The sequence below is a fragment of the Kitasatospora sp. NBC_00070 genome, assembly GCF_045041205.1.
Taxonomy (GTDB): domain Bacteria; phylum Actinomycetota; class Actinomycetes; order Streptomycetales; family Streptomycetaceae; genus Kitasatospora.
The window spans coordinates 288358-403700 of record NZ_CP108248.1; the positions used below are offsets into that span (position 1 = coordinate 288358).

A 115343-nucleotide genomic window follows, 5' to 3' on the forward strand; every position below is an offset into this window, starting at 1 on the left:
TGGAACTCCAGGACGCCGTCGGGGCGCATCAGTACCCGGTCGCCGGTGCGGTAGACGCGGTCGGTGTCCTTGACGCCGTCGGGTGCGGCGACGAAGCGTTGGGCGGTGAGCTCGGGGTCGAGGTAGCCGAGTGCCAGGCAGTGGCCGCCGATGCGCAGTTCGCCGGTGGTGCCGCGGGGTACCGGGCGGCCGTACGCGTCGGTGACCAGGAGGACGGCGCCGGGCACCGGCAGGCCGATCGGCGGGGCCTCGGTGCCGTGGTCGGCGCCGGGTGCCATGGTGTGGACCGTGGTGACCACCGTCGCCTCGGCCGGGCCGTAGGCGTTGTGCACGGTGGCGGTGACGTCCGGGCCGGGGGCGCGGCGCAGCCGGTCGCCGCCGATGGTGAGGTGGCGCAGGCCCAGGCCGGCCGGCCATGGGTGGTCGAGCAGCGGTTCGGCGAGCGGGGTGGGCAGTACGGCGACGGTGATCCCGGCTGCGCGCCACCAGTCGGTGAGGGCGTTGCTGTCCCAGCGGACCATTTCGGGGGCGACGCTCAGGGCCGCGCCGGAGGTGAGGGTGGCCCACAGTTCCATGAGGTACGGGTCGAAGGCGACGCCGATCAGCAGGCTGTGGCGGTCACCGGGGCCGAGGCCGGTGAGGTCGCGGTACCAGTGCAGTAGGGCGCCGAGCGAGGGTTCGCCGACGGCGACGGCTTTGGGGGTGCCGGTGGAGCCGGAGGTGAGTACCACGTAGTGGGTGCCGTCGAGGGCGCCGGTGGCGCCGTCCGGGGCTGGTGCGAAGACGGCGACCACGGTTCCGGCGGTTCCGGCGCTCCCGTGGGGGACGGGCAGCGGCAGGTGTTCGGCGGTGCGGTGGGCGGGGGGCAGCAGCTCGGCGTCGCCGATGAGGCAGGCCAGCCGGAGGTTCTCGGTGACGGCCTGGAGGCGGCGCTCGCCGGGGCGCGGGCCGAGTGGGAGGGTTACGGCGCCGAGCCGGGCGATCGCGATGGCGGCGGCGGCGAGGGTGGCGGAGTGGCCGAGGCACAGGCCGACCATGTCGCCGGGGCCGACCTTGTCGCGCAGGGTGTCGGCGAGGGTGTCGGCGAGGTGGTTGAGGTCGGCGTAGCTGAAGGTGGTTTCGCCGTCGATGAGGGCGGGTGCGTCGGGGGTGCGCCGGGCCCAGTCGGTGAACAGGGCGAGTACGGGGGCGTCGCGGTGGGGCTCGCCGTGGCCGATGCTGGGGAGGGTGGTGCCGGGGGCCGTGGGGTGGTCGTCGAGGGTGGTCATCTCATGCTCTCCGGGTGGTTGGTGGCGGTCGGTCAGCTCAGGCCCATGGCCTGGGCGATGATCACCTTCTGGACCTCGGAGGTCCCCTCGATGATCGTCATCATCCGGACGTAGCGGTACAGGTACTCGAGTGGGTGGCCGCGCACCCAGCCGGTGGCGCCGTGTACCTGGAGGGCGCGGTCCACCGCGCGGACGGCGGTCTCTGAGGAGGTCAGCTTGGCGAGGGCGGCGTTCTCGGGCGCCTCGGTGCCTTCGTCGACCAGCCGGGCGCAGGCCAGGGTGAGCAGTTTGGCGGCCTCCACCTCGGCGCGGGTGCTGACCAGGTGTTCCTGGATGTGCTGGTAGCTGCCGATCCGGGCGCCGAATGCCTCCCGCTGGCGGGCGTACTCCAGGCCCAGGCGCAGGGCGTACTCGGCTACGCCGTCGCAGGTGGCGGCGACGACCAGGCGACCGCGGGAGAGGCTGTCGATGGCGAACGCGGTGGCGACGCCGATGCCGTCCTCGCCGCCGATGACGGCGTCGGTGCGGACGCTCACGCCGTCGAGCACGAGCTCGAACAGTGGTTCGCCGGACATCCCCTCGTAGCGCTGGCCGATCCGCAGCCCTGGTTGGTCCATGGGGACCACGAAGGCGGTCGCCCCGGCGCTCGGGCCGGCGCCGGCTCCGAGGTCGGTGGCCGCGACCACGAGGGCGATGTCGGCCCGGTCGGCGTTGCTGACGAAGGTCTTGCGGCCGTTGAGGACCCAGCCGTCGGGGGTGCGGACGGCGGTGGTGGTGAGCCGGAAGGCGTCCGAGCCTGCGTGCGGTTCGGTGAGTGCGAGGCAGCGGGCGGACTCACCCCGCACCAGCGGTATCAGGTACTGCTCGATCTGCTCCGGGGTGCCGTGGCGCAGCAGTGGGCTCGGCCCGTCGGAGCCGGCCAGGGCGTAGGGGGCGAGCGGGCAGCCGCTGCGGCCGGCCGCGTGGTGGAGCAGGACGACGGCGGTGAACGGCATCCCGGCGCCGCCGAGTTCCTCGGGGTAGTCGCCCGCGTAGAAGCCGAGGGCGGCCGAGCGCTTGCGGACGTAGGCCCGGAGATCGGCCGGCGGCTGGTCGCTGGTCTCCGGCAGTTCGGCGGCGAGCGGGACGAGTTCACGGCGGATGAAGCTCTCGAACGCGTCGACGAGTTCGCGGTGGCCGTCCTCGAGGACGGCGGAGGGTGCGGAGTTCACTGGCCGCCGCCGGTCAGTGCGCGGGCCTGGTCGGCGAGGACGGGGTGTCTGAAGAGGGTGCGCAGGGCGGGCCGGCTGCCCAGGCGCGGTTCCAGCCAGGCGGCGAGCTGGGCGGCGAGCAGCGAGTGGCCGCCGACCTCGAAGAAGTGTGAGTCGGCGGTGAAGGCGTCGTGGCCGAGGACCTCGCGCCATGCCTCCGCCACCAGGGCCTGGCCTCGGTCCTCGAAGGTGCCGGCCCCGGCGGGTGCGGTTGGCTCGCCGGGTGCGGGGAGGTCGGCGGCGGTGCGGGCGAGGGTGGCGCGGTCGGGCTTGCCGCCGGGCAGGACGGGCATTTCTTCCAGTGCCGTCCAGCGGGCGGGCACCAGTGCGAGGGGCAGCCGCTCGGCGAGCGCGGTGTGCAGGGTGGCCTGGTCGGGCTGGTCGGTGCCCTCCAGGAAGCCGAGCAGCCGGGGTGTGCCGGTCTCGTCCTGGTGAAGGATCACCGCGCAGGAGCGGCCGCCGAGCTCGGCGGAGGCCGCGGCCTCGATCTCCTCGAGTTCGATGCGGTATCCGCGCAGCTTGACCTGGTTGTCCTGGCGGCCGAGGAACCAGAGCTGGCCGGCCAGGTCGCGGTAGCCGCGATCGCCGGTGCGGTAGACCCGCTCGCCGTCGAGGGCGGGCACGCGGACGAACCGTCCTGCGGTGGCCTCGGGCAGGCCGAGGTAGCCCTCGGCGAGTGCTTCGCCGGCCAGGGTGATTTCGCCGACCGCGCCGGGCGGCAGCGGCTGGAGGCCTTCGTCCAGCACATGTGCGCGCACACCGGGCAGTTCGGTGCCGAGCGGGATCTCGGCACCGTGGAGGTCTGCCGTGGTGACCTGGTGGACGGTTGAGGTGACGGTTGCCTCGGTGACGCCGTAGGCGTTCACCACTGTCGCGGTGGTGTCCTCGGTCAGCCCGCGCAGGGCGGCTGCGGGCAGGCGTTCGCCGCCGAGTACCAGTAGCCGCGGGGTCCAGCGGCCGTCTCGCAGCGCCTCCCGGAGCTCCTCGCGGACGGCCAGGAAGTAGCTGGTGGGGAGGTTGGCGACGGTGACGCCACGTGCCGCCAGTACCGCGACCAGCTCGGCTGCGGTGGGCACCTCGCGCTGGGGTAGGACCAGGGCGGCACCGGCCGCGAGTGAGGGCAGCACTTCTTCCAGTGCCACGTCGAAGGACGGCCGGGCGAAGAGCAGCACCCGGTCGGCCGGGCCCAGCCCGTAGCGTCCGGTGATACCGGTGACGTAGCGGGCCAGGGCCCGGCGGCCGACCAGGACTGGCTTGGGTACGCCTGTGGAGCCGGAGGTGTGGATCACGTACGCGGCGCCGTCCAGCACGGCTGCGGGCGCGGCCGGCGGGAAGGCGGGGCCGTCCAGCAGGGCGGGGGTGACGCCGGTGGCGGGCAGGGAGAGGGCGCTCTCCCTGGTGGCCAGTACCAGGGCGGGGGCGAGCCGTTCGAGCAGCAGGCCGAGGCGGGTGGCCGGGTCCTCGGCGGACAGCGGCGCGTACACCGCGCCGAGGCGCAGGCAGGCCAGTAGGGCGACCACGCTGTCGGTGCCGCGCGGCAGCACGGTGGCCACCGGCTGACCGGGTGTCACCCCGGCGGCGCGGAGCTGTCTGGTCAGTTCGCCGACCCGGCGGTCGAGGTCGCCGAAGCTGAGCCGTTCGGTGCCGGAGATCACGGCGAGTGCGGTTGGGTCCTGCGTGGCGGCCGGGTCCAGGACGGTGTCGTCGGCGGGCCGGGGGGAGGCTGCTGTGCCCGGGAGCCCGGTGTCCGGTTGTTCGGCCGGTTCGACGGCCAGGTCGGCGAGCGCGGCCCCGGGGCGGTCCAGGTAGGCGCGGAGCAGGTCGAGCAGGCGGGTGGCGAGCAGTTCGGCGACCGGTTCCCCGAACAGGTCGGCGTCGTAGTCCCAGATCAGTGTCATGCCGGCGGCGCCGTGCTTCTCCCCGACCACCCGTCGGTCGTCCGGCAACAGCACCACGTCCAGGTCGAAGCGGGTGGTGCCGGTGTTGAAGCCCTCGTAGAGCGAGATCTCGAGACCGGGTGCCTGGATGTCGGGCAGTGCGGCGTCGTGTGCGCTGAACATCACGTCGAACAGCGGGTTGTCGGCGCCGGTGGTGTGCAGGCCGAGCGTCCGGGTCAGCTCCTGGACGGGGACGTCCTGGTGGGGCAGGGCGCGCAGCAGGACGTCGGTCACCTCGTCCACGGCCTCGGTGCCGGGTGCGGCGGGGTCCAGGCGTAGCCGCAGCGGCACGGTGTTGACGAACATGCCGACGGTGCTCTCGAAGCCCAGCGGCCGGTTGCCGACCGCTGTGCCGACGACCGTCTCGCGGTGGCCGCTGTGCCGGCGCAGCAGCTCGCCGAAGAGTGCGAGCAGGGTGCTGAAGGGGGTGTGCCCGTCGGCCCGGCTGCGCTCGCGGAGCCGCTCGGCCAGATCGGCTCCGACCGGCTGGCGCAGCTGGCCGCCGCGGTGGCGGCGGACTGCGCCGGGGCGGGCGAGCCCGGGAAGGGTCAAGTCCATCGGCGCGTCCTGGAGTTCCTGCTGCCAGAAGGCGAGGCTGCGCTCCCGGGCCTCGGTCCGGGAGCCGTCGGAGTCGGTCTGGACGTGCTCTTGGTAGGAGCGGGTGGTGGGCAGGTCGGCCGGCTCGCCGAGGGTGTGGGCCCGGTAGGCGGTGAACAGGTCTCGCAGCAGGATCGCGAATGAGTGGCCGTCGTGGGTCAGGTGGTGTTCGACGTGGATCAGCCGGTGGTGGGTCTCGGCGAGGCGGACGAGGTGCCAGCGGAGCAGTGGGGCCCGCTCGGTGTCGAGGGGTTCCTCGGCCTCGGCGGCCAGCAGGCAGCGGAAGGCGGCTTCGGGATCGTCCATGGCGGAGAGGTCGCTGGTGCGCAGCCGGGGCTCGGTGCGGGTGCCGACGCGCTGCCGGGGCAGGCCTTCGGGCTGGGGGACGAGTTCCAGGCGGAGGCCTGGATGGTGTGCGAGCACGGCGGTCAGGCCGGCGCGGAGTGCGTTGGTGTCGAGCTTGCCCCAGAGGTCGAGGGCCGCGGTGAAGTTGTAGGCGCGGCTGCCCGGGAGCATCTGCTCGTGCAGCCAGACGATCTCCTGGGAGGAGGAGAGATCGAACATGGAGGTTCCCTTGCTGTGGCTGGTGCTTGTGTCGGGACGCGCCGGAAGGGCGTTCCCTTGGCCGTAGGGCGGCTCTAGGTGGTCGCGGGTGCCGGACCGAGGTGGTGGCGCAGGGTGTCGAGCAGGGTCTCGAAGGCGGCCTCGGCGGCTTGGTCCTGGCAGCGGTCGCGGTCCCAGGCGAGGCGGACGAGTAGCTCGTCACCGTGCGAGGCGGCGACCGCGAACGGCGCACCGATCGGCCGGCCGGCCAGGTGGGTCTCCCGGCCGGTGTGTCCGGCCAGGATCAGCGGTGGTCGGCGCTGGAGGTCTTCGAAGGTGAGCAGGCCGTCCAGGGCGCCGGACCAGCGGGCGCCGGCGGACCGCGCTGCGTGCACGACCTCGTCGAACGGGGTGGCCGCGTGCTCCAGGTCGTCCCACCAGTGGTCGCCGAGCGAGTCGAGGTCGGCGGGCCCGGAGGGGTCGGGGCTGCCGGGGTGGACGAGCGTGTTGAGAAAGCAGCCGAGCACCGGCGGTGCCCCTGGTGGTCGGCCGCCCCACGGGTAGCCGAGGGCGAGCGTTCGGTCTGCGCCCAGCAGTCGGTGCCCGGTGGCGGTCACCGCGTCCAGTAGTGCCGGGAAGACCGTTCCTCGGGCCGTCGCGGCGACGGGCGGCAGCTGTGCGGCGATCATGCCGGTGGGCCGTGGCTCGGCGGCGGGGTGGCGGGTGCCTTCGGTACCTGCGTGGTCCGGGCCGGGGCCGGCGGTGGTTTTGCGGTCGTCCAGGCTGGCGAGGCGGGCGGCCCAGTGGGCGTGGGCGGCCGGGCCGGCGGCGGCCTCCTCTGCGGCCAGCTGGAGGTCGACTGCCTCCCGGTAGGCGGCGAGTCCGTCATCGTCCGCTGTCACGGCTGCGGTTTCCGTCCGGGCGTACGCCTCGGTCAGGCCGGCTGTGACGATGCCGAGTGACTGCTCGTCGCAGGCGGCGTGGTCCAGGGCCACTGCGAGCAGTTCTTCGCCACGGCCGGGATCGGATGCGAGTAGCAGCTTCAGCGTCGGCCCGTCGGCCGGCCAGGCGAGGAGCGCGAGCCGCAGGGCCTCCTGGGCGGAGTGGCCGGGCTCCGCGATGACTGCGGTGACCTCCGCTGAGGGCTCGCCGAGGCGGAGCACGGGAGTGCCACGCACGGTGGTGAACCTAGCGCGCAGGACCGGGTGGCGGTCGGCCAGCAGGAGGGCCGCGCGGTGCAGCCGGGCGATGTCGACGGTGCCGTGCGGGAAGGCGAAGAACAGCGGCACGGTGTCCGGGCGTCCTTGTGGGCGCATCCGGCGGGAGAGCAGGAATCGGCGCTGTGCCCCGGTGAGCGGGAGCAGCTCCGCCGGGTCGGCGGCGACGGACCGGTACCGGGTGAGGTATGCGGCGGTGATGCTGGTGTGCACGGGTTCTCCGCCTTCGGGTTCGTGGCATGCCGGTGGTCGGTCTGGCGGCTGGTGCGGTGGCGCGGGGTGTGGGGTACTCGGGCGCGGCGGGGTGGGGTGCCGCCGGATGGGCGGGGTCAGTGGGTTCCGGTCCCGGCCGGGGCGGGGTCGGGGCCCGGGGCCGGGTCGGAGGAGCTGGTCGGCAGGTCCCTCGATCGCCGGATCGGTGAGAGGAGCAGCGGGACGGGGACGGCGAGGAAGCCGAGGGCGCAGACCCACAGGGCGGCGCGGGGTCCGGCTGTTTCGGCGATGGTGCCGCCGAGCAGGGCGCCGAGGGGCAGCGTCCCCCAGACCAGGAAGCGCATCGTGGCGTTCATCCGGCCGAGCAGCTCCGGTGGGCAGAGCGCCTGCCGGAAGCTGACCTGGGCGACGTTGTAGACCACGGCGCCGAAGAGCACCACTGCGGATCCCACGGCGAACAAGACCGGGGCGGCGGGGCCCGCCGACAGTGGCCAGAGCAGGGCGAACGGTGCGCTGACCAGTGCCGACAGCCAGATCAGCCGGGCCTGGCCGAGGCGCGTGGCCAGTCGTCCGGCGCACAGTGCACCGGCGAGGCCGCCGACCGCCGACACCGACAGCAGGATGCCGATGGCTCCGGGTGAGAGCTCCAGGACCCGCACCCAGAACACGGTCTGGACGGCCATCAACACTGCGGCGAACAGGTTGGACACGGCGGTCGCAGCGGCGATCACCCGTAGGAGCGGGTGGCCGAGTACGAACCGGACCCCCTCCGCGACGTCGGCGTGCAGCGATCGCCCGGGTGACGGTGGTGGTTCGTCCTCCTGGCTGCGGATACGGCGCAACAGGACGGCCGAGGCGAGGTACCCGGCGGCGTCGGCCACGATGGCCAGTGGCGCACCCAGCAGTTGGACCAGCCCGCCGCCGGCCCCCGGCCCGACGACCTGCGCGGAGGCGCGGACGGTCTCGAGGGCACCGTTCCCGGCGACGAGGTGCTCCCGGGGCAGCAGATTCGGCAGGAACGACTGGTGGGCGACGTCGAAGAAGACCGTCGCCACGCCGGTGACCAGGGCGACCAGGTAGAGCTGCGCCATCGTCAGGACGCCCGCCAGTGCGGCCAGCGGGATCGACCCGACGGCGAGGAACCGCACCACGTCGGCCCGGATCAGGACCGGCAGTCTGCGCGTCCGGTCCAGCCAGGCCCCGGCGGGCAGGCCCACCAGGACGAACGCCGCGGTTTCGGCCGCGGTCAGCAGCCCGACTTGGAAGGCCGTGGCGTGCAGTTCGAGTACCGCGACCAGTGGCAGTGCTACCAGGGTCACCTGACTGCCGGCTTGGCTGGCTGCAGCCCCGAACAGTAGGTGCCGGAAGTCGGGGTGGCCGAGGAGGCGGTCACGGGTCGGGTGAGGCAGATCGTTCACTCGAACGACTTTCGGCCATGCATTCGAACCAGGGCAACCGGCAAGATCACATTCCGGCCTTCTCGCACGGTGGCCGAATCACGCCCCTGGCCCGCCTTCGCAGCCGAGCCCGCGCCACCCTCTGGACCTCGGCAAAACCACCGGATCAGGCTGGACCAGCAGCATTCGTACCCATGCCCCTCGCCGTCCGCTGCCCCCTTCTGTTGTCCGATATACGGACCACAGCTTCGCCTTCATCGGACGATCCGCCACAACATGGCCGGATCACGCGAACGGGCACCAACGCTTCCCCCATCGGTGGCCGCACCGTGGTACCACGGAGAGCGGGCCCATCGGACGGCCTCATCTCGAGCTCGCGACGGCTCACCGCTTGTTCGTCTTCCACAGCAAGTACTGCTGGCGTACGTAACCGCGGGGATCGGCCTCCACCCCGACCCGGTCGTGAGCCGCCAGTTTGAGAGCCGCCTGGTCGGCGCTGGAGGACACCCGGGAATCGGTGTCGCCGGTCTGGAGGGAGATCCGGTCGGCCATCGCGGCGTGCCGAAGCAGGTACTCACGCGTCTCGTCCGGCGACGCGTCGGCAAACGGATACGTGGCCATGAGGAGGTACTGGCGCTCGAGTGCGACACTCGGGGCCCGGGCGTACGCCTGCTGCGAGCTCGGGATGGAGCCGGTCGGGGCCGGCTTGGCGGACCGGGCCCCCGTACCGAGCAGCGGGTACGGGCTCAGGTACCAGCCCGTGCTCTCGCCACGATCGACAAGCTCGATCAGCTCACCGTAAGTGCTGGATTCCCACTGGAGCCTGTCGTCGCCCGGATCGAGGCCCTCCTGTTCGCCATAGCTCTTGGTGGTCAGTCGCTGGGCGGTGGGCTTGTCGGCATATATCGCATGGGGAGCTCCCGCTTCGATGTTCCAAGCGACCCAGACGATCGGTCGGGCGACGCTCATGGGGTTCCCTCCCTTCGTTCAGCTGCTCCAGTACGACCACCGCAGGAACCCTCGGGCTCCGGACACCCGGCATGCCGACACCTCACGCATCGCCGGGAGCGCCCGGCCGGAGCCGCTGAGAACGCAACCCGGGCCTTCAAGTCGTGTCGAACTCCATCAGGATCCTTCGCATCGGAGGTCGGCCGGCACCTGCCGTAGAAGACGATTCTGCCGCCTCGGCGATCCCTTCGGCGCACAGCTGGGCGCCCAAACCGCTGGTTCTGCCCGCACGGGAACGGAACGTGCCCGGAACTCCGCTCTTCTCTGCTCGCCTGCCCCCAGCCGGGGCCCGGCCGCTCTGTGCAATACACCCGAGACCGGCTGACCCTGGATCCACCGCGCGGGTTGTCAGCGGTGTGAGGGCTGGAACGAAGAGATGCCTTGTGACCTGGGATGATGGGAGTTCTCTAGGCTTCCATCGCACCGGATCAGCAAGGCATCTCGTAAGTGATAGTTTCCCATACCGCTTCGGCGGTCTTCGCATCGTTCGATGATCCGAATCTGCTCGCGCCCGCCGGTCTCGTTCCGGCGGTGCGGCTGCTGGAGCGGTGTGACCTGCCCGCTCTGGTCCGGGCGAACGTGCGGATCACCGGGTCGGCGCACGGCTCCGGCGCCCACGCGGACGCCAAAGCCGTCCAGGTCGTGGCCGGGATGCTGGCCGGCGCGGACAGCATCGACGACCTGGACGTCCTGCGACACGGCGCACTCCCGAAGCTCTTCGGCGGAGTGCGGGCGCCCTCCACGCTCGGCTCGTTCCTGCGCTCCTTCTCCTGGGGCCACGTGCGCCAACTGGAGTCCGCCGCCCGCGCGTTCACCTGCAACCTCGCCGCGCAGACCGGCCTGCTGCCCGGCGCCGACCAGGTTGTGTTCGTGGACATCGACTCCAAGGTCAAGCAGGTCTACGGCACCGCCAAACAGGGCGCCGGGCACGGATACACCAAGGTCAGAGGCCTGCACTTCCAGATCGTCACCGTCAAAACGCCGTTGTGCGCGCCGGTGATCGTGGCCACCCGACTGCGCAAGGGGGCGGCGAACTCCGGCAAGGGAGCCGCGTCCCTGATCGCCGAGGCCCTGACCACCGTGCGCCGGATGGGCGCGCGGGGTCTGATCGTCGTCCGCGCGGACTCGGCGTTCTTCTCCCACAAGGTCGTTGACGTCTGCCGCAGGGCCGGTGCCCGGTTCTCCCTGGCCACCGCCAACCGCAAGGAGATCCGGGCGGCCATCACCGCGATCGGCGAGGACGCCTGGACGGCGATCAAGTACCCGAACGCGGTCTGGGACGAGACCCAGGGGCAGTGGATCTCCGATGCCGAGGTCGCCGAGACCCAGTACACCGCGTTCACCGGCAAGGCCAAGAAGTACCACCTCACCGCGCGGCTGCTGGTCCGCCGCGTGAAACGGCTCAACCCCGCTCATGTCGCAGCCGGGCAAGGCGAGTTGTTTGCCACCCACCGCCATCACGCGATCTTCACCGACAGCACCCTCGGCCTGCTCCAGGCCGAGCAGACGCACCGCGACCACGCCGTCATCGAGCAGGTCTTCGCCGACCTGGAGGACTCCGCGCTCGGCCACCTGCCCTCGGGAAAGTTCACCGCGAACGCCGCCTGGCTCACCCTGGCCGCCATCGCCCACAACCTCACCCGCGCCGCCGGCCACCTGGCCTCGACATTCCACGCCAAAGCCCGCACCGGCACCATCCGCCGCCAACTCATCAACACCCCAGCCCGGCTGGCCACCTCAGCGCGAACTCTGACGCTTCACCTGCCGACCCGCTGGCCGTGGACCGAGGCGTTCAGCAGTCTGTGGACAGCCACCGGCCACCGCCTACGGACCTGACCGGCGACCCGCCCCAACCGCCCACGACACCGAAAGACCTCGGAGACCCCGCACCGGACGGCCACCCGGCACTCACCCCTGCCCACCAGCGGGAACCCACCTCGACACCGCCCCAAAGATCACCGCCGAGCACTCACCGAATGCCCGGCGGTGGATCCAGGCTGACCTCGGCCACCGGAGCGCAGGCCGAAGCATGTTGGCCGCCAGAAATGCCCGGCCAGCTCCACAGCCGCCATCGGTGCACTGTGGAACCTTCCCGCACGCCCTCAGGCCCGCGCCGGGCCACACATGCCCCCACTCAGCGGGGAAGCTCAGGAGACCTCAGATTCCGGAAGCCATCAAAAGCAAATCCATGACGATTTGTGCCATCTTGCTCGCTCTGCCACTCGACCCGACTGCAATAGGGCACTGTAAGTCACAGGTCAACTACTCCGCCTGGGTCGTCTCGCAGTCGCAAAGGAGCCAGCCATGCGAAAGATCGCTTCTTTTGTGACCACAGGGGGCATCTTGCTCATGGGGCTGTCCGTGGCACCGCCCGCCTCCGCCGACCAGGCCAGGGAAGCCCGCTGCCGTGGTCGCCAACCAGACGTTCACCGGAGCAGGGACGACCGCTTCCGTGGCCTATCTGACAGCCAAGGAAAAAGCGCAATTTCGGCCAGCAGAACAACGTGCAGTGCGACGAGCTCCCCTTCACTCCCAAGCCGCTCATCACCACCAGTGCGACCATTTACACCGGGGCGCTCAGGGCGGACTGCGCCTGACCGATTCCATTATCTCTTCACGAATTCCACTGGCCTCTGCGGATTACATGAACCTCCGCCAGGAATTCCCATCACGAGGCCGCTGGCGCCCCGGGCAGACCGGCGGGCAGGCAGGACCCGTCCGCCCGCCCGGAGCGTGACCAGGAAATCCGATTTCCAGCCGCACATCCACCCGCGGGTGGAATATTCTGCTACGGTAACAGCATGGATCTTGATGAAATTGCAACGGGTTTCCTGACGCGCTATTACGCAACCTTCGATACCGGCGCTTCGGGACGCCCAGCCATCCAGAATCTGTACCGGCCGGATTCCCTGCTCCTGTGGGAAGGCCGACGGTACTACGGCGACAAAGAAATCATGGAGGTCTTCAGCAGGCCTCATCTCGGCAAAACAGTACACCAGGTGGCCTGTATCGACGCGCAACCCGTCATCGGCGGCATCCTAGCCGCGGCAACGGGCAAGATATTCCTCGACGGAAACTCCGAGAATCACCTACTGGCCACCGGGACATTTATTCTCCTGAAGACCCCCGGGGCGGACGACAGTTATTACATCCACAACCAGATCTTCCGGCTCATCGGATCCTGATCGCTGCACGATCGCACCAGAGCGGCACGTCAAATCTTCCCGGCCGCGCCCTGGATACCCAGGATTTCCGCACGGCGAGCCGCCAGCGTGTCGATGTAACCCTCGTAGTCGGCGGCCTTCTGACGCAGCATGTCCATGGTCGAGGGGTGGGTAGTGATCATGAACCGCTCCTCGCCCAGTGCCTGGACGACCGTGCCGGCGAGCTCCGCCACCGTGATGGCGTTGTGCAGCAGATACGGCGCCTGATCCGTCATGGGGGTGTAAACCCCTTCGGGACAGAGAACGGAGACACGAATTCCCTGGTCACGATAGCTGTAAGCGAGCCATTCGGAGAACCCGACCGAGGCGTGCTTGGTCGTGGCATACCCGATACTCCCGGGTTCGGTTAGCAGGCCGGCGGCAGATGCCGTATTGAGGATGTACCCCTCGCCGCGCTCCAGCATGTGGGGCAGGACATGGCGGGCCGCCCACACCTGGCTACTGAGATTGACGTCGATAATCTTGTCCCAGGCGTCTTGCCCGGCCAGGGCATCCATCCGTGTACCTATACCGGCGTTGGAGCAGAAGAGGTCGATCTTACCTTCCGTGGCGAGTACGTGGCCCACCAGGGCACTTATTTCACTCTCGCGCGCGACGTCTGCCGCAAAATACCGCGCGCCGGCCTCGCGGGCACGCTGTTCCCCAACCTCACCGGGGAGATCGGAGGAAATGACGGTGGCGCCCTCCACGGCGAACTTTTTAGCGAGACCGAAGCCGATTCCACTCGCTGCCCCGGTGACGACGACGACCTTTTCCATCAGTTCCATCGCTTCTCCTGACGATTTCTCACACATCGGGCCACCAGACGGTTCCATTGGGCTGGAAGACGATATCCGGGCCGAACTTCGAGCAATAGACCACACACCGAGTTGAGTGCCGTGCCAGGGTCTCACGGCAGCGCCTGGCTGTCAGGCTCGCCAGGTGTTTCATCCCGTTATTTTGAGGTCTGGGCTGTTTCGTCGGGAAGGGCGTGCAGAGCATTACTCACTGTCTTGCTGTTTGCACTGGACAATATGTTCTGGGCTGCGGGGGCACCCGGAGTGGCAGCGGATGGCCGCGCGAGCGCGACGATGTGCCTGGGGCGGTCAACAGGGTCTGGCGGGTGCGCCGGCTGAGGATGTCGGGCGTGACGTGCCCAAGTCAGCGACGGCACGTGCCTTGGCCATATCGCAAGGGAGGCAGGACAGCCAGGAGACGGGCCGCAGGAATAGGTACGACCGCATTCCGGTACCGGCGAACGGTCATTCCGAATCCGCGGCCCGCTGCGGTATCAGCAGCTGGACGACCCCGGACAGGACTTCGGGGAGCCCGGTGTCTCGAGACCAGCACGCCGGGTTCGGTAGGCGCTTCGGAAAATCCCACGCGTAGCAGCGCCAGAACCTCTACGCGCGCCCCGCTGACCACCAGACCGGCGCCGCGATCGCAGCAGCACCGGGAAGCAGACAGGGTTCACCCGTTCGACGCCGCCGGACAGACTTCAGTGTTCCGGGTGCTCGAGCATTTCCGTCACCAGCGCCGCGATCGGCGAACGCTCCGAGCGGGTCAGCGTGATGTGGGCGAACAGCGGGTGCCCCTTCAGCTTCTCCACCACCGCGACCACACCGTCGTACCGGCCGACCCGGAGGTTGTCGCGCTGGGCGACGTCGTGGGTGAGCACCACCCGCGACCCCTGGCCGATCCGGGACAGCACGGTGAGCAGCACGTTCCGCTCCAGCGACTGCGCCTCGTCCACGATCACGAAGGCGTCGTGCAGCGACCGGCCCCGGATGTGGGTGAGCGGGAGGACCTCCAATATCCCGCGGGAGATCACCTCCTCGATCACGTCCGGGGTGGTGACGGCCGAGAGGGTGTCGAAGACCGCCTGGGCCCAGGGGCCCATCTTGTCCGACTCGGAACCGGGCAGATAGCCCAACTCCTGCCCACCGACCGCGTAGAGCGGCCGGAAGACCATCACCTTCCGGTGCTGCTGCCGCTCCAGCACCGCCTCGAGACCGGCGCACAGCGCCAGCGCGGACTTGCCGGTACCCGCCCGGCCGCCCATCGAGACGATCCCGACCTCCTGGTCGAGCAGCAGGTCGAGGGCGACCCGCTGCTCGGCGCTCCGGCCGCGCAGCCCGAACACCTCGCGGTCGCCCCGGACCAGCCGGACCCGGCCGTCCTGGGTGACCCGGCCGAGGGCCCGGCCGCGCTCCGAGGTGAGCACCAGCCCGGTGTGCACCGGGAGCTCCTCCGCGCCCAGCACGTCCACCGCGGTGTCGTGGCCGGCGCCGAACAGCGCGTCCACCTGGTCGCCGGAGACGTGCAGTTCGGACATTCCGGTCCAACCGGAGGTGATCGCCAGCTCGGCCCGGTACTCCTCGGCGAGCAGACCGACCGCGCTGGCCTTGATCCGCATCGGCAGGTCCTTGGAGACGACGGTGACGTCGTACCCCTCGGCCTGCAGATTGCGCGCGACGGCGAGGATCCTGGCGTCCGCCTCGCCACCGCTCGAGTGGAAGCCCCTGGGGAGCACCGAGGTGTCGGAGTGGTTGAGCTCCACCTTGATGGTTCCGCCGAGCTCGCCGACCGGGATCGGCTCGTCGAGCCGGCCGTGCCGGACCCGGAAGTCGTCCAGCAGCCTGAGCGCCTGGCGGGCGAAGTAGCCCAGCTCCGGATGGTGCCGCTTGGCCTCCAACTCCGTGACCACGACCACGGGGAGGACGACCTCGTGCTCCTCGAAACGGGTCGGGGCGAGTGGGTCTGCCAGGAGCACGCTGGTGTCGAGAACGTACATGCGGCGGCCGCGGTGGCCCAGGTGTTTGTGACTGTCCGGCGCCGTGAAGATCCTGCGGTGCTCGTCACTGTCAGGTATCGGATCCACAGGTGTGCCTCCCGATTCGGGGGGCCTACTTTACCTGGATCTTCGATCTGGCGACGGCTGTCCCCGTCCGCGCGGAGGGGCGACCTGGCCGGAAGTCGACGGGGTTGCCCCGGGTTCGGCCGGGGCACCGGGTCATGCAGCCAGTTCCTGCACCGGATGCCGGACGGCGTACCGCTCGGCATGGAACACCTCAGCCACGTCCTCGACCAGCGCGACCACTGCGCCGTCCGGGTCGGCGTAGACCGCAGCCATCTTCCCGCAGTCACGGAACAGGGCGGTCAGCGCGGTCCACCGGGCGCTGTCGTCTGCCATTCTCGCGATCTCTGCCGCTCGCTCGGTCACCCTCTCGGCATCCGCCGCGTACCGCTTGATCATGCTCGCGTAGGGCATGCCGATGTCCTCTCTGTTGCTGAAGTGGAATGACCGTCGCCGGAACCTCCACAAGCACTCCGCCTGACCGGCTGTCCAGTACGGGACGGCAGAGGAAGGTGGCCGACCCGGCGGTCGGAGGTCTCAGCGGACACTGGCCGCCATGCCGACGCAGCGGGCGAGGGCGCAGGAACGGTACGGCGGCTCCGGATTCCGGCGGCACCACGGGATCCGGCTGCCGCACGGAGTGGAGAACCATGACCTCAGTCTCGAATACGAGGTCATGGTACGTACCCCACGTGATATTCAGCGCCATAAGCGGAAATCGCGGCCGCGATGCGATAACGGAGGATCCGGCCGGAAATTTGCCGCCCCGGCATAAGCTCGTCCCCGGCAAAGGCATCGGCCGTGGAGTCCTGCACGTGCCGTCCATGGATTGAATGCTGGAAACGGTGCCACGAGCCCAGCGCAGTATCGGTGATGCGGTCCTGGATGTGCCGCTGAAGGCCGGCGGACGTGCGGGCGCAGAGACCGATCCGTAAGTCTCCGTGCCCGCACGTCCAGGCGCAGGGGCCGGGGAGCACTATCGCAAGAACGTATGCGTGCGTCCTCGGACTCGATTCCGCAGAGATCAGGGCATGATCCGAGGTAACCGGTCCGTGAAGCGCTCCTCCACTCCCGGACACGCGCCGGGCCCGAGGTGATGTGGACCATGGGCACGCGTCAGGGCCACCCACGCGGGACAGTCATCGAGGCGGTCGGGAGAGGTGGCTCCCAGCCGGTCCACGCGAAAGTCCGCAAGAGGTGAACTCGCCATGGATGACAGCCTCGCACTACGGTCCGGCCGCCCGCCACGTCCTGCCAGGCGTTTGTCCGATTCTGTGGTGCCGTTGCATATCCCGCCACCATCGTCGGCAGCAGCGCGATTCGCCTGCACCTCCCGAGGCTCCGCCGCCGCCTGTGGCGCGGCGGCGGAGCTAGGCGGATCAGCGGCAGTTGAAGTCCTTCGCCACCACATAGCCGGAGACCGGCTTGCCGGTGACCGCGTCGCGCGAGCTCACCTGGTAGACCACCGGACCATTGATCGGGATAACGCGAGAGATCTTCGAAACCGGGGTGCCCGGTGCGATCGACCCAACGACCTTGCTGTTGACGGACGGGGTCTTGTAGACGGACGAGGTGACCTTCGCGCTGCAGCTGCTCTCGGACCACGGAGCCGCAGTCGGGGCCGCCGAGGCCGCGCTGGCGCCGGCGAAAAGAGCAGCTGCGGCAACAGCGACCGCGACAATACCGCGCTTGGCATTCATGTGGTTCTCCCTTGTTCAATGAAAAGCCAATGGCTTTCCGCTTTCTTTGCAGGAAGATACACCGGCATTAGCTTTCCCGTCCCGGCTCGCTATTCAGGGGATCAGTTCCAGCCATCGGCCGCCGCACTGCCGCCATGGGAGAAAAGCTCGGAACTCCCAGGCAGGGCCACAGCATGCTGCGGAACTGCGTCTCCGACATGGGAGAACAAGGGGGATCGGTGGCCGTTTTCGCAACACTCTCACGGCCTCGGCCATCCGCAATCCAGCCTCTGGGGTGGCTGAAATTCGCGCCTTCCGGCGAAGGTACGCTTCCGGTCCGACGGCGAAACGTGTCGAGATCTCCCGTATAGCGAGCTCAGCTACGCTGGCGCCACTTGGCATGCAACTGTCATGCAGCCCCCATCATCACCACGCCGCCCGGGGGCCTGAGACCGAGGAGCACCAGATGCCCGCCCCTTCCCCAGCCCAGCCGGGTCAGCTACTCACCGGCCGAGAGATCCAGGTCGTCATCGGCATGGCCAACGGCCTGGGAAACCTTCAGATCGCCGCTGCGCTCGGGCTCACGATCGCCACCATCAAGACGCACTCCAGCCGGATCTACCGCAAGCTCGGTGCACGTGACCGAGCCCACGCCGTCGGGCTGGCGATAGTTACCCGCCAACTCCCGCCCCGCTACGTGCAGGTGGTCGTCACACCCGACCCCGGCCCCTGACCAACCATCGGCCCCGCCTCGCACACCGCATCAGGAGAGTTCTCCGCACATGCCCGCCCCGCTCACCCCGACTGCCGTCACCCGGCTCCGCCGCGACCTCTGTGACCTTCCCGAACTGCTGGTCTACGCCGAACTGGCCGCGCTCCCCGGCCACTCCCGCGAAGGCAGCGTGGTCGGGGAGCAGACCTGCCCAGTCGCCCCGCTGCTCGCCGCGATCGCCGACTGGGCCGAGCACGCGGGCAAGGCGTCCCCCGCTCGGCCAGGTGAGACAAGCGGCCACCAGGGCCCACCCCTCGGAACCATCGACCAGCAGATCCGGCTACTCCGAGCCACCGTCACCTGGGCTGCCCAGCAGGAGTGGGCGGTCGACTACGCCGCAGCGGTCCGTCGGACGGTCCGCCAGCTCTCCCCTCTCGCGACAAGGCACCACGGCAGTCGCCGCGCTCTCGTGGTACCGACGGAATGACCGCCCCCGAACACACCGGGCCATCACCTGGCCTCGTGGCCGACCGACTGCGGCAGCGAGCCCAGCCTGCCCTGAGCCCTGCGCGGGCCTTGAGCGCCCCTCGCCCTCAGCTCCTCTGCCGCCCCGAAAGGGCGAGGCCAGCCGGGAAGTCAGCCACGAGCGGACCGCACTGAGCACGCACGGTCCCACTCCGGTTGGATTTCGGCCTTCGTCGGGTGCCGACGCCGATCCGGGCGCAGTGCGGAGCGGCCATGAGGGGTGGTCGTACCCCGTCCAACGAACCCAGGCGTCGATCATGGTCCCCAGCGCGGCAATGCCGGCATTGCCGTTCTCGAGATGCTCGACGAAGGCCTGAAGGTCGTCCTGTGGACCGCGGGGCCAGTGGGGATCGTCCGCAGCCAGGCGGGCCAACGCAGCTACCGGCGTGTCCAGGCCCTCGAACTGCCGGAGCCAGGAGCTGAAGCCTCCCTCCGAATCGTCCGGTGCCTCAGCGCCCATGCCGGGCCCGGTCCTGACGACCGCTTTCGTCGAGGATCGTCCTGGCCCGCCGCTCCACCAGGATGGGCACATAGGCCTGGACCTTGGCTCCGTGAAACTGCCGATAGGCGCTCTGGACGACGTGCAGCAGATCGGCCCGGCCCACTGATGGGTAGTCGGTTCCAAGCCGTCCGGCTATGCCCTGGACCATCCTGCTCTGCTCTTCGTTCATGTTCTTCCCATGCTCACGTTCCTTTCGGCAGTTGTACGATTCGCGATCATCATTGTCCACAGAGGCAGCGATATCCAGCCAGCCCGGACTGCCAACCCGGTCACCACCGGTCCTCCCCCGCAGGCTCTTCTCCTTGAGACAGAGAACGGTGGCCGAATGTACGGGCTGGTAGTCCGGGCCAGGGATGAGTCCCTGTGCTTGATTTGGGAATGGAAGGGATGCTTCCCGACCTCGGGCGTCGCCTACGCACTCGGCATCGGCCCCGCCGGCTAACCCTCACACGTGCGGGAGCGTCCGTCGGCCGGTCTGCACATCGTGGACCACGAGCAAGGAGCGATGGTGGACGAAGCGAGCCTTACTCTCTTGCAGAAGGCTACCAACCCGGCTCTGGGTAGCAGCACCGCAGACGAGAACCGGCTCACCGAGATCGTCACGGCCTGGGCACAGGGATCGAGCAGCTGGGCGACGACGGACTCGGAGTTCAAATCCTTTTCCGAATTCTGGGAAGCTTCTTTCGGCCCAGATTTTTCCAACTACTGCGCCAGCCTGGGAGGAATTACCGAACGCGCCGAGGGAACCAGCGGACTGATGGCTTTTCTCGAGTTGTCGAGGCCGATCGTCTACCGCTCTCATCCTCGCGTCTGGTGCCGCTATAACGGCCGCGGTGACTACTTGTTCACGAAGAACACTCAGACCGGCGGCCCACCACCGATCACCGCTACGCAGTGGAAGCGCACGCCCCCTCAGCAAGCCGCTCCTTCCGTGCATTCGGTGAGGCCGCGCGACTGTGTCTGGACCTCGATCCGGACCGGCGTTGCCAGCATCGACCGGTCCGGCTTCGCCAGGGGATCGGGGGCCCCTCCGACGTACACACCACCCACGACCCCGAAATTCGCGAGTATGGATGGCCGCCAACTGCTCGACGCGGCCAGGATCGTAGCGGGGCAGAAACTCCCTACGGAGCCGACGGGGCCCACTGCACAACCGGACGCCCAGTGGGAAGCAATTGCCACCGAACAGAACAGGAGAATCCTGGCCTCGGCCATGGAACTCATAGGCAAGGGTACCAATTCCTGCGAGATCTACTTCTGGCAGACGCCACCGGCTGGAGATATCGCCGAGCGAGGGCTGTATTGGCTTTCCGAAATCCCCAAGGGCGAGGGCCTCGAGAAGATATTCAGACAGAATTCAACATGCACCAGAGGCGAGATCAAAATCTACCCAGGAGGCAGCTCGCGCATAGCCATTTCAATCTATACACGGGAGCATCCGACCGATTCCGATAATCTCCTTCATGGATACCCTGAAAGGATCTCCACTCGAAAGATAATCCGCCCGAGGGAAACGCAGAAAGAAAGAAAAGAATCGGAGATCAAAAAGGGTCCGCCCTCCCCCACGCGCCCACCAGTCTCTCCCGTGCTGCCAGGAAGCGAAAAAACTTTCCACAGTACGGGCCGCCGCATCTGAAGGATCCCGGAAGGCTGCACTGAAGTTCATGTTCGCTCCCGCCAGGAAATCCGACCCGCTCTGGATAGGAACGATCGACCAAGCCGGCCCGATCACCCCCAGCCCGGGAGAGCGCTTCGAAGGAATTTTGGACATAAACAAGACCCCTCTGACCGGAGCCATCGTCGTCCGCTACAGCGAGAGGGACTTCACAGAAAAGGCACGACTTTCCTTCAAGGCTCTGATAAGCGAAACCGGCCACCTCCGCGCCCGCCGCAAATAGCCGCCGCATCTGAATGCAGCGAGCGCGGCCAGAGCATAGTTCACCCGCTGGAGGAGAGATCACGACAGCGTGGCGCCGCCTGCACGACGAGGACCGAATGCCTGCGGTGTCTTCCTCGTCGGCCTGCGGTGTGCCGTGCCCGCCCCCTCTGGGAACGGAACTCCGGCGGCACGGAGCCGGCACACACAGGCCTGGTCGAGGATCATCCGGGTGGCCCTCGCGAGTGCCGGGGATTGAGGAAAATCTATGCCCGATCATGCGCTGAGGCCGGCGCCCGATAGGACCTGCACGAGTGGCGGCAAACCTGCGCAGGTACTTCAAGCCCCCGAAGCCATCGCCGCAGTCACCAGCCTGCTCGCGCCGGGAGACGCCCGGCGCTGACCGGAGAGTTTGCCATTGCTCTGAGAGCGATGGCATCGTTTCGAGCTATCGTCTATGGCGGTTCTGAAGCACAAGTCCCAGGGGGCTTCCTCTGGAGCGTGATGAGTGAGAGATTCATCGCTACGAACTGCGGGAGCCCGCTGCCGACGGAGCTGTCGGCAGCGGGCAGGAATGCAAGGCTCGGTGATCAGCCGTGGTGGTTCACTAGCAGAGGGCGGTGTCGACAGCTTTGCTGGCTGCGGCTGCCACTGCCTGGAACTTTCTGTCGCTCTCGTCCTGGTTGATGCTTCCGTCAGGGTTGTAGGCGGGATAGACACCGTTGATGGAGAGGGTGATGTTGCGTTTCCCGTCCGGTGTCTGGCCGGCCAGGGTGACGTAGCCGAGCACACGTCCGGTGTGGCCCCAGTAGCCCTTCGCATCGTCCGGCTTCCCGGCGTCGCAGCTCAGCACTGTCTTCTCCAGGCCGAGCCCGTAGCTGTAACCCGGCGATTCGCTGCCCTCGGGTACCGTCTGCTGCATTTCCCGAATCTGGTCCGCGTCGAGGAGCTTTCCGGGAGTGAAGAGGGCCCGGTAGAACGTATTGGTGTCCGCAGTGGTGCTGGCGATCTGCCCGGAAGCACCGACCCAGGTCCGACGGTCGGCTTCGGTGATGTCGAGGAGATCGGGGACACCGGGAAGGGCTTGGTATCCCTGGGTGTGCGGCACGGGCAGGGTGGTCGGCCCGTAGGGGGCGGGGATCGACGTGCCGTGGAGGCCGAGACGGTCGATGATGCGGGTGGTGACTTCGTCCTGCCAGGAGTGTCCGGTCACCGCTTCGATCACGAGGCCGGCGACGTCGTAGCCGGCGTCCGAGTACATCCAGTTCGGCCGACCTTGCGGGTTGTTACTGCCGGGAGCGAATTTCAGGTCAGCGTCGAGGGGGCTATTGATCAGCTTGTCGATGTCCGAGGGTGCGGCAAGGAACTTCTTCTGCTCGTCCGGCGTATACGTAGCCGGCGGCAGAAGCTCCTGGTAGTAGCCCTGGTTGTCATCGATTCCGCTGGTGTGCTGAAGCAGTTGGCGGACAGTGATCTGTTGCTTCTCGGTCAGCTGAGGGCTGTCCGGCGAGAAGAGGCTCGGCAGGATGCAACTGACGGGTTCATCGAGGGAGAGCAAGGGCTTCCCCGCAGCGTCATGCTCCTTGGCCAGCTGGAGGAGAACGATCGCGACGTATGTCTTGGTGAGACTTCCGACCCTGAAAGCCGATTCTGCCATCGGGGCGGTATTGTTCGCGATATCACCAAGTCCGCTGACGGCTTTTCTGACCTTAGTGGAATGATGGCCAGACTGCCGCGACTCCGCCACCACGCCAATTCCACCGGCCGCTGTTATCTGGTCGATAGATCCCTGCAGGGCACTGCCACGTCCGGGGGACGCTGCCATGGCCTGGGGTGCCACGAGTGACATGGAAATTGCAGCTACCGCCACGAGGGACGAGCAGGCGAGAATCGTCTTCTGACGCATCGAATTCCTTTTTCGCGAGAATGAACTGAACTGCAGAAGCCGAATGATCGGCCATTCCAGTTGGAGCACACCCGGGCCCCGCACTGAGGTCAGGCGGCCCCCGATTGAAGAACTGCCTCCGGGCCACCCTTGGCTACGATACTTCAAAGCCTTCAAAATACGGGAGATCCGCAAATTTTCACCCGTGTCATACCTGAGAGCCATGGCAAAAGATAGCCCTCAAGATGGATGTCGACTACAGGCAGGTCTCCTTAAATTTAATCCGAGGCAGCAATGCTCCGGCTTTCAAGCAGAGTGGTCGCTACGACACGCCGAGGCAGTCGGCCGCTCCGCGCCCGTCCGGTGTCGTCTACGGTCGGTGGCCATGGATCCTGAGCCTGGGCGTGTTGCGCTTCGAGCCGGTGCCCACACAGGCGGCCCCTGAGCCGTGTGGGAAGCCACCGCGTGCGGCACTGTGCCCCGGACGCAGGCGGCACAGGCAGACAACCGGCCGACGACAGAAAGACCGATCACGTGGCATGGACCGACCGGACGACGCCTGGCCAGGACGCGCGTCGCCAGAGTGCGGGGCCCGCTGCGGGACCGCACCATCGAGGCAGGCCCGAACTGCTGGCCCTCACCGCCCGGCCCTTGCGCTCCCTCGCCCTGCCGCACGCGTGGCGGTACCTGCCGCACGCACTCGTCATCTTGGCCGCGGCGCTCATGCTCGTGGCCGGTATCACGGAGCTGACCAGCTACTACCGCCTGAGCCAGCCGGCTGCGATGATCCTGGCAACCGCCGATTCAGCCACGCTGCTGCTTGCGCTCTATGCGCCAGTGGCGGCCTGGTGGCTCTCCCTCGGCCTGTTCGCCGCTACCGCTGCCCTCCAGGACACCCCGCAATGGCCGTGGCCCGCCCTGATCATCCAGTTGCTCCTCCTGCTCCTGCTGTCCCTGCAGGTGAGACCACGCGCCGCAGCCACCGCCCTGGCCATCACCACAGCGGCGACCCTGCTCGCCCGGAGCACCGCCGCACCCCCGGCACAGCGATACGACCCGTACAGCATCCTGACGATCGCTCTCTTCGCCTTCGCCGTGATCACCGGAAGTCTGCTGCACGTCAGCCGCCAGGCCCTGTTGCGGCTGACCGCGGTCGCCGCCGAGGAACGTGCCCACCGCGTGCTCCTGGAGGAACGCGGCCGCATCGCGCGCGAGCTGCACGACGTCATCGCCCACCACATGTCCGTCATCTCCATCCAGGCCCAGGTCGCCCCGCACCTGGTGCCACACCCCACCGACGAACTCCTGCGGAACCTGGCCGGGATCCGCGGCAACGCGCTCGAAGCATTGAACGAACTACGCCGTGTTCTCGGGCTACTGCGTTTCGACACCTCCGACCCGCAGGGGCCCGAGGCACCCCAGCCGACCCTGAAGGACCTGGGACGCCTCGTCGAGAACGTCCGCACCACCGGTACCACGATCACAGTCAAAGTCACCGGTACACCCACGCCACCGCCACCCGGAGTGGAAGTGTCCGCCTACCGGATTGTGCAGGAAGCCTTGAGCAACGCCCTGCGCCACGCTCCCGGTGCCAGCGTCCGGCTGCGTATCGAGCACCAGCCCGGCGCCTTGCTCGTCGAGGTGTCCAACGGCCTCGCACAACGGGCCACCCCGCCCTCAGCTGGTGCCGGACACGGGCTGCTCGGCATGCGCGAACGCGTGGCCATGCTCGACGGCACCCTTTCCGCCGGCCCCACGGCGGAGGGCGGCTACACCGTCACCGCCCACCTGCCCACCGGCCCCCCGACATCCACGTCACAGGAAGGCTGACCGCGTATGCCGATCCGGGCACTGATCGCCGATGACCAGACCGTGGTCCGCGAGGGCTTTACCCTCCTCCTCAACGCCCAGTCCGACATCGAGGTAGTCGGACAAGCCGCCGACGGCCTGGAAGCCGTGGCCAGAACCGCTGAACTCCAGCCCGACGTCGTGCTGATGGACATCCGCATGCCTGTCCTCAACGGCATCGAGGCCACCCGTCGCATCACCCAGAACCCCGGCGAACCGGCGAGGATCCTCGTACTGACCACTTTCGACTTCGACGACTACGTCTACGACGCCCTGCACGCCGGTGCCTCGGGCTTCCTCCTCAAAGACGCCTCCGCCGACCAACTCGCCCAGGCGGTGCGGATCATCGCGGCGGGAGACGCGCTCCTCGCTCCCGCCATCACCAGAAGGCTCATCAGCCACTTCACCCGCACCACCGCCCCCCGCATGCCGGTCACCGGCCGGACAGGCCCCCTCACCGAACGCGAGACCGAGATCCTCACCCTCATCGCCCAGGGCCTGTCCAACGCCGAAATCGCCGCCCACCTGATCATCGCCGAGCAGACCGTGAAGACCCACGTCGGCCGCATCCTGTCCAAACTGACCCTGCGCGACCGCACCCAGGCCGCCATACACGCCTTCGAGACCGGCCTCGTCCGCCCCCGCAGCTGAGACGCGGGACCATCCACCATCAACGCCGGAGCTACCCACGCGCCATGGGACTCTACTGACGCGGAGTCGGCCCGCTCAGGGTCGCGCAGGGGCCGCAGCCCGCCGGACATCTCAGGCAGCAGGAACGAGTACCGGCCGAGCATGTTGACGTGGTGCCGTACGAACTACGAACGGGGAGAGGCGGGCGATGTCCTGGTCGCGGACGTCGAAGCCCTCCGTACGGAGTCGGGTGAGGGCGGCGTCCATGTAGTGGGTGTTGAACAGGACCAGGGCGTTGAGGACCAGGCCGAGCGCGCCGATCTGGTCCTCCATCCCTTCCTGGCGGTGCTGGTAGAGCTGCCCGGCGCGGCCGTGGAAGATCTTCCGGGCGAGCGCGTGGCCGCCCTCCTGGATGTTGGCCTGGGCCGTGATCTGGCGGCGGCAGGACGGCTCGTCGGCCAGGCGCAGGATGTGCGGGGCCCTGGCGATCCGGCCGTGGTGCACGACGGCGTCGCCGAGCATGGTGGGGCAGCCGTCGCAGGAGAGCCTGCGGATCACGTCGTAGGCCCGCACCGCGAAGGTAGTCGCGGACGACGGACAGGCAGCCGTCGTCGTCGGGGAAGACATCGCCGCAAGGCCGGCGGCGGCCTCGCCGAAGCGCAGCGGAGGGCGGCTGAGGTTCGCCGCCCGACACGCCCCAGATCGGGCTAATGGGCAGATAAGCAGCCCGGGCGGTGCTCTCTTGGTAGCCCCGCGTATGTACCTGTACGCAGAACGTCACCGGAGGTCCACGTTGCAACACTCCCGTCCTTCTCGCCGTATCCTGCCGCTGGCCGTGGCGATCGCTGCGGCAGCCGGCTTGCTCGCGGCACCGGCCGCGTACTCGCGCGGCGTCGGCCCGGCCCAGATGAAGGCCGACGCCGCCGAGGTCGTCACCGAGAACCGTCTGCCGTTCACCACTCGTTTCGCCGGTGATTACCACGGCGCGATCACTCACATCAGCAATTCCCTGATGACCTGCGACGAGTCCAAAGCGCCGGTCGACCCGGCGCAGCCGCCGTGTGAGCAGGCCCGGACGGGGGCGGGCAGTCGGCCGATCAACAACAACTACGAGATGAAGTACGTCAACATCGATCCGGGCAGCATCGGGCCGGAGGGCGACGCAATCTACTCGGCCAGCTCGGCCGACCTCGCGCTTCCTGCGGGCGCCTCGGTCAAGTACGCGCGTCTGTATTGGGGCGGCACTCGCGGGATCGACGAGGTGGTGCTGCCGGAGAGTCAGATCGACGAGATCTACCTGAAGTTCCCCGGCGACGCCCAGTACACCAACATTGCCAATGACCAACCCTCCATCGGGTACATCACCACCGACGCGGAGAGCAGCTACCAGGCTTCCGCCGACGTCACCGGCCTGGTCAAGCAGCACGGTTCCGGCACCTACACCGGCGCGAACATGGACTCCGTCGTCAAGCCGCACAGCTGGGGCGGCTGGACCCTCGTCATCGCCTACGAGGACACTTGCGAGCCGCTGCGCCACCTCCACGTCTGGGATGGCTTCCAACCGGAACTCCCGAACAGCCCGGCCCTGACCGGCACGCTGTCGGGGATCAGTACGCCTGCCACCGGCCCGGTCACCGGCCACCTCGGCTGGGTCGTCTACGACGGTGACCACAAGTGGACCGGCGACACCATGTCCCTTAAGTCCACCAACGGGCCACAGACGCCGTTCTCCGACCCGAACCACCCGGCGAACGACGCCTTCAACTCCACGATCGACATCCCGGGGGCCGGCATTACCGCAGGCCGCAACCCCGCTCCCCGCAACAACTTCGGTCACGACACCAACCGCTGGAACGTTTCGTCCTATCTCCGCAACAACGACACCGACGTCACCGTCACCGTCGATACCGACGAGGACGGCTACAACCTTGGCGTCTTTTACGCCGACATCGATCTCGATCCAGCCAAGTACGCGTCTCACAGCGGCAAGCCGCCCCACTCGGCCTGGGCCGCCGGGCAGTGACCGTCTTCGCGTGGTGACCGGGGGGCGGGGTGAAGTGCCTGCCCCGATGGGCAGCCCTCTTGTCCACCGCCGGGCAGGCAGGCGGGTCGGTGGGGAAGGATCGGGCTCGGGTGCCGGATTCGGGCGGCTGGCTGCGGCATCGTGGACGGTGTCGCGTTTCGGACCGAGTTGGGCGCGGCAGAGCGCGCTCAAGGCGCGCTCCGACCCGGGCGGTGTGCGCCTTTTGCGTACCTGCCTGGCTCCGGCCGGGGCGCATTCTGTCCTGCGGATGGGCAGTGCCCCGGCCCCTGGGCCGTCCACGGCCCGATCCTGGCCCCTTTCCTCGACCCCCCTGCGTGCCATGGATACCCTCGCGTTCCCGCAAAGCCCCGTACCCACCCCTTACGAGGGGGCGCCGAACCGGCGCCCCACCACCGCCTGGTACGCCAGGCACGCCGTCGAGAGACAGTTGGGCCGTTGGGGTCTGACGGCCGCCTCGGAGCGCGCCGCGGTCCTGCTCATCGTCTCGGAGCTGGTCACCAACGCCTGCCGCCATTCCGATGGGCTGTGCGGGCTTCGGACGAGCTGGCACGATCACGTCGTGACGATCGAGGTCGACGACAGTGGCCAGCAGGACCCTGCGATCGTCCCGCCGACCCGGCGCGGTGCGGCCGGTGGCTACGGGATGGACCTGGTGGACTCGCTGTCCGAGAGTTGGGGGGTGCGCCACCGGCTCGACGGGAAGACCGTGTTCGCCAGGGTGCCGTTCCCCTGATCCTTGCTCCACGCTGTACGGCGCCGGCCCCGTACAGCGTGGAGCGAGCGTCAGTTGACGTAGATCGCGGGGCTGTCGGGCGCGCTGCTGTCCCGGACCGGCCCGTAGGTCGCCGAGAAGTAGCCCATGGGCAGGCACAGGCTGGGGCCGGAGTACTTCGCGAAGGCCTGGTCGACGAACCGCAGGGTCTGGTCGTCGTTGGATGCGTTGCCGGTGATGCCGTCGGCCCGGTAGACGCAGGTGATCGTGCCCAGCAGAGTGCGCAGGACGACGGTGGTCTGCAAGGTACCCGCCTCACCGGGGCTGAGCGCTGTCGGGTGACCGCTGTCGCTGCTGACGGCGTGGTTGTAGCTGAGGGCGTTGACGGTGACGCTCTGCACGCTGCGGACACCGAAGACGTTGCTGGTGCAGGAGCCGAAGGTGTGGCTGTCGAGGTTTTCGCCGGCGACGCTGGGGGCGTCGGGGTTGCTGGTCACGGTGGCGCTGAAGGAGGAAGCGGCGCACTTGACGCCGCTGCTGCCGTCGGCACTGGAGTAGAGGGTGGCGTACGTCCCTTCGACCAGGTCGGCGGTGAGGACGTCGCCGACGGACACGGGGGTGCCGCCGGGGGAGCCGTAGGTGAGCACGGCGGAGACCGGAGGCTGGGGGTCGTCTTCGGCGTGGGCGGAGGTGACGGTGGGGGCTGCCAGCAGAAACGCAGTGGCTGCTGCGGTGAGGCACGTGCGAGCTCGCATGGTGGTCCTCTCGTACGGAGGGTGGGGCTGCCGGTGGGGCGGCAGGAGGACGCGCTGTTCCCTGGGCGGATCGCGGGCGAATGCCCGCGGCTGGACCGGCTTGTGAAGACCCGGCGCCACGGGTGTCCGTACGGCGGGTGGAAACGGGTGTCCGAACTGCTGCCGCTGACCGGTGCACCTTCGCCATACTGAGAGCCGGATGGCTCGAAGAACTCAACGTGCTTGACCGAGAGGTCGGTTGGCCCTTCCGCCAATTGAAAACCTTTCAGTGTTTTAAGCCTGTCGACAGTCCATGTCAAGACCATGGAAGAGGTTTGAGGAGATTGAAGGTGATCCAGCACACATCGCCGACAGAAGACTCGGTGCTCCCCGGCGCCCGGGCAGGGCGAGACCCGGCCCGGGCCATCAGGCGCGGACCCAGCCGTCTGCCCCCTGAGGTGGTGGCCGCCACTCAGCGCGAACGCCTGCTCGACGGGCTGGTGCAGACAGTGGCCGAGCACGGCTTCACCAGGGCGACCATCAGTGACATCTGCCGCGCGGCGGGGGTGACCCGGCCCGCGTTCTACGAACAGTTCGAGGGCAAGGAGGACGCTTTCCTCGCCGCGCACCGTTTCGGGACGGCCGTCCTGGTCAAACGGATGACCGAGGCCTACGAGGCGGAGCCGGAGTGGCGCCGGGCGGTGTGTGCCGCACTGCGGACCATGCTCCACCTGTTGGCGGCGGTGCCGGCTTTCGCCGCGATGGTGGTGGAGATCGACGCAGTCGGAGTCGCGGGCCGCCGCCAGCGCGAGCAGTTCCTCCAGCGGCTCCGCGCGTTCTTCGCCAACTGTCCGGAGCTTCCCGGCGGCTTCGCCCGGGAAGCCGTGGTCGACGCGGTGATCGGTGGCGTCTACGCAACGGTCTACCAGTGCATCGACCGCCGGTCGGCCGCCGAACTCCCCTCCCTCGAGGGGATGCTGAGCTTCTTCTGCCTGGTGCCCTTCACCAGCCCCCACGAGGCCTCGGACTGGCTCTCCGGCACCACGGCGGCCCCGGTCGTACCCCTCGATCCGGACTGCCGCCTTCTTGACGCCCCAGCTACGCCACAGTAACTTCCTGACTACCCCCGGTCATTCCGGTGCTGCCCGCTGCCGCTGGCAACCACCTGCCGGTGGGATCGTCACCGCGCTGTCCGCGCCAGGGCAACGTGTCCGTGCCTGCATTCCCCTTTCCGTTTCCCAGGGAGCACACATGGCCACGCCCGAGAACACCGTGCCCGAGGCCGAGCAGTCCGCCCCAGCCGCACCGAGCCGTGGCCGGGTCAGACTGCGTCGGCTCGCCCTGATGGCGATCCCGACGCTCGCCGCGTCGGCGACGCTCTCGCTACTGACCGCGCAGGGCGTTCTGGCCGCGCAGTTCTCCATCTCCGGCATGCCGTTCACCGTCACCGCCTCCAATCTGCAGGGCGATGGCTTCGAACAGTTCGGTGGCATGGACACCATGATCGAGAACAGCCCGAACGGGGGCGAGACCGGCGGGCAGGTCCTGGTCGTGGTCTCTGCCATCCGGTCCGCGACCATGACCAATCTCTGCCAGAGCGTCGACCTGGGCGGGATCAACCTGAAGATCACCGCTGGTGACGCCGGGACACCCGTCACCGCCTCCCAGCTGGTCTCCGACTCCGAACAGCTCGCGGGCGACGCTTCGTTCACCGGCATCGAGATCGGCGGCGACGCGAGCACCTACACCAAGGCCGGGGTCCAAGGGCCCACCGGAGTGTTCGGCCAGCAGGCGGACACCGTGAACATCCAGAACCTGCGGCAGCGCAACTACGCCAGCACCGCCGCGGTGTTCAAGCTGCCGCACCTGCGCCTGCGGTTCACCGACGAGGCCTGCTGAGGTGACCGGGACGGCCACGAAAGCACCCGCCCGCGTCGGTCGGCTGGGACGGTGGCGCGCTTGGCGGGGACGGCGGCCCTTCCTCGGCGGCGTGCTGGTGTTCCTTGCCGGGGGAGAGATGCTGCTGACCCTGCAGGCCCCGTTCTCGGTGCTGATGCACGTCGGCCTGCAAGGGGTGGCGGGGTATCTCGTCCCGGCGGTCCTGATGCTCTGCGGTGCGCTGATCATCGCCGAGCCGCAGCAGCGGACATTCCACTCGGTGCTGAGCGTGCTGCTCTCGCTCTCCAGCTGGCTGACATCCAACCTGGGCGGGTTCGTCCTCGGCATGGCGCTCGGTCTGACCGGGGCCTGCCTGGCGTTCGGATGGCTACCGGAACAGCCACCGCGACGACGGCTGCTCCGGTTCCGCCGCCGCCCGGGCGAGGGCTCGAACCTGCCGGAATAACGCGCCGACACGGGCGCCTTCGATCGCCCGTGTCCCGGCCGGCCCGCACGGGGGGCTGGCCGGGACACGGGTCTCAGTGCCGGGCGTTGAAGTCCGGCGGGACGAGTGAGCCCGATGCGACGAGCAGGGCCGACGTCGCCACGGGCTGTGCCACCCCGGCGATGAAGACCTGGAGGGTGCGGACGCCGGAAGGGCTCTTCGGGTAGACCGAGAAGCGGACGGAGAGCGCGCCGTCGGCTCCGGTCGTCACGGTCCGGGCCTCCGGGCCCGCACTCAGCCGAACGGTCACCGCCTGGTTGGGAGGCATCGCGACGCCCTCCACCAGGAAGTCCGCTCCGGGCGCGCTGACCGTGACGCTGGTGGAGACATGCGGCTTGGCACCGTCCAGGACGGTGATGGTGAGGTTCTGGGTGGCGGACACGGCGGCGCTGTCCGTGACCTGGAACGTCAGGTCGCTCTTACCCGCCACCGTGGGGGTACCGTCCACGGTCCCGGTGCCCGGGTGCAGGATCAGTCCCGCTGGCAGGGTGCCCTTCACCACCGCCCAGGTATAGGGCGGAGTGCCGCCCAGCGCGGTGAGGAAGGCGGTGTAGGGCGTGCCGGCGACGGCATCGGGCGGCTGGGGTGAGGTGGCGGTCAGCTCACTGGGTGCCACCGTGAGGCCGAGGTCCTGGGTGGCGGTCGTGGCGGCGCCGTCGGTCACCTGGAAGGTCAGCGCGCTCACGCCCGCCACAGCAGGGGTTCCGTCGATGATCCCGGTATCGGGGTGCAGGGTCAGCCCTGGCGGCAGGACGCCCTGGAGGGCCGTCCAGGTATAGGGCTCGATGCCGCCCGTCGCGGTCAGGAAAGCGGTGTAGGGCGCCCCGACCATGGCGGTCGGCAGGGCGGTCGAGGTTGGGGTCAACGGAGGCGGAAGTGTCGTGATGCTGAGGGCCTGAGCGGCATTCTGCTGGTTCCCACCTGTGCCGTTGTCCGTCGCGGTGACGGTGAAGGCGACCGTGCCGACCGCCGTCGGGGTGCCGCCGAGCACGCCCGAGGTCGGGTTGAGTGTGAGCCCCGGCGGGAGGGAACCGGTGGTGACTGCCCAGGTGACCGGTGGGGTGCCGCCCGCGCTGGTCAGGGTGGTCGTGTAGGGGTTGCCTACCGAGCCCTGGGGCAGGGTGGTCGTGGTGACGCGCAGCTCGGCGGGAAGCACGACGATGGTGACCGTCCTGCTCGCGCTCTGGCCGTCGGTGTCGGTGACCTGGAAGGTCAGCGCGGTGCTGCCGGGCGCGCTGGGGGTGCCGGTGACATCGCCGGTCGCCGGGTCAAGGCTGAGCCCTGGCGGCAGGGCCGCCGCGGTGATGGACCAGGTGTAGGGCGGGGTGCCGCCGCCGGCCGCGACTGCGGCGCTGTATGGGACGTCGACCTGGGCGTCGGGCAGCGCGGACGTGCTGATGGCGAGCGCTCCGCTGGTGACGACGGTGAGGGTGAAAGCCTGGTCGGCCGAGCCCACGGTGTTGGTGGCGGTGAGGGTGAACGGGTAGCTGCCCTCGCTTCCGGCCGAGGGTGTGCCCGCCAGGTCGGCGGTGCCGTCGCCGTTGTCGGTGAAGGTCACGCCGGCGGGCAGGGCCCCCGCCGGCGGGGAGAACACGGGCGCGGGCAGGCCGTCTGTCGTCACTGTGAAGGAGGCCGGGACGCCGATGCCGAATGTGGTGGCCGCACCGCTGGTGAACACCGGGCTCTGGCCGACTGCCTGAACCAGCGGGACGGCCTGGCCTCCGGCGTACACGGCGCTGCCGTTGTAGGTCGCGCGGATCTCGTGGTCTCCGGGGCCCAGGGCGGAGGTGGTCAGCACGGCTTGGGAGGGTGTGCCGGTGAGTGCGACGGTGCCCAGTGGGGCGCCTCCGTCGCTGAAGGCCACGGAGCCGGTCGGTGTGCCGCCGTCGGTGCCGGTCACCGTGGCGGTGAGGGTGACGGGCTGTCCGGCGAGTGAGGGGTTGTCGGAGGACATCAGGCTGGTGGTGGACACCGTCTTGGGGACGGTCCCGGTCGCGACCCCTCCGAGGGCGCCGGTCACCGGGACGCTCCCGGTGACCGTGCCGGTGGCGGTCGAGAGCACGGTGGCGGCGCTGCTGGGCTGGGTTGCGTAGAGGGCGGCACCGTCCCTGGTGACGGCCAGGTGGGTGGGGGTCGCTCCTGCGGGCAGGGCTGCGGGCTGGAAGGTGTTGCTCGCGGTGTCGAGGACTGTGACCGTGCCCTGGGATGGATGGCTGACGTAGATCCGGGAACCGTCGGGGGTGATCGCCAGGTCTGCGGCGTCGGTGGTGGGGATGGTCGCCGAGACCGTGTTGGTGAGGGTGGAGAGGACCACCACACCGGTGCCGGTGCTGCTCAGCAGGTAGACGCGAGTGCTGTCGGGGGTGACGACGATGCTCCCCGGTGCGGCGCCGACGCTCACCGTGGCCACCACGGTGTTGCTCGCGGTGTCGATCACGGAGACGGTGTTGCCGCCCTGGTTGGTGACGTAGACGCGGGTGTTGTTGGGGGCGACGGCCACGCCGGACGGGGAGACGCCGACGGGGACGGTGGCGAGGATGCTCGGGCCCGTGGCGTCGATCACCGACACGTTCGACGAACCGCTGTTGGCGACGTAGACCCGGGTGTTGTTGGGGGTGATCGCCACACCCGACGGGGAAGCGCCCACGTTCACCGTGCCCAGCTGGGTGTTGTCGGTGGCGTCGATCACCGACACGTTCGACGAACCGCTGTTGGCGACGTAGACCCGGGTGCCGTTCGGGGCCACGGCGAGGGCTCCGGGCGAGGATGCCCCGACCGGAATGCTCCCGGCCGTGGTGTTGTCCACGGCATTGATCACCGTGAGGCTGTTCTGGTCGGTCCCGGTCACGTACACGTAGGGGCCCGGGAGGACGGCAGCGACGGCCTCTCCTCGGAGGGTCGCCGTGCCGAGGGCCACCAGCAGGAGGCACAGGAGCGTCGGCAGCCAGCTGCCTGCAGGGCGGGGCCGGGCGCGGCCGGCTGTACGGGTGTGTCCCGGTGCGCCTCTGCGGCGTGCTGCCTGGCGGATCATCCGTGTTCTCCCCACTCCGCCTCGGGGAAGGGGCAGGCCTGGTGCCAGCCCCCCGCCGGATCTCCACCCTCCCATCTGTGAAGTGCCCGATGCTGCCCGCCGGTCCCGTGTACGGGGCAGGAATCGCTGCCCCGCACGCGGGACCGGCGGGCGCCGGACGGCCGGATCACCGCTTGGCCGGTTCCTCCTCCTTCAGGGGCCAGCACACGCCGGTGAGTGTCTCCGAGATGTCCCACAGCCTGGCGGCGACCGAGTGGTCGTAGGCATGGTCGGCGGCCCGCTGCGCCACCGGGGCGCCTTTGAGCTTGCCCACTCCCCCGGGACCGTAGTACCGGCCGCCGGCTGCGAGCGGGTCGAGCGCGGCTCGGACCACCGGCCAGGCTCCGCGCTGCTTGCTCTGAGCCATCAGGGCCAGGGCCGCACCGCGCAGGCGCTGCGCCGTCGTGGGGCTCCAGACCGGGGGGCGGGCCGGATCCAGTTCGCCGACGGCCCAGCCCGGGTGGGCGGCCAGGCTCACCGCCGGGCTTCCGGCCGCACGCAGCCGCCTGTCGAGCTCGAAGGCGAAGAGCAGCGCGGCGAGCTTGGACCGTCCGTAGACCCGCATCGACCGGTAGGAGTGGAAGCTCTGCAAGTCGTCGAGGGTGAGCGCGGCACGAGTGTGGGTGAGGCTGCCCAGGGTCACGACCCGGCCGGTGGGGCGCTCGAGCAGGGCCGGCAGCAGCTGCAGGGTCAGGGCGAAGTGCCCGAGGTGGTTGGTGCCGAACATCGTCTCGAACCCGTCGGCTGTCTCGGTGCGCTCCGCGCCCGAGGTGACACCGGCGTTGTTGACCAGGATGTCCACTGGTCCGCGGCGCTGCAGGCCGGCGGCCGCCTGCTGGACGGAGACGAGGTCGGCGAGGTCGAGCGGAATGCCTTCGACCGAGGCGCCGGGGACCTGTCCGCGGATGCTCGCGACGGCGGCTTCCGTCCGCTGGGGGCTGCGCGCCGCGACGATGACGTGGGCGCCTGCGGCGGCCAGCTGTTCGGCGACGTGGTAGCCGATGCCCGCGCTGCCGCCGGTGACAACGGCCGTCCTCCCGTGCTGGTCTGGGAGGTGGGTGGGGTTCCAGCTCACGGTGTTTCCTTGCTCTCTGGTTCATTGTGTGGGAGTGATCCGGCGGGTCCGCCGGCCGGGGCGGGCACGAACAGGACCAGTGCACCGGGGTGGATGCGGACGCGGGCCGGCAGCGGCCCGGCGAAGTCACCGTCGGTGTATGCGTTGACTCCCGGCGATTCGATGAGCAGCCCCGTGGTGCGCTTGGTGGTCACCTCGGGCCTGCGGACGTGGGTGCCTTTGAAGACGGTGGGGAAGAACCGCACGAGGGTGCGTCGGGGCATCGCCTTGACCAGGGTGAGGTCGAGGAGGCCGTCGGCTGGGTCGGCGCCCGGGCAGATGGCCATGCCACCGCCGTAGGTGTCGGTGTTGCCGATGGCGGCCAGGGTGAGTTGGCCGTCGATTTCGGTGCCCTCGTCCAGGACTATCCGGAACGTCAGCGGGCGCAGGCCGAACAGCTCGACGAGCATGGCCACGTTGTAGCGGGCCCGCCCGCGCAGGCGGCGCATGCGGTTGGCGCGGTCGCTGACCAGTGAGTCGAAGCCGCAGGCCATGACGGAACCGAAGTAGCGGCTGTTGCCGTCGGCGGTCTCGATCCGGCCGAGGTCGACTGCCCTGGTGTGGCCCTTGGCGATGACGTCGGCCGCGGCTTCGGGGTCGTCGAGCGGCAGGCCGTGGGCGCGGGCGTGGTCGTTGCCGGTGCCGGCCGGTATGACGCCGAGCGGGACGGTGGTGCCGGCCAGGGCTTGGAGCGCGAGGGCGATCATGCCGTCCCCGCCGGCGACCACGACGGCGGCGCAGCCCTCGTGCACGGCGGCGCGTACGTGGCGGACGGTCTGGGTCTCGTCGGCGGCGGTGAGGACCTGCACGTCCCTGCCGTGGCTGCGTAGCCGGTGGGCGGCGAGTCGGCCGGCACGTCCGGCGTGGCCGTCGCCGGCGTGGGGGTTGACCAGGAGGAGGACTCTGCCCGGCTTGGGCTCGGTCACGGGATGAGCTTTCCGGGGTTGAGGATGCCGGCCTGGTCGAGGGTCTTCTTGACTGAGCGCAGCACCGCCACTCCCAGGTCGCCGATCTCCCGGGTCATCCACGGGCGGTGGTCGGTGCCGACGGCGTGGTGGTGGGTGATGGTGCCGTGGTTGGCCAGGATGGCATCGCCGGCGGCGGTTTTGGCCTTGCTCCACTGGGTGACGGCGTCCTCGCGCTGCGCGCCGAGGACGGTGAAGTAGAGCGAGGCGCCGGTGGGGTACACGTGCGAGATGTGGCACATCACCAGGGAGGGGCTGCCGGTGCTCTGCAGGCTCTGCTGGAGCGCGGCGGTCACCTCGGTCTTCAGTTCGGCCAGGTGGGCCCAGTCGGTGGCGGTCTCCAGGGTTTCGCAGAGGGCGCCGACGTCGAGCAGGGAGTCGCGGAGGTACGGAGCGTTGAAGCGGCCGTGTTCCCAGGCGCGCGCCGGTTCTTCGCCGAGCGAGGTGCCACCGGCGGCCAGCAGCGCGGTCCGGGTGAGTTCGTGGCGGGCGGCGGCCTGCTCGGCGGTGCCCTGGAAGAGGGTGATGGCCAGACAGCCGGTGGTGACCTGGTCGGTGCCGATCGCCTCGGTCATGGCGAGGTTGACGCCGGTCTCGGTTTCGTCGGAGAGCCGGATGACGGTGGGGCCCATGCCGTTTTGGGCGACGGCGCGCAAGGCGGCGGCGCCGGTGGTGAAGTCGGGGAAGTTCCAGGCCTCGTAGCGGGTGACCGCGGGCACGGGGTGGACCCGGACGCGGACTGCGGTGATGACGCCCAGGGTGCCTTCGGAACCGAGGAAGAGCTCGCACAGGTTGGGCCCGGCGGCCGAGGCGGGAGCCCGGCCGAGGTCGAGCGGGCCGCTGGGGGTGATGACGCGCAGGCCCTGGACCATGTCGTCGAAGCGGCCGTGACCGGCCGAGGCCTGGCCCGAGGAGCGGGTGGCGGCGAAGCCGCCGATGGTGGCGTACCGGAAGCTCTGTGGGTAGTGGCCGAGCTCGTAGCCGTGCTCGGCCAGGAGCGCCTCGGCCTCGGGGGCGGTCAGGCCGGCGCCGAGGACGGCCTGACCGGAGACCTCGTCCAGGGCGAGGAGGCCGCCGAGGCGGCGCAGGTCGAGGGTGATGACGCTGGTGAAGCGCCCTCGGATGGGGGAGACTCCGCCGACGACACTGGTTCCACCGCCGAAGGGGACGACGGCGATGCCCTGCCGTGTGCAGAGGTCGAGGACTGCCTCGACCTCTGTGTCGGTGCCGGGCATGACGACGGCGTCGGGGGCGTCCTGCGGGGCGCTCTGGCGGCGGCGCAGCAGGTCGAGGGTGGATTTGCCGCCGGCCCGGGTGAGGCGGTCGGCGTCGGCGGTGCTGATGTGGTCGGCGCCGACGATGGCGGCCAGGGCTTCGTGGGCGTCCACGGACAGGGCGCTGGGGCGCAGGGTGACCTGGTCCACGGTCGGGGCGGGGGTGCTTTGTGGGGTGAGGTCGAGTATCTGGCCGAGGAGTTTGGTGATGTCCTCGGACAGTGGTTTGGCGAGTGTGCCGTCTCCCCAGGCGTTCCATTGCATGGGGGGTATCGGCAGCAGGGTCGGCCGCCGGTCGTCGTCGCCAGTAGGCTTGAGGGTCGTCATGGGTTACAGTGTTCCACATAATGTCAACTCGTAACGATGGTGCAGACGGCACCCACGACCGCATCCTGGACGCTGCGGCGCACTTGGTGCGCTCGATCGGCCCGCAGCGCCTCACGCTCGCCGAGATCGCCCGGCGCGCGCAAGTGAGCAGGCCCACCGTCTACCGGCGCTGGCCGGATCTCCAGGCTGTGATCGGGGGGCTGCTCACCCGGGAGATCCGCGCCGCCCAGAGCGTGGTGCCGCCCGTGGGGGAGAGCCGGCAGGAGACCGTGGCGTGGATCGTCGAGGTGGCGGTGGCACTCCGGGACAACCCGACGATCGAGGCCCTGCTGCATGCGGACTCCGGGATGCTCCTGACATATGTGGTGGAGCGGCTGGGCACGAGCCAGCTCGGGCTGCTCGACGTGCTGGGCAAAGCAGTCGCCCGCGGGCAGCGCCACGGCTCTGTCCGGGCCGGGGACCCAGCCGAGTTGGCGGCGATGGTGCTGCTCATCACCCAGTCCACGGTGCAGTCGCACCGCATGATCGCCCAAGTCCTGCCCGAGGCGGCCTGGCGCCGCGAACTGGCCACCGCCCTGAACGGATACCTCGCACCATGACCGCAGCAGAATTCGCCGGCACCACCATTCTCAACGCGCGGCGGCGCGCGGCCGAACTCTCGGCCCTGGCCGACGACCCGCGCGTGGACGTGCTGGTGATCGGGGGCGGCGTGACCGGCGTCGGCGTGGCGCTGGACGCCGCTTCCCGGGGGCTGCGCACCGTCCTGGTGGAGAGCCGTGACCTGGCTTTCGGTACCAGCCGGTGGAGCTCGAAGCTGGTGCACGGGGGCCTGCGCTACCTCGCCTCCGGCCGGGTCGGAGTAGCCCGGGAAAGCGCCGTCGAGCGAGGGGTGCTGATGACCCGCACCGCTCCGCACCTGATCCGCCCGCTCCCCCAGCTGGTGCCACTGCTCCCGACCCTGGGGCGCGGCCAGGCCGCGCTGGTGCGGTCCGGTTTCCTCGCGGGGGACGCACTGCGGCTGAGTGCTGGTACGCCGTCCTCTCTGCTGCCCCCGGCCCGCCGGGTGAACGCCGCCGCGGCCCGGAACCTGACGCCCGCAGTGCGGCTGGCGGGCCTCCGGGGGGCGCTGGTGGCACACGACGGACAGCTGGTCGACGACGCCCGGCTGGTCACCGCCATCGCCCGGACAGCTGCCCAGCACGGGGCGGGCATCCTCACCCGGGTACGGGCCGATCAGGTGAGCGGCGACAGCGCGCGGCTGACCGACGCCCTCACCGGCGAGTCGTTCACCGTCACCGCCCGCTCGGTGATCAACGCTACCGGCGTATGGGCCGGTGACATCGACACGTCGATAAAGCTCCGGCCCAGCCGTGGTACGCACCTGGTCATCGACGCCGCTGTGCTGGGCGGCCCCAGGGCCGCCCTCATGGCGCCGGTGCCGGGATCGGTCAGCCGCTACGTGTTCGCGCTTCCCCAGCAGCTCGGACGGGTGGTGGTCGGCCTGACCGACGAGGACGCCCCCGGGCCGGTCCCGGACGTGCCGGTGCCAACTGACGGGGAGATCAGCTTCCTGCTGTCGACCATCAACACCGTGCTGGAGCGGAGTCTGACCCGCTCGGACGTCCTGGGTGCGTTCGCCGGCCTGCGTCCGCTGATCGACACCGGCGACGGGGCGACCGCCGATCTCTCGCGTCGGCACGCCGTGCGGGAGTCCGGTTCGGGTGTCATCACCATCGTCGGAGGCAAGTTGACCACCTACCGGGCGATGGCCGAGGACGCGGTCGACACTGCGGTCCGGGCCAGGGACCTGTCTGCGGCGCCCTGCCGCACTCGGGACATCCCCCTGGTCGGAGCACCCCGCCATCCTGAAAGCCGGGCGCTGCCAGGTGCGCTGGTGACGGTGCCTGCCGCACTGGTCGCCCGGCACGGCGGGCAGGCCGCCGAGGTGCTCGCCTCCTCGCGCTGCGGCACCCCGCTACGGCAGATCGCGGAGGGCATCGACGTGACCCGCGCGGAGGTCGAGTACACGCTCACGCACGAGGGTGCCCTGGACGCGGCGGATGTGCTCGACCGGCGCACCCGCATCGGCCTGGTACCCGCCGACGCAGAGCGCGCCCGCCCCGGTGTCGAGGAGATCGTCGCCGGTCAGCGCCGGTGAACGACGACTGCGCCCAGGGCCGCCAGCTTGGGCACCAGGTGCGGGAAGTAGCCTCTGAGAAGATGGCCGCCGTGCACGGTGGTCATGCCCTCGGCTGCCAGGGCGGCGATCACGAGCGCTGCCACTGAACACGCACTCTCGCCATGGACGGCGTTGCCCACCAGGGCGGGCCGGCCCCGGACGGTGATCTTCGTCCCGTTGACGACGATATCGGCGCCGAGGGCCCGCAACGGTTCGATGTGCGCGGCGAACCGCGGGCTCGCCAGGGCCTCCCCCTGGATCTGCGAGATCCCGTCGGCCACCGCGAGCAGTGCGGTGAGCGCGCCCCTGGCCCGGCCGGGGAACGCGGGGTACGGCCCGGCCACGGTGTGCACCGCGCGCGGCTGGCGCGAGCATTCGACCACCGTACCGCCGTTGTGCCGACTCACGTCGATCCCGGCGGCCGAGAAGAGCGTCAGCACACCGTCGGTGAAACCGTCGGGATCGAAGTTCACGAGATGGACCGTGCCGTGTGTCACGGCGACGGCGAAGGCCAGCGCGATGGCCTCGAGCTCGTCCGGCGGCAACGCGATGACGCCGCCGATCAAGTACTCGGACCCGGTCACCTCCAGGGCGGACAGTCCCCGCCAGGTGATCCCGACCCCGAGATCGGCGAGCATCCGTGTCATCGCCAGGATCTCCGGCTCGGTGCTGGGTCTGAGGATGGTGGAGGTCCCGGGGGTCCTCGCCGCCAGCAGCAGGCCCACCACCGTGGCACCGAAGGCGGACCGCGAGGTGGCCTTGTCGGATCCCATCACGAACGGCAGCCGCCGAAACGGCAGCTGCGCGCAGACCCGGTCCCCTGTCACGTCCATCTTCGCCCCGACTGCGAGCATGGCCCTCAGGTAGGGCTGGATGTTGCGCGCACCGACGCTCCCGCCCGGAATCCGGAACTGCACCTCCCCGGTCCGGGCGAGTAGGGCGCTGGCGATCACTGCGGTGGTGCGGGTGTCCCGGGCGAGCTCGTCCGGGACGATCGAGTGGGTGTACAGCGGGGGCTCGGTGACAAGGCAGCCGCCGGAGATGGAGACACGGGCGCCGATCCGCCGGAGCAAATGGGTGCACTCATCGGTGGCCAGGCTCTCCGGAACTCCGGTGAGGACCACGGACTCGTCCGCCAGGATCGCCGTGGCATAGAGGTGCCTCGCGGAGCTCTGGCACGGCTGCACGGGAGTGCTGCCGACGAGCCTGGCTCCGCCGCTGATCCAGATGCCACCCGGGACGGAGGCCGGTCTGAGCATGACAATTGCCTTTCGGATATTTCCAGTCCCGGAGCAGGGTGCCGCCCGGGAATCGGCTAGGCCCGCGCGGGCCCGGCGAGGAGGGAGCGGGCGGCTGTGACGGCCCGCAACGCCGCCGACATGTGCCAGCGCCGCACGTCGGGCAGGGCGTTGCGCAGCTCGGAGACGGCATCGAGATGAGCGGCTGCGCCGGCGAGCAGGATCGAGGCCCTGCTCATCCGCCCGCCGACCTGGCGGGCCATGAAGCGGCCCGACACGCGGGCTGTTTCGGCGAGCTCCTCGGTGCCGGGGTCGTCCAGCAGCTCGTGCCCCCAGAACTGAAGCGCCTCCCCCAGCGCGTTCCGAAACCGTTCCAGGTCGTGCTCGGTCCTGTCGTCGGCCGTCACCAGCGGGGCACTCACTTGGCGGAGGCGAACACCTGGGTCCACCACGGGCCGCGGTCGGCCAAGGTGATGCCGACGCCTATCTCCTTGAAGCCGCAGTTGAGGATGTTGCTCTTGTGCGAAGGGCTGTGCATCCAGGTGTCCATGACCTCGGCCGCGTCCGCCTGACCGTAGGCGATGTTCTCACCCCAGCTGCGCCAGTTGTATCCCGCCGCCGTGATCCGGCTGTCGGCGTGACGGTTCTCGGGGTCCTCGTGCTCGAAGTAGTGACGCGCGACCATGTCGTCCGAGTGCACCTGGGCGGCCCGGTTGAGCTTGGCGTTGACGGTCACCGGGCCACAGCCAACGAGGGCCCGCTCCTTGTTGACCAGGTCGGTGACCTGCTGGATCACCCGGTCGCCTGCGCCCGCCCCGGTCACCGGGCCGCCACCGGCACCGTGGCTCGGCTGGGTGGCGCTGGACGGCGAGCCGCCCTTGGCCGGCCGGGCGGGGCTCACCGGACCGGACGGGCTCTTGGCGGCCGCCGACAGGGAAGGATCCGACGGCGGCACCGACGACGGCGGCGGTACCGGGGCCGACGACCCGTAGGCGGTACCGGGCGTGCCCGGCTGCTGAAGGTCGGGCATCGACGAAGCTGACGGCAGGCCCCCGCCCGGCTGGCCCGAGGCACCCTGCCCGGCGGCTGCCGGGCTCTCAAGAGTGCTCTGGGCCGCGAGTCCGACGGTCGGGCCGGTCCCAGCCGCCATGATGTAGCCACCGGTCGCCACCACGAGCAGCGCGGCCGCCCCGGTGAGCGCGATGCGGAGGCCACGCGGCGAGTCACCGCGACGGTGCTTTCCGGCCGTGCCATCGTCGGCGGGGTCATCGGCCGCAGGGCGGGGAAGGTTGTCGTACATGTGCTTCACCTAAATCCTGGCTGGCTGTCCCGTGAGGGCCTACAACCAGGAGACGGGACCGGGACCGGGCGATAACCGAAACGGCCCGATGTGACCCGCCTCACGCCGAGGCCGGCGCCCCGGGTGCCGGAGGGTTACGGCCCGCACCCCCGCCCGTCCTCGCTCCTCCCCATCACCATCAGGTCGCCGTCCCACGCGGTGACGGCCCAGCCGTCAAAGACGAGGACGGACGCCAGCGCCCGGGTCACCGCCTCCCGCCGGCCGTCCTCCGCCCCCGGCGGCACCGTGGTCCTTTCTCCGGACCCGTGTGCCCGCTCCACCCGCCACCCGACCAGGACCCCTCGGGCCCGCAGCCCGACCTGGAGCCCTGTGGCCCGGGTGTGCGCCACGTCGAAGCCCGAAGCCCACAGTGCGTCGCAGACTCCTTCGAACAGCTCCAGATCACCAATCATCGACCTACCTCGAAGACGGGCAGCCGCGTGCCGCACGGCCGCTGCGGAGACGGCACGGTCCGCGCCGTCCGCTCTCATCGTCGCCTCGCCGGCAGGCCGGGAAATGCGCCAACGGGAAAACTTCAAGGCGCGCATCCTGCGTCGACGACTGCTCGTGGAGGACCGCCGGAAGGCGGGTGGTGAGCATTTCATGAGAAGGGCCACCGACGTCCAGGGTCCGGCGGCCAAAGGTTGCGAGAAGGCTGATTTTCTCCGGAAATATGCAGCGCTCCCGCAGTAGATTCGGAGAAGAAAATGACAACAGGAACAGTCAAGTGGTTCAACTCCGAAAAGGGGTACGGTTTCATTTCCCAGGATGGAACCAACGCGGACGTCTTCGTCCACTACAGCGCAATTGGCGGCTCAGGTTTCAAGGAACTGGATGAGGGCGAACCGGTGACGTTCGAGATCGAGCGCGGTCCCAAAGGGCTACAGGCCTCCCACGTCGTACGGGAGAACCCGTCACCCATCTCGCACCCCGGCCCCCGGCATCAGCACCGTCACTGAACGCGGCGGACGCCGGCCCGTGAAGTCGGCTCCAGCGACGTGGAGCTCCGCCGTTCGGCCCGCCAGGAATCCCGCGATAGCCGAACATCCACTCCACCGCCGAGATTTGACCGCTGGGCCGGGGGCACGGCCTATCCATGCCCCCGGCCCATCGAAGGAGGTACGAACACCATGACGGAAGTGGACCCCAGCTTTCCCCGCGAATGGGTTGACATTCCCGATGTGACCGACGGGAACCGGGTATACCGCTGCGACCTCACGTGGCTGACATCCCGTTGGAACTGCATCTTCGGCCGGGGCTGCCCGGGCACCCGGCACGAGAACCAGGGCTGCTGCACGGTGGGCGCCCACTGGGCCGACACCCAGGACCGTGAAAGGGTCGAGGCCTACGCGCAACTCATGGGCCCGGACATCTGGCAGTTCCAGGGCATCGGTCTCTCCGACGGCATCACGGTGGACACCGACGACGGTTACGGACGGACCCGAATCGTCGAAGGCGGCTGCATCTTCCTGAACCGGCGGGGATTCCCCACCGGTCCCGGCTGCGCCCTGCACGAACTCGCCCTTCGCGAGGGGATCTCACCGATCGACACGAAGCCGGACGTCTGCTGGCAGATCCCGATGCGGATCGGGTACGGCTGGGAGGAGGACGACCTGGTCGTCTCCATCACCGAGTACGACCGGGCCGGCTGGGGCCCGGGCGGCGCCGGGATGAACTGGTGGTGCAGCGGAAACACCTCAGCGCACACTGCCTCGGTACCGGTGTACCGGTCCTGCGAGGAAGAGCTGACCAGGATCATGGGGGCGGACAACTACGCCGCACTCGCGGACGTCTGCAAGGAGCGGGCAGAACTGCCGTACCCCCCGCATCCGCACCCTGCGGACCCGCCGCCGGCCTGGGTCCGGAGCTGACCAGGGGGTGTGGTCGGGGCCCGGCAGCCCCTATGGGCAGCCTCGACTGCGTTCTGGCCCTCCTCAGTCGCCCTTGAGGAGATCCGGCACGCCGCACAGGATCGGAGCACTGGCTCGCAGGGCCCCGGCGGGGACTGCCCGCACACCAACCGGATGAACGGAGGTGCACATGGCCGCCCCGAGACGCCGAGCCGACCAGCCCTCACTGCGGGGGCGGTTGGGTACCGCGCTGTTCGTCGCGGGGGTGGCGCTGATGGCGGGCGGGTTGGCGGTGGCGGCGCAGTCCGGCCTGCCGCCCGCGTCTCCCGACCCGCCGTCACAGTCGTACTCCCTGGTGCCGGTCGCTCCGGCGGCGGGCTCCACCCCAGTCGACGCGACGACACCATGGCCTGTCCCCGTGGTGTGGGGTGTCCCCTCCCCGGCAGCTTCCCCGGCCGGCGCTTCGGACCCCAGCATCGACCAGTCGCCAGCCCCGGACAGCCTCCTTCCGGACGGGCCGCCCGCGGACGGGGGTTCCGCACCGACCGTCGCGGCCGCTCCTACGGCCACGGTCCCGGCCACGGCCGCGGTCGCCGGCATCCCCTCGGTCGTCCTGAGCGCCTATCAGGACGCGGAGGCGGCTGCCCGGCGCGCCGACCCGTCGTGCAATCTGCGCTGGCAAATCCTCGCGGGCGTCGGCAAGATCGAGTCGGACCACGCCCGCAACGGGGCCGTCGGCCCCGACGGGACGATGCTCCGGCCCCTGTTGGGACCGGTGCTCGACGGCTCGGCGGGCAGCGCCGCGATCAACGACACCGACCAGGGGCTGCTGGACGGGGACACCAGGTGGGACCGGGCGGTCGGGCCGATGCAGTTCATCCCCTCCACCTGGGACACCTGGGCGGCAACCCAGCGTCCGACGGCAGGGCGCCCCGACCCGCAGAACGTCTTCGACGCGGCCATGACCGCCGCCCGGTACCTGTGCGCCGGTTCCCTGGACCTGTCCCGTGACTCCGACCTCGACCGGGCGATCCTCGCCTACAACCACTCGGCGGCGTACGTAGCCGATGTCCGGAGCTGGATCGGCTCCTACGACCACTCCGTCGTGCCGTTGCCGTCCCGCCAGGACTCTCCCCAGGCCCCCGCTCTCACCGCGGCCCCGGCAATGCCGTCCCCGGCCCCGAGCACCGTTGCGACCCCGGTACCGTCGCCACCCGTCGATGCGCCTACCGGCCCCGCACCCACGCCCGCCGCAGCTGCCCCGACCAGCCCCAACGCCCAGGCGCCCACCCTCACGGAGCCCCCGGCCTCCCCCGGTACTCCCGCGCCCTCCGCCGACAGCGAGCCGCCTGCGGCGACGACAGCTCCGGCCGAACCGCCTGCGACGACAGCTCCCGCCGAGTCACCCGCGGCGACGGCAGCGCCTACCGAAGTGCCCTCCGCCGGTGTCTCCCCCAGCCTGGCGAACCCCACATCCGCCGGCTCGGACCCGCCCACCGGAGCCGTCCCCGCCACCCCGGCTTCTCCGCAGGGCTGATCCCCGCGCCCCCGCGGGCTGGCCTCGCACCGCCGGAAACTGGCCGGGGATGGCAGATGCTTCCGGAACGGCCAAAAAACCTGCAGGCCGGGAGCAGATTCCGGTCCTGGCATGCAAGCTGTCCCCGCTGCGGCGAGATGCTCGCGCCATCCGGCACGTGTGCCCACACGGCCCTCACCGCATCCGCCAAAGCCGCATTCGGTCCAGGGGAGACACGGTGGGATCTGATGATGCATTCGACTACGACGTGGTCGTGGTCGGGTCGGGCTTCGGCGGTTCGGTCTCCGCACTGCGGCTGACCGAGAAGGGTTACCGGGTCGCGGTGCTGGAGGCCGGCCGGCGGTTCGGCCGGGACGAGCTGCCGAAGAACTCCTGGGACACCAGGAACTACCTCTGGGCCCCCGCCCTCGGCCTGTACGGCATCCAGCGGATCCACCTGCTGGCCAACGTGCTGGTGCTGGGCGGGGCCGGGGTCGGCGGCGGTTCGCTGAACTACGCGAACACCCTGTACGTCCCGCCGAAGCCGTTCTTCGAGGACCGGCAGTGGGCCCACATCACCGACTGGCAGCAGGAGCTCGCGCCCTTCTACGACCAGGCCCAGCGGATGCTCGGGGTTCGCTTGAACCCGACCATGACCCCCTCCGATGTCCACCTCAAGGACGCCGCCGAGCAACTGGGCGTCGGTGACACCTTCCACATGGCCCCGGTCGGGGTCTTCTTCGGCGACGGCCGGGACGCCGACGGCGAGGCCAGAGTGGCGCCGGGCGCCGAGGTCGAGGACCCGTACTTCGGCGGCGCCGGGCCGAAGCGGAAGTCCTGCATCGAGTGCGGCGAGTGCATGACCGGCTGCCGGCACGGAGCGAAGAACACCCTGACCGAGAACTACCTCTACCTGGCCGAGCGGAACGGCGCCGAGATCCACCCGCTCACCACGGTCGCCCGGCTGCGCGAGATCGAGGGCGGTTTCGCGGTCGACGTCCGGCGCACCGACTCCCGCTCCAAGGACCAGGTCAAGGCCGGGGCCCGCACCATCACCGCCGCCAAGGTGGTGGTCGCCGCCGGGACGTACGGCACCCAGACGCTGCTGCACCGGATGCGCGACACCGGCCACCTGCCCGGCATCTCGGCCAAGCTCGGCGAACTCACTCGCACCAACTCCGAAGCAGTGGTGGGAGCTTCGACGACCAACAGCCGCTACGCCAGGGGACTCGCCCTGGCCGGCGGCCGGGGGAAGGTCGATTTCACCAAGGGGGTGGCGATCACCTCCTCGATCCACCCGGACGAGAACACCCACATCGAGCCGGTCCGGTACGGCCGGGGCTCCAACGCGATGGGCGCGCTCAGCGTGCAGCAGGTCCCCGGGGTCGGGCGCGGGCCGCGCTGGCTGCGGTACGCCGTCACGGCGGCCACCCACCCGGTGATCTTCGCCCGGTCGATGAACCAGCACCGCTGGTCGGAGAAGACCATCATCGCCCTGGTGATGCAGTCGCTGGACAACTCGATCACCGTCTCACTGAAGAAGTCCGGCCTCGGCAAGGGCAAACTGACCTCCCGGCAGGGGCACGGCGCACCGAACCCGACGTACATCCCCGCCGCCGAGGCGGGTGCCCGGGCGCTGGCCGAGTCGATCAACGGCTTCGCCGGCAGCACGGTCGGCGAGATCTTCGACATCCCGATGACCGCCCACTTCCTCGGCGGCTGCCCGATCGGCGACAGCCCCGAGCACGGCGTGGTCGACCCGTACCACCGGCTCTTCGGCCACCCCGGGATCAGTGTGGTGGACGGCTCTGCCGTCTCCGCCAACCTCGGCGTCAACCCCTCGCTCACCATCACCGCGCAGGCCGAGCGGGCGATGTCGATGTGGCCCAACAAGGGCGAGGTCGACCCGCGTCCGGAGCCCGGAGAGGCCTACCGTCGGGTCGCTGCGGTGAACCCGGCCGCCCCAGCCGTGCCCAAGGGCGCCTTCGCCGAGCTGCTGCTGCCGGTGCCGACGGTACCGAAGAAGCGGACGTGACCCCGGCTACCCCCCCCTGGAATGATCGATAATGTTATCTTATCAATCCAGTTCAGGGGCCATCTCTTCGGCGACGCGCGCCCGAAATGATCAAGTATCATCGCTTATGGGCTCGTTGCCCTCTCCGTCCTCGGGATGCACCCTTCCTGGGTGCCGCAGCAACGCATCGTGACCCTCATTTACCCCAACATCCATGATCTCGGCTTCACCGGCCCACTGACGGTGTTCGAGACGGCCAACCATCTTCTGCCGGACCCGGCCTCCCACTACCAGGTAGAGATCGTGTCGATCGGGGGACCACAGATCACGACGTCCGCCGGCATGACCGTCACCGCCGCCCCTCCGGACGTCACCGACACCCCTATCGACACGCTGCTGATCCCCGGCACCTACGACAACTCCGTCCTTGCCGATCAGGAGCTGATCCAGTGGATCCGCACCACGTCCCGCCACGCGCGCCGCACCGCCTCCTCCTCCTGCGGAGCGTTCCTCCTGGCCGAGGCGGGCCTCCTCCAGGGCCGTCGCGCCACCACGCACTGGACCCTCTGCCACGACATGGCGCTGCGGTATCCCGAGATCACCGTCGAACATGAGCCGATGTTCGTCCAGGACGGGCCCTACGTCACGTCGGCCGGGGCCACCGCCAGCATCTACATGGCGCTCGCGCTGATCGAGGGCGACCATGGCCCCGGACTCGCCTTGAACATCGCCCGGAACCTGATCCTGCCGTACCGGCACCACGGCAATCAGTCTCAGTACAGCTCCATCCCGGAAGCTCGGCTCACCCGAAATCCGCACATCCGGTCGATCCAGGAGTGGATCCTCGCGCACATCGACAAGCCCATCCGGCTCCCCGACCTCGCCCGCCGCTCGCATATGAGCCTGCGGAACTTCAGCCGGGTGTTCCAGCGCGAGACGGGCCTCTCCCCCGCCAAGTACATCGAGCAGATGCGCGTCGCCCGTGCCCGCACCCTGCTGGAGACCACCGACCACCCGGTCCGGCACGTCGCCAACCAGTGCGGCTACACCCGCCCCACCACGTTCTACCGAACCTTCCAGCGGACACTCGGTCTCACACCGGCGGAGTACCGCAAGCACTTCCAGTCAACCTGATCCTGGTGTCCGCCTGGGCCGGCACCGTCGAGGGCCTCTCAGGATTCCTGCCCTTCCGGCACTTTGCGGTCGCTCAACCGAGGGTCAACGGCGGGACCCCGACTTGGTTCCGGGTGACCACCGGGGGCGGACACGAGGGTGGGCCGCGTTGTCTCCGGGAGACCCCCTTCCCTCCCAGCGATGCCATTCATGTGCCAGATCCCCCGCGCTGTGCGCGCCGTCGAGAAAGCCGCCCCTCCCGCACGCCCCCTGCATCCGCCTGGCGCACCGCGACGAGAGGTGCACCGGAGCCGTCAGGCAGGTACCTCGGGGCTTTCGCCTTGATCGAGGACACCGGTTGTCATGCGGCGGTGGTCAGCGTAGTTGATCGTTGTTCGTAGGTGATCGGGCTCTGTTGGCCGAGGGCGGAGTGCCGTCTCCTGGTGTTGTAGCGGGTGGCCCAGCGGAAGACGGACAGGCGGGCGGCGCGTGCTCCGGGCCAGCGTTTCGCGTTTCATACTGGCGTTGAAGGATTCGGCGGCGGCGCTGGTACCGACGGCTCCGCGGAGGCGGATCACGCCGAACCGGTCGCCGAGCGCCGCGAACTCTCTGGATGCGTACCGGTCTCCCTTGTCGCTGTAGAACATCGCTCCGCGCAGGTCCCGCACCGTGTGCCGACGGCTACCCGCAGGGCGTCGGCGACGCACAGCCGCTTCACGCCGTAGGCGTCGTGGTGGTCGGCAACGTACTGGAAGCGGATCACCAGTTCGTCTCGCCCGAGAAATACCTGGCCGCCCGGTGCAGGATCTCCCGCTCGAGCTCGAGTTCCCTGACCCGGGCCTTGAGCTGCTCGTTCTCCCTGGCCAGGGCGGTCCCGGGCACGACGGCCCGTTCGGTCCCACGCACCCAGACCCGCAGCGTCCCGTGGTTGATGCCCAGGTCCTTGGCCACCGAGGCATACGTACATCCCGGGCTCGCTCGGTACAGCGCGACGGCATCGGCCCGGAACTCAGGGGTGTACTTCGACACCCCCAACGGGAACTCCTGTCCTATGGATCATCACGATCCAACGATCAGGGCGTCCTCGATCAAGGAGAAACACCCCCACCGCTGGCTGACACCGCCGCCGGGAAGTGTCTGGACTTCATTGCCCCAGACGCTGCCCAGAGTGTTCTGGATGGCGCGCTCGGCACGGGTTACGTTGCCTTCCCCACCTGCCGTGACCCTCAACTGAGGAGTCGGGCGCTCAGATGTGGAGGCCGATGCCATGCCTAGTATGGAAATACATCCGGGGGAGGTCCTGGGAGCCGCGATCGCAGGTGAGTGCGCGCGGGTCGTCACGGCGTTCTCGTATCTCCGGCCTCTTCTGTACGAAGCGGCCTCGAGTGCCCATGTCGCGGCAAGAATGCCCGTCCCGTGGTACGACGGTGGACCCTCCTGGCCGTTCGAGTGCGATCTTGAAGAATTGGACTTGCTGATGTCCGAGCTCGAGGCTTCACTCGGCGGCCGGGCCACCCACTGGGGAGAGGGGCTTGAAGCGGCGATCGACACGGCTCGGGCCATCAGCAGCAGGGGGCTCGAGCAGGGATTGGAAGCCACGAAAGCCCGGCAGAGGATCCGTTCGGCGCTTGCCGAGGTGAACAGTCTGGCGGCCGCCGGTTCCCCGGTCCGTTCCCGCGAGTCCGCGATGTACGCGACATTGCAACGCGATCTCGCCAGCCGCGTCCCCGCATGGGCGCAGAGTCCTACGCAGGTCGAGCTCGCACCGCCCGTCCCCAGGCACTGCCCGGCCGTGTGCCGCGAAGCCATCAGGCTCCACATGGCGTACACCTCGCGGCTGGGAGCCGCTCTGAGAGCCGCTTTGGAGGCGCTAGGGGAATAGCCCCCGCGCATGTGATGCTCCCGCGGATTGACCCCCTGGAGGTCCGCTGGCACACCAGTGCACGGGTCGAGGAGCTCTCGGGGCGGTCACCGAGCGGGTGACGGCCACCGGCCTTGACCGTCGGTGAGCGGCAGCAGCGGCCAGCAGTGTTGCGGAGGCAGTCGCCCTGGAGCGTTACAGGGTCACTTCCGTGGCCATGTGTGCTGCCGCATGTGGTGGGGACTTACCGCGGAGTGGAACGCTGCGGCTACAGCAACTTATGCAGAGCCCCTCGCGGATGTCTCGGGACAGCTCCCACACAGGGTCACAAGCCCTGACAGCTGCGCCCGGCCTCTTGCCCGCCTGGGTGGTATCGCCGCGTGCCCGAGGAGTGACCGGTCCTCATCCGACGCACGTGTTCCGTTGCGCTGGCAGCCCGCCCGCGCTCCTTCGGATACCGGAGACCAAGTTGCGCACGACCCACCAGGCCTGTTCCCGCACTGCCCCCGACGCCGCAGCGGTGGCCTCGGCGGCCCTTCCCCTGACCGCCCTGCCGACCCCGGCAGCCCACGCCGCCGACCAGGTCACCCCTCGGAAGGCCTCCCCCGGCAGCGTCCTCCCTGACCGTCGGCTACGGCTACAACTGGGGGACCGCCACTGGCGAATCCACTGCCCAGACCATCACCCTCGCCCCGGACCGTCACCGTCCCCACCGGCTACACCGCCCGCATGGAACAGATCCTGCGCCCCGTGACCGTCTCCCCGGAAAGCAACACTCCACCGGCGTCTCTCCGGCACCTGCAAGGTCACCTGGAACCCGACCATCAAGAAGGTCCGCTTCAACACCGCCGTCTGCTACAGCGGCATCGGCGGCTACCAAGCGGACACCCTGGCATCGATGGTCCCTCCCGCGTACTGGACCAGGATCAAGGGCTACAGCAACAAGTTCCTGTGCCTGGCCCCCGCCCTGAACGCCGGCCCCCCGTCCGCCACCAGAAACAGGACATCCTCAAAGGCCAGGTGACCGGCTCCGAATTTCATGGCTTGCGGATTCTGCTTCGGACATGGGCGGGTGTCCCGACATCGGCTGTGAGAGAAGGCGCCCTGGGCCGCAGATGCGGCCGCCGACCGCGCGGTAGGTGCGCAGCACCGGGATAGCGGTGCTGCGCACCTACCCAAGAGCCCGCATCAGGGTGGTGCTGCGGAGCTTTCGCCGGCCGTCAGGTGTTCCCTGTTCGGCCCGATGCCGGGGTTGAGTGCCCGCCGCCGGTGTGATGTCCTGCCTGGCACCACACCATTTGAGCTCTCAAGCCCCACACCGCGTCCAGCGTGGACGCACGACCGGCCCACTCAAAGCGGAACAGAGACCAAGCAGCACCGAAAGCCCTGACCTTGGACCGGTACGTGCGAAGCCCCACGAGGAGTGAACCTGCCGTGAACTCCACCTTTCCATCTTGATCCACTTGTCCGCCATGCCTCTTGGGTCTTTGTCCGCTAACGCACCACCGAGATGAAAACAGCCCGTTCCTGAACTTGGCGCCCCCGCCGACAGCACCAGCCGCCGACCGTGCTTGTGTTCGGTGGCCGTCATCTCCCGAACCGGCTCCGGCTTCGCCGCCGGCGCGGCGGAGCGCTCCCGAGCTGGGATGTGGAACGGAGACCGCGGTCCCGGAAAGCCGGGGGCACTCCGTCGTAGAAAGTCACGGCCTCGAAAACCCGAACGCATTCGCCTGGGCAACAGCAATCTCAACCGTCTGACCGGGGCCGCTGCGAGGAGATCGGCGAGCGTCGGCCCCGTCGGCGACGCCCTCGACAGCACCCTGTTGGAGTCGATCATCGGTCTCCACAAGACCGGAGCCAACCACCGCCAGCCGCCGGAGCGGTTCGCCGCGACGCGGACCTCATCCCATACCGTGGCCAAGTCAGCCGTTTCTGTGGGCATCGGGCATTTTGAGACAAATGTCCGCTGCCTGCGGCAGGTGAGCCGAACAAGGTGGGACTCTGTCCTGACCCAGATCGTTACCGGGACGGCAGATCAGGGTGTGCCGCCCAGGTACCCCAGAGCCGCACACCCGCCCGTACGGGCAACCCCTGACATGCGGTCGGAGCTGCCGGCCGAATCTGACCAGGGATCCGCCGCGTCCGGTGCGAGCCGCCTGAGTAGTCGGCGGCCGTCCATCGCTCGGGCGGGTCTACCACCGACAGATGGTGACCGAGGAGCGCTGCTGTGGCTGTGGCGAGGTGATGTGAGTGAATTCCGATGACACCGCTGCGGGGTGCGACCCCGGCGCCGAGCACCAACACCGGCATTCCGGCAAGGCGCCCGTCACGCCGGACCTTGCCCCCGCCAGGACCGCCACTGCCCGAATGACGGGTGGAACCATTCCGCCCGTCCGCGAAAGCGACCCTCCCAGCCGCCTCTCGAACCGGGCCGTCGCCATCCGGACACTCCGCGCCCTGGTGCTGACCCAGCCCCCGGAGCGGATCCCCTGTCTCGCCCAGGACGGCGAACTGTGGTTCTCCGCGCTGGCCGCCGACCAGCGCACGGCGGCGGCCCGGTGCCGCCCGTGCCCCGTTGCCAGTGCCTGCCGTACTGCAGGCCGCGCCACCCGCGCCGCCTACGGCGTCTGGGGCGGCGAAAGACCGTACGAACGTCGTCGGGGCGGCTATGCCGACCTCAAAACCTGAAAGGACACGCGGGCGAGCGGCCTTCCGTCTCGCGCAACCTGTGGCGTTCGGTGGAGACCGTGCAGCAGGTAGCGTCAGGCGATCCCCGCCCGGTTCACGTACGGATCGCGTTCATGCCCTCCTGCAGGTCGGTGACTTGCCGCCGAGGACCAGCTGAAGGCTGTTCCGTAATTGGCTCCTGGCGGCTCGCGGCATACTGGCGCTGGTTGATGGCTTTGTTCGGCTGTGGGGCGTTCGTGGTTGAGTTGCGGTGTGAGGCGGTCCGCTGGGTGGACGATGAGCCGTGGCCCGGGGTGGCCGAGGTTCAGTTCACGGATACGGCGGGGCGGCGGCGGTCGCTGTTCGACAAGGCCCCGATCTTCGCCGCGATGGGCGAGTTCGTCACCGTCCCCACTTCCGTGCACGGCGCCGCGACGCTGGACGGACTTGAGGAGTTCACCATGCGGCCGGGCCAGCTCACCCGCTGAACGCGAGGTTGTGGAGCCGGGCGACGCCCATCATCGCGTGGCGCACACCGGCTCCGCGCAGTCGGCAGTCGCGCAGGACCCTCCAGTTCCTCATCCGTGAGAGACGTGCTCCACGGCAGGGCCCGGGCCCTGCCGTGGACGGCGTCGTCGGCTTCCTGCCGCGGGGTCAGGCGCTCTATTCCGCGACGGCGCCGGTGCGGCATCAGGGCGCTGGCTCCCTGGTAGCCACCATCCGCCAGGACCGGCGCGTCCCGGCAGGCGCGTGTCGGCGGCCGACTCGGTGAATGCCCGGGCAGTCGTTGCGGCTGCCCGGCAGAGGCAGCCCGACAGCGACGCCCAGCCGGCTGTTGGCGTCGATCACCACCTGCTGGTTGGTCGAGTACCGGCAGTTCTCGCTGGAGGCCGCGACCGTCCTGTCACGGATGGGCACCAGAGGGCCGTCGACAATCAGTACGGTGCCCTGCCATGGCCGCCGCGCGGGCGAGATCGCCAACAACGGCGCGAGGTGATCCAGCACCCGGCCCGCGGCCGACCTGGAAATCCCCGAACAACGGCGCGACCCGCCGCAACATCAGGTCGGTCCACCAGTACGCGGCAACCAGCAGCACCCGGACCTCCAGACAGAGCCACCGGGGCCGGCCCCACTGGACGTCACCGCCACGACACCGAACCAGCATGACAGCTTGCGGAACTACGACTCGCCCAGCTCCGAGAACGGCTAGATCCACATCAGATCGCTCGCCGAGATCACCCCACCCGTGCCGTGACCAACACGGAACCGAGGCGGCAGCTACGGCATCTTGCCGAAGCCCTGTGCGAGGTTCAAGCGCCATCCCCCTCCCTGCCGCTGGAAGCTGGAAGAGAGGGGGATCTACCAGGGCCCGGAGCGTGTGCAGCGCACCCTACCGGTCCCGTAGCCCGCCGACGCCCTGCTGCGGTTCCTGGTCAAGAGACACCCGGCCCCTGCCGAAACCCTGGCCGCCGAGCTGGGCTTTGGCCAGCGGACTATCCGGCGCCGGCTCGGTGATGTGCTCGGCCGGGCTGTCCTGCTGCATGGTGCGGAGCGGTACCTCGCGGATCAGCAGCACCACCAGGAAGGCGAGCAGGGCGAGCGGCGCGGTGACCAGGAAGACCGTGGCGACCCCACGGCCGAAGGCGTCGGTGACCATCGGGACGACCAGTGCGGGCAGGGCCTTGAGGTCCGGGATGCCACCGCCGACGGCGCCGGCTGGGAGGTGGGCGGCCGTCAGGCTCTCCGTCAGGTGGGCGGTCACCCGGTGGGAGAGCAGGGCACCGAGCGCGGAGACGCCCATCGCCCCGCCCATCGTCCGGAAGAAGGTCACCGTCGAGCTGGCGGTGCCGAGCTCGTGCCGGGGCACGGTGTTCTGCACGGCAAGCACCAGGTTCTGCGAGGTCAGGCCGAGGCCGACGCCGGTGACGGCCATGACGGCGGCCAGCGTCACGTACGGGGTGTCGTCGCGGACGGTGCCGAGCAGTGCGAATCCGATGGCGAGCAGGGCCGCCCCAGCGACCAGGTAGGCCTTCCAGCGGCCGTACTTGGTGATCAGCCGGCCTGCCACGGTGGAGGAGACCGCCAGGCCGAGGATCATCGGCAGGGTGAGCAGCCCGGCCATGGTCGGCGACTCGCGTCGGGCGAGCTGGAAGTACTGGCTGAGGAAGGTGGTCGAGCCGTACATTCCGACGCCGATCAGTACGCTGGCGATCGACGCGAGTGTCACGGTGCGGTACTTGAAGAGGTCGAGCGGCATGATCGGTTCGGCGGCCTGCCGCTCGGCCAGCACGAACAGGACGGCGAGTCCGAGCCCGCCGCCGACCATCACCAGGGTCTGCCAGGAGAGCCAGGGGTAGCTGTCGCCGGCCAGCGTGATCCAGATCATCAGCAGGCTGACCGAGGCGGTGATCAGTACCGCGCCGAGGTAGTCGATCCGGGCCTTGCGCTTCACCACCGGCAGCCGCAGAGTGCGCTGCAGCACCACGATGGCGATCAGCGAGAACGGGATGCCCAGGTAGAAGCACCACCGCCAGCCCAGCCAGTCGGTGTCCACCACCACGCCGCCGATCAGCGGGCCGCCGATGGTGGCCAGGGCGAAGACCGCCCCGAAGTAGCCGCTGTACCGGCCCCGTTCGCGCGGCGGCACCATGGCGGCCAGGCAGATCTGGGCCAGCGCGGTGACCCCGCCCGCCCCGATGCCCTGGACCACCCGGCAGGCGATCAGCTGGCTGGTGTTCTGCGAGAGCCCGGCCAGGGCCGACGAGACGATGTAGATCACCAGGGCGATCTGGACCAGCAGTTTGGGGCTGACCAGGTCGGAGAGCTTGCCCCAGATCGGGGTGGCGGCGGTGAGCGAGAGCAGCGCGGCGGTGACCACCCAGGTGTACGCGGTCTGGCCGCCGTGCAGGTCGGTCAGGATGTGCGGCAGGGCATTGGTCACCACCGTGGCGGAGAGCACTGCCACGAACAGGCCGAGGAGTAGCCCGGAGAGGGCTTTCACCACCTGGCTGTGGGGCATCGGGGCAGAGTCGGAAACTGTACTCATGGGGGTCCTTCGGCCTGGGTTTCGTTGCCATGGGCAATCGTGGGATCAGTAGGGCCGCCCGAGGCGACCGGCACGGTCGGGGATCGGGCGGGGGCCCGAGCGGCCCATGCCGACTGACTGGTCCTGCTCGACAGACCGGGCACGTGGATCGACGCCTTGCGGTCGCGCCCTCAGAACTCGGAGTTGGCGAACCAGAGTGTCAACAGCTCCTCGTCCCCCGAGCGTTCGAAGACCTCCGCCGCCAACGGCAGGCGACCGTAGACGAGCAGCAGCAGATCGGCCGCGCCTGCCCGGACGGTCGCGTTGGCGGCGGCGGTGTCGTCGCGGAACGGGTCGAGGCCGAAGCCGTCGGGTCGCAGCCGGATCAGCCAGTCGGTGTCCACGTCGGTGGGCTGCAGGCGGATGGTCTCGCGGGCACCACGGAGGTTGGCGAGTTTAGGGGTGAAAGCTGTGGCGAACGGCAGGTTGACCAGGAACTCGTCCACACCGTCGACCGCCAACGCACGGTAGATCCTCGGCCGGATACCCAGCGACAGTTCCGCGTCGACCCGATGCAGCAGGGTCTCGAAGAGCATCCGGCGTTCCCAGAACCGGGCGTGCTGATCGGCGCCCCATGCCCACATCGGAGTGTCGGGGTCGGTGGCTGCGAACGCGCCCGCTGCCTCGGCCGCGCTGTCGGCCAGCCAGTTGGCCCAGTCCTCCTCCCGTACGGGCAACCGCAGGTCGACATCGCGGCCGGGCGGGGGCACCTGGGGGCGCTCGCGCAGGAGGGCGGAGAACCAGCGCTGCGCGCCGCCGACATGCCGGATCAGGTCAGCCAGTGTCCAGCCGGGGCAGCTGGGGATCGGCGTCGTCAGTTCCGCCCCTTTCACCAATGTCACGATCCGGGTGGTCTCGGTCGCGACGCCGGCGCAATGGTCGGCCGGGGACAGTCCGCGTACGGTGCGGTCAGCAGTGCTCACGAGTCATGCCTCTCGGAAGGTCGGCGATTGTCGGGGCCCCAGGACGCCGACACGGCTTCCTCGCTCCGGTCGCACGCCCACGAGAGCCGAACGCAGGCCCGGCCCGCCAGCTGCGGCAGCGAGGCTTTAATCCTGGAATCCGTGTCGGAGCCCGCTCGCGCGGACCCCGTGCGTACGACGGTTGCCGTCCGAGCGCATCCGTCATCGACAGCACCGAAAGCTCGTGGCTCCGTACCGGTGGTCGCGAAGATCCGTGGAGAGCGGCAATTACCGCGGGGGCCAGCCTCCCACCTTGATCTACCCGCCTGCTGCCTCGACCTGGTGATTGTCCGATAATGCGTCGCACTGACCTCATCGGCCTCGCGGCCGCCAGTACCTTCCGGGGTCGGCGAACGGGGATCGGCTCCAGCGGCCGGGGGCGTGCGCCGTCCTTCGAGGGCCCATCGGGCAGAAGCCGGTCCTGTCGCTATCGTTACGCCCCGTCCGCGCCCACCGGGGTGCGCCGAGGGAAGGCTTCTCAGTGTTCACGAGCGTTCTGATGGTCGAGCAACTGCTGTCCGCGGTGGACGTCGATCTCGTCACTTCCCTCCACGACGACGAGATGTCGTTCGTTGTGCTGCTCCGTCCACGGGGCGCGACGGACCGGCTGCTGCGCGTGATCGACGATGTCGCCCTCGGCGAGTTGGAGCAGGCAGTTCACGAGGCGGACGAGCCTGAGGGCGGGGCTGCCCGGGAGTTCGCCGTTGTCGCGCTGGAGAAGTCGCTCCGCAGGCTGCGCGACGCCGGCGGGGTCGCGGTCGGCCGGGTCGTGGAGGGCGATCCTCTGGACCTACTGCGATCGGTGACCGCAGAGGCTCAGGCCGATGAGGTGATCGTCCTGACGGCCCCGCACCTGCTCGAGGAGCTCGTCCACCAGGACTGGGCGAACCGGGCCCGTCACAGAGTGGGCGTCCCCGTGCTGAGGCTCTACGCTCACGAGGACCGGAGCTGAGTCGACGAGGCGGTCACAAGCTGCGGAGCGCGCCCCCGGGGGTTTCGTTCCGGTGGTTGCGAGCAAGGCCGACACCGCTTACCCCCGCTCGGGAATCCCTACGCCACCGGGCCCTCGTGGCGCGGTCCCGGGGCACCGCCGCACAGTGACACTGCGCCGCCCGGGTGGATGTCGGCTCGTGCAGCCACGTCGGGCTCACCATTCGGTCCGGGGAGAGGCAGGGTGTCGGTGTGTCCGCCACTCGCAACCGCCGTCTCAGTCGGCTCCGGCGTCTCGGTCTGCCCACCGACCCGGACAGCAGCATGCCGGAGCTCCGTCCAGTCCCTGTGCCAGGCCAACCGGAACAGGCAAGCGGCGCCCGTGCGCGGGGCGGACGGTCCCCCGCAGCACCTCGCCATTGCTGCGAGATGGCGCGTTGGCGTGAAACCCTGCCCGGCGGAGGAGTGGTCGAGTGGGCCCGGCACGAGCACGAGTGTCCGGTGTGGCAGGCGCGCTGACCGGGCGTTCCTCCCTCGGATTCGAGAGTCCGCGCCAGGTTGGAGTGGTTTCGTTGATGAGGCGACGGGTCAGGAGGCTGATCATCGTGAGCCGAATCATGGCCTCGAAATGGGCCGGCCGGGCCTCGTGCGACCCAACGATAAGGCTGGGCGAGAAATCCTTGGTTACCGCATCGCGGCGGATGGTCTCGACGGAAGCCCCCAAGCGGGTCTGCACCTTGTCGAACACTCCGTATTTGTCGGACGGTTCGCGTCCGGTAGAGCGTTTGATCCGAGCCTCGAAGGTGCCGCGTTCACCGATGTAGCCCTTGTCCGCGAGGAGGTTCGTCCCGAGCTCCTCGCAGGCCGGATGCTGTCGTGAGGTCAGTGACCATCTGGACGGTCACACCGTGGCGACGGTGCTGGCCGCAGCGGCCAACGGCGGGCGTAGTTGAAGCTGTCCTGGCCCAGCGGTCTGTCCAAGGGGTCACGCGAGAGCGGCACAGTCAGGAATTCCCTCGAGGTGCACAAGCTGACGGTATCCACCTGGAGCCGCACGCACGAGCAGGAAAATAATTCAGCTTGCCGTACTTTAATTCCGCCATAAGGCGGATCAGCAAAATATATTCCACGATCCACTCACATCTGGATCACGGAAGGCGACTGCCGTGAACACTTTCGGGCACATTCCTGGGCCCGTATTCCTGCCCTGCTGATTCTGGCTTTCGATATGCCTCGACATGTCTCCTGTAGGTGAGCGGCTGCGCATCATGCAATTCCGGCGCGGCAGCTGGCTGGTTGTCGAGAGCCTCGGGCTACGTGCGGCCAGATCACGGTTCGCATAGTTCGGAGCAAGAAATGGCAAATGGTACAGTCAAGTGGTTCAACTCGGACAAGGGCTTTGGCTTCATTGCCCAGGAAGTCAAAGAGGGAGAGACGTTGCCCGACGTATTCGTGCACTACAGCGCAATTGGCGGCTCAGGTTTCAAGGAACTGGATGAGGGCGAACCGGTGACGTTCGACGTGGAGCAGGGCCCCAAGGGTCCTCAAGCGAACCACGTAGTAAAGCTACGGTAGAAGCAGCGCCGGGGACTGGAGCGGTGGGACAGACTGCTCCAGTCCCCGAAATATGACCGTCATGAAGGACCGAGACCAGACTCGGGCCGCCCCGACGACGGACGGTGGTCAGCCCCGGTGCACCTTGTGGTTGGCCGCCTGGGCGCGCGGCCGGACCACCAGCAGGTCGATGTTGACGTGCGGCGGCCGGGTGACCGCCCAGGAGACGGTGTCGGCGACGTCCTCGGAGCTGAGCGGTTCGGCCACGCCCGCGTAGACCGCCGCCGCCTTCTCCTCGTCGCCCCGGAACCGGGTGACCGCGAACCCCTCGGACTTCACCATGCCGGGCGCGATCTCGATCACCCGGATCGGCTCGCCGCACAGCTCCAGCCGCAGGGTGGCCGCCACGGTGTGCGCGGCGGTCTTCGCCGCCACGTACCCGCCGCCGCCCTCGTACGCGGCCAGCGCGGCGGTCGAGCTGAGCACCAGTACGGTGCCGTCGCCGCTCGCCCGCAGGGCGGGCAGCAGGGCCTGGGTCACGTGCAGCACCCCGAGCACGTTCACCTGGTACATCGCCAGCCAGTCGGCCGGGTCGCCGTTCTCGACGCTCTCCGCGCCGATCGCGCCGCCGGCGTTGTTGACCAGCACGTCGACCGGGCCGACCTCGGCGGCGAACGCGTCCACCGCCGTCCGGTCGGTCACGTCGACGGTGTAGGCCCGGCCGCCGATCTCCTTGGCCAGGGCCTCGACCCGGTCGGTCCGGCGGGCCGTCACCACCACCTCGAAGCCGTCCTCGGCCAGCCGCCGGGCCGTCGCCGCACCGATGCCGCTGCTGGCACCGGTGACCACGGCCACCTTCCGCTCGGTCATTTCCACTCCCAGGTCTGGTACGGCCGATATCGGAATCGATCATTCCAGTCATGGGCTTTCGTCCGCTCGAAGCCGGGGCGACCGACGGCGTCGGTTGCGTCACACCGCATCCGCTGTGACCGGGCCGGCCCTCTCTCGTTGCAGCACGGCCGTCTCAAGCTCCCGCCGCCTGTACCGCGACTGCACTTTGGTGCGGGTAGGGCTTCCTCATCTGCCGACCCGGCAGGGGGCGTCCGCGACTGGTCGGGTCGTGACCATGGAGGCATGTGATGAGAGAGAGGTGCCGCCCCATGCCCTGCCAACTCTGCCGGAAGCCCGGCGCAGAGCCAGCAGCCGAAGGCAGTTACACCAAGTGCACTTCCTGCGGTGCGGTATTCCATTCCGGCTGCTTGTCCCCGGCTGCGGCGTGCTCAGTCTGCAAGACCCCAAGCCTCATCCAGCAACAGAGCGGCACCGTGGCGAGGCTTGCGATGAAATTCGTCGACAGGTACCCACCGCCCATAAGCACAGCCCCACTGGCACCTTCACCCCGCCCGACACCCCCGGCCCGTAAGGCACCTTCGGCCCCGGCAGCTACGCCGCCGTCACCCGCACCCGCACCCGCACCCGCACCCGCACCCGCACCCGCACCCGGCAACACTGCACCCCGAAGGTTCCTGACCCGCGGCCACGAAGTGGTGTGGAAACGCCGGCTGGGCGGCAGATGGGAGTACGTCGCCCTGCCCAACGTCGAAGGGGTCGAGCCCGACGCCGTCACCGTATGGAGGCGAGCCATCCCCGACGCCATAGCCAGCCCTCCCCGGGCACCCTTGAGGACCTCCCCTCCCCCGGCCACCGCCCCGACCGCTGAGGCCCAGCCGCTCAAACCCGAACCGCCGGGGCGTCCGGCCCCGAAACGCCCAGAAGCTCCTCCTCCCCTGGCTCCTGCCCGTCCGGTACCACCACCCGAGGAGTCGATCCCCGGCGACGGCATCGTCTGGGGGCCGACCACCGCCTGGGGGCCGATCACCGTCGACAAAACCCCCTCGGGGCCGATCACCGTCGACAAAACCCCCTCGGGGCCGATCACCGTCGACAAAACCCCCTCGGGGCCGATCACCGTGCCCCATAAGCCCACTCACCGAAGGGGGGCTGGCAGGGACTACAGCGCGGACGGCGAATTCCCCTCGGCCGACTCGTGGAGTGAAGTAGGGGCGCCGGGAGAGTACCTCGGACCATCGCCATCGATTGCGGGGCCACCGCACTGGCAAGAGACCGACGAGGCACCACATTCACCGCTGTCCAGGAGCAGCAGCGATTCACTGCTGTTTCGTCCAGAGTCGGAGCCGACCCGGCCCCGCTCGCCCGGGCCGCCAGAACGCCCCGGGTCGCCCCATCCGGCACGAGCGGAGACACCCGATTGGGCGGAGGAGACCCGCGCTGGCGCCGAGCGGCACCAGGCGGAGATGGCGAAGGATCTCGCCGTTATCAGCGAGGAAGGCCTGCAGCACCGGCTCGTCACCGCCATCGCGTACCGGAACCCTAGGGAGCTGGTCCTTAAGATTGGAAATATGGAGAATGTCCGAGCGATTCTGACGGAAAAGAACGCGCGTATCTTCCGGTCGCACTGCGACCTGCTCCGCACTGGAGGCAGTGACGGGAAGCCACTGGATTTCTGGCAGATCGAAGGGGCTGGAGTCATCTGGATCATCGGAGGCGAATCAGACCTCCCGCATTCTGAAGAAATGCTCAGAAAGTTTAGGGCAAAATCCGAAGAATCGCCGTATATTTCCATAGCCACGGGAGAGATGCATGTCGCAAGAAGCGTGAACAAGGAGAATGGCGAGCCATCGTACAATGTAGCCATCCGATATGAAACCGCAAAGAATAAGGCGTCCTCCAAAATCGAGCTCGGTGACCACCTGTCCAATTTCCGTGAACCCTCGGTAAAGATCCTCGCGTCGGAGCTCCTGGAGGAGAAGCGCTCCCCGGCCATCGAGGACAGCGAGCGCCTCACCCAAAACCGTCAGGCCATCGACGCCGTCTGTGACAAAACGGCCCGCGGATCTTCGATCAGCGAGCTAAAATTCTGGCAAGTGGGTGCCGACCGAGAAGTGTGGATCGTACACAATGGCCATATGCCGAGCAGGGTCAGAGCAAAAATCAAAGCCAAGGAGCCATGGAACTCCGGAAGCCTGACGTACGACAGAAAATGGGGGAAGAAGAACATCGTGATCTGCCATTATAACCAACCAGATCGAGACGATGATGCAGTGGCTTCCCTTCGCACTCACCTTCAGGATCTGAACTTGAAGAAAGCGGTACGCCTCGAGGAGGACTGAGGCGCGCTGGCCTGCCCGGAATGGCCGGGCATCCGGGGTCTCTCCGAGGAACGGCCGGGCGCCGACAGGCGGTCGGCAGCGGGCAGGCCAGGTATTCCATTGCGGGCGTGGAGTGTCGGGCGCGGACATGATGAGATAGCGCTCCGCCCTGCCCTCCCATTTCCCGTCTTCCTCGTCGATCCACCTCACGGCTACGGTTTCGAGAAAGACCTCGGAATACTTTTTTCCATTCACCGGATCCGTGAGCCTTTTCAGCTCGGTACCTGATCGGGTGATCTGACGGATCGAGCGGATGTTCTGCGCTACAGACAGGGCCTCCTGGCCGTTGAGCAGGTTCTCTACGCCTCAACTCGTCAGCCGGGAAGCCCCGTTGGTCGCATATCCTGCCGCACTCGACCTGCCCCACGCACTCGTCGAGCTGGTCACCATGCTGATCGTCACCCGAGAGGGTGACCGCCGGTGCAAACTCCCGCCCCACCAACGGGCCCTGCTCGCCCTGGTCTACCTGCGCAAGCACGACACCCTCGCCCAGCTGGCGGCCGGCTTCCGCATCAGCGTCGGCACCGCCCACGCCTACGTGCGGGCAGTCGTCGGCCTTCTCGCCGAACACGCGCCGGACCTGGCCGAGACCCTCAGCGCCGCACAGCCGGAGTATGTGCTGGTCGACGGCACCCTCGCCGAATGCGACCGCGTCGGCGACAGCGAGGGCGACTACTCCGGCAAGCACCGTCGCCACGGCGTGAACATCCAGGTGGTCACCGACCCCACAGGAACGATCCTGTGGTTCTCGCCCGCACTGCCGGGCCGCACCGCGGACCTGACGGCCGCCCGCACCCACCGCATCATCACGATCTGCGAGGAACTCGGGATCCCTGTCCTCGCCGACAAGGGTTACGTAGGCGCCGGCGGCACGTTCGGGACCCCGGTCAAACGCGCCGCCGGATGCGAACTGCCCGACAAGTACCGGGCGTTCAACAAGGTCCATGCCCGCCTGCGGGTCTCCGTCGAGCGCGCTTTCGCCCGGCTCAAAACCTGGCGGATCTTCCGCCACGCCCGCTGCAGCCCGAACTGGCTCACGTCAGCCGTCGCAGCGATCCTCACCCTCACGGTCTACAGCTGAAAAGGCTCCGTGATGTCAGGATTCACTCACGCACTGCGCCAAATTGATCCGGCGCTGGCAGACCGCCAAGGAGCCCGCACCTCCCAGATTCTCTGCGCGATGTCTTCGTCCACTGCAGCCTCGGTACCGACAGGACTCGTCGCACCGCCCTGGGCTGCCCCTGCGCCCACTGCGAGAGCCGGCAAGGCACTTTGCACACGGGCACTCCGCTCGGGACCGGCACTCCCTGCCGCGGGTCGGCAATCCCCCTGGCCGTCCGGCTCGACGCCGGCATGATGCGAGCTGCCCACCCCGTCCTGGAAAGTCACCTTCTCCGCTTCCCCGCCATCATGTGCATCTCATCACCACGCTCCGGCTAGTGTGCGGCACCGTGAGTCGCGGGCTGATGGCGCGTCAGCCGCGCACTGCCTGTGACTCCGCCCTGTTCCCGTGACCCAGGCAAAAGGCTCATGTCTGCCCAGAAGATCTCGGACCTCATACGTTTCACCCGCCGAAATTCGCCCTACTACCGGGACCTCTACGCGTCCCTGCCACCGCACGTCGACCGTCTCGCCGACCTGCCGGTGATCGACCAGGAGGCCTTCTGGGCAGCCAACACCCTGCGCGACAGCCGCGTACTGACCGGCCCGCTCAGCGAAGCCACGGTCTACAAGACTGGCGGGACCACCGGGTCACCCAAGTTCTCCGTCTACACCCGCGACGAGTGGCGCACGTTCGTCACCTCGTTCGGCCAGGGCATCGTGGACGCGGGCCTGCGCCCGGGGCACCGCGTCGCGGACCTCTTCTACGCCGGGGAGCTGTACGCCAGCTTCCTCTTCGTCCTCGACTCGCTCGCCCACGCGCCCGTGGACAACGTCCGCCTGCCCATTGGCGGCGGCGCCTCACCGGAGTCGATGGTCACCACGCTGCGCGATCTCGCTGCCCAGGTCGTGACCGGAACCCCGACCACCCTGTGCCGGCTCGCCGAGCACCTCGTCTCGACCGGCGCGTGCCTCGACGCGGTGGAGCTGCTGCTCTTCGGCGGTGAAGCCCTCTTCGACGACCAACGGCGGCTGCTGACCGCCGCGTTCCCCCGGGCCGAGGCCCGCTCGGTCGGCTATGCGAGCGTCGATGCCGGCCTGCTCGGGAGCCCCGTACCCGGACCCGACAGCCGGGTGCACCGGGCCTTCACCCCGTACTCGATGGTCGAGATCCTCGACGACTCCACCGACGAACCCGTCACTGAACCGGGGCGGGCCGGCCGGGTCGTCGTCACCAGCACCTTCCGCCGCCTCATGCCGGTCATCCGCTACCCCGCCGGCGACCGGGCCGAATGGACCGGTACCGGGCCTGGCCACTTCAGAATCCTCGGCCGCGCCGAGGAGGGCGTCCGGGTGGGCCCCGTCTCCCTCTACACACAGGACGCCCAGGACGCGGTGGCTGCCGCGGACACCACCGGCCAGGTGGTCGGCATGCAGCTGGTCGTGCGCCGCTGGGACGGCCGCGACGGACTCGTCCTGCGGCTGGCCGCGGCCCGCGATGACGTCCACGGCGGCCGGGCCGCCCTGGCCGAAGCGGTCGTCGCGGAGCTGGAGACGGTACGACCGCTGTATCCGGACAGCGTGCGCGCGGGGTTCGTGCACCCGCTGTCCGTGGAATGGGCGCGTCACCGCGACTTCGCCGTCAACCCCCGTTCGGGCAAGCTCGTCCGAGTCCTCGACGAGCGGCCCACCGGGTGACCGCCCTGCCCTCGAGCGGACGCGGGGACGCCGTGGCAGCCGGGCGGACCGACAGCCGCCGCTGGCCGCTGGTCCTGCGCAACCGCGCCTTCGGCACCGTCTGGCTCGGCCAGGTCCTCGCCCAGGCTGCCATGCGCATGTTCCAGGTCGGCGTGTCCTGGTGGATCGTCGCCCACACCGTGCGCGATTCCCCCGGGCTGGCCTCCGGGGTCTTCATGGCGGCCTGCACCCTGCCTGCCGTCGCGCTGGCACCCGCCGTGGCCACGGTGATCGCCCGGTTCGCCCACCGATCGGTGCTGCGGAACGCCACCGGGCTGGCGGGGGCCGTCTCGGGGCTCCTCGCGCTCTGGGCCCACCAGTGCGGACTGCCGTTCGCCGCCCTTCTCGCCGCGGCCCTTTCCCTGGCTACCTGCCAGGCGTTCTTCGACCCCTGTCTGACCACCTCGGTCCCCGAGCTCGTCGACGACGCCGACATCGAGGCGGCCACCGGCTTCGAACTGTCCACCCAGTCCCTGGCCGGTCTCGGAGGGGCACTGCTCGGTGCCCTGACGGTCGACCGGGCCGGTGTGGCCGGGCTGGCCGCCGGCTGCGGAGCCGCCTACCTGGCCGCCGCCCTGCTCGTCTCGAGCGCACGCTTCCGCAACGCCGGGATCACGCCTGGCCCCTCGGGCGGGTCTCCGCGACGCCCGCTCCTGCGCATCCTGGGTGACCTGCCCTACGTGCGGCGGATCCTGATCTGCTTCACGGCGGCGAACCTGTTCACCGCCGCAGTGTTCGTCGTCATCCCTCTCTACACCCACTCCGTCCTCCTGGGCGGCGGCGGCACCGTGGCGCTGCTGGAGGCCTCCCTGGGCGTCGGCACGCTCATCGGCGCATTCACCGGTGCCCTCCTGCCGGGGCAGCCCACAGTCGTCGGCTCCTACTGCCTTGCCGTGATGGCCGCCGCCCTGGCCCTGCCCGGACTGGTCACGAACCGCCCGGCCGTCGCGGGCTGCCTGGCGGTGGCCGGCTGGTGCGCGGGGGCGATCAGCGTCCGCTTCGTGGCCCTGTTCCAGCGCTTGGTACCTGCGGCGGACAAACCCGGCTTCTTCGCTGTCATGCAGGCCATCCTCGGGGCCTCCCTGCCGATCGCGTCCCTGCTGTTCGGCTTCGCCGGTGACCTGCTCTCGCCCCGCACGCTGTGCCTGGTGCAAGGAGCCGGATTGGTCCCCGCCGTCCGGGCCCTGTTCCTGCTCGGCTTCCGTAGCCCCGCACCGCCGGTGGCGGACCCCCGACCGGTCGGAGACAACCGTTGAGCCCCGTGATCTCGCAAGCCACCTGCGCGGACGTCGCCGAGCTGCGCCAGCTCTACTACGCCGTCTACGGGCCGCACTACCCGGTCGCCCTGGGCACCGACCCGGCCGAGATGGCCCGGCTCATCGCAGACCCGTACTCGCTCTGGCTCGTCGCCCGCTGTACCGGGACCGGAGCCCTGACCGGGTCCGCCGCCATCCGCAGCGAAGCGGGCAACCGCATCGGCCGCCTGGAGGGCATCGCCGTGCACCCCGAGCACCGCTCCGGAGGCCTGGCCTCGGCCCTGACCGGCGCCCTGTGCGCGCGGATGCTGGACACCGGACGCCTGGACTCGGTCTACGCGACCGTGCGCACCGTCAGCGCCGGCCCGCAGCGGGTCGTCGCCCGCAACGGCTTCCGCCCCTTGGGGATCCTGCCCAACGCGGTGGACCTCAGCAGCCGTGAGACCCTCGCGCTCTACGCGCGGCACGCCACCGGTGTGCTCGACCGCCGCAGGTCCGTCACCGAAGTGCCCGCCGCGCTGCTGCCGCTGCTGCGGACCGCCGAGTCCGCGCTCGGCATCCGCTACCCCCGGGTGCGGGCCAACGACGGGCCGCCACCGACAGCCGTACCGCAGGAAGCAGCCGAACGGCTGGAACTCATCGAGGCACCGGCCTTCGTCCGCCGCCGGTTCCGCGAGCAGTTCCCCGACGACGGGAGCTGGTTCTACCCCCTGCACACCGCGAACGTTCTGCTCACCCCCGAGGACGGCCGCTTCGAGGTCTACGCCTACCTCAACCGCGCCGGCGGGTACGGCTCCCTGCTGACGGCCCACCCGGGCCCGGCCGCGGCGGCCGCCCAGCTCGAACCCGTCACCCGGGCCCTGGCCCGCGCGGGAGCGGGCTACATAGAGGCCCTCGTGCCGCTCGCACACCAGCAGGCCCTGTCGGCCTTCCTCGCCCAGGGGTTCGTCGCCGGGGCCCTCTACCCGTCGATGCGCATGGACGGCGACGGCTTCCAGGACTACGTCGTCCTGTCCCGTTCCAACGAGCGGATCGACTTCCGCGGCGTCGTGGTCGAACCATCCCTCCAGCCCTACCTGGACTGCTACCTGTCGGCCTGGGCGTCGACGCATCTGCCCACACCATCCGAGGTTGCCCTATGAACCCCCATCTCGCGCCGGTCGACGTGCCGGATCCGGACCTGTTGCCGAACGTGCAGGAACTGTGCGACCTGACAGACCCGTACGCCCACGGACCCGGGGTGGACGAACTGTTCGCCGCAGCCATGAGGGAGACCAACGCCTGGCACACCGAGCGCTCCCCGTTCTTCCGGTCCCTGCACGAGGCCACCCCCCCGACCGGGCCGTACCGCACGCCCCTCATCCACGCGAACTTCTTCAAACAGCACGAGGTGCTCTCCATCCCCCGCAGCGATGTCGAACTGCACCTGACCTCCTCCGGCACCACCGGCCAGAAGTCGCAGATGTTCTTCGACCACTGGTCCATCCGCGCCGCCCAGCGCATGGTCGCCCGGATCTTCGAGCACAACGGCTGGATCACCCCTGACCAAGACGTCAACTACCTCCTCTACAGCTACGAGCCGGCCCCCTCGCTGAACCTCGGGACCGCATTCACCGACAACTACCTCTGTGACTTCGCGCCGGCCCGCCGCATCACCTACGCACTGCGCAACGCCGGCGGCGAGCACGAGTTCGACCCCTTCGGCTGCATCGCCGCGCTGCGCCGGTTCGAACAGGATGACGCCCCGGTCCGCGTCCTCGGCTTCCCGGCGTTTCTCTTCTTCACCCTGGAGCGGATGCGGGCCATGGGCGTGCCCCCGCTGCGCCTGCCCGAAGACTCCCTCGTCCTCCTCGGCGGCGGCTGGAAGGGGCACGCCGACCAGAGCATCGGCAAGGAAGAGCTGTACTCCCGCATCACCGAGCAGCTCGGCATCCCGGGCGAGCGGATCCGGGACACCTTCGGATCGGTCGAGCACTGCATCCCGTACATCGAGTGCGACCACCACCACCTGCACGCCCCCGTCTGGTCGCGGGTGACGATCCGCTCCACCAGCACGCTCGAACCCCTGCCGTACGGCGAGCGGGGCTACCTGCACCTCGTGTCGCCTTACATCACCTCGGTCCCGGCGCAGAGCGTGGTCATGGGCGACCTCGCTTCCCTCCAGCCGGGCGACGCGTGCGGGTGCCGGCTCGGGACTCCCTGGTTCACCGTCCACGGTCGTGCCGGGGTGAGCCGCAACCGCAGCTGCGCGGTGGCCGCAGCAGAACTGATGAAGGGGCTGGCATGACTCCGAGCACGCACCACCACTACTGGCAGGGTGAGTTCGTCGACGACGAGGAGGCGGGCCGCCGGCTCGCCGACCTGCCGGCCGCCGTCGGAGCCGCGCTGGCTGAGGCCTTGGAGACCGAGACCGTCCTGGCCGCTTGCGACGCCCTCGCCACCGCCTTGCGCGACCCCGCTCACCCCGTGCCGACCCGGCTCACCGCCTACCTCGCCGAGGGCGAGGGCCCGGCTGTCCTGACCGAGCTCGGCGAGCTGCTCAGCCGACGGGAGCTGACTCGCAAGCTGCGCCGGGAACTTGGCAGCGCGCTTCCCGGTCGGCTGAACCGCGCGGATCCGCGCGAGACGGTCTACGAGGCTTGGGCACCCGTCGGGCTGGTCACTCACATCGCACCGGGCAATGATGTGACGGTCGCTTCGCTGAGCATCGTCGAGGGTCTGCTGACCGGGAACGTCAACGTCCTCAAGACCAGCAGCGCGGACACGCTCCTGACCCAGCACCTGATGGCCGAACTCGTGGCTCTGGACCCAAGTGGCGCCCTGGCCGCGCGGATCATCGTCCTGCGCTTCTCCTCCTCCCGTCAGGATTGGCTCCGTCTGGTGTGCGCTCCTGCGGACGTCGTCGCCGTGTGGGGCGGGGAGAGTGCCGTCGCTGGGGTGGCTGCCCATGTGCCGGCCGGCTGCAGGCTGGTGGAGTGGGGTCACCGGATCTCCTTCGCGTACCTGACGGCCTACGCGTGGTCGGACCCTCGCACGCTCGAGGTCCTGGCGGGCGACGTCTGCCTGTACGAGCAGCAGGCGTGCTCCAGTCCTCAGGTGGTGTACCTCGACACTGAGGACGGGGACGAGGTCTTCGGTTTCGCCGAGCGCTTCGCCAAGGCCCTCGCGGCCCGGTCGGCCGTGGCCGGTCCGGCCGACGAACTGGACCTGGCGGAGGCAGCCGAACTGACCACCACCGAGCTGGTGGCGCGGCTGGAGGAGCACCTGGGCCTGACCCTGGTGCTCTCCGCCCCCGACGGCTCCTGGCGGGTCATGGCTGACACCCGGTCCCCGCTGACCGCCTCGCCGTTGCACCGCAGCGTGTGGGTGAAGCCGCTTCCCCGCAAGCGGCTGATCGCCACTCTGCGGCCGATGCGCCGCTACCTGCAGACCGCAGGGCTCGCGGCCAGCGAGTCGGACATCGCCGAGCTGTCCCGCACGGTACTGGCTGCGGGCGTCACCCGGGTCACGCCGGTCGGTGCCATGCTGGAAAGCTACGCGGGGGAGCCGCACGACGGCGTCTACGCGCTCCAGCGCTACAGCCGGCGTGTGGCGGTCCAGGCCGATCCGGCCCGGTTCGCCACCATCGCCTGCCTGGACGACCTGGCGCGGCCGGTGGTCCTGCCGCAGCCTGTCGGCCCGTTGGTACGGAAGGAGGACGTGCAGGAGCCGAGCCGGCGGCTCGCACGGGCCGATGCCGAGTTGTACTTCCGCACCGGCGGCAGCACCGGAGCACCCACGCTGTCGGTCTTCAGCTACGACGACTACGACACGCAGATGCACGCCACCGCTCGTGGCCTGCTCGCCGCCGGCTACGACCCGGTCGAGGACCGCACCGCCAACCTCTTCTACTGCGGCACCATGCACGGCAGCTTCATCAGTTTCTTCTCCGTACTGGAACGGCTCGGCGGAGTGCAACTGCCGCTGGCCGCGGGGCCGGACCACGCGGCCACGGCGCGGGCCATCATCGACAACCAGGCCGACACCCTCTTCGGTATGCCTTCCTATCTGTGGCAGCTGTTGCACTCGGAGGCGGCCGCGCTGCAGGCCTACGGGGGTCTGCGCAAGGTCTTCTACGGAGGCGAACACTTCACCAGGGAGCAGCAGCATGCTCTGAGGAACGGCTTCGGGATCGAGGTGGTCCGCTCGATCACCTATGGCAGCACCGACCTCGGTCCCTTGGGTTACCAGTGCACGGAGAGTTCCGGCGGCGTCCACCACTTGCACGCCGATCTCCACACGATGGAGATCCTGGACCTGGCCGAGGACCGGCCGGTGGCCCAGGGCGAGACGGGCCGGCTGGTCTTCAGCACCCATGCTCGCCGCGGTCAGCAGTTGGGCCGGTACGTGATCGGTGATCTCGGGCGGGAGGTTTCGGGTCCCTGTCCGTGCGGCCGGTACGCGCCCCGTTTTGAGTTGAGGGGGCGCATCGGTGACCTCATGCGGGTGGCTACGTATTCCCTTAGCCATCGTCGTTTCCTGGAGCTGGCTGAGAGCAGCGGCGGCCACCGTGGCGAGTTGCAGATCCGGCTCGACGGGACGGACGAGCGCGAGCGGCTGACCGTACGGGTTGAGCGGGCCGTGGCGACGGATGCGGTACGGCTGCGGGAGGTTTTCCTGGACGGTTATCCGGATCTCCGCTCGGCGGTGACGGCGGAGGGGCTGCTGGAGCTGGTGGTCGAGGCCGTCGATGGTGCGTCGCTGGACCGCAGTCCGACGAGCGGCAAGTTGTTCGCGGTGGTGGACGCACGCCGCTGAGCGTCCACCCCACGCTGTGGTCCGGATGGGCAAGACGCTCAGCGGCGTGGGGCGGCGCTCCTGTGCGGTGCGCAGGGCGTCGAACAGGGGCCAACGACGGGCCTTACCCGGCCCGTAGGGTCCGGGTAAGGCCTCCGGACGGGCAGACTGCTGCAGGAGCGGCCGGCGGGCGGGACTGTGGCGTGAGAATGGGGAGATCTCCGATGACACTCGCCGCACGAGCCTCGCGGGAGGCACGATGACCGGTCTGCTGGGATGGTCCAGCCGGTGGCTTCGGCTGTTGCGGGCGCCGAGCCCCGGGCGCAATGCGCTGTACCGTCCGGTCGACCGGGCACGTCATCGCCTCACCCTGTTGCTCTTGGGGCTGCTGGCGTTGGCCGTCGCGGCCTCGGTCGCGACGGCGGCGGTCGTTCTGCGGTCCGCACACGCTGAGGCCCAGGCGGCAGCGGCACATTTGCGTCCGGTGGCAGCTGTCGTGCTCTCGGCCCCGGAGGCGCCACCGGGGCCGGCCGTATCACCGGGGCCGGTTCCCGGTCACGGGCGCGCACAGGTCTCCTGGACGGCCCTCTCGGGCCGGCCTGTCACCGCTTTGGTCTTTGTCGCGATCGGTACCCAGCCCGGGGCGACGATCGGCCTGTGGGTGAACGACGCTGATGTGCCGACCCATGCCCCCCGCACGGACGCCGAGCTGCGCATCGGTGCCTTCACCGTCGGCGTCGGCGTCATGATCGGCCTGTCTCTGTTTCTGGCGGCTCTTCACATGGTGGCCGCCCACCATCTCCAGCACCATGCCGAAGCCCTGTGGGAGGCGGAGTGGGAACGCGTGGAACCGTGGTGGTCCGGGCGTACACCCGGCCCGCCCGGGTGACCTGCCGGTCTGGACGCCGCTGTCATAGGCCAGGGCGGCGAGTCGGCCGGTACTGGTGCGGGAGCGGGTTGCGGCCGCAGGCCGTGGATCGCTTGAGGCGGGGAGAAGCCCGGGAGACCAGTGGGTGTTGCGGGTCGGCGCACGGCGGGCGGAGCGGTGGCGTCGCATCGGCTGTGGCGGGGCCGGTTGGCGGAGTGGTGCGGGTGGCCGTGGCTGCAGTCGGCCGGGTCCCGAAGGCGGGTTTCCGCGAAGGTGCGTACCGGTTCAACGGCTCACGCAGGTGCGAGGACCGGACGACAGAGCTCCCGTTTCGCGGAGTCGGGCCGCGGCCCGACTCCAAGGAGTGGAGAGGCACGGCTGTGTGCTGCCGACAGATCGTCAGCAGCACCTCTGCCGCCGGACCTGTCCCGGAGAATGATCGACTCCGGATTTTCGCGACGGGTGTCGGCCTGGACACAGTCCGGGGCTGGGGACGGCCCGCCGGGGTGGCGTGGAGGACTGTGCCGGAGCGCGGGTGCGCTGGCACCTCCCGGGGCGAACCAGGCCTTGGGCCGGCTTCCCGGCGGCGGACTGCAGGCCATCGCCCCGACGAACGGTTCGGCCTATTTCGCCAGCCCGGTGGCGCCCAGCCACTTGCTGACGAAACCTTCGACCAGTTCGTCAATGCTCTGCAGAATGACGCCCGGTTCCCGAACGGGCACCGGTGGGCGGCGAATCACCCGGTGCGCCACAACGCTCTCCGGCAGCATCGGGTCGCACTTGAAGTCCCGAACCAGGGCGTCGTAAATGGGGGTGTTCGAAGTAATTTCCATCACCTGGTCTGTGGTGGTACGGGCTTCGCGGCCACCATCGGGGGTGTGGTGGCCGCGAAGCCCAGCTTTTGGTTTTCCTGTCGACCATATCCGAACAGTCGAGTGAAAATCAGGTCGCACGGGAGATATGAGCGCGATCTGAGGTTCTGCAAGGAAGGGCCGCAAATCCTCGCCTGTAAATCCGGAGCAGGCTGGGCAGCGCTGATATCACTATCGGCGCCATCGAGACTGCCACGCGGACGACGGGGGTGCCGAAGCACGCACGAGCGGTTCCGCACCGTTGCTACGACCGACAGCCTGGCACTCGGCCCCGACCGCTCACCACATGCGACGGGGCAGTTGTCCTCCGATGCACCGCCGTGCCGAAACCGGCCGCCCTCCCGCTTTCTCCGCGACGGGCCTCACCCCGGCGGTAGGGGCCTTAAGTGCCTCGACCAGGCTCGTTGCCACGTCGCCACCTGGCCTACTGCAGGGGCGCGCAGCCGACGTGCCGCCGCTGGCTGGGGCTCTCGCCTCCCCAGACGCCGTGGGACGAGTGGAAGGTGCGCCCCAACGCACGACACTCCACCAGCAGGGGGCAGACGCTGCACCACGAGGCCGCGTAGCGCTGGCCTGACGGGTCCTGGGTGAACCACAGTTCGGCGTCCATGCTCTGGCAGGGGATGTCGGACTTCGGGAACTTCAGGAGTTGCTGATAGAAGCCCACCACACCTGGACGGGGGGCAGTGGAAACGTCGGGCCTTGTCACAACGCCACATCCATTTCTCAGCTGTGCGAAGAATCGCGGCCACCGAACACCACAGACTCGCGGGACCTGGGGATGGGCTTCCGAATCCGGTGGCCGGTTCGCTGGAAACCCCGTGGCTACGACGATCACCCGCCTGGCAGAGGAGGGTATCCGGGCGCCCGTTGTAGTGGAGCCCGCCGGATCTCGGCGGGCGTCCCCACGGACACGGTCACGGCGAGACGGGTGCACCTCGCTGATCAGCGCCTTTCCCTCCAGGCGGTGCGACCAGGCTAGATCTCCACCGGCCACACTCCTAGGAAATTGAGCATTTCCTGAGCCAGCAAAATTCGACGGCGGCCCTTGCACCGGGCCCTCCGGCCCCCGGCAGTGGACCTCACGGGCGCAACACCCCGCCCGCACAGACTCCAACTCTGCCCCTTAACCCATTGGTCCATAGCCGACAAAAGGGTACGAATGACTCCATGACCCGAGTCCGAAGCAGACTGAGCGCACGCAGCGTGGCAGGGCAGGTTTTCCTCCTGCAACTGCTCCTCGCGCTGCTCCTGATCCTCGGTGCCAGCATCGGCAACGTCTTGCAATCGCGCACGGACTCCGCCGACGAGGCGCACAACCGCTCACTCGCCGTGGCCCAGACGTTCGCCGCCGCGCCGGGCATCGTCGCCGCTCTCCGCTCCCCCGACCCCACCGCAGTCCTCCAGCCGAGAGCGGAGCAGGCCCGGACCGCCTCCGGGGTCGACTTCGTCGTGGTGCTGAGCACCAGCGGCATCCGCTACACACACCCACTGCCAGACCGGATCGGCAAAGTGTTCGTCGGTACCATCGCGCCCGCGCTCGCCGGACAGCCCGTCACCGAGACCATCGACGGCACCATCGGCCGGCTCGTCCAGGCCACCGTCCCGGTCACCGACGATGACGGACGCGTGGTCGGCCTGGTCTCCTCGGGTGTCCGGATCAGCCAGATCAGCGCCACCGCCGACCGCCAACTGCCCATTCTGATCGGCGCGGCCGCCGCCGCCCTGATACTCGCCGCAGGCGGCGCCTTCCTGGTGAGCCGGCGTCTGCTGCGGCAGACCCACGGCCTCGGCCCGACCGAGATGGCACGGATGTACGAGCACCACGACGCCGTGCTGCACGCCGTCCGGGAAGGCGTCCTGATCGTGGGAGCGGCCGGCCGGCTGCTGCTCGCCAACGACGAGGCACGCCGCCTGCTCAGCCTGCCCCCGGAGAGCGAGGGCAGCCGAGTGAGGGGGCTCGGCCTCGACGTTTCGGTCGTCGAACTGCTCGCCCCCGGCCGGGAGGTCACCGACGAGGTGGTCACCTCCGGGGACCGGCTGCTCGCCGTCAACGTCCGCCCCACCGACCGCGACGGCGGCCCTCCCGGCTACGTCGCCACCTTCCGCGACACCACCGAGCTGCTGATGCTCACCGGCAAGGCTGAAGCCACCCGCCGCCGGCTCGCCCTGCTGTACGGCGCCAGCAGCCGGATCGGTACCACCCTCGATGTCATCCGTACCTGCGAGGAGCTCGCCGACGCCCTCGTCCCGAGCTTCGCCGACTACGCCTGCGTCGACCTCGCCGAGCCGGTCCTCACAGGCCAGGCACCCGGGCCCGGCCTCGCCGCACCGCTACGCCGCACCGCCATCTCCGGCATCACCACCGCCCCGCCGTTCCTCTCCGCAGGCACCGAGATACCCCTCATCCCCGGCACTCCCCGCGCTGCCGCCTTCGCCCACGGTCACGCCGTCCTCGAGAACGACCTCACCGGGGCCCTGCGCCTCTGGGAGGACAGTCACCCCGAGGTCGTCGCCACTGTCCGTGCCAACAACGTCCATTCCCTCATCGCCGTGCCACTCAGGGTCGGTGGTGTGGCCCTCGGCATCGCCACCTTCTGGCGCTCCCGCCCTGACGCCCCCTTCGACGAGGAGGACCGCTCGGTCGCCGAGGAGCTCGTCGCCCGGGCAGCGGTCTGCATCGAGAACGCCCGCCGCTACACCCGTGAGCACGCCATGGCCGTCGCCCTCCAGCACAGCCTGCTGCCCGGCCGGCTGCCCGAGCAGTCGGCACTCGACGTAGCCTTCCGCTACCTACCCGCTCAATCGGGCGTGGGCGGCGACTGGTTCGACATCATCCCCTTGCCCGGCGCCCGAGTCGCCCTGGTTGTGGGCGACGTGGTCGGCCACGGCCTGCACGCCGCCGCCACCATGGGCCGCCTGCGCACCGCCGTGCACAACTTCTCCTCCCTCGACCTGCCGCCCGACGAACTCCTCAGCCACCTCGATGTCCTGGTCAGCCGCATCGACCAGGACATCGATGACGGGACCGCGAAGAACGACACCCCGATCACCGGCGCGACCTGCCTGTACGCCATCTACGACCCCGCCTCGCGCACCTGCACCATGGCCAGGGCCGGCCATCTGCCGCCCGTTGTCGTGCACCCTGACGGGCACGTCGACTTCCCCGACCTGCCTGCCGGGCCGCCACTCGGTCTGGCCGGTCTGATCGGCCTGCCCTTCGAAACCGCCGAGATCCAGCTGCCCGAGGGAAGCCGTCTGGTCCTCTACACGGACGGCCTCATCGAATCCCGCGGCCGCGACATCGACGTCGGCCTCGACCTGCTACGCGACGCCCTCGCCCATGCTGGCCGCAGCCCCCAGCAGACCTGCACGGACGTGCTGGCCGCTCTGCCCCCCGGCCAGCCCACCGACGACATAGCCCTCCTCGTCGCCCGCACCTGTGCCCTTCCCGCCGATCACATCGCGGTCTGGGACATCCCCTCGGACCCCGCCGCCGTCGCCGGCATCCGCGCCGCCGTGACCCGCCAGCTCGAACTCTGGAACCTCGAGGACCTGACCTTCGCCGCCGAACTCGTCCTCAGCGAACTGGTCACCAACTCCATCCGCTACACCAAGGGCCCCATCCAGCTCCGGTTGCTCCACGACCAGTTGCTGATCTGCGAGGTCTCCGACGGCAGCTCCACCTCACCCCACTTGCGCCATGCCGCCGACACCGACGAGGGCGGCCGCGGCATGTTCCTGGTCGCCCAACTCGCCGACCGGTGGGGCACTCGCTACACCACCACCGGCAAGGTCATCTGGGCCGAGATCTCGGGAACCCTCTACTGAACGGCTCCACCGTGTGAAGCCGTTCAGGCCGGCAACCCCCTTCAAGACCTGGCTGAGCTGAAGTTGTGGGGCGACGGCCGTCCGCAGAGTCCGCTCGGCCCCGCGATGAAGCGCAAGGGGCTGGCTGAAAAGGCGATACATCGCAGTTCCTGTCGGAACCGGCCGCGGCCACCGGCCCCGGGGGCGATGGTGCCAAGCAGTCGATCGGGCGGGGAGAGGGCACGTGAGCTCGCCTCCTGCACCGAACCGGCTCCGCGCTCCGGAGCTGGACAACGTCCGCGCGGCCCGTCGGCCGGAGAGTCCGCCGCCGTCCCTGCACCACGGTCGGCGCTCCGAGTGGTATGCCATACCTCGGCGACATACCGGGCCCTGCTGCCAGAGGATCCGGTGGCCGAAACGGAGGGGATTCCTGAGATGACGTTGCCGCACTACAGCTATGCCGAGGCGGTCGCGACGGTCGAGGGCGGTGATGGTCCGTACGACCCGGATGAGTGGGCGGCCGGCAGTGACGGCGGCCTGCTGTTCGCCGCCTTCTACTACCGGCGCGGCGTGACCGCAGGCGAGCCGGTGCCGGGCTCGCCACATCCAGCTCACCGGGCCGCCGCCCGGTGGGTCACGGGCGGGCGGGGATGCCGTCGGAGGGTGATGCTCCCTCCGGTGGCCGACCCCGCGTTGTGGCCGTACGGAATAGCACTGTCGTGGGACTCGGTGGACGGCTGGGCCTGGGCCGAGCTGGTCAACGAGTGGTCCGAGGTCGACGACCACTGGGTTCCGCTGGCCGTGCCGGTGCTGGCTTCACCGGCCTCGATCCGACAGATCGTGGCCTCCCTGTTCACCAACGGTGCCAGTCGGCCGGAGACGGCCTCCGAAGAGTGGGCGCCGCACCGCCAGGAGCCCTCGGCCGACTGGCTCTCAGTCGGCTGCCTGACTGGAGGGACGGCCCGGGCGATCGAAGTTTGGCGCTCCCCGCAGACGGCGAGGCCTCTGCGGCTGGCTCTGTTCACGTCGTAGGGCGTCGTTTCGACGGCAGTTCGGGAGGCGGTGCCTGGGCTGGACGCTCACGAGAACGGGCACCACCTCGGGTGGCGACCGGGAAGACACCGGCTGCCGCCGCCCGGGGCACAGGGCAAGCGCCGGCTACGGAGGCGGTTGGCAGCGACCACCTCGCCCTTGCCGGGCGTCGGGAGATGACTCCCGTTCTCTTGGGCATCGGCCCCGCCAGTCAGCGGATGCCTCCCGAAGTCGTGACGAACCGACTCCCGCAACTGGTGAACAGGCCACTGCGGCCCTCTGGCATCCGGACGCTCCGCCTCCCTGCCGACCTGCTGCCATGGCCGGACAGCTGAAAGCCGCCATGGCCACTCGGCCCACCGGTCGGCGGCGGCCGAGATCGTGCCCGTGGTGCATTGCCGGACAGACCTTCTGGCAGGGATGGCGCACGAACCGATCAGGGTGGCAGGCTGCCGCCCGTAGTGGCTCCGCTCCCTCACGCGCCTTCACGCGGCGCCTGCCCTTGACGGCTGGAGGGTGGCGCACGGGGGACTGAGGGGGCGGCTGGGGGCCGGCCCAGGCCGCATCCCGCGCTCTCCAGCACCGGGCCCAGGCGGCCCTGCCCGCCCGCAGGCAAGCCGTTGGCGGGCTCCCTCGCGCGTTGTAGGAGGTACCCCTGTGTTCATCGCTCATCGGCATCCCGCCGACCGTCCCGGTGTGGACCCCGATCCCGACGCGATACTGCGGGTCACCACGGTCGACGTTCCCGGGCAGGCCCGGGTCGTGCGCTTGGCCGGCGAGACCGGTCTCGCCCAGCGCGACCGCTTGGGCCAGGCCCTGGCCGCCGCGTTGCGCGAGCCACCACCGCTGCTGGTGGTCGACCTGTCAGGACTCGCCTTCTGCGACTCGACCGGCCTCAGCGCCCTCATCCGGCTCCGTCTCGCCACGGAGGACGTCGGCACCACTCTGGTGCTCGCTGCCCCGAGCCGGCCGGTGATCCGGCTGATCAGAAGCGTCTGCGCCGAGGAAATGTTCGTCGTTCACGGCAGCATCGCCGCCGCACTGGCCGGCACGGGGCGGGCGTGAACGGATGAGGGACGGCCGGAGCCGGCCCGAGACTGGCCGGCATCGCGGCTGCGGTCGGATGCAGCCGCGATGCCGGCCACGGTGTCAGCCCGCGGTGAGGTCCTGGAGCACATCCCTGCCGAGAACCGCTGACGCAGCCACCACTCCGCCCACGATCGCACCGCTGACTCCGGCGGACACGGTGTCCTGGCCGGTGAGAAAGAGGTTCGGAACGGCGGTGCGGGTTCCGAGACGCCGGTCCGCGTAGCGCGCCGGGGTGTGAGCGAGCGACATGAAGTCACCGTGCTCGCGGCCGAGGAAGTGGTTGAAGCTGACGGGGGTGGCCAGCTCCATGTGGTCGATGCGGCCTTCCAGTTGCGGGCAGAACCTCAGGACCTGCGCCAGGAGCTCCGCGCTGAGGCGCTCCTTGAGCTCGTGGTACCCGGGCCCGCGGTTCATCCATGCCGTACCGGCGTAGGGCTCGAACAGCTTCCACGTGGTGAGGCCGCAGATGTCCACGGTGGTGCGGCCGGGATGACGCTGGTCCCACTGGGGGTCTTTGGCGGAGGGGAAGGAGAGGAAGTACAGGGGCATCGGGAGGGTCTCGGGGGTGGCTTCGTAGGCCGCGAAGCGAACGTCGATGTCGGCGTCGGCGTGTGCCCAGATGTTGCCTCCGCCGAGCCCGAGCTCGCCGATCGGCGCGTTGACACCGATGTTGAGGACAGCCCAGGTGAGGGATGGTCCGATGGCCTTGCAGGCGTCCTGCAGCCCGTCCATGCCGACGCCGGACGGCAGCAGCTTCGTCGCGGTGTTCAGTGCACCGGCATCGCTGATGACGACCCGCGCCCGGAACTCGCGGCCGTCGGCCATGGTGACACCGCACGCCTCGCCCTGGTCGGTCAGGAGGACCGAGGTGACCTCTGCGGCGACCAGGAGCGCTCCCCCCGCGTTCCGGATGACATCACCGATCGTCTCCGCCAGCCTGCCCGATCCGCCGACCGGGTAGCCGGCACCGTCGATGTAGTGGCGGACCAGCATGGCGTGCATCCCGAAGGAGGCCCGGCCCGGAGTCATGGAGTAGTCCCCGAAGTGCCCGCACAGGACCGCCCTGAGCTCCTCGTCGTCCGTCAGTTCGCTCAGCACGTCGGTCACGGTCCGGTCGGAGTAGCGCCGGAACGGGGCGCACATGTCCTCGTAGAGGTCGTTGGCGAGGGGCTCGGGGAGGCTCCGTTGGGCGAAGAACGCCTTCGCGCTGCGGTTGACCTCGAAGACGAGGTCCACGTAGCGGTCGATCGCCGCGGCCTCCTTCGGGAAGTAGCCCTTCATGCGGTCCCGGAAGGCTGCCGCGCCGGAGGGGATCTCGTAGCTGCGGTCACCGATGACGATCGTGTTGTACACATCGGGCATCCGCTCCCAGGTGAGCTGACCGCCACTGATGTGGTCGAGGATCCGGCGCAGGCCGCTGTGCGGGCGGTGGACCTCTCCGATGTAGTGCAGTCCGGCGTCCCATTCGTACCCGGCGCGCCGGAAGGCCTGGGTGGCCCCGCCGGCCGTGCTGTGCCTCTCCAGGACCAGGACACGCTGCCCGTCCCGGGCCAGAAGGGCGGCGGCCGTCAGCCCGCCGATACCCGAACCGACGACGATCGCGTCCCACGAATCTCCGACTGCACTCCGCCGGTAGCTCTGCCCCGCGCCCATGTGCGACCCCTTCACCTGGCTTCGATAAACCGAAGTCAGGCTAGCCGGGCGGATATAGTGACGGCAAGACAGCTGATGCGGAGACCACGTGACACACGAACCCGACCGTTCGGCGTCTCCCGGCGGAGGCCCGGCGGCATGGGACCGGAAGGCGTGGGATCTGGCACCCGACTCGGTCGCACTGGCCCTGCAGGTGATGAGCCCCCGCACGGCGGGCATGATCATGCGTGAGGCCTTCTACGGGACCCGCCGGTTCGAGGACTTCCTGAGCCACATCGATGTCAGTACCGGTGTGCTCGCTGCCCGCCTCCGCGAACTGGTCGAGGAAGGGATCCTGGAGAAACGTCCCTACCAAGAACCGGGGGCCCGGGTCCGCGACGAGTACCACCTCACCGACAAGGGCCGCAGCATGCTGCCCGTCCTCGTCGCGCTGATCGACTGGGCCGACCGCTGGCTGGGCGAGCCGGCTGGCCCGACGGTGATCTTGCGCCACCGTGACTGCGGTGCCCCCGTCACGGCAGCCGTCGTCTGTGCGGAGGGACACCGCGTAGCCGGACCGCGGGACGTACTGGCGACTCCTGGGCCCGGGGCACAGCCGACGCCCGGCCGGCCGGACTGACCGCAGCCGTCCGGCCGGCCGCAGGCGGGCGAATCCGCAGGGCGCGGCGATCGCCGGATCAGGGCTTCCGGAATGCGTTCACGCCGGTGAGCTCGGCGGAAAGGGCCCACAGCCGCCCGGCTTCCTCGGGGTCGACCGCGTGGGAACGCACTCCAACGGCGTTGCCGTCGGCAAGCGGGGCGACGTCGCAGTCCTGGAGGTAGAGGCCTCCGGTCCGCGCCAGTCGCGGTGAGGTGGCCGCCCAGACTTGGGTGGCGGCGCCTTGCTCAGGGGTCTTGAAGGCGGGATGGACATTCCCCTCGACGTCGATCCAGCCGCGATCCGTCATCTCTTCACGGGTCAGGTACCTCTGCAGGGGAGTCATGATCGCCCCCGGATCGACCGCGAACGCCCTGACCCCGTGGTCGCGCCCCAGCGCGTCCAGGTGGGCGGCGAACAGCGCGTTGGCGGTCTTGGACTGCCCGTAGGCGAGCCAGTTGTCGTAGCTGGTCCCGAACATGACGTCGTCCCAGCGGATCGGGGAGATCCGGTGCCCGGACGAGCTGAGGGCGACCACGCGCGCGCCGCCGTCGGCCTCGAGTGCCGGCCACAAGCGGTTCGCGAGGGTGTAGTGGCCCAGATGATTGGTGGCGAACTGCGCCTCCCAGCCCGGGCCGACGCGGGTCTCGGGCATGGCCATGACGCCCGCATTGTTGATCAGGATGTCGATGGCACGGCCGTCGGCGGCGAACCTATCCGCGAAGGCGTGCACGCTGGCCTGGTCGGACAGGTCCAGTCGGCGTATTTCGACCCCGCCCACCGCGTCGAAGGCCTCTGCGGCCGCCTCGGGGCGGCGGACCGCGACGATCACCGTGGCACCCGCGTTCAGGAGTGCGTGGGACGTCGCCAGGCCCAGGCCGGAGTTGCCCCCGGTCACGATGGCGAGTCGGCCCTCGAGGTCGATGCCGGCCAGGACTTCGGCCGTCGTGCTGCGTGCCCCGAATCCGGAGTCGATGGGCTGCTGTACTGACATGGCCGCCGTTTCTGTGTTGTGGGTCGCCCCGAGCAGGGGCCGATGGGGCGGGTTGATGGCGCCCACACGCTAGCGGGCGTCGACCTGGTGCGCCGGGAGCCTGGCCACGAAAGGTGGCAGTCGATGATTTCGGCCGGTCCGACCGGGGTGACCGCGTACCCCCGCAGGGTTCTCCCCGCGCGGGCTGTGCCGGACCAGCCGTGGCGTGTCGAAGCGGGACGCGGTTGCCGCTCCGGGGTGCGCGTCGGCGGGAGGACGGGTTCGGCGGTTCAGCGGTTCTGGGATGACTGGTCCCGGTGCTGGTGGGCCGCGACGTGAGACGGGCCGCACGGGCTGGGCGAGCTGTGACGCTCACCCGATTCCGTACGGCCCTTCTCAGCCCCCGACTCCCGATTTCACCCAGGGCCGTACGGTCGGCCGCTGCCCGGGACGGTCAGCGGGCGTGAGCCCGGCGCCTGGTAGGTGTGCGCCGGTTCGCGCCGCGGCGGCTCCGACCCTCGATCCGCTTGGCGAGCGCCGTGAGCAGGAGGCACAGTGCGATGTAGATCGCCCCGATGATGATGGTGACCGGGATGTACGGGTAGCCGTCCGGGGTGGCCGTGTTGCTGGCGATCAGCTTCCCGACGTAGAGCAGTTCGGGGTAGGTGATGATCAGGCCGAGCGAGGTGTCCTTGAGGGTGACCACCAGCTGGCCGATGATGGCCGGCAGCATCGAGCGGACCGCCTGCGGGACCAGGATCGTCAGCATCACCTGGGTCTTGCGCAGGCCGAGCGCGTAGGCGGCCTCGCCCTGGCCGCGCGGCACGGCGTTGATGCCGGAGCGGATGATCTCGGCCTGGACCGAGCCGTTGTACAGGGTCAGCCCGATCACCAGGCCCCAGAACGGGGAGGTGGTGAAGAGCGACTGGTACAGCGCGAAGATCATGATCAGCAGCGGCATGGCCCGGAAGAACTCGACCACCGCGCCGCACACCGCGCGGACCGGCTTGTGGTCGGAGAGCCGGCCCGCCGCGAACAGCGCGCCGAAGACCAGCGAGAGCACGGCCGCGGTGGCGAACGCCTTCAGGGTGGCGACCAGGCCGTCGGCCAGCTTCTGCTGGACCGCCTTGTACTGGAACGGGTCCCACATCGCGGCGGTGAACTGGTTGGCCTCGTCCAGGCTCCGGTAGACGTACCAGAGCAGTCCGAGCAGACCGATTCCGGCCAGCACGCCGAGCACCAGGTTGCGGGCCCGGGCCCGGGGGCCGGGGACGTCGTAGAGGACGCTGCTGCCGCTCATCGGGCCACCGCCAGTCGGGTTTCGAGGAAGCGGAAGGTCAGGGCGACGCAGGTGCTCACCAGGAGGTAGGCGAGCGCCACCCAGAAGAAGATCAGGTAGATGCCGTACCCGAGGTCGGTCAGGGTCTGCTGGAAGTGGTACAGCTCCGAGACGCTGAACGCACCGGCGACCGCCGAGTTCCGGGGGAGCGCGATGAACACGCTGCTCATCGGGCCCAGCACGGTCCGCCCCGCCTGCGGCAGCACCACCTGGGTCAGGGTCTGACCGAAGGTCATCCCCAGACTCCGGGCCGCCTCGGCCTGGCCGACCGGAACGGTGTTGATGCCCGCGCGCAGCACCTCGCAGACGAACGAGGAGGTGTACACGGACAGGGCTATCGCCGCGAACGTGAAGTTGTCGAAGTGCACGTTCAGGCGCGGGAGTCCGAAGACCACCGCGAAGAACAGCACGGTCAGCGGGGTGTTCCGGAAGGTGTTCACCCACACGGTGCCGAAGAGCCGCAGCACCGGGATCGGGGAGACCCGGAAGGCCGCCAGCAGGGTGCCCAGCAGCAGGGCGAACAGCGCACTCAGCGCGCTGAGTTCGACCGTCTGCAGGAAGCCGTCCCGGAACAGCGCCAAGTTTCCATGCTCGAACAGTGTGCCCATACCGGCGGCCCTCCTCTCGTTGCTTGGTTACTGGACGGGTCAGTTGGTCAGGGCCGGGATCTCCGGAGCCGCAGCGCCCGAGAGACCGAGGGTGGCGTCGTACGCCTTCTTCCAGTCACCGTTGTCCTCGTGCGCCTTCAGCGCGGCGGCGACGGCGGTCTGGAAGGCCGCGTCGTCCTTGGCGAGGCCGATGCCGTAGGGCTCCTTGGAGAAGGTCTTGCCGACCACCTTGAGCTTGCCGGCGTTCTTCGCGGCGAAGCCCTTGAGGATCGCGTCGTCGGTGGTGACCGCGTCGATCTCGCCGGTGAGCAGCTTGTCCACGCACTGGGCGTAGGTGTCGTACTGGGTGACCGGCATGACCGGCGCGTACTCCTCGATCTTCTTCACCGAGGTGGAACCGGTCGCGGAGCAGACCTTCTTGCCCTTGACCGACTCGGGGCCGGTGTACTCGGCCTTGTCCTTGAGCACCAGCAGGTCCTGGCCGGCCACGTAGTACGGGCCGGCGAAGGAGACCTTCTGCTTGCGGGTGTCGTTGATGGTGTAGGTGCCGACGTAGTAGTCGATCTGACCGCCCATGATCGCGGTCTCGCGGTTGGCCGAGACGATCGTCTTGAACTCGATCTTGTCCGGGCCGAAGCCGAGGTCGGCCGCGATCATCTTGGCGATCTCGATGTCGAAGCCCTCGCGGGTGCTGGTGGTGACGTTCTCGAAGCCCAGGAACGGCTGGTCGGCCTTGGCGCCGACGATCAGCTTGCCGCGCTTCTTGGCCGCCTCGAGGGTCTTCGAGCCCTCCACCTTGGCGTCGGTCTTCACCGTGTAGGTCGGGAGTGCGACACCGGTGTCGGCGACCGGGGCGGCCTCCTTGCCACAGGCCGCGACGGCGGTCAGGGCGAGCACGGACAGGGTTGCGGCAATGACGGGACGGGTCTTCATGGTGGGGATCTCCTCGGTCGTGGCCACGGGACGACCGGGGCCGGGAAGTTGGGAGCATGAAAGGGACTCACACTGGTCAGGCGACAGGGGCTGTCGAGAGACCAGAGGCTCAGTGGTGCAGGATCTTCGAAAGGAAGTCCTTGGCACGGTCGCTGCGGGGCGCGGTGAAGAACGCCTCGGGGGTGTTCTCCTCGACGATCCGGCCGTCGGCCATGAAGAGCACGCGGTTGGCGGCGGAGCGGGCGAAGCCCATCTCGTGGGTGACCACGACCATGGTCATCCCCTCGGCGGCCAGGCTGCGCATGACCTCCAGCACCTCGTTGATCATCTCCGGGTCGAGCGCCGAGGTGGGCTCGTCGAAGAGCATCACCTTCGGGTTCATCGCCAGCGCGCGGGCGATCGCCACCCGCTGCTGCTGGCCGCCGGAGAGCTGGGCCGGGTACTTGGCCGCGTGCGCGGCCAGCCCGACCCGCTCCAGCAGGGTGTGCGCGGTCTTCTCGGCCTCGGCGCGGGCGACCTTGCGCACCTTCACCTGGCCGAGCACCACGTTCTCCAGCACGGTCTTGTGCGCGAAGAGGTTGAAGCTCTGGAACACCATGCCGACCTCGGCCCGCAGCTTCGCCAGCTGCTTGCCCTCGGCGGGCAGCGGGCGGCCGTCGATCGTGATCGCGCCCGAGTCGATGGTCTCCAGCCGGTTGATGGTCCGGCACAGCGTCGACTTGCCGGAGCCGGACGGGCCGATCAGGACCACGACCTCGCCCTCGTGGATCTCCAGGTCGATGTCCTGGAGCACGTGCAGGGCACCGAAATGCTTGTTCACACCGCTCAGCACCACCAGCGAAGCGGCGGTGGAGTCACTGAGGTTCTCGATCATCGAGTCTGGGCTCCCTCGTGGGCTGACCCGGAGGAGCCTCCTCGCGGGTGGAGCGCGGGTCCGCGGCGCTTGGTACCTGGGAATATCCCAGGGGGTGCGTACCAAGCGGGCGGACACCAAGTGGGGTTGGTACCAGGCGGGTTGACATCAGGAGAGTGGAATCAACCCGTCCGGTTGTGCCGACGATAGGTCACCACCAATGCGGCGTCAGCGGATCTGAGTGGAACTTGAGCATCACGATCCGGCCACGTCCCAAGCCCGCCCGGACGCCTGCCCGGGCGGGCGGTGACAGAGCAGGAAGGCCGGACGATACTCCGCAGATAGGGCGACTCGACCACCACCAGCAGGACACCCCCAAGCCCTAGATCTGAGGGAGGACCAGGATGCGACTGCTGCTCGTCGAGGACGACGAACGGGTGGCCGCCGCGCTGGTCGCGGTACTCGGCCGGCACGGCTTCCAGGTCAGGCACGCCCGCAGCGGGCACGAGGCGCTGGACGCGCTGGTGCCGGACGGCAGCGACCCGTACCGGGTGGTGCTGCTCGACCTCGGCCTGCCCGACCGGGACGGCTTCGAGGTGTTCAGCCGGATCCGCGCGCACAGCGGCATCCCGGTGATCATGGTGACCGCGCGGGCCGACATCAGGAGCCGCATCCACGGCCTCAACCTCGGTGCCGACGACTACGTCACCAAGCCCTACGACATGGGCGAGCTGCTGGCCCGGATCCACGCGGTGGCCCGCCGCCACCTGGCCGCCGAACCGGTCAACCAGACCGGGCCGCTGGAGGCCCGCGGCATCGTGATCGACCGCGAACGCCGCCGGGTAAGCGTGCAGGGGCGCGACGTCCCGCTCACCCGCAAGGAGTTCGACCTGCTGGCACTGCTCGCGCAGAGCCCCGGCGTGGTCTACCGGCGGGAGCAGATCTTCAGCGAGGTCTGGCGCTCCGGCTGGGAAGGAAGCGGCCGGACTCTTGAGGTGCACATCGGTTCGCTGCGCACCAAGCTCGCGCTGCCCGGCCTGGTCGAGGCCGTCCGAGGGGTCGGCTACCGCCTGGCTGTGGAGCGATTCACGCCTGGGCCACCGTCAGGCGCCTGGCCGTCGTCAGCCGACTGGGCACCGGCCGACGACGGGACACCGGGCACCGAGCCGCCGGGCAGTGAGCCGACGGGCTCCGACTGTGCTCCAGGAAGCTGATCCCCCGTGCGATCCCGTCTGCTCGGCATCCTGCTCTCCCTGATGACCGCCGTCCTGGCCGCCCTCGGAGTGCCGTTGGGGGCCGCGATGGCCGCCGCCGAGCAGAGCAAGGTGGTGGTCGACCGGATGGACGACGCCGCCCGGTTCGCCCAGAGCCTGCCCACCCAGGCGACCGCAGTCAAGGCCGAGCCCGCCCCCGCTCCCGCTCAGGGCGACGGCGGCCGGCTGCACGCCCTGGTCGGCGAGGTGCAGCGCTACCACGAGCTGTACGGCATCAAGGCCGGGATCTTCCACCGGGACGGCAGCGCGGTCGCGGTCGCCCCCACGGACTGGCAGGTGCCCTCCGACGGTTCCGCCGCCCAGGCGTTCCAGGAGGCGATGGACGGCCGCCGCAGCACCAACCCGCCGCAAGTCTGGCCCTGGACCCCCGACCGCACCCTCACCGTGGCCGCCCCGGTGGTCCGGGACGGCGACGTGATCGCGGTGGTGATCACCGAATCCCCCACCGGCCCACTGCGCGCTCGGGTGCTGCACAACTGGATCTGGGTCGGCGCGGGCGAGTCGCTGGCCATGATCGCGGCCGTGCTGCTCTCGATGCGGCTGACCGGCTGGGTGCTGCGCCCGGTCCGCACCCTGGACCGGGCCACCCACGACATCGCCACCGGCCGGATGAACGCCCGCGTCGCCCCCAGCAGCGGACCGCCCGAACTCCGACGGCTGGCCCGGTCGTTCAACGACATGGCGGACAACGTGCTGATCGCCCTGGACCAGCAGCGGGCCTTCGTCGCGGACGCCTCGCACCAGCTCCGCAACCCGCTGGCCGCCCTACTGCTCCGGGTCGAGCTGCTCGGCCTCGAACTCCCCGAGGGCCACGACGCGGAGCTCGGCGCCGTCCGCGAGGAGGGGGTCCGGCTGGCCCGGGTGCTCGACGACCTGCTCGGCCTGGCCACCGCCGAGCACGCCCGCCCCGAGCCGGAACGGGTCGACCTGGCCGACCTGGCACTGGCCCGGATCGACGCCTGGCGGCCGGTCGCCGACCAGCGCGGCATCCGGCTCGACTGGGAGGGCCCGGCGATCGCGGTCGGGCTGGCCGATCCGATCGGGTTCGGCAGCGCGCTCGACGCGGTGCTCGACAACGCGCTCAAGTTCACCCCGAGCGGCGAGGTCGTCCGGCTCGGCGTCCAGCGCGGCAAGCGCGAGGTCACCCTGACCGTCTCCGACGCCGGCCCCGGCCTCACCGAGGAGGAACTGGCCCGGATCGGCGACCGCTTCTGGCGCAGCCCCCGCCACCAGAACGTCGACGGCTCCGGCCTCGGCCTCTCCATCGCCCGCACCCTCCTGCTGGCCGGCGGCGGCTCCCTCGAGTTCGCCCCGGTCACCCCGACGGGCCTCTCGGTCCACCTGACGGTCCCTCGGCCACGCTGACTTTTCGCAGAGCGCAGCCGTCTACGGCGTCAGGGGCTCGGGGCTCTGCTGTTGTGCGGCTCCGCCGCGTGGGCGCCGCCGGCCCCTGCAAGGTGATCGTCGCGTAGGTGGTCAGGCACTTTCGCGGTGACCCGAACGCCGGATCTCCTCGCCCACGCGGCGGAGCCGCACAACAGCAGAGCCCCGAGCCCCTGACCGTAGATGCCCGGGCCCCTGCGAAGGGTCAGGGTTTGACGGAGAGGTAGTAGCGGCGGGCGCCCTCGTGCAGGGCCAGCGGGTCGGTGTAGACGGCGGTGCGGAGGTCCACCACCTGGGCGGCGTGGACCTCCGCGCCGATCGCGTCCCTGCTGTCGATGACCGCCTGGGTCATCCGCTCCACCAGGGCCGGGTCGACGTCGTCGCGGGTGATCAGCAGGTTGGGGACGGCCAGCGTGGCCACCGCCGTCGCGGTGGGCCGGGCCTTGGGGTAGGCGTCGGCCGGGATGGTGGCGGCGCGGTAGGCGTCGGCACCGCCGCCCTCGCCCCGGCCGACCGCCTCGGCCAGGTCACCGAGCGGGACGATCCGGATCGCGAACTGGTCCGAGAGGTCGGTCAGGGCGCTGGTGGGCAGCCCGCCGGACCAGAAGAAGGCGTCCAGCTGACCGTTCTTCAGCTGGTCGGCGGCGTCACCGACGCCGAGGTTCGCGGCGGCCACGTCCAGCTCCGGATCGAGGCCGGCCGAGGCCAGCAGGCGCTTCGTCACCAGCAGCACCCCGGACCGGCTCTGCCCGACCCCGACCCGCAGGCCCTTCAGGTCGGCGGCCCGCTGCACCTTGGAGTCGGCGGGCACCACCAGCTGCAGGTAGTCGTCGTACAGCCGGGCTATCCCGCGCAGCCGGTCCCGGCCGTCGCCCCGGTAGCTGGCCACAGCGTCGGCGGTGGCTATCGCGAACGAGTCCCGCCCGGAGGCGACCCGGTCCAGGTTGTCGATCGAACCCTGCGAGTTGTCCAGCCGCAGTTCGGCCCCGGGCATCGCGGTGTGCAGGTAGCTGCGGAGCAGCTGTCCGTACCGGTCGTACACGCCTCGTTCGACCCCGGTGGCGAAGCCGATCTCCCCGCGCGGGTAGTCCGCGCGGTCGGCGGCGGCCAGCCACCAGCCGCCCAACCCGCCGATGACCAGCAGCAACGCGGCGGCCGCGCGGCCGAAACGACTGCGGGCCACCACATACAGGGGGACACACAGTCTGGGGGCCATGGGACTGCATATTGCCAGGCCGACAGCAGGAATAGGAGGGACAGAGGGGCACGGAAACGGGGCCTCCCCGCTTCCCGGAAGGGCAGGTCTACAGACGGTGGTACCCCCAAGTGAAGGGCTGCTTGACACAGGCCAGCCGCTCCGGGGTCCACCGGGACTGGTAGTCGTCCAGAACCAGCTCACCGTCGCGCCGCAGCATCAGGACGATCTCGTAGTGATATCGGAGCACCGCGTCACAGTCGAGCCGTGCCAGCAGGGCGCCCACGAGGGTGATCATGTCGTCGTCCTGCCGGCCCAGGTCCTGTTCTCTGTCGGGGCGGAAGGACACCTTGACACTGGCTGCGACCCCCAGGCGATCGAGCACCGGGTCCCACCGCTCCGGCTCGGGTGCCGCGACTCCCACCCACAACCCCCGGTCCGTTCGCACGCCGTCGCCGAGCAGTCCGTCGGCCGTGGTCAGTCCGCCCGGCCGGGTCAGCTCCCCGAGGATCGAGGAGGCTCGGCCCGCGATCTCGTTCGGGGACTCCGGCGTAGCCAGATGGAGATGGTGGGCGATGCTCACGGTTGTGTCCCTCACTGCGGCGACGTGGGTCGCCATTGTCGATGTCACGGCGTCGTGCTCCCGAGGCGGCGATTCTGCTCGCGCCGCCTCTTGGTGAACGACTGCGCGCCGGACAGGTCGCGGAGACCAGTCCCCGCCGCCATCGAGTCACCCCGTGCGGGCCCGCACCTCGACGTCTCTGACATTACGACAGAGCGGTGTCCGCAGTGATCGTCCACCCCGTACACCCACCGACTGATCCCTTGGTCGTCAGGCCTCCCTGAAGGGCACGTCAGGGAGAGCGTGCGCGGCGGAGGATGAGGGCAGGCCGTGGGGAGCGATCCCTCTCGGGTACGTCCTCGCCGCGATCGACGTCCCCGGGGATCGTCAGCAGTCCGGCCGCCTCTTGTCCCGGCGAGCCCTCCGGTAGCCATCGGGGATCGCCGGGACAAGCCGAACCGCCCGCCTCCGCTACCGGGCCCGGCCGTCCTGGCCGGGTTCACCGTCACTCGTTGAACCGTCACCCGAGAAACAGCCCCGAGCCGACGAGGCCGACGGCGCTCCTGAGCAGCCTCGACCGTGATCCCGCGAACGAGCCCCCATGCCTGACGAAACCGCATCCGCAGCGACGATGGAACCACCGCTCAAGCTCCCGTTCCCGCTGAGGCTGAACACCCATTACTCGGCCGTGCCGGGTTACCTCGAGGACTGGACGGGCAACTGGACGATCGTCCCTGAGAGGTCCCGCCGGAGCTGGCGGTCCGCGCGCTTCGACCTCTTGGTCGGCCACATGTACCCGGACGCCTTCGAGGATCTCCTCCGCATCAACTCAGAGGCGGTCCTCTGGCTCTTTCTCTACGGCGACAGGTTCGATCTCGGGCCCACCGGCCGGGACACCAGTGGGGCCAGGACCTTCACCCGCCAAGTGCGCGACATCCTCCTCGAACCGATCGCGCCGGCTCCCGTCGACCGCCTCCTGCGGTGCATCGCACGGTTCCGCTACGACCTGGACCGGGTGCCGCACCCGGGTACCGGGCGGGTCAAGCAGGCCCTGGCGGAGTTCTCCGACAGCATCCTGAGCGAACTGGCCCGCCGGAACGCAGTCGGGCCCCCGAGCGAACCGGAGTACCTGGCGAAACGCCGTCTCACCTCGGGATGGCAGGTGCTGACCGCGCTGGTGGAGCTCGACTTCCGCTACGAACTGCCGAGCGGCCTGCGGTCCTGCCCTGAACACGCTGTGCTCAGTGCGGCGGCCTGTGACATCACCTGCGCGGTCAACGACATCCTCACGCTCGGGGAGGAGGCGTCCGTGGGCGCGGAGCACAACCTCGTCATGATCCTGGCCCGGGAGAGGGGAATCCCTCTGGACGAGGCCCTCGACCTCGCACTGGGGCGGATCGCCGAGCGCCTGGAGGACTACGCCGCGGCGAAGGAGGCCTTCCTGATCAGCTCCACCGCAGACCGTGCGGGCAGCCACCGCCGGGCCCTGCGGTACGCGTCCGCTTTGGAGAGCCTGATGCGCGGCAGCCTGGACTGGAGCTTGGAGACCGGCCGCTACAAGATGGGTGTCGCACGGAGCGAGGCCTGAGACGTAGGCGGGGCCCGGGCCCGGTGCGTCGTCTGACGGGCCGTCGGCTGCAGCCGACGGCCCTCCTTCATGCGGGGTTCACGCTTGATTCACCGGCCTCCGGCACTGTGCCGCCCGTGATCCTTCCATTCCAGACACGCAAGAGCATCCTCTTCACCGTCGTCGCCGCCCTCTCGCTCACTGCTGCGACCGCGGGCGCCGCCGCGTCCCGCGGGCATCTGTGGGACGGGGAGCGTGAGCACGACTTCACCGTCGGGGCCGACTCGTTCCGCACGTCGGGTACAGCGGTGAGCGGGTCACTGCTGTCGAACGACCGGGGCGCGACGGCGGTCGTCCGGCACGGTGAGCCGGCTCACGGCAGTCTCGCCCTGGATGCGAACGGTGCGTTCACCTACACCCCCCAGCCCGGTTTCAAGGGAACCGACACCTTCACATACTCCGCCACCGACGCGGTCCAGCTCTTCGCCTCGGATCTCCCGCCCGTCGCCTCCCTTCCCGGGTACGACCCGGCCCGCGACAACGGTCCGGTCACTGTACGAATCTCCGGCGGTGCTTACGGCTCGGCCCTCACCCCCACCCCCGACCGGTCGGGGAATTTCTACGGCCTTACCGACCGTGGCCCGAACGCCGACCACCCTGACGGTCACAAGACCGAGCCGATGAGTTACTCCTTCGTCCCGTCCATCGGCCGGTTCCGGCTCAAGGACGGCAAGCAGCAGCTGATCGACAGGATCACGTTGAAGGGGCCCAGGAGCCTGGGCGGGGTGAACTACAGCGGCCGCCCGCCGCACGACACGGCCGAGCAGATCTACAACCTGGACCAGTCGGTCGAGCAGTTCGTCCGGAAGGACCCGTACGGCTACGACCCCGAGGGCTTGGTCGCGCTGCCCGACGGCACCTTCTGGGTGTCCGACGAGTACGGCCCCTACCTGACTCACTTCGACCGCGACGGCTACGAGATGGGCCGGCTGACACCGCACCGCACGAGCCCGGACAACGCCTTCCACACGGTGCTCGGCCACCTCCCGGAGGAACTGGGCAACCGCACCGTCAACAAGGGCATGGAGGGACTGACCGTCACTCCCGACGGCCGGACTCTCGTCGGAGTGATGCAGGCGGCGCTCCAGCAGCCGGACCTCGCGGCCGGTGCGGCCGCCAAGGTCGCCGTCGACCGGATCGTGACGGTCGACCTGCGGACGTACGAGACCAAGCAGTACGCCTACCTTCTCACCGACCCTGCGACAACGAAGAGCGCGGTCAGCGAGATCACCGCCCTGTCGGCCACCCGGTTCATCGTCGACGAACGGGACGGGAATCCCGGCCCGTTCGCCTTCAAGCAGCTCTTCGATGTCGACGTCAACGGCGCCACCGACCTCAGCGGGCTCTCCGTGGACGGCAAGTCGGTCGAGGCCTTCGTCGGTCCGGCCGGGACCAACGCCGCGCTCCAGGCGCTCACTGGCAAGGGCATCCAGGTAGCCAACAAGCAGGTGTATCTGGACCTCGGTGCGTTGGTCAGCCAGCTGAACCCGACCGGGGGGTTCTTCGGGGCGGACAAGGTGGAGGGGGTCGCGACCCCGGACGGTGGCAGGACGCTCTACATCTCCAACGACAGCGACTTCGGCATCAACAGCGTCAACGTCTCCCACGAGGATGCGGCTCACCGCGGCTGGACGGTCAACCAGAAGACCGTGAACGGTGCCGCTGACGACGGCAGCGTCCTCAAGGTCGACACCGCCCGACTGCCGGCCGTCGTCAAGACCGCCACCGTCACGGTCCGGGTCCGCTGACACCGGGCCATCGCCCGCCGCCACCCTCCGTCGGGCGGGCGGCGCCTGCGGGCGGTGGCCCCGTCAGACCAGGGGGACCACCCCAGTGGCGAACTGACCAGCTCTGGTCATCTCCCGCAGGTGGTCCTCGACGGCGACGTGGGCGGGTAGCCGAAGGTACGAGACGTGGAGGTACGCGTGCCGTTCGCGCAGAAGGGTGGCCTGCCACTCATCGAAAGCCGGGTATTCGACGTGCTCTCCCCCGGGCATGGACAGGTGTGCCCATCCGTCCCCGGCGAGGGCAAGAGACGTTGAGCCTCGAAGCCGCCTGGTGAGCGCACCAGGCGTCGGGTCCATCCCCAGCACCGCCGCCACCGACGGCATGAGGGCGGAGGGCCGTGGGCCGCAGCCGGCAAGCAGAGCGCACGCGAGCACACCGGCACCGGGGACCCTGGCCGTCCATCCGGCCATGACGAGCTGTCCGAAGCTGCCGGCCAGACAGCTGACCGTCATCGCAGTCATGAGCCGGCCTCCTGTCCTTCTTTCCCGTCACGACCCTACGGAGCCGGGCGGAGGGGATCGGAGTCCTCTCGGGCGGCTGATAGGACAGGGATCCGTCCCCCCGAAGCCATCCGCCGGGCCAGGCTGCCGGAGCGGCCCGGAGCCACACTGGGGCCGAAGCATCCGGCGGCCGATGAGGCCGCCTGGCCAGCCCGGCGGAGGAGGACGAAGCATGAAGAAGGCCGAGATCGGAGAGATCATCGCCGGGCTGGGAGGAATCGGGAACATCAAGGAAGCCGAGGGCTGCGTCACCAGAATCCGGGCCCGGGTCGCGGACCCCGGTCTGGTGTCCGCGACCGCCTTGAAGAAGGCAGGAGCGTTCGGGGTCGTACAGGCGGGAAACTCGGTCCAGGTCGTGGTCGGCGGGACGGCGGAGACCCTCGCCGAGGACATACAGGACCTGCTCCCCGAGTAGCCCAGCCGCCCGGCATCCGGCGGCAGTGCGCCCTCGGGGCGAGGCTACCTGGCAGCCCTGTTCACGGATGGCAGGACGCGCGTGTCCAGCGTCAGGCCGAACGGCGCCGGCAACCGGATCGGCGTGCCGAACGGATGCGGTCCGTCCACCGCCTCGTACCCGGGCTTGCCCGGTTCCGAAAACACCGTGCACGAGCGCCGCTGACGGTCCACCAACAGGTAGAGCGGCACCTTGTACCGTCCGTACCAACGGAGTTTCACCACCCGGTCGGTCTCGGCGCTCGATGACGACGTCACCTCGACCACAAGCAGCGTCCGGTCCGTTACCGGGGTGCGCTCCTCCTCTGCCTGGCCGGCCGAGGACACCGTCAGATCGGGCATGAACCAGTTGTCCGATCCCGGCAGATCCAGGTACCCCGTCCCGGGAGCCAGGCCCAGCCCGGCCAAGCAGGGCATGATCTGACGCCGCATCAACTTCACTGCCTTCTGGTGTGCCCGGGAGGGCAACGTGAGGGTGATGATCCCTTCGACCAGTTCTGCCCGGCTGGTGGCGTAGTCCCGGACCGCGCGCTTCAAGGCTTGCTCGGGACCGCCGTCGGTGTAGCCGACCGGGTCCTGCGCAACCACCGGATCCATGGCCTACCTCCTCGCTGCCCGATTCTGCATCCTCCATCCCTGTGCCCCGCCGGAAGCGTGACCACGCGCCGGGCCCGAGGTGACCTACCACCCGCCCGGACGCACCGGAGCGGCCGGGCGGCCGGAGTCATATGCCACCCGGACTGTCCGGCGAGCGGCCTCTGACCAGCGGCACCACTGGCTTTCGGGCCGTGGTCACCGCGGTGACCGTGCGCAGCTCCGGCAGCCGCTCATAGCGGCCGCTTCCTGAGCCCGCCGGATCGCCCAAGCATGCTCAGAGGCGATGTACGCCTCCACCTGCCCGACCGCATCCATCGTGGCGTAGACCCGCCCGGCCTTCGCCCCCGTCAACGCGGCGGCGACCTGCCCGTGGCAGTACCGCCCGTGACGCAGCAGCTGCGTGGGCACCTCGAAGGTGAGCAGCGGCCCGCCCTCCTAACGGCGCAGGCCGGAGCCGAGCAACAGCTGCACAAAGCTCGTGTTGCGCAACTCCGTCCTCGGCTCCCACCCAGCCGCCGGTGACGCTCCAAAGGTGTGGCCGCGAAGGCCGATGTCCGACCACAGACCCTAAGACCGACCGGCACATGGTGGGCGGATGAAGGAGTGAGCTTGCTCCGCTTTGACGGACACCGTTGGTGTGGTGGTCAGGCCGCGAGTGCGGTCTCGTATTCGGCAGGGCTGCGGTAGCCGAGGCTGCTGTGCAGCCTGCGTATGTTGTACCAGGCTTCGATCCACTCGAAGATCGCGGTGCGGGCCGCTGCCCGACTCGGCCAGGGCCGGTCGCCGAGCAACTCCCGCTTCAGCGTGGCGAAGAACGACTCGGCGAGCGCGTTGTCCCAGCATTGACCGGTGCGGCCCACCGACAACCTGACATCGAACTCGCCTGCCAGTAGGGCGAATTCGCCCTGGCATCCACGATCTGAATGGAACACCACCGGGCCGGCTGGGCGGCGGGTTCGGCAGGCGGCGCGAAGCGCGTCGGCGACCAGTTCGGTCCGCAGGTTGTCGGCGGTGGCCCAGCCGACGACGCGGCGTGAGGCGATGTCGATGACGGTGGCCAGGTAGAGCCAGCCCTCCTGCGTCGGTATGTACGTGATGTCGCCGCACCAGCGAGTGTCGACGGCGCCCGGGTCGGGCTGGAAGTCCCGCAGGACCAGGTCCGGACGGATGCCGGCATGCGGATCGGGAATCGTGGTGCGCCGGCCTCGCCTGCGGTGGCGACCCTGGAGACCGGATCGGCGCATCAACCTGGCGACCCTGCGGCGGCCGCACCGCTCACCGTCGCGCCGGAGCACGGCATGGACGCGCGGGGCCCCGTAGCTGCCGCGCGACTTCTCGTGGACCTCGGTGATCTTCTCGGTCAGCTCCGCGTCGCGGACCGCGCGGGGACCGGGGGTTGCGGTGCGGCGGGCGTAGAAGGCGGCACGGGAGACCTTGAGCAGCTCACACGCCCGTTTGACGTTGTGGCCGCTCAGCTTCTCCGCCTCGATGAACGGGTGCACCGTCACCGGGTCTCCTTCGCGAAGAAAGCTGTGGCACGGCGGAGGATGTCGACGTCCTCGCGCAGGCGGCGGTTCTCCCGCCGTAGTGCGGCCAGTTCCTCGCGTTCGCCGCTGGTCAGACCGTCGCGTTCGCCAGTGTCGACCTTGGCCTGGGTGACCCACAGGCGCACGGCGGTCTCGGTCAGGTCGAAGTCCTTGGCCACCTGGCCGACCGAGCGGTCGCCGCGGCGGCACAGCTCGACGATCTCGGTCTTGAACTCCGGTGTGAACGAGCGGCGAGGTCGCGGCTTCTTCTTCCCCATGCTCTCCATGATGGACATCATCCTTCCGGGGCCAGAGCCCCTGATCAGGAGTGTCCGTCAAAGCGGATCAAGCCCAGGAGCGGCGGTGGGGTGCGTGCCTCGGCGGTGCCGAGGAGGGAGTCCATGCGGAGCATCGGCGACCGACGAGAAGCCGGCGAAGGGGCCCCTCCTGCCCGATGCCGGGCAAGGAGGACGCGTGCCTCGGCGCCGCGAGGCCGCCCACATTTGCCGGGCGGCCCCACGTCCAGGGCGTTCTACGAACCCAAGAGGGCCGAGGGGAAGTCCACAAGCAAGCGGTCCTCGCCCTCGCCAGGCGCCGCCTCGACGTCCTCTGGGCCCACATAACCGCGAGCCCTGGCGCGCAACAGTCTGAACAGACCCACCACTCGGGCCGACCGCACCCTGACCTCAGACGACCGCACGCCCAACAACGTGACAGCACCACCGCGCGCTCGCCGGCGGCCGAACCCCGCCCGCGATCCTTCAGGGCAACAGATCGTTCCCCCGCACAGGGCCAGCCGTCCTGAAACCCCGCCCCCGCGAACGCGACACTGATATCCGATCGCCCCGTCGTCCGCTCCGCCCTCCGACGTCAGGGCCGCCGTCCCAGTGCTATCCAGCGGAGGATCGATGAACGCCCCCGGCACGAACACGAACGACGCTCTCCAGCTGCGGACGCAGTTCCTCTCCCCCGCCATGATCCTCAACCTCCGCCGGCTGCTCGTCCAGCCCCTGGAGGAAGAGCAGGACTGTCGCACGCGCCGAGCCACTCTCCTCGAGAAGCTCGCCGAGAAGCACCCTGCTGTCCCAGAGCTCAAGGCCTCGAACGCCGACTGGCTGGCCACCGACAACGACGCCTCCCGCGTGCTCTCCGGCCTGCACCACGCATGGCTCACGTCAGGCTGGTGGCAGCCCGCCGAGCTCCAAGAACTCCTCGACAGACTTGACCAGCCCGACGCCGATTCCGACACGACGGCATGGCTGACCGGGATGCTGGACCGCCCCTTGCCCTCGCCCATCGCCACGAACACGGGCGCACGAGACCGCACGCCCTGGGTTCAGGACGTCGTCCAAATGCAGGACGGCTGGCACACCGCCACCCGACAAAGCAGCCGCCTGTACTGCGAGGGCCCCCCCGACCCCTACTCCCCGGACCGATGGATCGATGAAGACGCCTACTTCAAAGCCTCCGGCCGGATCGACGCCGTCTACACCGCGATCGCTGCCGCCGCCTACAAGGCCCTCGCCGACCTCCGCGCCGCAGGCGACCGCACCCCCCCAGGCCAGCTCAAGGACGACCTCAAAGCCGCGTTGAAAGCAGTCCTGATGAAATCAGGGCTGAAGTCATGACCTCCGCCGTCCGGCCGGCCACGAAGCAAACGACGCCCCGCCCGACGAGGGCAGTCACTGCGCCACACCGCGCCTGCGCGCTGCTCCCGTTCCGCCGCGCCCCTCGGCGGAGCACCTCTCCCGCACAGAAACGGCAGGCACATGTCGACACCACCCAAACCGAAGAGCGCCTACACCGAACTCGTCGACCGGATCACCGACCACCTCGCCCGGGCCGGATGGGCGCAGCCTGCGCTCGAGACCGTTCTCGCGCACGCCGCTGACACCGTGGACGGCGTGTCCGCAGCCATGCTCCTCAAGCTCAGCCCCGCCCTGCCCAAGGTCCCTGAGATCAGCGACGCGCTCGGTCGCGCCGTGGACGAGGAGACGAAAGAGGGGACACGCCTTCACAGGAAGGACGTCCTCAGCGGCGCCGTCTCTCAGTCCCTCACAGTGGCCTCCGAAGCACACATGCGCGAGCTTGTCGAGAACTTCACGGCCATGGACCAGAAGATCGCCTACTCCGCTCAGCTCATCGCAGCCGTCAATTCCGCCCAGGAATGGGACTTCCTCAAAGACAGAGGCTCCTCCATTGTGTCCGTCCTCGGCTCCTGCAGAGACCGCCTCGAAAAGGCGAGCAGGCAGCTGGAAGTGATCCGGAGCCAGGGCCACGAGTTGCTGCTCGCGCTCTCCGAGTCGCATCGACTCGCAAAGCCCGAGCAGGTCGACCTCCTGAGGCGGTCCGACGACCAGCGGATCAAGTACATCAACGGCGCCGAGAAGGCCTCGAAAGTCCTGGCCGACACCGTCAACCGCGGCACTGACGAAGTGCCGCAAGAGGCGCTGTCCGCCGCAGCCGCCGGCGGAGCCCTCGACACGGCAAGCGTCACGAAAGTTGAGAAGCTCACCGCAGTCCTGTCCAAAGGCGTGGACATGGGCTTCTCCATCGGCCAGTCCACGCCCGGCTGGGGATGGGTGTTCAGCCTCGCCGCGCTGATTAAATCCGGCTCCTCCCTCGCCTGGGACGCCGAGGAAGCCGCCCGGAAGGCCGCTGAGGCGATGACGAAACTCGAGGCGCTCCGGGTCCTCGACAACGACCCAACCGCGGTGGCTAAAGGACTGGCCGCGCTCGCCATCGCCCGGTTCAACGTGTTGATGGACGCCGTCGCCGTCCCGATGGCGGCCCTGACCGTCGGCGCGTGGAACCCCATCGACACCGTCGTCCGCGCCGCTTACCAGCGGGCGTGCGTAAACGAAGTCGCCGCCATGGAAGACCATGACAAGCCGCTCACATCGTCGGTGAGAGCAGCCATCGAAAAACTGAAAGAGATAACGTCAGAGACCCTGGAGCTCGCCGCCACACAGAAAGGAGGAAGCGTGGCCGGGACCGCGGCCGCGACAGGAGGGAAGATCGACACCAGCCCCTCCGGCCTAGCCGACATGATCTCCCCCATCTCCCCGGTCCTCGTCGACCTCATCAGCCACCTCATCGAGAAGTACGTCGGCATACCCCCCGCGCAACGCGTCACTCGCACCGACGTCGAAGCGATCATCGCGTCCTTCCGCGTCCTGCCCCCCGGGGTCGTGGTCCTCCCCGTCGGCGAAGAGAAGAAGACTCCCCCTTCCCGTCCCCGTCCATCAAAGCCAGGCCTCTCGCTCGCCCCCAAGAACTCCGACTCCGACTCCGACTCCAGCGACGACGACGCGTCCCCCCGGCCGCCCCGCCGCCGAGCGGCCTCCCTCACCCCGCGCTCCGAGGAGAAGACACCCGCTCCACCGATCGCCGCACGACAAGTCCCAGCCGGCCGCCGAGGATCCGCCCCCAGCCGCGACGACCGACAGTAGGACGACCGCTCACAGGGATGCCCCGCCCCAGGCACCCGCAACGACCTGCTGGAGCGGCGACCCGAGGGACGTCGGACGTGCAGAAGCGAGAGTTGTGGGACCGCTGGAAGGCCGGTGAGTCGATCAGTGCGATCTGCCGTGCCCTGGGCAGGCCACCAGGGTCGATCTTCACGATCGTCAAGTCCAACGGCGGATACGTTCCGCCCCTGCGGCGCCGTCGGCCCGGCTTGCTGAGCTTCACCGAGCGGGAGTCGATCTCCCGCGGCCTGGCTCGAGGCGACTCGCTCCGTGAGATCTCCCGTGCCCTGGGGCGTGCGGCGTCGACCGTCAGCCGGGAGATCGCCCGGAACAAGGGCACTACCGGGCGGTGGACGCCGAGGACCGGGCCTGGGACCGCGCCCTGCGCCCCAAGGACTGCCTGCTGGCCACCAATGAGCCTCTTCGCGTCCTGGTTGCCGAGAAGCTGGCCGAGGACTGGTCACCGAAGCAGATAGCCGGGTATCTGTCCAAGACCCAGCCGGCTGGCGCGGGGATGCGGATCAGCCACGAGAGCATCTACAAGTCTCTGTTCATGCAGACGCGCAAGGTCCTCGCGAAGGAACTCCGGCAGCATCTGCGCTCGGGACGTCCGACCCGACGCAACATCAGATACACCAGTCACTGGACACACCCCGTCGGCGGTGACGACCACGCCGCGCAGGTCGATGCGGGCCAGCAGCCGGCCGAGCGTGGAGGCGTTGGCATGGCGCGGGCGAGGCCGAGTCCGATGCGGACCTCCTGGTCGGCGTCGGCTGCGTACCGGGCGATCTGCGCGAGGGAACGGGCTCCGCCGAGCACCGCCGTCAGGCACCAGGCCAGCAGGACACCGGTGTGGTAGCGACGCCCGCGCACCCGGCGGGGGTCGGGCACGGCGGCCAGCACCTCGGACAGCGAGGCCCGCTCGTGCGGTTCGATGGACGGGCAGGGATCGTCGCCGTTTTGTAGTGGCGCGCGAGGACGTTGATCAGGGAGGATGACACGCGGACGCGACCCCAGGACGATCTTCGGATTCAGAAGCCTCGATCATCTGGTGTCGCATCTCTTGCTTCCAGCCCGGCAAACCACCCATCAGGCCCCAGAATATCCCGCCAGCTGAGAACGCATCAGCCCTGGACGTGCGCCCGGTTCGGCGATCCCTTACTCACGTTGAGATCCCTTGCGGGGGTGAGTGCGTGGTGGTGAACCGGGTGGTGTTCGGTGGGGCCGGGCCGGGGATGCCTCGAACGTCCATGCTGGCCGCTGGGCGGGCATAGACGAACGGGCCTCTTGGTAGGAGTGCGGTTGTCGAGACCAACCCTCCGGCCCAGGAGGCCCGTTGCCGTACCAGTTCACCACCCCTGTGCCGGTCGATGCCACTTCGGACACTCTGGCGTGTGACTGCTTCGTTCACCAGTACGGGGCGATCGCGGCGGGGCGGCGTGCGCCGCACTACCCGTCCGACATGACGGATGCGGAATGGGCCCAGGTCAAGGCCTCGATGCCGGTGCTGGCCTGGTTGGAGGGCCGGGGCGGACGCCCCGAGGCCCATTGCCACCGTGAGATGGTCGACGCAGTGCGCTACCTCGTCGACAACGGAGCGAAGTGGCGGGCGATGCCCGTCGACCTGCCCGCCCCGCGCAAGGTCTACGACTTCTTCCGCCGCTGGTCGCGCCACGGATACGTGCGCGAGCTCTACCAGCGGCTACGTCGCCTGCAGCGCGAGCGGGACGGACGGGTGGCCGAGCCGAGCGCGGGAATCATGGACGCGCAGTCGGTGGACGGCTCGGAGACCTGCCCCACTGCCACGCGCGGGGTGGACGGCAACAAGCGGCGCGACGGACGCAAGCGCCACATCCTGACCGACACGGGCGGCCTGCTGCTGGAGGTCACCGTCACCGCCGCGAACGTGCACGACTCGGTGGCCGCCCCGGAACTGATCGACGCGTTCATGGCCGAGCCCGGACGCCTGCTGAAACTGGTCTGGGCGGACACCGCCTACCAGGGCCCGGCGCTGGCGGACGCGTTCGCGGCGCACGGGGTGCGGGTCGAGGTGCTCAAGCGCCCGGACGGGACCAGGGGATTCGTGGTGCTCGCGCGCAGGTGGGCGGTCGAGCGCACGCTGGGGTGGCTTTCGCGGGCCCGCCGTCTGAACCGCGATCACGAGCGCCGGCCCGACCACCACAGGCAGATGGTGTGGTGGGCCGGCCTGATCACCTTGACGCGGAGGCTGGCGAAAGAGCGTCTGCACTGGCCGGAGTTCCGGCCCGAGCGCCTGGACCCGCGGCGGGCCTGAACAGGCCCCGCTCGCGCAGGAGCCAGCCGCGCGCCTGGAGCGCATAGGCACGATGGCGCACCTTCTCCACCTCGTTCAACCGCGCCGCGTTTCGGCCCAGCGCCCGAGTCAGCTCCTGCACCGTCACCGGGCCCGGCGCGGCCAGGGCCGTCTCGAAGACCTGTCGGTAGGCCCCGCACAACACATCGGCTCCCAGCCCCGCCTGCCAGGTCGGCGGCCGGGCGTCATAGCCCTCCCGCAGCACCGGCCCCGACGGCACCGCCCCGGCCATATGCGCGGGTTCCTCCACCACGGTCGGCACTGGTGACGCACCGTCACCCTCCCGGGCCGGGACCGCCCCTTCGGCGAACACGCGCGCCACCTCCTCGCGGGCGATCCGCGCATGCTCCAGCCGCTGACGGGCTGCCTCCGCCTGCACCTCGGCCTCCCGCAACATCTCCAGCCAGGACTCCAGATCCTCCCGGGCCCGCGCCTCCCGGACTTCCAGCAATGCGATCACCGACGGCACTCCGCACCTCCACAACCAGACGAACCCTCCGCTGGTTGCCCGCAGCCGACCGCCCCGACACCGAGACCACTCGAAAGCTGCTGGTCATCGAGCTACAGACCGGTTCACCACCACGCTCTGAGCGTCCGGCTGACACCACACAGGTTCCGCCGGGGCGGTGTACGCCATGTCGGCCAGCACCGGGTACTGAGCCAAAGACAGATCTTCACAGCCCTTTACTGGTGGGCCCGCGTATTCAACTGTCGCGGGTTCCCCGAGGAGCCCAGCCCGCTGGTGACCCGCTGTGATCGCCAGCGGCGTACCGGCTCGGGGCGGAGGGCAGCACAGCGGGCGGCACCCGGAGCACCGACAATCGTCCGGCGAAGGGGGCCAACGAAACGATCACCCTCGAATCAGCCCAGTGGATTCGGGCTCGGGGGAGAACGCTGTTACCGGCCGCCGTTGACCACGGAGTACTGGATTACGCCTGCCGAGAGCTGGTGGTCCGCCAGCACCTTGTCGTAGCTGCCGTCCTGGATGATCGCATTCATCGCCTTCACCAGGACGTCGCGCAGGGCGCTGTCGGTTTTTCGGACGGCGATCCCGTAAGGGCGCGACTGGATCTGGGGGCCGGCCACTTCGAAGGCGCGGCCGCCGTCGACGGTCTGGGCGTTGTACTGAGCCTTGGGATAGTCGGTGACGTAGACGTCGGCGGAACCGCTGCTGAGGTGCTCGAGGCTCTCCGCATCGGTGCTGGCTTCCAGCAGCTTCAGCGGCTTGCCGAGGTATCCACACGCCTTCTGCTGACGAGCGGTCAGCTCATAGTGGATGGTGCCCTTCTTGACCGAGACGGTGCGGCCACAGAGGTCGTCGATGACGGCTATCTTGCCGGGATTGCCCTTGCGGACCACCATGCCGGTACCTGCCATGAAGTAGTCGACGAAGTCGACACCGTTGTTGACCAGCGCCCCGTCCTGGTCCAAGCCCTGCTGGCGGTCGCCGGTGTCGGTGATGCCGGACATCCCGATGTCGTACTTCTTTTCCAGCAACCCGGGCAGTACGGCGGAGAACGATCCGACGTTCTGGAACTCCAGTCGGACTCCGAGCTGGTTCCCCAGTGCGGCGGCCAGGTCCGCATCCAGCCCGGCGGCCTTCCCGTCAGTTCCCTGGAAGATCACCGGGGCGGCGGTGTAGGACGCGCCCACCCGGATCACCCCGGCGGCGCGGATTGCATCCGGGACACGCTGCTTGAGGGAGGCACCCCTGGTGTCCCCGCCGGAGTCCGAACTGCAGGCACTGAGCAACAGGGCGGCCACGACGGCGGCCGCAGCGGCCTGGCAGCTGCGGCTGGTGAAAAGCTTCATCTCGAACGCTCCCGTTGGTCGAGGCAACACGACGGCAAAGAGCCGTCCGACGCAATCCCTACAGATTTCGCTCCGGTGAGTTCGCGATCCGCACGCCGAAAAAAGCGCCGGGGCACGGCCGACGGCGGCGCCGTGGAGATGGGATGCCGGTCAGACTATAACCACCACGCGAGTCTCTGTGGGGTAGCGCGAGAGAGTGCTCACCGGGGAGCTCTCCTGACGTTCTGTCACAAATCCCGGCCGACACGCCCGCCGACGCTCCCCGAGGACAGCCACGGAACACGGTTACCGTATGGGCACACGAGTCGGCACAGCTTTCAAGACCGCACCCAGAAACCGGAAGAAAGCAGGGCTGATGACCGGAAATTCCTCCACCTCAGACCAGAACCGGGACGACCCCGCCACCGTCGATCCGCTCCGGAGTTGGGCCTCGGCCGAGCGGCGGCGCGCCGAAGAACTGGCTGCGGCGCTCGACGGGATCGCCCAGCACGGGCTCCCCTCCCCTGAGGAGTGCACTCCATGGGAGACCCTGCGGGCCGGCCTCCTCGCCGGGCTCGAGGCCGAGGGCGCTGATCAGCGTGTCGCCTGAGCCTTCGCCCGGTGGTGTCGTGTCGCTGAGCGACTTCGCCAAGACCCAGCTGCGGAAGCTCACCAAGCAGCAGATCCACGCACTGGACCGTGCCTTCCGCGTAATCGCCGCCCACCCAGAGAGGGGTCAGCCCACACCGGACGGACGGCTGCGCAACTACCGCGACGACATCGGGTCAGTCCGCGTCATCTACAGCGTCACCACGTCGGGCGCCACCGTGGTCGTGGTCTACGTGGAGGCGTGACAGCGGCCGACCGGGCCGGGACATCTCGCGAGCCCTGTCCACGGTGACATCGTGCCCGTCGCTGGCTGGCCCGGTACCCCAACGGGGCCACGTCACCTACGACGCTGTCGTCCGCCGGGCCTCGGTGGAACAGGACGATGCCGTTCCAGTCCACGGCCGTCGGTTCCGAACCGGCGCTCTGACGGTCACCGGTGCGGAAGCCTGCCAGCGGCCGAGGCCGGGTTCCGTGCCGTCTCCTGGTCCGTGTACCGGGCGACCACCAGGGCCAGGTAGTCCGCACGTCGGCGCAGGACACCGAGCTGGGCGGACGAACTGACGAGGGCCAACCGCTCCACCTCCGCCACGACGCCGCGCTCCCGCTCGGCCGTCACCAGAGTGGCGTGGTCGCCGAACACCGTGGCCACCGGCCGGGCCGGGGCCCGGAAATGCATGCCGACGTCACCGTGCTTGTCCCGGGTCACGCCCCAGAGGGTCAGGTCGTCGGCCGGTGTGGCGATGCCGAGCTCCTCGGCCAGCTCGACCGCAGCGTGCCGCCGCAGCGCGGGGACATCGAGTGCGGCGCCCGCCGCCGGCGGCTCGGCCGACCCCCCGGGCAACTGCCAGCACCCCGGCATCACGGTCGATACCGACTGCCGTACCAGCACCAGGGCTCCCGCCATGGTCGGCTGGAGCACGGTGACGTACAGATAGGAGGGCGCCCAGCCGCTCGCTCCCCGTATCTGCCGCAGCGTCCTGGAACTGAACGACACCCGGGCCCAGGAAAGGGCGAGGGCGCCCGATGTTGTCCGGTCGACACCGGTGCAGGCGACCACCGGGCCGTCGAACAAGGACGGATTCGCCGCGACCATGCCCTCCCACCGGCGGCTCACCTCCCTCCGCTCTGCACGTGAAACCCACGGGGCGCGGGTTTCCACCAGGCGGATCTCGTCAGCGTCAAGGAAGTGCGCCCCGGGTCCAGGCAGCGGAGCTACTCCGGTTGTAGGCATCGGCTCAGGAAGCGGTCACGAGCCCGAGGACCTGCGGGGAAGGGCCCCGGTTCGGCCCCGTGCCCGCGCCTGGCAGAGCAGCGCTCGCTCCCACCGCTGCGGTCTTCTCCCGCATGACGCGCTCCTCTCGTTCTGACCCGTGGTGGCTCATCTTCCCGGGGCGGGGATGAGCGCCGTCGCCCGATCGATCGTGGTGCCGGGCAGTCAGATTGGACCGGAAGCCTGCCCGCCGCATACGAACCCCCACCGAGTGGCCACAAATCCCTCACCGGTCGCGGTTGACAATTGAAATCATGCAATTGGATATTGGACATCACCCAATTGCCTTTGCCCAGGTTTGGCCCTTGCCGGCACCCCACCTGGCATGCGGGTGTTTCGAGGCTGCTGTTAATGACCAGGCAGTCCTCGGGCTACGCAGAACCCTCACAGCAACATGAAGAGAGCCATGCGCCACCGCACCCCCCGAAGCCGTACCCTGGCCACCGCCCTCGCCTCCGGGCTGGGCCTCGCCTCCCTGCTGTGCGCCACGGGCACCGCACAGGCGAACTCGTACACCACCCCGCCCCCGCCTACGGCTCTTGGTGCCCCCTCCCCCTTGAGCAGCAGCGACTGCGCCTGGCCGATCCTCACAGATGCCGCGACCCTGAACGTGGCTTTTCCGGACAGCAACTCCTCCTACTGGGTCATGCCGTACAACTTCACCCCAGGCATGAAGATCACCGTCAAGGGCGACTACTCTCCTGTCCGGTTCTTCTCACTGACTGCCTACCAGAGCGACTTCTCCCCGGTGACGGGCGGGAGCAGCATGCTGCAGGATGCCGCGCTGGCCGCCGACAACGGCGCCGGCAACCCGTTCACAAACGTGAACATCAAGGGCGGCACCTACACCGCGACCCTGACCGCAGGCGGAGCCCAGGGCCCCAATGCGATCAAGGCTCTCAGCTCGGGTGAGACCGGCAACGGCTACCTCATCTACCGCGTCTACGTCCCCACTCCCGGCGTGGGGACAGCGAAGATGCCGACGATCACCATCACCACCCCGTCCGGCTCCAAGGACCTGAAGGCCTGCAAGGACCCGGCGAAGAACAAACTCATGAACGCCGCACTGACGGCGGTCGTGCGGGCGAAGTCCCCCGACCCGCAGCCGAGTGCCTGGGCCGAGCCCAAGTTCGCCCGTCAGAAGGACGCCGCCACCGGTGGCCTGTTCCCGAATCCGGCGAACAAGTACATCTCCGCCCCGTTCAACTATGAAGCGGGCAAGGTCGTTGTCGTCCGCGGCAAGGCCCCCACCTTCCCTGACACCACCCACGGGGCTTCTCCCGCGACCCCCAGTAACCTGCGCTACTGGTCCCTGTGCACCAACATCTACAGCAAGTCGATCCTGAACGAGCCGTACCCGGTGGTCCAATGCGCCGCCGATTACCAGACCGTGCTCGACGGCAAGGGGCGCTACACCTACGTGGTGTCCACCCCCAAGGACAAGCCCGCGAACGCCACCACCACCAACGGTGTGACCTGGCTCGACTCGGGGCTGGGGCTCACTACTAGGCGTGGCGTGCTGTTGATGCGAAACATGCTCGCCTCTCCCAGCTTCACCCACGCGGTGCAGAACGTGCCCGACGGGACCCCCAGTGTCGCGGTGACCCGCAACGTGATGGGCGACTACTACCCGGAGGCCGTCAGCTGCGACAAGCAGACCTTCGCCACCGGTGGCGCGGACGCGTGCTTCGCCAAGACGTCCTGACCTCCTGAATCCGAGGGGCCGGCGGTGGTTTCGGCGCTGTCGTCGGCCCCTCCTCGACACTCCGACGGGACAGGTCTCCCGGAAGGCCGGAGACTGGGATGCACGCCCGCAGGGCGCCCGGGGTGGTAGCTCAGCCGGTTAGAGCAGGGGACTCATAATCCTCCGGTCGCGGGTTCGAGTCCCGCTCACCCCACATATACGTCGCGGGCCTACGGAATGTCGACGACCCAGAGCAGGACGCCGGGCCTGGAGGGCACCGGGGCGTAGAACGAAAGACCGTTCCGGTAGGTGCAGCCGGCGGACTCGAGCGCGTATCCGCCCGCCACCGCGGCGTCCCGGAGCGCCGCGCTTCCCAGTCGGATTCCGTCCAGCGGCCCGCCGATGAAATGGAATCGACCACGGCCGTCTTCGGCCTCTCCTTCTTCGCCGAAAACCCTGCGGTTCATCCCCTCGCACCATCCCGGAAGATCGGTCCAGAACGATTCCGGAAGATCTCCATCGGCAATGTTCCCTCCCATGTCAACTCCTCTCGCGGCAGCCAGGCGGTAGTGCCGAATCGATCGTATCGCCCGTTCTCCGACCCCGGCAGCGCCGCAAGCTCCAATTGGCGTGATGCTGCTCCTTCTCCGCGCATTCGGCCTTCCAGTGCAGTCGAAAGGGCTACCCGAAAGGGCAGCCGTGCGTATCAACCGTGCAGCATCCGGCCGGCCGGGCCCCACGGAGCGGGCACCGGCGTACCTTTGGCCTCTCGTGGCAATGGCCACCGAATGACATGCCGGGTCCGTTTCTCTCGCTCCGGGCCACCTCCTGCCTTCTCCGGGGAATTCTGGAACGGCGGATGAGATGGCCATCGGATCAATGTCCCCATGGGGTGTGAGAAGACCGAGAAAGGGGCGGGAACATGGCCGTATCTGACCGTTTCGCCATCGACCCATGGGTTCTTTTCGAGCATGGTTTCGATGAGGACGCGCAGGCCAGGTCCGAGTCGGTCTTCGCGCTCTCCAACGGTCACATCGGCCTGCGCGCCAACCTGGACGAGGGCGAGCCGCACGGCCTGCCGGGCACCTATCTGAACGGCGTCTTCGAGCTCCGCCCGCTGCCCTACGCGGAGGGCGGTTACGGCTACCCGGAGTCCGGCCAGAGCGTCATCAACGTCACCAACGGCAAGATCATCCGACTGCTGGTGGACGACGAGCCGTTCGACCTCAGGTACGGCGAACTCCTGCACCACCAGCGGAGGTTGGACTTCCGGGAGGGCCTGCTCCGGCGGGACGCGGAGTGGACCTCGCCGGCCGGCCGGACGGTCAAGGTGTCCTCCACCCGGCTGGTCTCGCTCACCCAGCGGGCGATCGCGGCGGTGGACTACCGGGTGACCGCCGTGGACGGGCCGATCCGGGTGGTGCTGCAGTCCGAACTGGTGGCCAACGAGCAGCTGCCGGGCGGGGGCGAGGCGGACCCCCGGGCCGCCGCCGTGCTGGAGGCCCCGCTGGTGGCCGAGGCCGGGCTGGCCGCCGGCACCAAGGCGGTGCTGGTGCACCGGACCAGGTACAGCGGCCAGCGGGTGGCGGTCGGGATGGACCACCTGATCGAGGGCCCGGACGGCTTCCACGTCACCGCCGAGTGCACCGAGGACCAGGGCCGGATCAGCGTCACCACGGTGCTGCACCCGGGCGAGGAGCTGCGGCTCACCAAGTTCACCGCGTACGGCTGGTCGGCCACCCGCTCGCTGCCCGCCGTCCGGGACCAGGTGGAGGCCGCGCTGACCGCCGCCCGGTACACCGGCTGGAACGGCCTGGTGGCCGAACAGCGGGAGTTCCTCAAGGAGTTCTGGGAGACCAGCGACGTCCAGATCGACGGCGACGTGGAGCTCCAGCAGGCCGTCAGGTTCGCGCTCTTCCACGTGCTCCAGGCCGGCGCCCGGAGTGAGGAACGGGCCATCCCCGCGAAGGGGTTGACCGGCCCCGGCTACGACGGCCACAGCTTCTGGGACACCGAGACCTTCGTGCTCCCGGTGCTCACCTACTGCCTGCCGGACGCGGTCAAGCAGGCCCTCCGCTGGCGGCACACCACCCTCCCGCTGGCCCGCGAACGGGCGGCCCAACTCGGCCTGGCCGGTGCGGTGTTCCCCTGGCGGACGATCCGGGGCGAGGAGTGCTCGGGCTACTGGCCGGCCGGGACGGCCGCGTTCCACATCGGCGCCGACATCGCGGTGGCGGCGGCCCGGTACGTCCGGGCCACCGGTGACGTGGAGTTCGAGCGGGAGTACGGCCTCGAACTGCTGGTGGAGACCGCCCGGATGTGGCGCTCGCTCGGCCACCACGACGCGGCCGGCCGGTTCCGGATCGAGGGCGTCACCGGGCCGGACGAGTACAGCGCGGTGGCCGACAACAACGTCTTCACCAACCTGATGGCGCAGACCAACCTGCGGGCCGCCGCCGAGGCCGCCGCCCGGCACCAGCCGACCGCCGCCGCGCTCGGCGTCGACACCGAGGAGACCGCCGCCTGGCGGGACGCCGCCCGGGCGATGTACGTCCCGTACGACGAGAAGCTCGGGGTGCACCCGCAGGCCGACGGCTTCACCGACCACCAGTTCTGGGACTTCGAGGCCACCCCGCCGGAGAAGTACCCGCTGCTGCTGCACTACCCCTACTTCGACCTGTACCGGAAGCAGGTGGTCAAGCAGGCCGACCTGGTGCTGGCCATGCAGGTGCGCGGCGACGCCTTCACCGACGAGCAGAAGGCCCGCAACTTCGCCTACTACGAGCGCCTGACGGTCCGGGACTCCTCGCTCTCCGCCTGCACCCAGGCGGTGATCGCGGCCGAGGTGGGCCAGCTCGACCTGGCCTACGACTACACCGCCGAAGCCGCCCTGATGGACCTGCACGACCTCGGCGGCAACACCAGGGACGGCCTGCACATGGCCTCGCTGGCCGGGGCCTGCCTGGCCCTGGTGGCCGGCTTCGGCGGCCTGCGGGACAACGCCGAGCACCTGTCGTTCCGGCCCCGGCTGCCCGCCGGGCTGCGGCGGCTCGCCTTCGCGATGAAGACCCGGGGCAACCTGCTGCACGTGGAGATCACCCACGCCCGGACCACCTACACCCTCCGCCGCGGCACCTCGATCACCGTCCTGCACGAGGGCGAACCGCTCCGGATCGAACCCGACCGCCCCGTCAGCCGGGAAACCCGTGCAGTGGTGGAAGTCCCCGAGCCGCTCGTCCAGCCGCCCGGCCGCGAACCGGCCTCCCGCCCTCACCGGCCGCCGATCCACACCGGTCCGCGTTCGTTCCCCATCGAGTGACCAGGCCCTGCTGCCCGATCGGGCGAGGGGCTTTCCTGGAGGGGAAACAGCACGTTCCCCGACGGGTTGTCCCATCCGATCCACCCGAAATTCCGTTGCCGGATGCGTCACACTGGTGGGCATCACCCGGAGTTGGCGGGTACACGAGAGTCCTTCCACCCGGGTCCCCCAGGCCCCTGGCCGCGATCAGTTGCTGACCGACAACGGCGTCGGAGCCCATGAACACGTCAGGCACACGGCCCGGCGTTATTCCGGACCGCCGAAGAAGCGCGAGGACAGCACCATGAACGAGCAGGAATACTCCAATTCTCGATCCGCCGCCGTGGCCGCACTGCACCCGAGCGGCCTCCTCGAACAGGACCACCTGATCGAGGAGATCCAGCACCCCGAAACCACGGAAGCCCTTTACACGATGCTGCACCGGGTGCCCGCACCCAGCTTCTCGGTCGAATCCCTCAAGAGCGGGGAACCCCCTTCGCACACCGGGTGAACGCACGTGCAGTGGTGGGGCGGGCCCGGCGGCCCGCCCCACCGGTCTGTCCCGGCCCGTCAGGCGGAGCGGCGGAGGAGCGGATCGATCCCGTGGTGCTCCCCTGCCGCGCGGTGGTCGAAGTCGCCGATGGTGTCGCCGTAGGCCTCGATGAGGTGGGTGATTTCGGTGCCGGTGGGCAGCTCGGCGCCCTGGGAGACGGCCGTGCGGGCGCCGAGGAGCTGGGCGCGGAGACTCTGCTCGCACCAGTCGGCGGCCATGATGTCCTGGGGCTGGCCGGACTTCTTGGCTTCGGACGAGGTGAGAGCGGCGAGCAGGGACCAGCAGACGAGGGTGCCCATCGAGTCAGCGAGGACGTGCCGGTGGCGGGAGCTGTTGGTCGTGCTGCGGCCGAGTTGGACAACCTGGTCGGCAAGGGCGACAACGGCTGGCGAGGCGTCGAAGTCGCGCACGATCAGGCTCGGCAGGCGGCCCTCGTCGGCCAGGAACCGCGTGCCTTGGTACTGCGAGACGGCCTCGGTGGCTCCCTCGAAGATCCTGAAGACCCGGTAGTCGCGGAAGAACTGTCCAAGGATGTTGGTGTCCAGGAAGCCGCGGCCGCCCAGGAGCTGGACACAGCGGTCGAGGACCTTCCACATCAGTTCGCACCCGAGGGCCTTGGCCGTCAGCGGCAGGCTGGGGTCGACCGGGATGCCCCTGTCCTGCAGATCCGCCAGGTGGAGGATCAGCAGCTCGACGGAGCGCGCCGCGGCGATGGACTCGCTCAGGATCTGCTGGGTCTTCCCGTTCTCGGAGAGGAGTCCGGTGGCCACGGACCGCTGTACGGCGAACCGGTGGGCGAGTTGGAGGGCCCGCTTCATGGCGCCGAGGCCGCCTGCGGCCAGGTACACGCGCCCGGCGGTGAAGGCGTCCTTGCACACGTCCAGGCCCCGGCCCTCCTCGCCCAGCAGGTAGCGGGCAGGGATGCTCAGGTCCGTGAATGAGAGGTGGTTCTGGGGGAAGGCACGCATGCCGAAGGTCATCATCTCGGGGCCGATATCGAAGCCCCTACCCCGGGTGTCGGCCACCAGGCCGACGGTACCGGCCTGTTCCCCGCCCTCGGCAAGGCGGCAGAAGACGTTGACGTGCCGGGCCCAGCCGCCGAGGCTGATGAAGGTCTTGGCCCCGTTGACGGTGTAGCTGCCGTCGGAGGAGCGGTGGGCGGTCGTGGAGAGCAGCTTGAGGTTCGACCCCATGCCGGGTTCGGTGATCGCACTGGTGACGAACTCCTCGCCCCGGGCGATCGGGGGCAGGAGTTCGCGCCGCACTGCTTCGGAGGCGCCGTACTGGATCGGGGTGATTCCGAGGGAGTTGTGGACGCCGATGGTCAGGAACAGGTTCGGGTCGATCGCTGCCAGCTGGGTCATGACGCGGTAGGTGTCCCGGTGGGACAGACCGAGCCCGTCGTACTCGCGGGGCACCTGGAGCCCGAGCAGTCCGGCGGAGGCAAGGTCTAGTACTACGGCCGGGGACAGGGACCGGCGTTCGTCTTGAAGGCGAGGGTTCACTCGTTCCTCGGCGTACCACCGGAGGAATTCCAGGGTTTTCCTGGCTGGATCCGAAGCCAGGGCTCCCCCGCTGCTCACCGACTTCTCCATAAGCCTCTGCATTTACGGCTCCCCTTTCCTCGACATTCCGTTCCGCGGCATGGTTCACCATCGATCACCGCGAAGGTTCGTCCAAGAGGTATACCCGACCGCGCGACGAGTGCCCCCGCCCGGGGGAAGCAACGGAGGAGTAGAGGTGTGACCGAGGCCACCAGAATCCGCTCCGCTTCATCCTCATTGTCCGCTTATAGGCAAGAACGGCGGCCGCCGCGACACTGCCGGACACGGGCAATGAAGGCACCGAAGCTCGTATTATCAGAAGTGCGCGAACCAAATCCTCCTGATACTGCACGGTGGGCCTGGTGCTTTGACGGCGCCGGTGGGACCAGTGCGGTGCCGGCGGGCGCGCAAGCGATGCAGGCAGCGTGCTCCGGCCACCCTGCGCAACCTCACCAGCCGCCCGGACGCGCCAGGCCGGCCGGACCGACATCGCGGCCGCAGTCGACCGCTACCGACCACGCCCCGACTGCGCCACCGCGATGATCACCTGCCGAGAACGCATCAACCCCGTCCCGGGCCAAGTCCACCACGGACCGGGTGGAGAGTGTGATGGCGTCGAACCGAAGTGGCCGCGTTCCGCTCGGCAACGAGACGCTGAAGCCTGCATGCCGAGTTCGGGCCTCGGAGGCCACTTCGAGTGGGGTGAGGGGCAGCAGGCTGAGTGGCCCGTAGCCATTCCCGAACTACCGATACCGATGCGTTCTGCTTCCCGGCTGGGCACCGGCCGACTCCCGCGAGGGTGCCTCGCTGGCCACCGCTCGAGCCCGGGCGGAGGCGAGTATGGGGGAGGCGGTCAAGCTCAGGAGGGCAGTTCTGTGCATATTCGTACCGAAGGACTCCCCGAGGACGGCGTGCGGGCCGCAGTGGGAGGACTGTGTGAAGGCCGCCCCATCCACGCGCTGGACGGAGAGTGGAGGCCGGCCTGGGCGCATCCACGGTTCCATTGCGCAGGGCATGACCGAGGAGCCGACGATCGGGACAG

At 69.4% G+C, this 115343-nt stretch carries 94 protein-coding genes, 1 tRNA gene and 3 pseudogenes (1 of these 98 running past the window's edge); 51 read left to right on the forward strand and 47 right to left on the reverse strand.

Going from position 1 to position 115343, the window contains the following annotated elements:
* From OHV05_RS36335 to OHV05_RS36360, 6 genes are all read right to left on the reverse strand, one after another.
* Positions 1 to 1268, reverse strand: the 5' portion of a protein-coding gene (locus OHV05_RS36335) for a non-ribosomal peptide synthetase (RefSeq protein WP_331730359.1). 589 nt of this gene lie to the left of the window's left edge; the window shows 1268 of its 1857 coding nt (coding positions 1-1268); the start codon lies at positions 1266 to 1268; its stop codon lies beyond the left edge, outside the window.
* 32 nt (positions 1269 to 1300) lie between these two features.
* Positions 1301 to 2479 carry an acyl-CoA dehydrogenase family protein gene (locus OHV05_RS36340; protein ID WP_331730361.1) on the reverse strand — a complete coding sequence of 393 codons (1179 nt, stop codon included), beginning with the start codon at positions 2477 to 2479 and terminating at the stop codon, positions 1301 to 1303.
* Positions 2476 to 5616 carry an amino acid adenylation domain-containing protein gene (locus OHV05_RS36345; protein WP_331730364.1) on the reverse strand — a complete coding sequence of 1047 codons (3141 nt, stop codon included), beginning with the start codon at positions 5614 to 5616 and terminating at the stop codon, positions 2476 to 2478. Before OHV05_RS36345 ends, OHV05_RS36340 begins: the two co-directional genes overlap by 4 nt.
* A 74-nt stretch (positions 5617 to 5690) precedes the next feature.
* Positions 5691 to 7025, reverse strand: coding sequence for a non-ribosomal peptide synthetase (locus OHV05_RS36350; protein ID WP_331730367.1), 1335 nt, complete (start codon positions 7023 to 7025; stop codon positions 5691 to 5693).
* Positions 7026 to 7141: 116 nt separating this feature from the next.
* Complete coding sequence (locus OHV05_RS36355) at positions 7142 to 8434, reverse strand: MFS transporter (RefSeq protein ID WP_405021747.1); 1293 nt, start codon at positions 8432 to 8434, stop codon at positions 7142 to 7144.
* A 372-nt stretch (positions 8435 to 8806) separates the two neighbouring features.
* The gene (locus tag OHV05_RS36360) at positions 8807 to 9391 is read right to left on the reverse strand and encodes a hypothetical protein (RefSeq protein ID WP_331730373.1); all 585 of its coding nucleotides are present in this window, start codon (positions 9389 to 9391) and stop codon (positions 8807 to 8809) included.
* Positions 9392 to 9877: 486 nt separating this feature from the next.
* Here OHV05_RS36360 and OHV05_RS36365 point away from each other — a divergent pair, with 486 nt between their 5' ends.
* Positions 9878 to 11266 (forward strand): IS1380 family transposase, encoded by a 1389-nt coding sequence (locus OHV05_RS36365; RefSeq protein WP_331730207.1) that lies wholly within the window; start codon positions 9878 to 9880, stop codon positions 11264 to 11266.
* 965 nt (positions 11267 to 12231) lie between these two features.
* Entirely contained in the window at positions 12232 to 12615 is a 384-nt protein-coding gene (locus OHV05_RS36370; RefSeq protein ID WP_331730376.1) for a ketosteroid isomerase family protein, read from the forward strand.
* 29 nt (positions 12616 to 12644) lie between these two features.
* Here OHV05_RS36370 and OHV05_RS36375 read toward each other — a convergent pair whose 3' ends face one another.
* The 4 genes from OHV05_RS36375 to OHV05_RS36390 form a co-directional block, all read right to left on the reverse strand.
* Entirely contained in the window at positions 12645 to 13421 is a 777-nt protein-coding gene (locus tag OHV05_RS36375) for an SDR family oxidoreductase (protein ID WP_331730379.1), read from the reverse strand.
* A gap of 710 nt (positions 13422 to 14131) precedes the next feature.
* Positions 14132 to 15427: a PhoH family protein gene (locus tag OHV05_RS36380; RefSeq protein ID WP_331731160.1), complete on the reverse strand. Its 1296-nt coding sequence runs from the start codon at positions 15425 to 15427 to the stop codon at positions 14132 to 14134.
* Positions 15428 to 15646: 219 nt separating this feature from the next.
* The gene (locus tag OHV05_RS36385) at positions 15647 to 15904 is read right to left on the reverse strand and encodes a hypothetical protein (RefSeq protein WP_331730381.1); all 258 of its coding nucleotides are present in this window, start codon (positions 15902 to 15904) and stop codon (positions 15647 to 15649) included.
* A gap of 965 nt (positions 15905 to 16869) precedes the next feature.
* Positions 16870 to 17190 carry a hypothetical protein gene (locus OHV05_RS36390; RefSeq protein WP_331730384.1) on the reverse strand — a complete coding sequence of 107 codons (321 nt, stop codon included), beginning with the start codon at positions 17188 to 17190 and terminating at the stop codon, positions 16870 to 16872.
* Between the two features lie 445 nt (positions 17191 to 17635).
* On the opposite strand from OHV05_RS36390, the gene OHV05_RS36395 reads away from it, so the two are divergent.
* Together OHV05_RS36395 and OHV05_RS36400 are read left to right on the forward strand one after the other, a co-directional pair.
* A complete protein-coding gene (locus tag OHV05_RS36395; RefSeq protein ID WP_331730387.1) occupies positions 17636 to 17902 on the forward strand; it encodes a helix-turn-helix transcriptional regulator in 267 nt (88 codons plus the stop codon).
* 49 nt (positions 17903 to 17951) lie between these two features.
* Positions 17952 to 18368 (forward strand): hypothetical protein, encoded by a 417-nt coding sequence (locus OHV05_RS36400; protein WP_331730389.1) that lies wholly within the window; start codon positions 17952 to 17954, stop codon positions 18366 to 18368.
* 487 nt (positions 18369 to 18855) lie between these two features.
* Here OHV05_RS36400 and OHV05_RS36405 read toward each other — a convergent pair whose 3' ends face one another.
* Complete coding sequence (locus tag OHV05_RS36405; protein ID WP_331730391.1) at positions 18856 to 19137, reverse strand: three-helix bundle dimerization domain-containing protein; 282 nt, start codon at positions 19135 to 19137, stop codon at positions 18856 to 18858.
* 276 nt (positions 19138 to 19413) lie between these two features.
* Here OHV05_RS36405 and OHV05_RS36410 point away from each other — a divergent pair, with 276 nt between their 5' ends.
* Both OHV05_RS36410 and OHV05_RS36415 read left to right on the forward strand, forming a co-directional pair.
* Positions 19414 to 20544 (forward strand): hypothetical protein, encoded by a 1131-nt coding sequence (locus tag OHV05_RS36410; protein ID WP_405021649.1) that lies wholly within the window; start codon positions 19414 to 19416, stop codon positions 20542 to 20544.
* 28 nt (positions 20545 to 20572) lie between these two features.
* Entirely contained in the window at positions 20573 to 20806 is a 234-nt protein-coding gene (locus OHV05_RS36415; RefSeq protein ID WP_331730394.1) for a hypothetical protein, read from the forward strand.
* Positions 20807 to 21391: 585 nt separating this feature from the next.
* Here the strand turns inward: OHV05_RS36415 and OHV05_RS36420 are convergent.
* Positions 21392 to 22690, reverse strand: coding sequence for a serine hydrolase domain-containing protein (locus tag OHV05_RS36420; RefSeq protein WP_331730396.1), 1299 nt, complete (start codon positions 22688 to 22690; stop codon positions 21392 to 21394).
* Between the two features lie 513 nt (positions 22691 to 23203).
* On the opposite strand from OHV05_RS36420, the gene OHV05_RS36425 reads away from it, so the two are divergent.
* Both OHV05_RS36425 and OHV05_RS36430 read left to right on the forward strand, forming a co-directional pair.
* Positions 23204 to 24499: a histidine kinase gene (locus OHV05_RS36425; protein WP_331730398.1), complete on the forward strand. Its 1296-nt coding sequence runs from the start codon at positions 23204 to 23206 to the stop codon at positions 24497 to 24499.
* 6 nt (positions 24500 to 24505) lie between these two features.
* Positions 24506 to 25168, forward strand: coding sequence for a response regulator transcription factor (locus OHV05_RS36430; protein WP_331730399.1), 663 nt, complete (start codon positions 24506 to 24508; stop codon positions 25166 to 25168).
* A 65-nt stretch (positions 25169 to 25233) separates the two neighbouring features.
* Here the strand turns inward: OHV05_RS36430 and OHV05_RS36435 are convergent.
* A pseudogene (locus OHV05_RS36435) lies at positions 25234 to 25738 on the reverse strand (Tn3 family transposase); the annotation flags it as partial.
* Between the two features lie 244 nt (positions 25739 to 25982).
* Between OHV05_RS36435 and OHV05_RS36440 the strand changes: the two are divergent.
* Both OHV05_RS36440 and OHV05_RS36445 read left to right on the forward strand, forming a co-directional pair.
* Entirely contained in the window at positions 25983 to 27170 is a 1188-nt protein-coding gene (locus tag OHV05_RS36440) for a hypothetical protein (RefSeq protein ID WP_405021650.1), read from the forward strand.
* 340 nt (positions 27171 to 27510) lie between these two features.
* A complete protein-coding gene (locus OHV05_RS36445) occupies positions 27511 to 27924 on the forward strand; it encodes an ATP-binding protein (RefSeq protein WP_331730403.1) in 414 nt (137 codons plus the stop codon).
* Positions 27925 to 27974: 50 nt separating this feature from the next.
* On the opposite strand, the gene OHV05_RS36450 is transcribed toward OHV05_RS36445, so the two are convergent.
* The gene (locus tag OHV05_RS36450) at positions 27975 to 28658 is read right to left on the reverse strand and encodes a Tat pathway signal sequence domain protein (RefSeq protein ID WP_331730406.1); all 684 of its coding nucleotides are present in this window, start codon (positions 28656 to 28658) and stop codon (positions 27975 to 27977) included.
* Between the two features lie 440 nt (positions 28659 to 29098).
* Between OHV05_RS36450 and OHV05_RS36455 the strand changes: the two genes are divergently transcribed.
* The 3 genes from OHV05_RS36455 (at position 29099) to OHV05_RS36465 (ending at position 30981) form a co-directional block, all read left to right on the forward strand.
* Positions 29099 to 29749 carry a TetR/AcrR family transcriptional regulator gene (locus tag OHV05_RS36455; RefSeq protein WP_405021651.1) on the forward strand — a complete coding sequence of 217 codons (651 nt, stop codon included), beginning with the start codon at positions 29099 to 29101 and terminating at the stop codon, positions 29747 to 29749.
* A 139-nt stretch (positions 29750 to 29888) separates the two neighbouring features.
* A complete protein-coding gene (locus OHV05_RS36460) occupies positions 29889 to 30536 on the forward strand; it encodes a DUF6230 family protein (RefSeq protein ID WP_331730411.1) in 648 nt (215 codons plus the stop codon).
* A 91-nt stretch (positions 30537 to 30627) separates the two neighbouring features.
* Positions 30628 to 30981: a DUF6114 domain-containing protein gene (locus OHV05_RS36465; RefSeq protein WP_405021652.1), complete on the forward strand. Its 354-nt coding sequence runs from the start codon at positions 30628 to 30630 to the stop codon at positions 30979 to 30981.
* A 73-nt stretch (positions 30982 to 31054) separates the two neighbouring features.
* Here the strand turns inward: OHV05_RS36465 and OHV05_RS36470 are convergent, their stop codons facing one another.
* From OHV05_RS36470 to OHV05_RS36485, 4 genes are all read right to left on the reverse strand, one after another.
* Positions 31055 to 33868 carry a putative Ig domain-containing protein gene (locus tag OHV05_RS36470; RefSeq protein WP_405021653.1) on the reverse strand — a complete coding sequence of 938 codons (2814 nt, stop codon included), beginning with the start codon at positions 33866 to 33868 and terminating at the stop codon, positions 31055 to 31057.
* Positions 33869 to 34217: 349 nt separating this feature from the next.
* The gene (locus tag OHV05_RS36475; protein ID WP_331730420.1) at positions 34218 to 35165 is read right to left on the reverse strand and encodes an oxidoreductase; all 948 of its coding nucleotides are present in this window, start codon (positions 35163 to 35165) and stop codon (positions 34218 to 34220) included.
* Entirely contained in the window at positions 35162 to 36130 is a 969-nt protein-coding gene (locus OHV05_RS36480) for a diacylglycerol kinase (RefSeq protein WP_331730423.1), read from the reverse strand. Before OHV05_RS36480 ends, OHV05_RS36475 begins: the two co-directional genes overlap by 4 nt.
* On the reverse strand, positions 36127 to 37707 hold the full coding sequence (locus OHV05_RS36485) for an FAD-binding oxidoreductase (RefSeq protein ID WP_331731162.1): 1581 nt from the start codon (positions 37705 to 37707) through the stop codon (positions 36127 to 36129). Before OHV05_RS36485 ends, OHV05_RS36480 begins: the two co-directional genes overlap by 4 nt.
* A gap of 83 nt (positions 37708 to 37790) precedes the next feature.
* Here OHV05_RS36485 and OHV05_RS36490 point away from each other — a divergent pair, with 83 nt between their 5' ends.
* Positions 37791 to 38369 carry a TetR/AcrR family transcriptional regulator gene (locus OHV05_RS36490; protein ID WP_331730425.1) on the forward strand — a complete coding sequence of 193 codons (579 nt, stop codon included), beginning with the start codon at positions 37791 to 37793 and terminating at the stop codon, positions 38367 to 38369.
* On the forward strand, positions 38366 to 39928 hold the full coding sequence (locus OHV05_RS36495; RefSeq protein ID WP_331730427.1) for a glycerol-3-phosphate dehydrogenase/oxidase: 1563 nt from the start codon (positions 38366 to 38368) through the stop codon (positions 39926 to 39928). Before OHV05_RS36490 ends, OHV05_RS36495 begins: the two co-directional genes overlap by 4 nt.
* On the opposite strand, the gene OHV05_RS36500 is transcribed toward OHV05_RS36495, so the two are convergent.
* The 4 genes from OHV05_RS36500 to OHV05_RS36515 all read right to left on the reverse strand — a co-directional run bounded on the left by OHV05_RS36500 (position 39916) and on the right by OHV05_RS36515 (position 42939).
* A complete protein-coding gene (locus tag OHV05_RS36500) occupies positions 39916 to 41208 on the reverse strand; it encodes a hypothetical protein (protein WP_331730429.1) in 1293 nt (430 codons plus the stop codon). The two genes, OHV05_RS36495 and OHV05_RS36500, sit on opposite strands and share 13 nt — an antisense overlap.
* Before the next feature lie 56 nt (positions 41209 to 41264).
* Positions 41265 to 41609: a hypothetical protein gene (locus OHV05_RS36505; RefSeq protein ID WP_331730431.1), complete on the reverse strand. Its 345-nt coding sequence runs from the start codon at positions 41607 to 41609 to the stop codon at positions 41265 to 41267.
* Positions 41606 to 42487, reverse strand: a complete 882-nt coding sequence (locus tag OHV05_RS36510; protein WP_331730432.1) for a CAP domain-containing protein — start codon at positions 42485 to 42487, stop codon at positions 41606 to 41608. The genes OHV05_RS36505 and OHV05_RS36510 overlap by 4 nt, the downstream gene beginning before the upstream one ends.
* A 134-nt stretch (positions 42488 to 42621) precedes the next feature.
* Complete coding sequence (locus OHV05_RS36515; RefSeq protein WP_331730434.1) at positions 42622 to 42939, reverse strand: hypothetical protein; 318 nt, start codon at positions 42937 to 42939, stop codon at positions 42622 to 42624.
* 294 nt (positions 42940 to 43233) lie between these two features.
* Here OHV05_RS36515 and OHV05_RS36520 point away from each other — a divergent pair, with 294 nt between their 5' ends.
* From OHV05_RS36520 to OHV05_RS36540, 5 genes are all read left to right on the forward strand, one after another.
* The gene (locus OHV05_RS36520; RefSeq protein WP_331730436.1) at positions 43234 to 43485 is read left to right on the forward strand and encodes a cold-shock protein; all 252 of its coding nucleotides are present in this window, start codon (positions 43234 to 43236) and stop codon (positions 43483 to 43485) included.
* Between the two features lie 222 nt (positions 43486 to 43707).
* The gene (locus tag OHV05_RS36525; protein ID WP_405021654.1) at positions 43708 to 44397 is read left to right on the forward strand and encodes a hypothetical protein; all 690 of its coding nucleotides are present in this window, start codon (positions 43708 to 43710) and stop codon (positions 44395 to 44397) included.
* A 169-nt stretch (positions 44398 to 44566) separates the two neighbouring features.
* Positions 44567 to 45913: a hypothetical protein gene (locus OHV05_RS36530; RefSeq protein WP_331730440.1), complete on the forward strand. Its 1347-nt coding sequence runs from the start codon at positions 44567 to 44569 to the stop codon at positions 45911 to 45913.
* A gap of 217 nt (positions 45914 to 46130) precedes the next feature.
* Entirely contained in the window at positions 46131 to 47927 is a 1797-nt protein-coding gene (locus OHV05_RS36535) for a GMC family oxidoreductase (RefSeq protein ID WP_331730442.1), read from the forward strand.
* A gap of 150 nt (positions 47928 to 48077) precedes the next feature.
* Complete coding sequence (locus tag OHV05_RS36540) at positions 48078 to 49040, forward strand: GlxA family transcriptional regulator (RefSeq protein WP_405021655.1); 963 nt, start codon at positions 48078 to 48080, stop codon at positions 49038 to 49040.
* A gap of 340 nt (positions 49041 to 49380) precedes the next feature.
* Here the strand turns inward: OHV05_RS36540 and OHV05_RS36545 are convergent.
* Positions 49381 to 50054, reverse strand: a pseudogene (locus tag OHV05_RS36545) (transposase).
* 3286 nt (positions 50055 to 53340) lie between these two features.
* Here OHV05_RS36545 and OHV05_RS36550 point away from each other — a divergent pair.
* Both OHV05_RS36550 and OHV05_RS36555 read left to right on the forward strand, forming a co-directional pair.
* Positions 53341 to 53568, forward strand: a complete 228-nt coding sequence (locus tag OHV05_RS36550; RefSeq protein ID WP_405021656.1) for a WhiB family transcriptional regulator — start codon at positions 53341 to 53343, stop codon at positions 53566 to 53568.
* Between the two features lie 269 nt (positions 53569 to 53837).
* Entirely contained in the window at positions 53838 to 54035 is a 198-nt protein-coding gene (locus tag OHV05_RS36555) for a hypothetical protein (protein WP_405021657.1), read from the forward strand.
* Here OHV05_RS36555 and OHV05_RS36560 read toward each other — a convergent pair.
* The 3 genes and pseudogenes from OHV05_RS36560 to OHV05_RS36570 form a co-directional block, all read right to left on the reverse strand.
* Positions 54025 to 54765, reverse strand: a pseudogene (locus OHV05_RS36560) (transposase). The gene OHV05_RS36555 and the pseudogene OHV05_RS36560 sit on opposite strands and share 11 nt — an antisense overlap.
* Positions 54766 to 54937: 172 nt before the next feature.
* A complete protein-coding gene (locus tag OHV05_RS36565; RefSeq protein ID WP_405021658.1) occupies positions 54938 to 56566 on the reverse strand; it encodes an MDR family MFS transporter in 1629 nt (542 codons plus the stop codon).
* Positions 56567 to 56763: 197 nt separating this feature from the next.
* On the reverse strand, positions 56764 to 57555 hold the full coding sequence (locus OHV05_RS36570; protein ID WP_331730459.1) for a maleylpyruvate isomerase family mycothiol-dependent enzyme: 792 nt from the start codon (positions 57553 to 57555) through the stop codon (positions 56764 to 56766).
* A 538-nt stretch (positions 57556 to 58093) separates the two neighbouring features.
* Here OHV05_RS36570 and OHV05_RS36575 point away from each other — a divergent pair.
* The gene (locus OHV05_RS36575) at positions 58094 to 58546 is read left to right on the forward strand and encodes an indole-3-glycerol phosphate synthase (RefSeq protein WP_405021659.1); all 453 of its coding nucleotides are present in this window, start codon (positions 58094 to 58096) and stop codon (positions 58544 to 58546) included.
* A gap of 1334 nt (positions 58547 to 59880) precedes the next feature.
* Positions 59881 to 60099, forward strand: a complete 219-nt coding sequence (locus tag OHV05_RS36580; RefSeq protein ID WP_331730463.1) for a cold-shock protein — start codon at positions 59881 to 59883, stop codon at positions 60097 to 60099.
* 108 nt (positions 60100 to 60207) lie between these two features.
* Here the strand turns inward: OHV05_RS36580 and OHV05_RS36585 are convergent, their stop codons facing one another.
* On the reverse strand, positions 60208 to 60948 hold the full coding sequence (locus OHV05_RS36585; protein ID WP_331730465.1) for an SDR family oxidoreductase: 741 nt from the start codon (positions 60946 to 60948) through the stop codon (positions 60208 to 60210).
* A 1445-nt stretch (positions 60949 to 62393) separates the two neighbouring features.
* Here OHV05_RS36585 and OHV05_RS36590 point away from each other — a divergent pair.
* The 8 genes from OHV05_RS36590 to OHV05_RS36625 all read left to right on the forward strand — a co-directional run bounded on the left by OHV05_RS36590 (position 62394) and on the right by OHV05_RS36625 (position 73067).
* Positions 62394 to 63269: a hypothetical protein gene (locus OHV05_RS36590; protein WP_405021660.1), complete on the forward strand. Its 876-nt coding sequence runs from the start codon at positions 62394 to 62396 to the stop codon at positions 63267 to 63269.
* A gap of 370 nt (positions 63270 to 63639) precedes the next feature.
* Positions 63640 to 64389, forward strand: a complete 750-nt coding sequence (locus OHV05_RS36595; RefSeq protein ID WP_331730469.1) for a transposase family protein — start codon at positions 63640 to 63642, stop codon at positions 64387 to 64389.
* A gap of 449 nt (positions 64390 to 64838) precedes the next feature.
* Complete coding sequence (locus tag OHV05_RS36600; RefSeq protein ID WP_331730471.1) at positions 64839 to 66107, forward strand: AMP-binding protein; 1269 nt, start codon at positions 64839 to 64841, stop codon at positions 66105 to 66107.
* Entirely contained in the window at positions 66104 to 67402 is a 1299-nt protein-coding gene (locus OHV05_RS36605) for an MFS transporter (protein ID WP_331730473.1), read from the forward strand. Before OHV05_RS36600 ends, OHV05_RS36605 begins: the two co-directional genes overlap by 4 nt.
* 5 nt (positions 67403 to 67407) lie before the next feature.
* Positions 67408 to 68544: a GNAT family N-acetyltransferase gene (locus OHV05_RS36610; protein WP_331730475.1), complete on the forward strand. Its 1137-nt coding sequence runs from the start codon at positions 67408 to 67410 to the stop codon at positions 68542 to 68544.
* The gene (locus OHV05_RS36615) at positions 68541 to 69689 is read left to right on the forward strand and encodes an acyl-protein synthase (RefSeq protein WP_331730477.1); all 1149 of its coding nucleotides are present in this window, start codon (positions 68541 to 68543) and stop codon (positions 69687 to 69689) included. The genes OHV05_RS36610 and OHV05_RS36615 overlap by 4 nt, the downstream gene beginning before the upstream one ends.
* 110 nt (positions 69690 to 69799) lie before the next feature.
* Positions 69800 to 72199, forward strand: coding sequence for an acyl-CoA reductase (locus OHV05_RS36620; protein WP_405021661.1), 2400 nt, complete (start codon positions 69800 to 69802; stop codon positions 72197 to 72199).
* 238 nt (positions 72200 to 72437) lie between these two features.
* Positions 72438 to 73067 (forward strand): hypothetical protein, encoded by a 630-nt coding sequence (locus OHV05_RS36625; protein ID WP_405021662.1) that lies wholly within the window; start codon positions 72438 to 72440, stop codon positions 73065 to 73067.
* Positions 73068 to 73669: 602 nt separating this feature from the next.
* Here OHV05_RS36625 and OHV05_RS36630 read toward each other — a convergent pair.
* Positions 73670 to 73882, reverse strand: a complete 213-nt coding sequence (locus OHV05_RS36630) for a hypothetical protein (RefSeq protein ID WP_405021663.1) — start codon at positions 73880 to 73882, stop codon at positions 73670 to 73672.
* A gap of 460 nt (positions 73883 to 74342) precedes the next feature.
* Complete coding sequence (locus OHV05_RS36635) at positions 74343 to 74528, reverse strand: WhiB family transcriptional regulator (protein WP_405021748.1); 186 nt, start codon at positions 74526 to 74528, stop codon at positions 74343 to 74345.
* A gap of 560 nt (positions 74529 to 75088) precedes the next feature.
* Between OHV05_RS36635 and OHV05_RS36640 the strand changes: the two genes are divergently transcribed.
* From OHV05_RS36640 to OHV05_RS36650, 3 genes are all read left to right on the forward strand, one after another.
* Positions 75089 to 77749 carry a SpoIIE family protein phosphatase gene (locus OHV05_RS36640; protein ID WP_331730486.1) on the forward strand — a complete coding sequence of 887 codons (2661 nt, stop codon included), beginning with the start codon at positions 75089 to 75091 and terminating at the stop codon, positions 77747 to 77749.
* 414 nt (positions 77750 to 78163) lie between these two features.
* Complete coding sequence (locus OHV05_RS36645) at positions 78164 to 78760, forward strand: hypothetical protein (protein WP_331730488.1); 597 nt, start codon at positions 78164 to 78166, stop codon at positions 78758 to 78760.
* Positions 78761 to 79456: 696 nt separating this feature from the next.
* Complete coding sequence (locus OHV05_RS36650; RefSeq protein WP_405021664.1) at positions 79457 to 79825, forward strand: STAS domain-containing protein; 369 nt, start codon at positions 79457 to 79459, stop codon at positions 79823 to 79825.
* A gap of 84 nt (positions 79826 to 79909) precedes the next feature.
* Here OHV05_RS36650 and OHV05_RS36655 read toward each other — a convergent pair whose 3' ends face one another.
* Positions 79910 to 81727: a phytoene desaturase family protein gene (locus OHV05_RS36655; RefSeq protein ID WP_405021665.1), complete on the reverse strand. Its 1818-nt coding sequence runs from the start codon at positions 81725 to 81727 to the stop codon at positions 79910 to 79912.
* Between OHV05_RS36655 and OHV05_RS36660 the strand changes: the two genes are divergently transcribed.
* Complete coding sequence (locus OHV05_RS36660) at positions 81726 to 82121, forward strand: winged helix-turn-helix transcriptional regulator (RefSeq protein ID WP_405021666.1); 396 nt, start codon at positions 81726 to 81728, stop codon at positions 82119 to 82121. The genes OHV05_RS36655 and OHV05_RS36660 overlap by 2 nt on opposite strands.
* Positions 82122 to 82179: 58 nt before the next feature.
* Here OHV05_RS36660 and OHV05_RS36665 read toward each other — a convergent pair whose 3' ends face one another.
* From OHV05_RS36665 to OHV05_RS36685, 5 genes are all read right to left on the reverse strand, one after another.
* Complete coding sequence (locus tag OHV05_RS36665; RefSeq protein ID WP_331730493.1) at positions 82180 to 83133, reverse strand: SDR family NAD(P)-dependent oxidoreductase; 954 nt, start codon at positions 83131 to 83133, stop codon at positions 82180 to 82182.
* A gap of 433 nt (positions 83134 to 83566) precedes the next feature.
* Complete coding sequence (locus tag OHV05_RS36670) at positions 83567 to 84412, reverse strand: amino acid ABC transporter permease (protein ID WP_331730495.1); 846 nt, start codon at positions 84410 to 84412, stop codon at positions 83567 to 83569.
* Positions 84409 to 85059 (reverse strand): amino acid ABC transporter permease, encoded by a 651-nt coding sequence (locus tag OHV05_RS36675; protein WP_331730496.1) that lies wholly within the window; start codon positions 85057 to 85059, stop codon positions 84409 to 84411. The genes OHV05_RS36670 and OHV05_RS36675 overlap by 4 nt, the downstream gene beginning before the upstream one ends.
* Before the next feature lie 39 nt (positions 85060 to 85098).
* Positions 85099 to 85992, reverse strand: coding sequence for a glutamate ABC transporter substrate-binding protein (locus OHV05_RS36680; protein WP_331730497.1), 894 nt, complete (start codon positions 85990 to 85992; stop codon positions 85099 to 85101).
* Between the two features lie 109 nt (positions 85993 to 86101).
* Complete coding sequence (locus OHV05_RS36685; RefSeq protein WP_331730498.1) at positions 86102 to 86866, reverse strand: amino acid ABC transporter ATP-binding protein; 765 nt, start codon at positions 86864 to 86866, stop codon at positions 86102 to 86104.
* A gap of 383 nt (positions 86867 to 87249) precedes the next feature.
* On the opposite strand from OHV05_RS36685, the gene OHV05_RS36690 reads away from it, so the two are divergent.
* Together OHV05_RS36690 and OHV05_RS36695 are read left to right on the forward strand one after the other, a co-directional pair.
* Positions 87250 to 88059: a response regulator transcription factor gene (locus OHV05_RS36690; protein WP_331730500.1), complete on the forward strand. Its 810-nt coding sequence runs from the start codon at positions 87250 to 87252 to the stop codon at positions 88057 to 88059.
* Positions 88060 to 88065: 6 nt separating this feature from the next.
* Positions 88066 to 89484 (forward strand): HAMP domain-containing sensor histidine kinase, encoded by a 1419-nt coding sequence (locus OHV05_RS36695; RefSeq protein WP_331730501.1) that lies wholly within the window; start codon positions 88066 to 88068, stop codon positions 89482 to 89484.
* Between the two features lie 223 nt (positions 89485 to 89707).
* Here OHV05_RS36695 and OHV05_RS36700 read toward each other — a convergent pair whose 3' ends face one another.
* Together OHV05_RS36700 and OHV05_RS36705 are read right to left on the reverse strand one after the other, a co-directional pair.
* Positions 89708 to 90718: a TAXI family TRAP transporter solute-binding subunit gene (locus tag OHV05_RS36700; RefSeq protein ID WP_331730503.1), complete on the reverse strand. Its 1011-nt coding sequence runs from the start codon at positions 90716 to 90718 to the stop codon at positions 89708 to 89710.
* An 88-nt stretch (positions 90719 to 90806) separates the two neighbouring features.
* Positions 90807 to 91280: a SitI3 family protein gene (locus tag OHV05_RS36705; protein ID WP_405021667.1), complete on the reverse strand. Its 474-nt coding sequence runs from the start codon at positions 91278 to 91280 to the stop codon at positions 90807 to 90809.
* Positions 91281 to 91860: 580 nt separating this feature from the next.
* On the opposite strand from OHV05_RS36705, the gene OHV05_RS36710 reads away from it, so the two are divergent.
* Entirely contained in the window at positions 91861 to 92847 is a 987-nt protein-coding gene (locus OHV05_RS36710; protein WP_331730507.1) for a hypothetical protein, read from the forward strand.
* Positions 92848 to 92963: 116 nt separating this feature from the next.
* Entirely contained in the window at positions 92964 to 94634 is a 1671-nt protein-coding gene (locus tag OHV05_RS36715; RefSeq protein ID WP_331730509.1) for an esterase-like activity of phytase family protein, read from the forward strand.
* Positions 94635 to 94697: 63 nt separating this feature from the next.
* Here the strand turns inward: OHV05_RS36715 and OHV05_RS36720 are convergent, their stop codons facing one another.
* Entirely contained in the window at positions 94698 to 95135 is a 438-nt protein-coding gene (locus OHV05_RS36720; protein ID WP_331730510.1) for a hypothetical protein, read from the reverse strand.
* 211 nt (positions 95136 to 95346) lie between these two features.
* Between OHV05_RS36720 and OHV05_RS36725 the strand changes: the two genes are divergently transcribed.
* Complete coding sequence (locus OHV05_RS36725) at positions 95347 to 95589, forward strand: PTS transporter subunit EIIB (RefSeq protein ID WP_331730513.1); 243 nt, start codon at positions 95347 to 95349, stop codon at positions 95587 to 95589.
* 44 nt (positions 95590 to 95633) lie between these two features.
* Here the strand turns inward: OHV05_RS36725 and OHV05_RS36730 are convergent, their stop codons facing one another.
* The 3 genes from OHV05_RS36730 to OHV05_RS36740 form a co-directional block, all read right to left on the reverse strand.
* Positions 95634 to 96224, reverse strand: coding sequence for a Uma2 family endonuclease (locus OHV05_RS36730; RefSeq protein ID WP_331730516.1), 591 nt, complete (start codon positions 96222 to 96224; stop codon positions 95634 to 95636).
* A gap of 644 nt (positions 96225 to 96868) precedes the next feature.
* A complete protein-coding gene (locus tag OHV05_RS36735) occupies positions 96869 to 97732 on the reverse strand; it encodes an IS3 family transposase (RefSeq protein ID WP_331730518.1) in 864 nt (287 codons plus the stop codon).
* Positions 97729 to 98037, reverse strand: a complete 309-nt coding sequence (locus tag OHV05_RS36740) for a transposase (RefSeq protein WP_405021668.1) — start codon at positions 98035 to 98037, stop codon at positions 97729 to 97731. Before OHV05_RS36740 ends, OHV05_RS36735 begins: the two co-directional genes overlap by 4 nt.
* 621 nt (positions 98038 to 98658) lie before the next feature.
* Between OHV05_RS36740 and OHV05_RS36745 the strand changes: the two genes are divergently transcribed.
* The 3 genes from OHV05_RS36745 (at position 98659) to OHV05_RS36755 (ending at position 101696) form a co-directional block, all read left to right on the forward strand.
* Positions 98659 to 99378: a hypothetical protein gene (locus OHV05_RS36745; protein WP_331730522.1), complete on the forward strand. Its 720-nt coding sequence runs from the start codon at positions 98659 to 98661 to the stop codon at positions 99376 to 99378.
* A gap of 141 nt (positions 99379 to 99519) precedes the next feature.
* Positions 99520 to 101202, forward strand: coding sequence for a hypothetical protein (locus OHV05_RS36750; protein WP_331730524.1), 1683 nt, complete (start codon positions 99520 to 99522; stop codon positions 101200 to 101202).
* 17 nt (positions 101203 to 101219) lie between these two features.
* Positions 101220 to 101696, forward strand: coding sequence for a helix-turn-helix domain-containing protein (locus OHV05_RS36755; RefSeq protein ID WP_405021669.1), 477 nt, complete (start codon positions 101220 to 101222; stop codon positions 101694 to 101696).
* Between the two features lie 163 nt (positions 101697 to 101859).
* On the opposite strand, the gene OHV05_RS36760 is transcribed toward OHV05_RS36755, so the two are convergent.
* Positions 101860 to 102123 carry a transposase family protein gene (locus OHV05_RS36760; protein ID WP_405021670.1) on the reverse strand — a complete coding sequence of 88 codons (264 nt, stop codon included), beginning with the start codon at positions 102121 to 102123 and terminating at the stop codon, positions 101860 to 101862.
* 433 nt (positions 102124 to 102556) lie between these two features.
* Here OHV05_RS36760 and OHV05_RS36765 point away from each other — a divergent pair, with 433 nt between their 5' ends.
* Complete coding sequence (locus tag OHV05_RS36765; protein WP_331730529.1) at positions 102557 to 103513, forward strand: IS5 family transposase; 957 nt, start codon at positions 102557 to 102559, stop codon at positions 103511 to 103513.
* On the opposite strand, the gene OHV05_RS36770 is transcribed toward OHV05_RS36765, so the two are convergent.
* Both OHV05_RS36770 and OHV05_RS36775 read right to left on the reverse strand, forming a co-directional pair.
* A complete protein-coding gene (locus tag OHV05_RS36770) occupies positions 103431 to 104012 on the reverse strand; it encodes a hypothetical protein (protein ID WP_331730531.1) in 582 nt (193 codons plus the stop codon). The two genes, OHV05_RS36765 and OHV05_RS36770, sit on opposite strands and share 83 nt — an antisense overlap.
* Before the next feature lie 437 nt (positions 104013 to 104449).
* Positions 104450 to 105364: a transporter substrate-binding domain-containing protein gene (locus tag OHV05_RS36775; protein ID WP_331730533.1), complete on the reverse strand. Its 915-nt coding sequence runs from the start codon at positions 105362 to 105364 to the stop codon at positions 104450 to 104452.
* 355 nt (positions 105365 to 105719) lie between these two features.
* Between OHV05_RS36775 and OHV05_RS36780 the strand changes: the two genes are divergently transcribed.
* Positions 105720 to 105953: a hypothetical protein gene (locus tag OHV05_RS36780; protein WP_405021671.1), complete on the forward strand. Its 234-nt coding sequence runs from the start codon at positions 105720 to 105722 to the stop codon at positions 105951 to 105953.
* A 19-nt stretch (positions 105954 to 105972) separates the two neighbouring features.
* Positions 105973 to 106197 carry a type II toxin-antitoxin system RelE/ParE family toxin gene (locus tag OHV05_RS36785; RefSeq protein ID WP_331730537.1) on the forward strand — a complete coding sequence of 75 codons (225 nt, stop codon included), beginning with the start codon at positions 105973 to 105975 and terminating at the stop codon, positions 106195 to 106197.
* 185 nt (positions 106198 to 106382) lie between these two features.
* Here OHV05_RS36785 and OHV05_RS36790 read toward each other — a convergent pair whose 3' ends face one another.
* Positions 106383 to 107066 carry an NUDIX domain-containing protein gene (locus OHV05_RS36790; protein ID WP_331730540.1) on the reverse strand — a complete coding sequence of 228 codons (684 nt, stop codon included), beginning with the start codon at positions 107064 to 107066 and terminating at the stop codon, positions 106383 to 106385.
* Positions 107067 to 107628: 562 nt separating this feature from the next.
* Here OHV05_RS36790 and OHV05_RS36795 point away from each other — a divergent pair.
* Both OHV05_RS36795 and OHV05_RS36800 read left to right on the forward strand, forming a co-directional pair.
* Positions 107629 to 108927 (forward strand): hypothetical protein, encoded by a 1299-nt coding sequence (locus OHV05_RS36795; protein WP_405021672.1) that lies wholly within the window; start codon positions 107629 to 107631, stop codon positions 108925 to 108927.
* 119 nt (positions 108928 to 109046) lie between these two features.
* Positions 109047 to 109120, forward strand: a tRNA-Ile gene (locus OHV05_RS36800).
* A 16-nt stretch (positions 109121 to 109136) separates the two neighbouring features.
* On the opposite strand, the gene OHV05_RS36805 is transcribed toward OHV05_RS36800, so the two are convergent.
* Positions 109137 to 109445, reverse strand: a complete 309-nt coding sequence (locus OHV05_RS36805) for a hypothetical protein (RefSeq protein WP_331730543.1) — start codon at positions 109443 to 109445, stop codon at positions 109137 to 109139.
* 383 nt (positions 109446 to 109828) lie between these two features.
* Here OHV05_RS36805 and OHV05_RS36810 point away from each other — a divergent pair, with 383 nt between their 5' ends.
* Positions 109829 to 112225, forward strand: coding sequence for a glycosyl hydrolase family 65 protein (locus OHV05_RS36810; RefSeq protein WP_331730544.1), 2397 nt, complete (start codon positions 109829 to 109831; stop codon positions 112223 to 112225).
* 283 nt (positions 112226 to 112508) lie between these two features.
* A complete protein-coding gene (locus tag OHV05_RS36815) occupies positions 112509 to 112715 on the forward strand; it encodes a hypothetical protein (protein ID WP_405021673.1) in 207 nt (68 codons plus the stop codon).
* Between the two features lie 59 nt (positions 112716 to 112774).
* Here the strand turns inward: OHV05_RS36815 and OHV05_RS36820 are convergent, their stop codons facing one another.
* Positions 112775 to 114364 carry an acyl-CoA dehydrogenase family protein gene (locus tag OHV05_RS36820; protein ID WP_331730550.1) on the reverse strand — a complete coding sequence of 530 codons (1590 nt, stop codon included), beginning with the start codon at positions 114362 to 114364 and terminating at the stop codon, positions 112775 to 112777.
* Positions 114365 to 115343: the final 979 nt, after the last annotated feature.

Excerpts from the sequence above, each read along its gene's own strand:
- OHV05_RS36345 (WP_331730364.1), bottom strand. The coding sequence starts at position 5,616 with ATGTTCGATCTCTCCTCCTCCCAGGAGATCGTCTGGCTGCACGAGCAG.
- OHV05_RS36360 (WP_331730373.1), bottom strand. The coding sequence starts at position 9,391 with ATGAGCGTCGCCCGACCGATCGTCTGGGTCGCTTGGAACATCGAAGCG.
- OHV05_RS36370 (WP_331730376.1), top strand. The coding sequence starts at position 12,232 with ATGGATCTTGATGAAATTGCAACGGGTTTCCTGACGCGCTATTACGCA.
- OHV05_RS36375 (WP_331730379.1), bottom strand. The coding sequence starts at position 13,421 with ATGGAACTGATGGAAAAGGTCGTCGTCGTCACCGGGGCAGCGAGTGGA.
- OHV05_RS36380 (WP_331731160.1), bottom strand. The coding sequence starts at position 15,427 with ATGTACGTTCTCGACACCAGCGTGCTCCTGGCAGACCCACTCGCCCCG.
- OHV05_RS36385 (WP_331730381.1), bottom strand. The coding sequence starts at position 15,904 with ATGCCCTACGCGAGCATGATCAAGCGGTACGCGGCGGATGCCGAGAGG.
- OHV05_RS36390 (WP_331730384.1), bottom strand. The coding sequence starts at position 17,190 with ATGAATGCCAAGCGCGGTATTGTCGCGGTCGCTGTTGCCGCAGCTGCT.
- OHV05_RS36395 (WP_331730387.1), top strand. The coding sequence starts at position 17,636 with ATGCCCGCCCCTTCCCCAGCCCAGCCGGGTCAGCTACTCACCGGCCGA.
- OHV05_RS36400 (WP_331730389.1), top strand. The coding sequence starts at position 17,952 with ATGCCCGCCCCGCTCACCCCGACTGCCGTCACCCGGCTCCGCCGCGAC.
- OHV05_RS36410 (WP_405021649.1), top strand. The coding sequence starts at position 19,414 with ATGGTGGACGAAGCGAGCCTTACTCTCTTGCAGAAGGCTACCAACCCG.
- OHV05_RS36415 (WP_331730394.1), top strand. The coding sequence starts at position 20,573 with ATGTTCGCTCCCGCCAGGAAATCCGACCCGCTCTGGATAGGAACGATC.
- OHV05_RS36420 (WP_331730396.1), bottom strand. The coding sequence starts at position 22,690 with ATGCGTCAGAAGACGATTCTCGCCTGCTCGTCCCTCGTGGCGGTAGCT.
- OHV05_RS36430 (WP_331730399.1), top strand. The coding sequence starts at position 24,506 with ATGCCGATCCGGGCACTGATCGCCGATGACCAGACCGTGGTCCGCGAG.
- OHV05_RS36445 (WP_331730403.1), top strand. The coding sequence starts at position 27,511 with ATGGATACCCTCGCGTTCCCGCAAAGCCCCGTACCCACCCCTTACGAG.
- OHV05_RS36450 (WP_331730406.1), bottom strand. The coding sequence starts at position 28,658 with ATGCGAGCTCGCACGTGCCTCACCGCAGCAGCCACTGCGTTTCTGCTG.
- OHV05_RS36460 (WP_331730411.1), top strand. The coding sequence starts at position 29,889 with ATGGCCACGCCCGAGAACACCGTGCCCGAGGCCGAGCAGTCCGCCCCA.
- OHV05_RS36485 (WP_331731162.1), bottom strand. The coding sequence starts at position 37,707 with ATGCAATGGAACGCCTGGGGAGACGGCACACTCGCCAAACCACTGTCC.
- OHV05_RS36490 (WP_331730425.1), top strand. The coding sequence starts at position 37,791 with ATGTCAACTCGTAACGATGGTGCAGACGGCACCCACGACCGCATCCTG.
- OHV05_RS36495 (WP_331730427.1), top strand. The coding sequence starts at position 38,366 with ATGACCGCAGCAGAATTCGCCGGCACCACCATTCTCAACGCGCGGCGG.
- OHV05_RS36500 (WP_331730429.1), bottom strand. The coding sequence starts at position 41,208 with ATGCTCAGACCGGCCTCCGTCCCGGGTGGCATCTGGATCAGCGGCGGA.
- OHV05_RS36510 (WP_331730432.1), bottom strand. The coding sequence starts at position 42,487 with ATGTACGACAACCTTCCCCGCCCTGCGGCCGATGACCCCGCCGACGAT.
- OHV05_RS36515 (WP_331730434.1), bottom strand. The coding sequence starts at position 42,939 with ATGATTGGTGATCTGGAGCTGTTCGAAGGAGTCTGCGACGCACTGTGG.
- OHV05_RS36520 (WP_331730436.1), top strand. The coding sequence starts at position 43,234 with ATGACAACAGGAACAGTCAAGTGGTTCAACTCCGAAAAGGGGTACGGT.
- OHV05_RS36530 (WP_331730440.1), top strand. The coding sequence starts at position 44,567 with ATGGCCGCCCCGAGACGCCGAGCCGACCAGCCCTCACTGCGGGGGCGG.
- OHV05_RS36565 (WP_405021658.1), bottom strand. The coding sequence starts at position 56,566 with ATGCCCCACAGCCAGGTGGTGAAAGCCCTCTCCGGGCTACTCCTCGGC.
- OHV05_RS36575 (WP_405021659.1), top strand. The coding sequence starts at position 58,094 with ATGGTCGAGCAACTGCTGTCCGCGGTGGACGTCGATCTCGTCACTTCC.
- OHV05_RS36580 (WP_331730463.1), top strand. The coding sequence starts at position 59,881 with ATGGCAAATGGTACAGTCAAGTGGTTCAACTCGGACAAGGGCTTTGGC.
- OHV05_RS36585 (WP_331730465.1), bottom strand. The coding sequence starts at position 60,948 with ATGACCGAGCGGAAGGTGGCCGTGGTCACCGGTGCCAGCAGCGGCATC.
- OHV05_RS36590 (WP_405021660.1), top strand. The coding sequence starts at position 62,394 with ATGGCGAAGGATCTCGCCGTTATCAGCGAGGAAGGCCTGCAGCACCGG.
- OHV05_RS36600 (WP_331730471.1), top strand. The coding sequence starts at position 64,839 with ATGTCTGCCCAGAAGATCTCGGACCTCATACGTTTCACCCGCCGAAAT.
- OHV05_RS36615 (WP_331730477.1), top strand. The coding sequence starts at position 68,541 with ATGAACCCCCATCTCGCGCCGGTCGACGTGCCGGATCCGGACCTGTTG.
- OHV05_RS36625 (WP_405021662.1), top strand. The coding sequence starts at position 72,438 with ATGACCGGTCTGCTGGGATGGTCCAGCCGGTGGCTTCGGCTGTTGCGG.
- OHV05_RS36635 (WP_405021748.1), bottom strand. The coding sequence starts at position 74,528 with ATGGACGCCGAACTGTGGTTCACCCAGGACCCGTCAGGCCAGCGCTAC.
- OHV05_RS36640 (WP_331730486.1), top strand. The coding sequence starts at position 75,089 with ATGACCCGAGTCCGAAGCAGACTGAGCGCACGCAGCGTGGCAGGGCAG.
- OHV05_RS36645 (WP_331730488.1), top strand. The coding sequence starts at position 78,164 with ATGACGTTGCCGCACTACAGCTATGCCGAGGCGGTCGCGACGGTCGAG.
- OHV05_RS36660 (WP_405021666.1), top strand. The coding sequence starts at position 81,726 with ATGCGTGAGGCCTTCTACGGGACCCGCCGGTTCGAGGACTTCCTGAGC.
- OHV05_RS36655 (WP_405021665.1), bottom strand. The coding sequence starts at position 81,727 with ATGATCATGCCCGCCGTGCGGGGGCTCATCACCTGCAGGGCCAGTGCG.
- OHV05_RS36665 (WP_331730493.1), bottom strand. The coding sequence starts at position 83,133 with ATGTCAGTACAGCAGCCCATCGACTCCGGATTCGGGGCACGCAGCACG.
- OHV05_RS36670 (WP_331730495.1), bottom strand. The coding sequence starts at position 84,412 with ATGAGCGGCAGCAGCGTCCTCTACGACGTCCCCGGCCCCCGGGCCCGG.
- OHV05_RS36675 (WP_331730496.1), bottom strand. The coding sequence starts at position 85,059 with ATGGGCACACTGTTCGAGCATGGAAACTTGGCGCTGTTCCGGGACGGC.
- OHV05_RS36680 (WP_331730497.1), bottom strand. The coding sequence starts at position 85,992 with ATGAAGACCCGTCCCGTCATTGCCGCAACCCTGTCCGTGCTCGCCCTG.
- OHV05_RS36685 (WP_331730498.1), bottom strand. The coding sequence starts at position 86,866 with ATGATCGAGAACCTCAGTGACTCCACCGCCGCTTCGCTGGTGGTGCTG.
- OHV05_RS36690 (WP_331730500.1), top strand. The coding sequence starts at position 87,250 with ATGCGACTGCTGCTCGTCGAGGACGACGAACGGGTGGCCGCCGCGCTG.
- OHV05_RS36700 (WP_331730503.1), bottom strand. The coding sequence starts at position 90,718 with ATGGCCCCCAGACTGTGTGTCCCCCTGTATGTGGTGGCCCGCAGTCGT.
- OHV05_RS36710 (WP_331730507.1), top strand. The coding sequence starts at position 91,861 with ATGCCTGACGAAACCGCATCCGCAGCGACGATGGAACCACCGCTCAAG.
- OHV05_RS36720 (WP_331730510.1), bottom strand. The coding sequence starts at position 95,135 with ATGACTGCGATGACGGTCAGCTGTCTGGCCGGCAGCTTCGGACAGCTC.
- OHV05_RS36725 (WP_331730513.1), top strand. The coding sequence starts at position 95,347 with ATGAAGAAGGCCGAGATCGGAGAGATCATCGCCGGGCTGGGAGGAATC.
- OHV05_RS36730 (WP_331730516.1), bottom strand. The coding sequence starts at position 96,224 with ATGGATCCGGTGGTTGCGCAGGACCCGGTCGGCTACACCGACGGCGGT.
- OHV05_RS36740 (WP_405021668.1), bottom strand. The coding sequence starts at position 98,037 with ATGGAGAGCATGGGGAAGAAGAAGCCGCGACCTCGCCGCTCGTTCACA.
- OHV05_RS36745 (WP_331730522.1), top strand. The coding sequence starts at position 98,659 with ATGAACGCCCCCGGCACGAACACGAACGACGCTCTCCAGCTGCGGACG.
- OHV05_RS36750 (WP_331730524.1), top strand. The coding sequence starts at position 99,520 with ATGTCGACACCACCCAAACCGAAGAGCGCCTACACCGAACTCGTCGAC.
- OHV05_RS36755 (WP_405021669.1), top strand. The coding sequence starts at position 101,220 with ATGCCCCGCCCCAGGCACCCGCAACGACCTGCTGGAGCGGCGACCCGA.
- OHV05_RS36775 (WP_331730533.1), bottom strand. The coding sequence starts at position 105,364 with ATGAAGCTTTTCACCAGCCGCAGCTGCCAGGCCGCTGCGGCCGCCGTC.
- OHV05_RS36780 (WP_405021671.1), top strand. The coding sequence starts at position 105,720 with ATGACCGGAAATTCCTCCACCTCAGACCAGAACCGGGACGACCCCGCC.
- OHV05_RS36795 (WP_405021672.1), top strand. The coding sequence starts at position 107,629 with ATGCGCCACCGCACCCCCCGAAGCCGTACCCTGGCCACCGCCCTCGCC.
- OHV05_RS36805 (WP_331730543.1), bottom strand. The coding sequence starts at position 109,445 with ATGGGAGGGAACATTGCCGATGGAGATCTTCCGGAATCGTTCTGGACC.
- OHV05_RS36810 (WP_331730544.1), top strand. The coding sequence starts at position 109,829 with ATGGCCGTATCTGACCGTTTCGCCATCGACCCATGGGTTCTTTTCGAG.
- OHV05_RS36815 (WP_405021673.1), top strand. The coding sequence starts at position 112,509 with ATGAACGAGCAGGAATACTCCAATTCTCGATCCGCCGCCGTGGCCGCA.
- OHV05_RS36820 (WP_331730550.1), bottom strand. The coding sequence starts at position 114,364 with ATGCAGAGGCTTATGGAGAAGTCGGTGAGCAGCGGGGGAGCCCTGGCT.